This is a genomic window from Rickettsia sibirica 246, from assembly GCF_000166935.1.
Lineage (GTDB): Bacteria > Pseudomonadota > Alphaproteobacteria > Rickettsiales > Rickettsiaceae > Rickettsia > Rickettsia rickettsii.
The window spans coordinates 345,764-461,106 of record NZ_AABW01000001.1; the positions used below are offsets into that span (position 1 = coordinate 345,764).

Genomic DNA, 115,343 nt, shown 5'->3' on the forward strand with positions numbered 1-115,343 from the left:
GTCGATATCTTTCAGATACATGAACCCTTTAAGTAAGGATTTAGCATATATTGGAAGAAAGCTCATAAATATAAAAATTAAACTTGTTAAAATCAATTTCATAAAATGCTAGGCTTTGTAAAGATTTCTAATTGACTTTATTTTGAGATATTTTTTAGTGCAAATCAAATCGTTTTAGAGATCTTCACAGAACCTAATATAAAATAGACTCCTTGGCATAATCTCTTTCTAAAGGTAATGTGGATCTGGTACTCGAATCCTTACATAGATTTGTTGGCTATGCTCCGGTTCTATGTTCCGTGCCTCCTTCAAATTCCTCTTTATAAAATAGGTTATGCAAGAAGTCTAATATTTATCTTATACAAAATTTTATTAAAAACTATGGGACTATTAACAGTACTATAGTAAACTCACCCCCATTTTGTGCCAGGCACGAAGGTAGAGCCTATATATATAATAGACGAGAGGATGAACAACGAAGCACAAAGTTCAAATCAGTTTACTATACGGATGAATGGTAGCGAGGGAGGGATTTGAACCCCCGACACACGGATTATGATTCCGTCGCTCTAACCAGCTGAGCTACCCCGCCAGGGGAAAAGTGTTTATATAATTTGTTAAGAAGTGTCATTCTAGATAAAAGCGGTTGCATGGCTTGGAAAATGTACTTAGTGTCATACCGTGGCTTGACCACGGTATCCCAAAAAATAACTTAAAATACTCATTAATTTAAATATTTTAAGCTGGATCCCACAATCAAGTCGCGGGATGACAATAAAAAATTGATCCATGCAACAATTGACTAGCAACTTCTCAAATTGTATCTTAACGTTTAGAGAATTGTGTTTTCTTACGTGCTTTACGTTGTCCGTATTTCTTACGCTCTACTACCCTAGAATCACGTGTTAAAAGACCACCTTTACGCAAAATAGCATGAAAATCCGGAGCAGATTTATCTAAAGCTTTAGAAATTCCATGTAAAATAGCACCTTTCTGTCCTGAAATTCCTCCACCTCTAACAGTACAAATTATATCATACTGATCAATAGTTTTTGTTAAGACAAACGGCTTTAAGATAGTTTTTACATAAGTTTCAGAAGGAAAGTACTGGGCTATTGTTTTTTTATTAACAACTATTTTTCCTTTTCCTACTTTAAGCCATACTCGTGCTATAGCATTTTTTCTTTTACCTGTAGCATAAAACTTGCCTAAATTATCTATTTTTTCTTTAGGAGTTTTTAATACTAAAGGTTCTTTAGTTAACTGCTTTTCTACTTTTTCTGTTTTAATTTTTAACTCGGGCATATTCTATTACTTTTTATTTTTTGGATTTTGGCTTGCAAAATCATAAACAGTAGGTTGCTGTGCCATATGAGGATGATCACCATTTGCATAAACATACAAATTACTCATTTGCTTAGCACCTAAAGCATTTCTTGTAATCATTCTTTTTACGGCCATTTTAATAACTCTCTCAGGGTGTTTACCACTTAAGATTTTACCTGCCGTAGTATCTTTTATCCCACCTGGAAATCCTGTATATCTGTAATATATTTTTCCGTCTTTGGGATTTGCTTTTTTACCTGTTAATTTTACATGCTCCGCATTTATTATGATTATATTATCACCACAATCTAAATGAGGTGTAAAGCTAGGCTTATGCTTACCACGTAGCATATTAGCAACTCTGCTAGCGAGTCGTCCTAGTACAATATTTTTTGCGTCTATGACCCACCATTTCTTTTCAATTTCCGATGGCTTTGCCGAGTAAGTTTTCACAATAGTATCTTTTTAATTAGAATTTAAAATTAAAGAATCAAGCAACATACTTAATAGCATTAATACCCGCTATCTGTCAAGCTAAATATAATTTATTTACTTCCGAATATTATTTTTCTATCGGTAGAAAAATATAAATTATTATTTGCGCTTAGCCCATAATAACGAATATTTTTTATAATTTTGACAACATGAGGTATCATGTTTAATCCATTATTATCAACATCAAAACTATATAAAACACCGTTAACGGAAATAACATTTAAACTTCGCTTATTGTTATTATTAACTCCAACAAAAGGTACTAAAAAAGCAGCAGATTTTAGTTTCTTAGGATCTTGTCCATCATTTAAATCAGCTACAAACTTTACTTTCCCTGTTTCAGGATTAAATGCTGCTATTTGTCTAGCATTATTTGTTACAAATAGACTATTACCGATTAAAGACATTGATTGAATATCCTCGGCATTTACCTGCCAAATCACACTGCCGGTTGCTACATTAAGCTTAATAAGCTTACCAAGACCGGTTGCTATATAGAGATTCATATTATCATGAACGGGAGTACATAAAATACTTGATTCGTCAAAATTCGGTATAGCTGTACGATCATTAAGATTTGTAAACTCAAAATTCCATTTTACTTCACCGTTTGTTATATTTAAGGCAAGTATTTGCCCGGAATTATAAGTTATTATTACATTGTCATACTGTACTATCGGCGTCATAAAATAACTAGCCGACAAAACTTCCGCTAGGCTTTCATGTTCCCATACGGTTTTTAAAGTTTCTGCATTTAAAGCAATAGTTTGATTACTGATAGTTTGCACTAAGACAGTATTATCATTGAGCACAATAGGCTTAATTCTAATAATATCCGGAAGTTCTTTTCTAATTATTTCATAACCTGATTTTGCATCTAGCACTACTAACAACCTTGAACCGTATGTTACGTATAATTTTCCGTTATGGTGTAAAATTCCGCCGCCTATATAATTATCTTTTTTATGTCTACTTAAATTATAAGACCAAATAATCTTATTTTTCTCTATAGAAAATGCAGAAATATTCGATCTAATATCCAATGCATAAATCATATCGCCTATAAAAACCGGCTCGGTAATCGTTTTACTTCTAGCGAAACTATACTGTTTATTCTTAAGCATATTTGCATTAAATGCATATATATTTGCATTAGAATCTAAATATATAGGCTCATGAGTCTGAATTGCTAATTTAGAAGTCAACTCAACAATATTTTTTACCCTTTTTGGTCCAAGCCCGTTACATGAAATTAAAATAAACGGTAATAACAGAAGTGCTATTTTTTTTGTCATATTTTTCCTTAAGTATGAATTATTATTTATTTAAATTTACAAGCAATGCTTTAGCCTGATCTTTTATTAGATCAGATACATTATTTGAAATTAATAAATTTTTTAGATTTTTTTCTGCTTGCGGTTTCATATTATTCTTAATATCCCACATAGCTTTTATAATAGTTGCTGTAGCCCAAAAAGGTTTTTTCTCGTCATCAAAATAATTTAAATATTTGGTCAATTTCTCTTTATCTTGAATATCTAGATTGTGATCATCAATAACAAGACTACACCATGAAATACGTGCATAAGAAGTAGAAATTTCGGAATATTCTTTATTTTCAATAACTTTATTAAGCAGGTCTTTCGCTTCTGAATATTTTTTTTTTGAAATCTTTATGGCTACTTGTTCTAATGCAGCTATTTCTTGGATTTTAGTATTACTAGTAGTAACTAAATTCTCTAAAGTATTAAAAGCTAACTCTTCATTATCTTTTGTTGTTTCCAAACCAACAGTCTTAACAAGAATATCTCCGTTTTTTTGGTTATTTTTAATTCTTGTATCTTTATTATTATTAATAACAACCATTATAGTAATAGCTATTATAGAAATGATTATTATTATAGGTAAAAGCTTTTTGAAAAAAATTAACCTTTTTTCTTCATTGTGATCACTCAGTACTTCATCCAAAATATCAGTCATATTTTATTATTTTTATTTATTTTTACAGCCAAATTTAATCTTAGCATCTTCTGCCATTTTCTTGGATGCGGCAGTTCTATTAGTTGGAAATTCCTTATCAAACTTAGCAAGCATATTACATGCTTCCTGAGTTTTTTTTAGTTCGCCTAAGGAAAGTGCTAACTTCAATAACCCATCGGAAGATTTTGCCCCTTTCGGTAACTCTTTATAGCCTTTTAAATAGTTAACCGCTGCCCCGTTATAGTCTTTTTGTTTAAAAAAGCATTCCCCATACCAGAAATAAGCATTACTAATTAGCAAACTGTTAGGATATTTTTGGATAAAATGTTTAAACTTATCTTTTGCTTCAGTAAGTTTATTATCTTTATAAGCAGCAAGAGCCAAATCGTAGGCTTGCTTATCAGGAGCTATATCCTTATTAACCGCAATAGGTTTTTTAGGCGCATTATCCGGCATATCTTTAAGCAAAGCTATATCAAAAACATCTTGTTTTTTTGAATCACCGGCTTCTAAAACTTCAGTATTTTCTTCTTGATTTGAAATATTTGAGTTCTGCGTTAGCATATCAATTTTATGCTGTAAAACCTCAACTTTACCGATTAGCCTTCTGATTTCTTGTTCCTGTTCATCTAGTCTATTTTCAAAATCATTATTTGCTGCATATTTTAAAGGCTTTCCTTTAATAGTTTCGCTTTCTCCGAAAGAAAACATAGAAAATAAAAAAGTAAATAATAAGACAATCAGTTTCATATATTTTTTAAAAATTTATAATTTTTTTATAATACCGAAATTTTTTTAATATTCCACACAATTTTTTATATTTCAATACTACAGTCATATGTAAACGTTATTGTTATGGTGGTACCTTCATTTATCTTACTTTGCAAATCAAATTTACCGTTCATAAGTTCAACCAGCTTTTTAGTAAGCGGCAACCCAAGACCGGTACCTTCATATTTTCTACTAAGCTCACTATCAATTTGACCGAACGCCGATAAAGTTTTTGGGATATCTTTTTCCTCAATACCGATACCGGTATCTATAACTTTTATATATACTAATTTTGCTAACTCATCTTTTTCAAGTGCAATAGTAACACTTCCTCCGGGATTCGTAAATTTCACAGCATTTGATAAAAGATTTAAGAATACTTGTTTTAGCCTTTTTGGATCAGCCTTTATAACCACATGCTCTTTCGGTAATCTACTAATTAAAGCCACTTCGGCTTGATCGGCACGAGTCTTAACAAGTATCAGCGAAGAACGAATTAATTTATTTAAATCAAGATCTATACTATCTACTTTTAATTTATCGGCAGAAGCTTTAGAAAGATCTAAAATATCATTAATCATACTAAGCAAATGCTTACCGGCATCATTTATATCTTTAATATAATTTTTACTTTTTTCTGCATCTCTTTCCGACATAAGAATTTCCGAAAAGCCTATTATAGCATTAAGCGGTGTACGCAATTCATGACTAATATTAGTAAAAAACTTTGTATTTGAAGAGCTGGTTTTTTCTACTTTTACTATTTGAGCTTTTAAATTTCTATTTATTTCAAGCTGCTCCTCAATGATTTGTCTAGCATAGTTAGTATTACTAATAATTATAGTGCAGAATATTATAAAAATAATGATAAAAGTTATAAAAACCTTTTGCTCAAGAGAGGTTATATTTTGCCACTGGCTGGTAATATTAGTGTTAATCTCAAATACTGCATCTACGGGAAAATCTAAATTATTATTTATAACAGGGATATAGCTAGTAACAAAAGAAGCCTCTTCCACTGTTAAATCACTTTCATTTTCTATTACTACCTTTGGTAATAATATATGACTTGTAATACCTTCAAAAGCATCTCGAAGCGGAGCTTTTGAAGTAAAGGATTTTAAAAAAAATTTATCGATTTTTGCGGTAACTATCTCAACCAAACTATCATCTTTATAATTGTCTACACTATACATATGTAACATATTACTAGTGATGAATTTATTACCTTTGAGATCGTAGAGAGAAATATTAATATTAAGATTGGTGAACCATTGAGCGGTAATCTTTGCAAAATTAATAAACTCTTGATCTTGTAATAGTTTTAAATAATCGAATTTGTGTAATTTACTGATTACGTTCTGATGAGTATTCCAAATATTATCAGTGTAAAGTTCTACAATTTTAGTATGTTCCAAAGCCACTTGTTTTACTATCATTTCTTTTATCATAAAATAACGATAAAACATCATATTTATGACAATATTAAGAAACAATATAATGAATGACAATCTTACTATATACTTATTATGGTTCATTATAAGACCTAGTAGTCATTTTTAACTCAACTGATGTCATCCCTGCGGAAGGCTTGCTCGCATACCAAATCGTCATTGCGAGTGACTAAAAGGAGCGTGGCAATCTCATAAACCAGGGTTCCTGAGATCGCGTACGTACAAAACTTACGGTTTTTCCGTAGCTTATGACGAAGAATCTATCCATGCAGCAAAACCGAGAATGATATTATCCTCTCTACTTATCTTCTTGTTTAACTCTCTCTTTTGTTTCCAGCTTCTTATTAATAATCAACCCTGTAATTACATCATAAGCACGAGCAAATTGATAATCTTTTTTGTATAATTCCGATAATTCATTCTCTTCTTGTTTATTATTTTTGGCTTTTGTTTCTTTTTGGCTATCTTTGTTTTTAGATGCATTATCTTTGTTTTTTTCATTATCATTCTTCAAATAATTTTTTAAAGAACTCTCAGAAAAACGCTTATCTATTTTTTTCACTTCTGGATACTCAACTTTCGCCGGCTCAATTAAAATATCAGGCTCTATTCCTTCTGCTTGAATAGAACGACCGCTTGGGGTGTAATATTTAGATATAGTCAGTTTTACGGCAGCCCTAGAATTGATTTGCGTTAAAGCCTGAACTGATCCTTTACCGAAAGACTTAGTGCCAAGTATTATTGCTCTTTTATGATCTTGCAAAGCTCCGGCAACTATTTCCGAGGCAGAGGCAGAATTACCGTTTATTAAAACTATCATAGGTACTTTGGGAGCTTTTAACGAAAACTCATTTGCTTTAATTTCGCTATTACTGGATGTAGTTCTACCTTTTGTTGTTACAATTACACCGGAATCAATAAAATAATCACTAACAGCAATAGCTTGATCGAGTATACCTCCGGCATTATTACGTAAATCTAGAATTATACCTTTAAGGTCATCTTTACTCTCAGTTTTTAACTTCTTTACTGCTGCCTTCAGCTCAGAAATTGTTGACTCATTAAAAGTAGTTATACGTATATATGCAATATTATTTTTTTCTAAATGTGCTTTTATCGGCTTGATTTTTACTATTTCGCGAGTAAGCTCTAGCTCTTGCGGTTTTGCCTCTTCTTCCTTAATTATCAACAATTTAACCTTAGTACCAGGCGTACCACGCATCTCTTTTATAGCTTTATTAGGACCAAGTGTAGAGACTAACTCGTCATCCACGCCTACTATATAATCCCCACCTTTAAGCCCTGCTTTAAAAGCCGGCAAATCGTCAATAGGCGATATTATCTTAATTGCTCCGCTATCATACATTATTTCAACACCAATTCCGCCGAATTCACCTTTTGTAAAAGTAAAAATATCTTCTAAATCCTCATCGGTATAATAGCTTGAATGGGGATCAAGTGAGTTTAACATACCGTTAATTGCTTCATCTATCATTTTTTGCCTATCGGGTACCTGTACATAAGCCTTTTCGATACGTTCAAATACGTCTTGAAATTGCTTATAAGCTTCCTGATTTGATATTTTATTTTCAGTTTCTTTTTCTCCTTCTGCAAATGCACAAATAGAATTTATAATAAAAAATAGTGTTATAATTAAACGTAATAACATAATACTCCAAATATGTGTGTTTTTTAAGCAAAGTCATTGCGAGGAAAATTACGAAGTAATCTTAGGATATTTGACGAGATTGCCGCGTCGCCTACGGCTCCTCGCAATAACGATTAAATATCCAGCTCACTAATAATTTTATCCATTTTAACTAAAGCCTGTTCATAAATAAATTGAAATCTTTTTTCCGGCTTTTTACCCATTAAATCATCTACTATTTTATCAACATTTTGAAAATCTGCTAAAGTTACCTTTAAAAGCGATCTTTTTTCCGGATGCATAGTAGTTTCCTTTAATTGTGCAGGCATCATTTCACCGAGACCTTTAAACCTACCTACTTCAATTTTAGCTTTACTAGCTTTTAATAATTTATCCGTTAACTTAGCTTTTTCCTCTTCATCGCCTGCATAATAAGTTTTATTAGACTGCGTTAAACGATAAAGCGGAGGCTTAGCTAGATATAAATGCCCCTCTTCTACCAATTTCGGCATTCGTAAAAAAAAGAAAGTCATTAATAACGAAGCTATATGAGCACCGTCAACATCTGCATCAGTCATAATAATTATTTTTTCGTAACGCAGATTTTCTTTTTTATAATTCTTTAAACTACCGCAGGCAAGAGCTATTTCTAAATCTTGTATTGCTTGATTATTAACGATTTTCTCAAGCGTAGAACTCGCAACATTTAGAACTTTACCCCATAGCGGTAATACTGCTTGCGTTTCTCTATTACGTGCTTGTTTTGCAGAGCCTCCTGCCGAATCACCTTCTACAATAAATAATTCCGTCCCTTCAGGTGAAGTGCGTGTGCAATCGGCAAGTTTACCAGGTAAACGTAATTTTTGAGTGGCATTTTTACGGGAAATATTTTTTTCGTTTTTCTTACTGATTCTAAACTCAGCAATGCTAATTACATGCTCAAGTAAATTAGTAGCCAAAGCTTTATCGCTACTAAGAAAATGGTCAAAATGATCTTTTATTATATTCTCGACCGGTTTACTTACACCGTTTGATACTAATTTTTCCTTAGTTTGTCCTTGAAAAGACGGCTCAGCTATAAAAATAGAAAGTACGACACTTGCGGTTTCTAAAATATCCTCAATAGTTAGATTAGCAGCTTTTTTATTCCCTATCATTTCACCATATGCTTTAAGCCCACGTAAAATAGCCGACTTAAGTCCTTGCTCATGTGTTCCTCCTTGAGGAGTCGGAACAGTATTACAATATGATTGAACAAATGCCGAGCTATCGTTATTTTGCCAACAAATCGCCCATTCAAGTTTTATCCTGTCCGACGTAGACTCTATATTACCTGCAAAAATTCCCGGAATAACTAAATTATCTAAAGTTATTTTTGAACTTAAATAATCTTTTAAACCGTTCGGGAAACTTATTAATGCCTTTTTAGGTATATCTGACTGTACTTCTACTTCGCATGCCCATTCTATAGTAACACCGCGATATAAATAAGCTTTTGACCTTGCAAGCTCATAAATTTTTTTAGGATTAAAATGTAATTTTTCACTAAAAATTTCCGGATCGGGAGTGAAATTTATTGATGTACCTCTTAGCCTTTTAGATGCTTCTTCACATATTAAATCAGTTAATTTTTCTCCTTTAGAATAACTTTGGCTATATAATTTACCTTGTTTATAAACCTTTATTTCTAAATGTTTAGATAAAGCATTTACTACCGATATTCCAACACCATGCAATCCGCCTGCAGTATGATAAACATTATTTGAGAATTTACCTCCTGAATGAAGAGTAGTTAAAATTACTTCTAAAGCTGATTTGTCAGGAAATTTAGGATGATTATCAATAGGGATACCGCGACCGTTATCAAATATAGTAATACTATGATCATGATGCATTGTTATCGTGATGATACTTGCAAAGCCGGCGACTGCTTCATCCATAGCATTATCCAGCACCTCAGATACTAAATGATGCATAGCATTTGAATCAGTACCCCCGATATACATCCCCGGTCTTTTACGAACAGGCTCAAGCCCCTCTAATACTTCAATATCTTTTGCACTATAGTTATTATCGACTAGCTTATTTTTCTTTTCTTTGTTAAAGCTGAATAAATCGCTCATATATTAGAGATTTAATTAATTATTTTCTCTCCTAAATTAAACTATTTAACATAGAAAAGCAATCAAGCTTTAAAGAAATTGTTTGAAAATTCTACGTAATTGCGAGGCAAAACTGTAAGTTTTGACGAAGCAATCTCAGGATTTTATACTATTTTATGAGATTGCCACGCTCCTTACAGTCGCTTGCAATGACGATAAAAATAATCTTATCAATATCCCTTAGCTTTGATTAACATACAAGCTATGTTAGCGTTTCCTTGAGCTAATGCAATATCTAATGGATATTGGCACTCATCATTTAGAGTAGAAATTTTAATACCTCGTATAACCAAAAATTTTGCTAAATAGTAATTATCGTTATAAATAGCAGCAGTTAGTAATGTCTCACCGCTTCTACCTTTTTCTTGCAATATAGGATAAACGTCAAGTAACGCACGCAACCCAAAAAGATTGTTTCTATCCACTGCTCTAAAAGCATTCTCTACTGCACTACAATAAGATAGATTGGCATAAATATCTTTCTTTTTATTTATATCATTACCATATTTAATAAAACTCTCTACAACTTTTCTTCTTTCGGCACTTGCTATCCATTCTGCTTTCTTTTGGAACAGCTCTATATATGCATACATATCCATCTGCTCTAAAGTTGCCTGCTCTGTTAGTTTACCAAGAACTATATCATCATCAGGTAAAAGTAACATTTGTGTTTCATCTTTAACAAATTTTGTTACCAACTCCGATGTTTCATTATTTACGTTATTATCTTGTTTTTGAATCGTGACATTTGGAGAGCTTACCGGAGGTGATTTCTCTTGATTATTTGTAGTTTGATTATTATTAATTTGTAAAGGCTGAAGTTGATTCAGCTTCACTACAACAACGGGTATAAGCGGCGTATTCCAATCTTGTTTTTTTGGGACATCTGAAACAGCTACAAATGTCTCTTGCGAGTTATTGAGTACTGCTGAAGAATCGGTTGTAGGAATTACTTTAGACGGAGTAGTAACGGGTGTATTTGGGCTAGTCGGTGTTATAGGCTGTGTAGAAGGTTGATTTGTAGGCATTACCGAAGGTGCAGGTACATTACGAGGTACTGCCGGAGGTACTGTTGTCGGCATAGTACTTGATGTATTATCTTGGGTTACCGGCGGGCTAACCACAGGCGGAGAAACAGCAGGTATATTAGTTATAGAGGGCGGTGCTATCGGTGCTACGCTTTCTTCCTCTTTATTAGCATCAGGAGGGGGATTAAACGGAATAGGCTTATGCACAGGCGGCAAATTGGTTGGTTTATATATTTGCACCGGTCGCTGCGGAGGCACTACATAACTTTCTGCTTGAGCCGGAGGCATAGATACTATCGGTCTCGGTACGTTAGGAATTATAATATTAGAAGCTAAATTTGTATCATTATGCTCATTAGAAGCAACTTGTGCTTCATGCATTTCATTACTTGTAACACTAGGTAACGTTGCACTACCAATATCTATAAAAGATTCAGATACCTCGACTTCATTAGATTCCTGAATTTCATGAGAAGCTAAATTTACACTACTTTCATGACTGGGATTTGTATGAACGTTATCACTTGTAGCACTAGGCAATGCTGTATTACCGACATCTATAAACGGCTCAGCTTGTTCATTGTCATTAGGCCCTTTGGAAGCTAGCTTTGGTTCTTCTTGATGGGCTGCTTTAGTTTGTTCACTTGCTTGTTTAGGGGGTATATCTTTCTTTTTTGGTTTACTAAAAAATTGCTTAAATTTATCAAAAAAAGAAATATTGGCACTAGAGCGAACATCCTTATCTTTAGTATCTACTTCGGCAGCCGGTAATGATGGCGGTAAGGGCGGAGGTGAAGCATAACTTTGAACTATCACTAATAATAGATTTATAAAAAATAATATCTTACATAATTTATTTAACATATAATGCCTTATTAAATAATTTATTTGATAGCAGGAGGTTGTTCGATGTCATTCCTGCGAAAGCAGGAATCCAGGGTAAAGCGAGATAAATCGAGCTTTTAATATTAAAACTTACTGTGTATATACCTTTTAATTGCTGGATTCCCGCATCCGCGGGAATGACATAAAAAAGCCATACACCTCCCCCGCTTTTAGCTAGCAATGACATGCACTGCCCTACCTCTTACTATTCTGCACCAATTTCTTTATCTCAATCTCTACTAACTCTTTAACAAGTACAGGTAGATTTTTATCAAGCCAAGCTTTAAGTTCTGGTTTTAACATCTCAATTACTAATTCTTCAAGTGCATTTTTAGATGAGATATTATTATCCAGCTTTTTATCTTTAATAGTATCGGTAAAATTTTTAAAAATATCACCTACCTCTTCAGCAGATTTAGTTGATATTAACTTTTCTTCTTCATCTTGATTTACTATTTCCGTTAGCTCTAATACATCTTCATCTTCGCTATCATTTTCATGAATAGGATTTTTACGCTCGTTTATTACTCCTTTAATCGATTTTAATATGTCTTCTATCGACATATCTTGGTTCTTTTTATTGTCCTTACTCACGTTAGAAACCTATAAACATTTTCTTTTTAATAGTCTTAAACTCTTCTTCAGGACTAAAATATTTTACTTTAAGTTTTAAACTTTGAGCCGTTAGCTCGCCGGTTAACAATTTCATTTGATATGCCGCAAGTACTGAAGATTTATACGCATCCACACGAGTTATTTTTGCTTCGTATAATTTTTCTTCGGCAGTTAAAACATCTAATATTGTTTTAGATCCGACTATTTCCTCTTGCACAGTACCGTCATATGATATTTGAGCAGCATCCACTCCTTGATTAGCGGCAACAATACGAGATTTTGCTGCTTCAAATCCCTCCCACACGCTTACAACCCCTGCTTGGGTCTGCTTTATCACATTATCAAGCTGAACTGCACTATTTCTTGTTTGATTTTTAGCCGATCTGATTCTTGAATATTGAGCTCCTCCCTCAGGATAAATAGGGATATTTACCGAAAGAGTAGTAGTATAGCTTCTATTATTTATAGCATTTATATCACCTTGTGGATTGTAGTATGTTCTACCGGATTGCAGTTGCACACTTACTTGCGGTAATAATTTCCCTTTTTCTGCCATTTCTAAAGCTTTAGCCGCAGTTACATTATGCCTTGCCGAATCAATATCAGGATTGAGTTTAGCAGCTCTTCCAGTTAACTCATCTAATGAAGCAGGTAACATTTTAGGTAACTCAGGCATAGTTATATTAGTCGGCTCTATTCCAAATACTCTAATAAAATTTGCTTTTTTTCCTTGAAAATCGGCATAAGCAGCTAGTTTATTCGTTTCTGCTGCTGCAAGCCCCGCTCTTGCGGTTGCTATATCTACTTCCGTTGCTTCTCCAAGTCTTAATTTTTCCTCAACGGTGTTAACTTGTTGTATGTTAGTGCGAACTCTACTTTCGGAAATATCATATTTCTCTTTGCTCTCAAAACAATCAAGATACGCAGTTATTAAATTTAATAATATTTTTTGTTCACCGGCATAATATGCACCCCGTGCAGCTCTAAATCCTGCTTGAGCAGCTTTAAGCGCCGCAACGCTAGAACCACCATTAAATAGAGACTGTTGAATTGTTAATGCACCTTGATCACTATCTGTGTCCCTTGGAGTAAGACCAAGCCTATCAGCATATTTTTTATTATATTTAGTCTTATTATGTTGTCTATTAATCTGTAATCCGACACTAGGCATAAACCCCGAAAAAGCTCGCGGAAACTGCTCAATCGAGTCTAAAAACTTAATTCTAGCAGCTTTCAGCTCCTCATTATTCTTATATCCTTCAGTTAAAGCGCCCTGCAAATCAACTGCTGCAACCGAACTAGTTAGTAATAATGTAACAATAAATGTAATTAATTTACGCATAAATTTCTTGAATCATTGATAATATGTTAGTTAGATTAGTTTAATCTTTCAAGAATATACCTATATCCTAATAAAACAATATAAATCTATTGTAGCAATGTTAGCACGTAATATAACAAAAATTAATATCAAGGGCAATGATAACTATTTTACATTTTATTTTACGGTTATAAAGCTTTAAGATTAATTAATATTTGATAACAAAATAAAATTTTATGTCTATAATTGATTTTTCTAGTTTCAGCGGATTAAATAAAGAATAACAAAGATTTTTAATAAAATTAAAAGGTTTTACCAAATCTTTGAAAATGAATGTAAAAGATTTAGAAGATCTTATTTTATATTTTACAAAATTCTTTAATGAATTATCTCACACTGAAAATATCGATGTAGCGAAAATAGAAAAACTTTTTAATAGGACAATCCAAGAATCTATAACTACTTTATCTGAAGCACTTGAGAAAGCATATCAAGAACAGTTAAAAAACAAAAGATATCTTTTTATTTGACAGGATTATTGTAGAAAAATGTTTAAATGTTTTAGAACACATTTTATTTCAGCAAGAATGAGATAAACTCTATCCTGGAGCTTCTAAAAAAATTATAGAATCATTAGACAATATATTAGTCGGGGTTATATCGACTCAAATACCGATTACCGATGCTTGGAATATTTATACAAACAAGAGGAATACTTGAAAAAGTAAATAATCTTATTGACTCTGAAAAAATTATTGCCAAAAATAACAAAATTGCATAATGATATAAAAGAAATAAGGGAAGAAGCTAAATCTCATGAGAAGCTTGAAAACATCTATGAAAAAGCCAAAAAAGTTGCTACAATTTCAGAAATATCAAAAGAACCGACTCGAAAAATTATTGAAATAGCAAATAAAAACCCTAATAACCAAGCTTCACTAGAGAATATTGTAAAAGCTACTAAAGCTATACCAAAAAGCAAAGATGAAGTAGAAGAAAAAATAACAGAACTAAAAAGTAATATTGAAAGTGCAATGCCACAAGATACAAATATTGACAAATTAAACTCTGTAAAGAATACTATTTCTGGTAATCTAAATGAAGCTAAAACAGAATTATTAAAAGTATTACATCCGGAAGCTTCTTGTAGCGAAAAGATAGAATCCTTATGTAAAGCAGCAGAAAAAGCTACGAAAATTGCAAGCAACATAAAAAAATAGTAGGAGTAATACCAGGAAGTCAAGAACTCGGAAATGTTATAAGTCTCACAATAAAAACTAACTTATTACCGCCTCCGGTCTTAGCAATTGCAAAACTCACTCCTGATATAGCTAACTTAGTTAATATAGGTAAAGCAGTGGTTACTATACTTTCTAAAACACACAACTTAACTCAACAACAAGGAAGAGCAAAATAGTGTCTAATTCTAATACTCATATTTTAATTGCCATAGGTTGCTTATTAGCATTATTATTAATATTTTTAATGTATAAGAAAATAGCAACACGTAAAAAAAATATATTACCTGCTGAAGGAGGTAATATTGATGATTCGCCAAATGTGGCCCTTAATAGTCAAAAACCAGAAAATAAAAAGCTGACATTACAAGAAAGAATAGAACTATCTTGGAAATTCCTTTATAACATCACGGAAGTTATTTTAAATAAATTCTCTAAAGAAGATGTTATTCAAGTGAATAAATGCGGTCAAGTTTTATTTGAAAATGGCGTTAGATATGAACATGTAGTCGATCTTGCAATTCCTCAAGTTAAGTCTCATACTCAAACAGTTGAACAAGAACAATCTAAAGGAAAAAAAGCCTTAGGGGTATAACTCTTTTCTTTGAAAAGTAGTATTTTATACTTTTCTTTAAAGCATGTTTAAAATCAATTATGTTTTTTATCCTTTACTTATATACTAATATAACTATTTAGGAGTTTACTCCTAAATAGTAATTTTTTAGCAATAAACTCCAATTAAGTTAGATTATAAAAGGCAGCATTCTTAGCTAAATAGGTAAATTTTATTTAAACTATGTCTAATATATATCTTGTTACTATATCGTTTAATAAAAGTAAGCAATTCTTATTATTGGCATTTACTTTGTAGTTTTATCGGTTCTTTATACCAAAACGGTAATATATTAAATAATGGAGAATTTTTAGTCTTACAAAAAATAAATTGGTTTTTTATGCAGTAATTCCTAATAAAGATGCTTTGCATGCTTCACATTTAAGCTATCATGCATTGAAAGATAAAGGTGAGTTAGAGCAATTGGGCGTAATAATTAGTTATAAAATAACAGCAGACTATGTTAGTGAAACACCTATTGATATCGAAAAAAATATTGAAAATGCAAAATTTCTCTATTTATATCCTATTTCATGGTCAAAAGCTTATGAAGAGCAACTTATATTACGTACAGATGAGGGGAGATATCTACCTTTATATATAATAAATGATAAAGACCGATATCTCGGAGGAACAATTACTTCTTGGCAAAATGATTATGCGACGGCTTACAGCTTATGGCTTTCAAGCTATAAACATTAGAACCTTTAATGGAAAAACAATTAGCAGAATTAGATAGTGATATTTCTATAAAAGGAAGAAAAATGAGTAAGCGAATACAAAAATGTTTAAAAAAGAAAGTTTTTTATCCTATAGCAGCACCGGTATCAGGAAACTCCTATGCACGTTCTCATTATTCAAATTGTCCATCTTGTAAAAAAGATTGGCAATTCAAAACAACATTTCCTGAAATATTTGATTATAAATGTAATAAATGCCTTTTATTAGGTTATGAACTTCATAGTTAGCTTTTTGTTGCCTAGAGATACCTTAGATATTCTTAATATAACGCCGGTTTAAACAAATCCGTTAACTTGATGCTCCCAGAGTTCCTTAAAAGTGCCGTCTTCTACGATCTTGCCTTTATCCATAACAATAATTCTATCCATATGCTTGATAGTAGATAATCTGTGGGCTATAGCAATTATTGTGACATTCTCAATATCAAGCATGGTATTAATAGATTTTTGTACTTCTTACTCTGTATGGCTATCAAGGCTTGAAGTTGCTTCATCTAAAACCAAAATCGGAGCGTTTTTAAGAATAGCAAGGACAATTGCTATACGTTGCCTCTGTCCACCACTTAGCTTTACTCCTCTCTCACCGACAATGGTGTTTATATTTTTCCGGTAAACTTTCGATAAATTCATGGATATTTGCAGCTTTGGCGGCATTTTCTATTTCCCAAGGCAAAGCTTTTGCATATCCGATATTCTTACCTACTGAGCGATGAAAAAGCATAATATCTTGAGGAATTAATGATATCTGCTCCCACAGGCTGTCAAAGGAAGTATCGTAAAGGCTTTGGTTATCGATTATAATATCGCAAATTCCGGCTTAAAATTTTTCAATAATAATGCAATTAAAGTGGATTTACCGCTACCTGAATTCCCGACAATACCCACTTTCTCACCGGCTTTAATATACAAATTAAGAGACTGGAATACACTACTCCCCTCTTTATAAGCAAACGATATATCCTTAAATATAATCTCCCCTTTGAAGATTTTTAATGCAGCAGCATTTTTTATCTATAGTATCTTGTGGGATTTGCATGATTGTAAAGGCGCAGCGAAACGCTGCTATATCTTCTAAAAAGTCTTTAAGTTCCATAGTGGCATGCCACGAATTTTCAGTCACTAAAAAAGTAAGGGACATAATAAAAGCAATATCGCCGATACTAATTTCACCAAGATTACGTTAAATGAATTACATACACAAATACACCCATATACCCAATATACTAAACTGAGTATTATACAAATAATTAAATCATATTTGTAATATTTTTATTAGAGGGTTATGTACATTATGGTAATAATCATTTACTTTATGTAATTCTCGCTGCTTTGCTGCAAACGAAAAAATAGTAAAGATGTTTATAATACAATCAGCTACCAAGAATCTTGCTTATCTTGTTCCATTGTAGCAAGTTTAGTAAAAAACTGTAAAGCAAGCGGTAAGTCAATAGCCATAAAGGTACTAATGACAACAAATACTTTAATATTAGTAAGACCCAGTGCAATATACCGGAAAGCAAGGTAATTAATAACGGTTTGCTTAATTGATACTCGATTGCTTGGTGCATTTTATAATAATTATCACCTATGCCCCGTACTCTTCCAACGATAGAACCGGAAAGGTTATTTTGAAAATAAGTATACGGCAAATTAAAACAGTGATTACATATTTTATTCATCATGCCTTGAAAGATATGAGGCATTGCTTTAAGTTGTGCAAAGTTATGAGCACGCCAAGCACCATCAAGTATAGCTTGTGCTGCTACAAACCATATTATCGGTTTATAACTTTGAGCAAATATAATCTTTTCATTTTGGGTAAATAAATCAAGCAAAAGCTTTACGGCATAATTATATATAATAGGATGAAAGCCGCTTGCAATAGGCCCAAGCATCATAACAAAATACCAATATTTATACGGCTTTATAACAGACCATAAAAAAGAAACAGGATAAGTTTTGATTTTCATAAGTTGAGAAATGTATGTTATTCTTAGATAAAAGCGGCCTTATTACATGGCCCGTTTCATATCATACCTGCGTGCCCTTGTTGCATGACTCTTATGTCATTCCCGCAAAAGCGGGCATCCAGTACCTTAAAGCTTTATTTGAAAAGTAAAATTTATAAATCTTGGTCTAACCTTAAGTTGTCACCCATGTGCGATCAACGGAATGACATTATTGTAGATAATCTATTAATATATTAGTATCAAAGGTAGCTTTCATTCGTTCCACTCATTACATAATTTAGCCTGATATTCTACACTATCTAGATTTTTATCTTTCCAGAGTCCAAAAGCGTTTTCAAATGCCTTATTATTGTGATCATTACTAGCAATGTAACTAGTTAAAGCTTGCCCAATAATTTTATCTCTTGATATTTTTTTCTTGGATACTTTATCTAGAATTTTAATTTGCGAATCAGCTATATTAATAATAGTTCTCACATAATCTCCTTAGGATTTTTTCCTAATTAGGATATCATATCCCTATGATACGTATTATTATCTTATATCATCCTTTAGATTTAAAATCTACAAATATTTCTCATTCTCTTCTTTAACCACAGCTATTAACTGCTCAACCGATAATACTTCTTGGTCAGTAGTTCCGAGCCTTCTAATCGCTACTTGTTTATTTTCTTGCTCTTGTTTACCAATTACTGCAATCATCGGTATTTTTTGATTAGAAAACTCACGAATCTTATAGTTAATTTTATCAGGTGAGATATTAACATCCGTTCTTACCCCGTTATCAATTAAAGCTTTCTGCACTTCCAAAGCGTAATCGTTCAAATCGCTGGTAATAGTTGCAATAGCAACCTGCACTGGTGCAAGCCAAAGCGGAAACCTACCTGCATATTCTTCGATCAATATACCAATAAAACGCTCAAGTGAGCCAAGGATCGCTCTATGTAGCATTACGGGTCTTTTTTTCTCTCCGCTTGCTGCAACATAGCTAGCGTCTAACCGCTCCGGCAAAACAAAATCCATCTGAAGCGTACCGCATTGCCATTGCCGCCCTATCGCATCGGTTAATACAAACTCAAGCTTCGGACCGTAAAATGCCCCCTCGCCCGGGTTTAGTGTATAATTAAACCCTGCTTGTTCTACTGCTTCTTTTAAAGCATTCTCAGCCTTATCCCAAACTTCATTGCTCCCTGCTCTGATTTCAGGACGATCAGAGAATTTTACCTTTATATCAGTAAAGCCGAAATCCTTATAAACTTCAGTCAGTAATTTACAAAAACTAACCGTTTCATCGGTAATTTGTTCCGCAGCACAAAATATATGTGCATCGTCTTGCACTAAACTCCGCACTCTCATTAAACCGTGCAATGCACCGGATGCCTCATTACGATGGCACAAACCAAACTCCGACATACGAAGAGGTAAATCACGATAACTCTTGATACCTTGTTTGAAAATCTGCACGTGGCAAGGGCAGTTCATCGGCTTCAAAGCTAATGTCTTGTCGTCTGTTTCTAACGCAAACATATCATCACGAAACTTTTCCCAATGTCCTGAAGCCTCCCAAAGGCTTTTATCGACCAAAACAGGAGTCTTAACTTCGGTATAACCGTTTTTACGAATCTTTTTCCTAATATACTGCTCAATGGTATTATATATACTCCAGCCTTTATCATGCCAAAATACCATTCCTTGAGCTTCTTCTTGGAAGTGGAATAAATCAAGCTCACGCCCAAGCTTTCTATGATCACGCTTTTCGGCTTCTTCAAGCATCAAGAGGTAACTATCTAGCTGCTCCTTCGTGGCCCAAGCAGTGCCGTATATACGCTGCAACATCTCATTACGACTATCACCTCGCCAATACGCTCCTGCAACTTTCATCAACTTAAAATGCTTAACAACCCCTGTAGAAGGAGCATGCGGACCTCGGCATAGATCAATAAAATTACCTTGCCTGTATAAAGTAATTGGCTCACCTGCCGGAATTGAAGCAATAATTTCGGCTTTATAATGCTCTCCTATCGATTTAAAAAACTCTACAGCTTTATCCCTATCCCATAGCTCTCTTGTTACTTGCTCGTTCTTTTGTGAAAGTTCTTGCATTTTAGCTTCTATAACGGCTAAATCATCAGTGGTAAAAGGTTTATCACGAGCAAAATCGTAATAATAACCGTTTTCAATTGCAGGACCAATCGTTACCTGAGTTTCAGGGAATAGTTCCTTTACTGCTTCTGCTGTTAAATGTGCCGCATCGTGCCTTATTATCTCGAGACATTCAGGATCTTTCGCAGTTAAAATACGAAGCTTGCAATCATTGTCAATTACGATACTTAAGTCTTGAAGCTCACCGTTTATTTCAGCAACCATTGCTGCTTTAGCAAGTGACATTGAAATTGCATTTGCTACTTCATAGGCGGTAATGTTTTTTGCAAATTGTTTTATACTCCCATCGGGAAAGGAAATATTAATCATTCTTTTATAACTTATTTTTTCTTCAAATTTTTTACTTGTAGACCTTATCTCGTAGCTCTTATGTCATTCCTGCAAAAGCAGGAATGACACTTAGACTACTTGCTTTCTTGATCTATCATAGCCATGGCATTTATAAATTCTAATACTCTTGCATCACTAAGGATCTGATCAATAGCTTTATCGTTAAAGGTTAGTCCGGCGTCTTTACTTTTTACATCCACTACTAAAGATTCACCATCTTTTAATTCAGAATTTTTACTAAAAACTTCTATTGCCCTAAAGCCGTATTGCTTTATTACTGAAGATTGTTTTCCTAGATTTAAAGCAAATTCCTTAGAATCTTCTATTTTATTAAGCACCGGTACAATAGCATTATTAGTATAATGCACAAAATTATTTATAACCACACTCGGATCCGATAATTTTATTACGCTTTCTAGATTCAGAGGATTATCTATAGTAGGCATATCAATATCAATAGCAAAATTAAAATCATCCATTACAAGATTAGTTTTACCGGATAATTTTTTTGCTTCAGGATCAAACTGACCTTTTAAATTAAATTCGGAATTATTTATTTTTGCAAAAACACCCATTACTCTTTCCCCATCTTCTTGAGTAATAGGGCTAGTTAGTTTAAAAATTTTATCTAACTCAGCTCTTTTGTTTAAACCATTACTAAAGTAGCTTCCTAAAGCTTCAGCTGCCGTTTTTTGGTATGTTTCAGAAGGTTCTATAGTAGATTTAATATTTAAAGCAAAATCAAAAATTTTATCTTTTTCTATATTTAATTTATATAAATTACTTTCTACTTTTCCTTTTCTTTCAATATCACAAGCAACTAAAAACGGCTTACCTTTTACTAATTCTCCTAACATCTGCATAAAAATAACAGCATGCATATTCTCATCTTGCCTTTGATCTAGAGAAAAATTTTGAATTAATAATTTCCCAAGAGCTACTAACTCATCACTATATTTTAGTTTTAATTTGGAATTGTAAGAAATAGGTAAATTCAATATATCTAACTTTGTCAAACCATACTCAAAGAAAGCAGTATCAAAGTCATTAGCTATTTGATCTCTCAAAAATTCAAAAATTTTATCATATAAATTTCTTCTGTAATTTTCAGAAATAAAAGAAACAGTATTTGTTCCATCCAAAATTAACAAATTAAGGTTATCCGATGTCTTAGTATTAGTAATTACAGAATTACTAATATCACTCTCTGCTAATTTTTCTGCATCTAGAGAACTATAAAGAGTTGATTTATTGTCACTCAAGCTTAATTTCCAATAATCAGGCTCTCTATTAAACAAAGATTTTCTAAACCAAATTGTTGTATGATGATCAGGTGAGTAAAAAATATTTTTTTCATCTTGAGCGGTAGTAATTTTTACATTATTTCCGTAAGAATCAATTTTTGTAATATTCAAAAACGGTATATGTCTAATAACTATTTCATCAAAATAAAAATCTATAGGTTTTAACATTACTTTATTTAAAGTAACACTAAATCCATATTTATTAACTTTTATTGCATCATAAGCTATATATTCTTCATATTTATCAAGAATAGAGATAATATTTTCTTTACTTTGATGTTCAAATTTATAGGCAGCATATCCCCACCCTACTAGGATTAGAGCTATAAAGCTTATTATAATACATCGTATTTTCATCTTTTTTACTGTAAAAAATTATTAAAAATCAGAAATGTTGTTCCTGCGTAGACACCTAATCGTCATTGCGAGCAGCAGTAGGCTGCGTGGCAATCTCATCAAATATCCTGAGATTGCTTCGTCCATTACTTCGTAATTTTCCTCGCAATGACGAAAAACTGAACTTTGTAATAAAACCTTAAACAGTCCAAAATAGTATATATCGCTTAAAAAATATATTTATTTTTCTTTTAAACGATCAGCTATTAGCTGATATGATTCAAAAACCTTATTTGGTTCTTTTTCAAGCAATTCAAATCCCAATTTTTCATTACTGTTAATATGCCATAATCTACAATTATCCGGACTAATTTCATCAGTTAACATAATGATAGATTCTTCACCGTTAAACACACGCCCAAATTCTAATTTACACTCAACAAGCCGAATCCCGACACCGATAAATAAGCCGCTTAGAAAATCATATATACGCAAAGCCTGCTCTTTTACCGCTTTAATTTCATCCCTAGTTAACCAACCGAAATTTAATATTTGATACTCATTAACTATCGGATATTTAAATTCACGACTTCGGACCTTAAAATCAATAATAGGTTTATCAAATACATACCCTTCATCAATTCCGAATTCTTTTACAAATCTACTGCACGCTACTGATGATATTATTACTTGTATCGGGAAAACCTCAACATATTGAATTAATTGCTCCCTCATATTTATTTTTTCGATAAAATGATTTTCAATGCCGATCATTTCCAGTTTATCCATTAGAAAGGAAGAAATATTATTATTAAGTACTCCTTTACCTGATATATCAACAATCTCACCTGTTTCTAAAATAGCCTTATCGGAAAAAGCCATTATAAGTAAAAAATCTTCTTCGGCAGAATATAAAATTTTACTTGAACCTTCATATAATTTTTTTTTCATTTATTTGTCTCAAAATTCATTTTCCTCGTCATTGCGAGAAAATTACGAAGTAATTGACGAAGCAATCTCAGGAGCTTGTTATTATTTTATGAGATTGCTACGCAGCCTACGGCCGCTCGCAATGACGACTCTGGTATCCACACAAGCATATCATTAAAATCCCTGAAGATCATTCGGACCGATAATTGCCGACGTAGTAGTACCACTAAATATTTTATTTGCCGTATTAATAATATCATCAGCTTTTATGCTCATGATAATTTCCATAATCTCTTCAGGAGAAATATATTGACCGAAAACAGAATAATTTTTACCTATTTCTTCTGACTTATAGGTATTTTTCTCTTGAGCCATTTGTAAATTACTACGTATTTGTGTTTTAGCTCTAAGAATCTCTTCTGTGCTTACTTGTTCAGTCATTTTTATTATTTCGTTTTTAATCTCTCTATATAATAATTCTAATTTATCATGTGCAGTGGATGCATAAATTGTAAACACTCCACTATCAAAATAAGCACTATTATAACTACCTACTGCATATGCTAAACCTAATTTCTCACGAATACTTTGAAATAAACGCGATGACATACCGCCACCGAATATTATAGAAAGTAGATGGGTTTGGTAAAGCTTTTCTAAATTAATATATGATGTACCTTCAAACCCTAGCACTAAACTAGTTTGCTCTAACTCCTTATTAATAAAGCCGTTTCCGCCTATATATTTTGCCGGAATAAAGCTACTTTTTACTCCTTGCTTCAAAGAAGAAAATAACTGTTCCGCTATAATTACTATTTTATCATGATCAATATTACCGGCAATTGATAAATAGAGATTTTCAGCATTATAATGTTTATCTATAAAATTAAAAAAATGTTCTTTCGTAAAAGTTGCAAGGGTTTTAGCAGTACCTAAGATTGACTTACCCAACGGTTGTTCTCTATAAACTTTATTATAAAATTTCTCATATACTAGGTCATCTGGATTATCCTGATGATGAGCAATTTCCTGCATGATCACCTGATATTCCTTAGCTATTTCCTCATCAGAAAAAATAGAATTTTGAATTATATCGGCAAGTATATTAAGTGCTTTATCACAATTTTCAGACAAGACTCGTGCATAATATACCGTATTCTCATGACCGGTATAGGCATTAAAATGTCCGCCTATAGAGTCAAACGCTTCCGCTATCTGTTTTGCCGTTCTAGTTTTTGTACCTTTAAAAGCCATATGCTCAAGAAAGTGAGATATGCCATCCTCTTCTGCATTCTCATAACGTGCTCCAACTTTAGCAATTAAATTTATTGCTACCGAATTAACATAAGGCATATTATATGTTAAAATTGTCAAACCGTTTTTTAATTTACTAACATTAAAATTTTCTTTCATAATTTATCTTTTATTTTCTAAATCATCATTGCGCGGAGATGCATAGCATCGACGTGGCAATCTCAGGAATTTTATATTACTTCATGAAATTGCCACGCTCCTTATAGTCGTTCGCAATGACGTTTTTTGATTTAAGCGATGACTCTCTTAACTTCGTAAGCCTTAGAAATCTTGCAAAAGCAAAAATTATTGAATCTACAAAACCGTCAAAACCAAATACAAAATAGCGTCTGATAAAAAACGCTTTAAAAAACCACCATATCATTTCTGTTGTTAAACGAAAATTTGAAAGCTTTTTTCCTTGCTTAACTAAATCTTTTGCTTGCTCGTTAGAATAAAAATTTGCTTTAGTGACCAACTGCTCAATTGAAGTACCAGAATAATGATAAGCAGCTCCATTTAATAGATAAATTTTACCTGCAAAATCAACATCTTTATTAAATATTACCGAATCATGAGTAGTACTATTTACGGTATTTGCAAAGCTTGCAAATTTTTTATTATACAACCGAGTACATTTATTAAATGGAGCAAACATTCGTGGCTTTTGATCATTACGATGCATTATTAACAGCTTTATTTGATAAGCTAAATAACGATCTTGATTATGAGAGGCAAAAATATACTCTATTTCGTCTTGTAACTCTTTAGATAACTCCTCATCGGCATCAATATTAAGAACCCAATCATTTACGCAAAGGCTTTCGGCAAAAGATTTCTGTCCTACATAACCAAGCCACGGTTTTATTACTACCTTTGCTCCTAATTTTTCAGCTATTGCTACCGTATCATCAGTACTTTCACTATCGACTACTATCACCTCATCAGTAATATTTTTTACGCTATTTATAGCTCGTGCTACCCTTGTGGATTCATTTTTGGTAATAATAAATGCTGAGATTTTTTCAGTTAATGACTTATTCATAATACGTATACATTCTAAGAATTTTTACAACTTTTTCTTGTTTATAAACTTCATAAACCAACCTATGTTGAATATTAATTCTTCTTGAATAGCAACCGCTAAAGTCACCAACGAGCTTTTCATATGGAGGGTAAATTTTCCAAGGATCAGTACTAACTATGTTTAATAAAACTTCTACTTTATTCTTTAAACCGGCTTGCACTATTTTCTTAGCATCTTTTTGTGCTTGTATAGTATAACGAATTATATACATTTATAAAAAATTACCAATTTAATTTATCGCTACACTTTGCTATAGGCTCTGCTCGTCCTTCAATTATAGACTTATGCATATTTGGAATAGATAATAAATATAAAGTTTCTTCCATATTACGATAATCTTCTTCTGAAATTATAACTACATTATTTCTTTTACCTTTAATATAAACAGGTTTGTGTACATCAGAAACATAATCTATAAGTTTATAAAGCTTACTTCTTGCTTCGCTTGTATTATATATTTCCATTATTTTTTCCTTATAGTTAGTGAGACTTAATATTAATAACGTACTATAAACAGTACGTTTTGTCAAGGTTATATTCCTACTATCACCCTAAACACCAGTTTAACTACATAAGTTAAAAGTAATGTGGATAATAATCCGCTAAGCCATAGGATAATAAACCATTGCCACCCTTTGAGACAAGAGGTTATTTTTTTAAATTTTTTAATATATCGGATGATGAGATGATTTGCCACGAAATATATAATAACAATAGAATGTGTAGCCAAGTATGACAGGTAGGAATATCCCAGCCCCTATCAACAGTAAAGACTGTGACTCCGGTGCTGCTGCAGCAGTTTCAAGCGTAACTTTATAAGGAACGATATATGGCCATATGCTTATCACGAGCCCTAAATATCCTAATAAAAATAACAAGATCGTATAAATAAACGGCTTTACTTCTTTTTTCTGCTTAACGGCTTTAATTAACTTGATAAATATTAAAGCAGTTACAATAGGTACAATAGATAAATAGTAAATATTAGGTACACTAAACCAACGATGATTTATGTGGTTATTTAAGAAAGGAACCCATAAGCTTACAAGCCCCATAAAAAGTGCAACGTAAAATAAAATATATAAAGCAGATTTATAACCCCAATCTTGTGTTGTCTTTTCTGTTTTCAGAATAAGCCAAGTAGCACCCAAGAGTGCATAACCGAATATTAATGCTATCCCCGTCATAACGGAAAAGGGAGTAAGAAAATCAAAGCTCCCTCCTGCAAATTCTCGTCCTTCTATCTCTATTCCTTGGACAAACGTACCAAGCATTAAACCTTGACAAAAAACAGTAATCATAGAACCGAAATGAAAAGCGTAGTCCCAAATATAACGATGACCTATATGAGCCTTAAAACGGAATTCAAAAGCTACACCACGAAATATTAGACCGAGTAACATCAATATAATAGGAATATATAAAGCCGGCATTAATAGCGAATACGCCAACGGGAAAGCCGCAAATAAACCACCGCCGCCAAGTACTAACCAAGTTTCGTTACCGTCCCAAAAAGGAGCAATAGAATTGATCATTTTATGACGGCAATCATCGGTAGGTGCAAACGGAAATAAGATTCCTACTCCTAAATCAAAACCGTCTAATAAAACATATAAACAAATAGCGGTAGCTATAAGCCCACCCCAAACAAGCGGTAAATCTATATAAGGTGCAAAATTTAACATAAACTTATTACTTTTCTAATAATGGGTTATTCAAACCACTCTCTCCGTACATTTCTTTATTATCTATCACTTCTATACCTTTCTTTATCAAATGCATTATATAATATATACCCGCTCCGAAAATGATCACATACACTACTATAAAAGCAATTAGAGAAATAAATACATATTTGCCGAGTACCGGTGATACCGTATCCACGGTTTTTAAAATATTATATACTATATAAGGTTGTCTACCTACCTCGGTTACGAACCAACCGGCAAGTACTGCAATAAAACCTGAAGGTGACATTAATATATACCAATATTGAAACCAATGCGTAGTATATAATCTTTTCTTCAAGTAAAGATATAACCCCACAATACCTATAAATACCATTAAGCAACCGATTCCTACCATAATACGAAAGCTAAAAAATACTACTGCAACCGGCGGACGCTCTTCTTTTGTCCATTCTTTTAATCCTTTCACTTCACCATCTAAACTATGCGTTAAGATTAAACTACTAGCATAAGGTATTTCTACAGCATATTTTGTTTTTTCTTCTTCCCCATCAGGAAAGCCGATAAGATTAAAAGCTGCTCCTTTGTCTGTATTCCAAATACCTTCCATAGCCGAGACCTTGACCGGCTGATATTTAAGAGTATTTAAACCATGCAGATCACCAATAACTATTTGAATAGGTGCAACGATTAACGCCATTAACACCGCCATAAAAAGCATAATTTTAGCATGCTCTTTATAACGATTATTTAGTAAATAAAAGCTAGCTACACCACCGATAACAAAAGAAGTAGTTAAATAAGCCGCCGTAATCATATGGAAAAAGCGATATGGGAAAGAAGGGTTAAAGATAATTTCTAGCCAATTTAAAGGATAAAAGAATCCTTCGCCTCGCAGTTCAAAACCAGCAGGCGTATGCATCCAGCTACTAGCTGCAAGTATCCAAAAAGCTGAGATTACAGTACCAACGGCAACTATTAACGTAGAAATAAAATGTACTTTTTTACTGACTTTATTAAAGCCGAATAACATTATACCTAAAAAAGAAGATTCGAGGAAAAAGGCAGTAAATACTTCAAAACCGAGAAGCGGACCAAGGACATTTCCAACCTTATCTGAAAAATTCGACCAGTTAGTACCGAATTGATAAGACATTACAACACCCGAAACTACTCCCATACCGAAAGTAACGGCAAAAATCTTCACCCAAAATTTGTATATTTCTTGATAAACCGGCTTTTTTGTTTTCAACCATAACCCTTCAATTACCGCTAAAAAGCTTGCAAGCCCTATAGTAAAAGCAGGGAATATTATATGAAAACTTATGGTAAAAGCAAATTGAATCCTTGATAATAATCCTTGATCAAATTCCATATTTAAGCTGCTGTTTTAAGATAATAAGCTTTGTGACAATAACAATATACTCCTAGTGTAATAACGTATACTTAATACGTGAGTACCACAGTACTTATAGGACGACGACGTAGCCAATTTTTCAAATTAAGCGAGTATACAGTATTTGATTTAATCATCCACCTTTGCTATTATTAAATTCTATCTGATTAGTTTTAACAAATTTTCCTTTTTCGGAGTTCCAATTATAATGAACATTTACTATTCTTACTTCTGTAACATTAATATCACCATTGGGCAATTGCGTTACATCATACCCTTTTCGGATAGAATCCGTAATTAATAAACTTGCTTGACAAATATATTTTACATCAAAGAACGGATAATTGTCTTCCTTAGACTTTTCTTGTTCTTCTAAAAAATTATTAGATAATTCTTTTTCTTGCATTTCTAATGATGTTGAAGTTATTGTCTGAATTTTGTAGCATTATTTAAGGTAAGAAGCAAGGCTTGTTTATTATTTTTCCACAGATTTAATATTTTTAGGTATATTTTAAAATAATTAAATTAAAATATGCTCCACAATAACACGAATTAATATATTATTTTAAAATCGAGGTACATTATCGTGATAAAATACCCTACTTTATCTAAATCAACATTTAGCTTAAGTATTTATTTTTTAAAATTCGATAAAGTTAAAATGACTTTATTGACTGTAATTTGTATTTTACTCGGTATGATTCCGGCGATTGATAGTATATTACTTCAGAAAATCATTGATTTAATAGAATCTTTCAGCGATAAGAACGCTAATAATCTTTTATCTTCCATGATTTACTGGGCAGTATTTTATGCTCTTTGGTGGGAGAGTATTAATATAGCATATCGTTCATATGATTATTTGTATCTCAAGACTATGCCCATAATAAAAGGGAAAATACTAAATGAACTTTATAATTATACCCAATATCATAGCCATAAATTCTTTCAGGATAATCTAGCAGGACATATTAGCAATCGTATTACCGAAACTGCAAGATCGTTTGAGATGATTATTTCAATATTCGGTGAAAAAATTCTTCGTAAACTCGCTATTATTGTATTTGCATTAATTGCTTTACATTCGGTACATTACGTTTTTGCTACGATATTTATTTTATGGATTACGGTTTTTTTAGGACTTAGTGTTCTTTTCTCCGATAAAATCAATAAATACTCATTAAATTATGCTAGAAGCCAATCTTTTGTTGCCGGTAGTATCGTAGATGCAATTAGCAACATTAATGCGGTTAGAATGTTTACAGCCCATAAATTTGAACGTCAACATCTCGAAACAAGAGTAGAAAATGCCGTAGCCGATGAGCAGACTATGCAATTCTTTATGTTCAAATTGCGTTATGCTCTTGGGACTTCTTGTTCAATAATGATTTTTATAATGATTTATTATTTATCTAAACTTCGTAGCGAATTATCTATAAGCATAGGTGATTGCGTATTAGTACTAACATTATGTATAAATGTAGCAGACGATATTTGGGATTTAACGCAAGAAATCGGTGATATGTTCGAGCAGGTCGGGGCATTTAATCAAGGCTTATCTTTAATGGCACCGCATATTATAACTGATATTGCAAACGCTACTCCATTAGATATCAAAGAAGGGGTTATTGAATTTAGAAATGTTACATTTAATTATCATCATAATAACAAGCTATTTTATAATAAATCGGTATTAATACCGAGTAAACAAAAAGTAGGACTAGTTGGATTTTCAGGTTCAGGGAAAACCACTTTTATTAGTTTACTCACGAGGTTACATGATATAGAAGAAGGAATGATTTTAATAGATAATCAAAATATTAAAAACGTAACTCAAGATTCTTTAAGAAAAGCCATTAGCCTTATACCTCAAGAACCGGTGCTTTTTCATCGTACCATTTTGGACAATATCAGATACGGGAAAAAAGAAGCTACTCTTGAGGAGGTTATAGAAGCAGCAAAAGCTGCACATATTCATGATGTTATCGATAATCTACTGGACGGTTACGATACTATGTGCGGTGAACGGGGGAATAACTTATCAGGCGGTCAGCGTCAAAGAATTATCATAGCAAGAGCCATCTTAAAAAATGCTCCTATTTTAATTCTCGATGAAGCAACAAGTAGCTTAGATAGCGAGACGGAAAGCCTGATTCAAGAGTCAATGGATTATTTAATGCAAAATAAAACCGTGATAGTCATTGCCCACAGATTATCTACTTTACTCAATATGGATAGAATTTTAGTTTTTGAAAAGGGAAGTATAATCGATGACGGTAACCATGCAGAATTACTAAAAAATAGTAAGCTATATCAAAAATTATGGAACTCTCAAGTTAAAGGGTTAATAGTGTGAGGAGGTATTACCCATGTTTTATGTCATTCCTGCTTTCGCAGGAATGACATAAAACCAGCCTCAACCTTTAAACTAAATCATTATGAGCCACTATTTCTCCTGTTGCTTCAACTTGAAGTAGTCTGCACTCTGTCATCGCTTTTATTGCACTCTTAGGTAATTCTATCTTATCTGTAGCGTTACTATCAATAATATCTTCAATTTTTAAAATGCATAAAAACTCTAAAGGCGGTATCAATTTAGCTATCTTTCCTACTAATTCTATTAATGGTTGTTTTTATAGAATCATCCTTAGAAACATCTTTTACAACCGGTAATATTGCTGCTTTCCATTGAACAAACGCAGCTAAATCTTTCTTGTCAATAGCCTTAATTTTCTTGTAATCATTCTTACGCAATGTGGATTCAAGCGTTAAAAGAGCTTTCAGAGGTTCATAAATTGCTTCCTTGTCACGGACCATTTGACCGTCAGGATCGAGTATATCCGATTAGCACCATATTGTAACAATACTTTTACCATATAAGTCATATTGTCACCTGTTACGTAATTAGGATCCGCACCATTTTCAATTAGAAATGTTGCCATATCAAAATGTTGAGCTGTTAGGGCAGTGTGAAAAACGGTACCGCTGTTGTGGTCAAGGATTATATTTGCACCTTTTGCAAGTAGAAGCCTTACTATCCCTTTCTGATTATTATGACACGCAAAATATCAAAAAGATTTAGCCTCACCTTCCAATGTATATACTTCTGTATTTGGATCTTCAATCAAAGCTTTGAATTCTTTGACACAACTTTCTCTAAAAAATTCATATCTTTTTATTTTATATATATTATTAAATCCCATATTTTCTTCTATATCTTTACTGCTTAATATCTCATGAAATTTATTTCTAATTATATCATCGATTATCAAGTATTTCCCTTAATGATTCAATTGATAGTATTTTGTATCGTACAGAAAAAAATCATTTTATCAACAAATAGTTTATTTATTAGTAAGCAATCAATACACTAAAATATTATATTAAATATTGTCATATGCTGTTATAATCACTTTTTTAGCCACTAATATTTAAACAATGAAACTATCTGATTTTGACTTTGATTTACCAAGCGAACTGATCGCACAATATCCATCTAGTGAACGTGATAACTCAGATTTACTAATTGCTGTTACGCCGCCTATTAAAACCAAATTCTACAACATAATAGATTACTTAAAAGAAGGGGACTTATTAGTCTTTAATAATAGTAAGGTAATAAAAGCAAAGTTAAATTTGGGGAAAAATATTACAATAAATTTGAATCAAAAATTATCAGATGATAGTTGGTCGGCTTTTGCTAAACCAGCTCGAAAGCTTCATGTAAATGATGAATTTTATTTTGATAATCATAAGGTAATTATTACCGAAAAACTTGCAATGGGTGAGATTAAAGTAAAATTTGAGCTTAATGATATTTCTGTATTCGAGTTCTTAAATAAATACGGTGAGATGCCGCTACCGGTTTATATTAGGCGTTCACACTCATTATGTCATCCCGTGGCTACGACCACGGGATCCAAAGCATATTTAAATAATGACTGGATACCGTGGTCAAACCACGGGATGACCAACACTCAAAACGACAACGACCGCTATCAAACTGTCTATAGCCAAATAGAAGGTTCAGTTGCAGCACCGACAGCAGGCTTGCATTTTACAAAGGATATACTTGATAAGCTTAAGGCAGAAGGCATACAAGCCACATTTTTAACATTACATGTGGGAGCTGGAACTTTTTTACCTGTAAAAACCGAAAATATTCATGAACATAAAATGCATACCGAATATTGCTCTATTACTCCTGACACTGCTGACATTATCAATAAAGCAAAGCAAGAAGGGAAACGTATTATCGCAGTCGGCACTACAACACTTAGAACACTTGAGAGTTCTTGCAATAACGGCATCGTAAAAGCAGGTAGCTTTAAAACCGATATTTTCATAACCCCAGGTTTTAAATTTCAAACAGCCGATATGCTACTTACTAATTTCCATTTTCCTAAATCTACTTTATTTATGCTTATATGTGCTTTTGCCGGATTTAAAGAAATGCATGAATTATATAAATATGCTATAAAAGAAGCAATGCGTTTTTTTAGCTACGGCGATGCAACGCTTTTATGTAGGAAATGATAATCACAACCGTCATTGCGAGCAACTAAAAGGAGCGTGGCAATCTAGCAAAAATAACAAAAAATGCTAAAGGTTAGCATTTTTCACTGGATCCCGTGGTCAAACCATGGGATGACGGAGGTGAAATTGATCCACGCAACAAAACCTTCCTGCTTTTAGCTAGGAACGACATTTTAGAAAAAACCTATAACAAACTAGATAAAAAATATTTTGGATGATTAAATCCTCTACTTCATTAATACGAGATTCAAAACAAACTGCTTTACGAGAAGAATTAAAACAGCTGGCAGCAGCACTTAATAAACCTAAAAGTTTATTCAAATTCTTTAATAAAAACAACTTAGAAAGCGGAATTTATTTATACGGTCCGGTGGGCAGCGGTAAAACTATGCTCATGAATTCTTTTTGTGAAGAATTAACCACACCTAAAATAATAATACATTATCAGAACTTTATGCAGGAAATTCATAAATCTATGCATAAATTACAAACAGCAAATCAGAAAGATATCATCCCTAAAATTGCTAAAAACTATACTAAACAAACTAAAGTGTTATGTATAGATGAGTTTGAAATTAAAGATATTACTGATGCAATGATAATCGGTAGATTATTTAATGAATTAATAAAGCAAAATATTTTTATTTTTATAACTTCTAACACGAGTCCCAATAATCTGTACAAAGACGGATTACAACGAGAATCTTTCTTACCTTTTATAAAGATAATCAATAATACATTTTATGTTAAATATCTAGATAATCAACATGATTATCGATTTGATAAAGCGTTAAGAGTTAAAGAGGCAAGGATAATTTATCCTTTAACTTTAGAAAACCAAAACAAACTTGAAAAAATTATCACGGATATTAGTGATAATAATCTTGCTCCTCAAAATATACAGGTTCTAGGTAGAGAAATATCCTTTCAAAAAGTGCATAAAAGAATATTAGTAACAGATTATAATGAATTATTTACAAGAGGCTTAAGCTATATCGATTATGTTAATATTTGCCAAAATTTTAACGTTATTATAGTGGGGAACGTTCATACTATCGATTCTAACGATACAAATACAGCCGTTAGATTTATCAACTTTATCGATAATGCCTATTTCTATAAAATACTCTTATTTATGAGCCTAGAAGATAACCCAAATAAAATATATCAAGGTTCAGCACGAGCCGCAGAATTTAAACGCACTATTTCAAGACTAAATGAAATGAATAGCGAATCTTATTTATTAAATAATGATTTTAAGAATTAACTTCAATTTTCGCTAAAAAAGCTCTTTAATTACTAATTAAAATTTATTTACAGATGACCTCTAAGAAACTTAATAAATTCATCAATATTGATCTTTATATCGTCTTCTAAATGCTCTTCTGTTGTCTGATGATCTACATAAAAAGGATAATAATCGCATGACATATAATTTGCCATTCTTTTATAAAAATTTTTAGAGGGAGTTGTACCGTGATCAATCTCTACTACTTTGCATTTTGGAGCCGCAAAAATAAAGTTAGCAAATCCTGATCCGTGCGATCCAACTATTATTTTTGCTTTATTAAAAAGCCGGGCCTGTTCATACGGGAAGGATAGCTCTAGATATATTACTTTCAAACCGGATCTCTCAATTTTTTCTATTAATTCCTCTTCATTAACTATTTTTCGGGTAGAAGCGTATTTACGAGAAATATATATTTTATCGTATACTTTACTATTATCTTTAATAAAAATATTTCTTAAATCTTTTTTTAACCATAAAGGCAAAGGTGTACCTTTTACGGAAATAAACTGTACAGATGGAACAATTAGTCTAGTAGCTTGAATTATACAGTCACTATTTACTACAAAAAGCTTATCTTCCGGTATATTTAAATAATTTAATACTATTTCTAATGACTTAATTTGCCATGAATATTTTAAATTATTAATATAGATACGATCATATTCAAGAGCTGATTCTTTTAATATAATTAATCTAGGCAAAATTTGTAGCAGCCAATGATACCAATTTTCAGAACCACAAGATAAAATTACTGCTAATTTTCCATTAAAATATAAAGGATTTTCAGTATTAATATCTCGTTTTTTTAATAAACGATGTTGATCACCTAAGCTTGTTTGAGTATCTTGTAGAATATAACCTTCTTGAGTTAAAATTCCACCTTCATTAATTACTCTAAAATAAATTGACCAGTATTTTTTTTCTTTAAATAGCTTTTTAATTTCTATGTTAGATTTTAGCGATTCTATGGAAATAAATTGATGTTTATTCTTTAATGCGTAAGCATTACTAATATAGAGAAAGGTAAAAATTATGAATATAAAATATTCTCATAAAGAGAAAGAAAGGTAATTAACAATTTGCATTGCAAGCTTGGCAGCGACTTACTCTCCCATGCCTTATGACATAGTACCATTAGCGCTATGAGGTTTCACATTCGAGTTCGGGATGGGATCGTGTGTTTCACTCATGCTATAACCACCAAGCTAGCAATACAAACTTTTAAAAAGATAGATTTGTATTATAGTTTGCTGTTAATGTTGTTGCACGACTCAAAAAAATTCTCAACATCATATCTTAACTTTTACTACGATACTCAGCAAAATAATTTTCGCTGGATATCGTGGCAGGGCTACAGTATAACATTAGTTATGCAATAACATTTTTATTAGTTGATAAAACTATTTAACCTGATAACTTTGTGAGTAGATACTACACTCTTATAGCATTAACACTATATGCATATGTAATCTCACAGCAAAGTAAATCAATCGAGCTATTAGTATCGGTTAGCTACACACATTACTGTGCTTCCACACCCGACCTATCAACGTGGTGGTCTTCCACGGCTCTAATGGGGAAGTCTAGTTTTGAGGTGGGTTTCCTGCTTAGATGCATTCAGCAGTTATCCCTTCCGTACTTAGCTACCCAGCTGTGCCGTTGGCACGACAACTGGTCCACCAGGGGTACGTCCACCTCGGTCCTCTCGTACTAAAGGCAGATCCTCTCAAACTTCCTACACCCACGGCAGATAGGGACCGAACTGTCTCACGACGTTCTAAACCCAGCTCACGTACCACTTTAATCGGCGAACAGCCGAACCCTTGGGACCTTCTCCAGCCCCAGGATGTGATGAGCCGACATCGAGGTGCCAAACGATTTCGTCGCTATGGACGCTTGGAAATCATCAGCCTGTTATCCCCGGAGTACCTTTTATTCGTTGAGCGATGGCCCTTCCACTCGGAACCACCGGATCACTATGACCGACTTTCGTCTCTGCTCGTCTTGTCAGACTCGCAGTCAGGCTAGCTTATGCCATTGCACTCTAAAAGTTGATTTCCGACCAACCTGAGCTAACCATCGCGCGCCTCCGTTACTCTTTGGGAGGCGACCGCCCCAGTCAAACTACCCACCATGCATTGTCTCGGATCCTGATTCAAGGATCTCGGTTAGATGTCAAGCACCAAAAGGGTGGTATCTCAAGGGTGACTCCACAAAGGCTGACGCCTTCGCTTCGTAGTCTCCCACCTATCCTGCACATCTGATTCCTAACACCAGTGCAAAGCTATAGTAAAGGTTCACGGGGTCTTTCCGTCTGACCGCGGGAACTCCGCATCTTCACGGAGAATTCAATTTCGCTGAGTCGATACTGGAGACAGTGGGGAAATCGTTACGCCATTCGTGCGGGTCGGAACTTACCCGACAAGGAATTTCGCTACCTTAGGACCGTCATAGTTACGGCCGCCGTTCACTGGGACTTCAATTCAGAGCTTGCACCCCTCCTTTTAATCTTCCAGCACTGGGCAGGCGTCAGACCCTATACATCGTCTATTGACTTTGCAGAGCCCTGTGTTTTTAATAAACAGTCGCTACCCCCTAGCTTGTGCCACCTGCACATGGTTGCCCATATACAGGTCATCTTTCTTCCGAAGTTACAGATGCAATTTGCCTAGTTCCTTCAGCATCGTTCTCTCAAGCGCCTTGGTATACTCTACCTGTCCACCTGTGTCGGTTTCGGGTACGGTCTATAATGAAGGTGTTATTTCCTGGAAAATATTCACCGCACAATCAATCCAATAAGACTGTACAATTTACTATTTTCGTCACATCCTTCAGGTTCAGGAATATTAACCTGATTCCCATCGATTACGCCTTTCAGCCTCATCTTAGGGGCCGACTAACCTTGCGCAGATTAACTTTACGCAAGAACCCTTGGACTTTCGGCGAGAATGTTTCTCACATTCTTTATCGCTACTTATGTCAGCATTCTCACTTCCGATACCTCCAGCAAACCTCACGGTTCACCTTCGCAGGCTTACGGAACGCTCCGCTACCATTTATGCCAAATGCATAAACCCGCATCTTCGGTACATGACTTGAGCCCCGTTACATTGTTGGCGCAAGAAAACTTATTTAGACTAGTGAGCTATTACGCTTTCTTTAAATGATGGCTGCTTCTAAGCCAACATCCTAGTTGTTTTGGTCTTCTCACATCCTTTAACACTTAGTCATGATTTAGGGACCTTAGATGGCGATCTGGGCTTTTTCCCTCTCGACTATGGACCTTAGCACCCATAGTCTGTCTGCTATGCTGTACTCACCGACATTCGGAGTTTGATTGAGTTTGGTAAGTCTGTGGGACCCCCTAGCTCATTCAGTGCTCTACCTTCGATGGTAATCGCTATAACGCTCTACCTAAATAGATTTCGCGGAGAACCAGCTATATCCGAGTTTGATTGGCCTTTCACCCCTAACCACAGCTCATCCCCTACTTTTTCAACAGTAGTGGGTTCGGTCCTTCAGTGGATTTTACTCCGCTTTCAACCTGGCCATGGCTAGATCACCCGGTTTCGGGTCTAATTCATCTAACTAAACGCCCTATTCAGACTCGCTTTCGCTACGCCTACACCTAATGGCTTAAGCTTGCTAGATAAACTAAGTCGCTGACCCATTATACAAAAGGTACGCCGTCACAAGACATATAAATACGCTTGCTCCGACTGCTTGTAAGCATTTGGTTTCAGATACTATTTCACTCCCCTTGTCGGGGTACTTTTCACCTTTCCCTCACGGTACTTGTTCACTATCGGTCACTAGAGAGTACTTAGGCTTAGAGGGTGGTCCCCCCTGGTTCAAACAGGATTTCACGTGTCCCGCCTTACTCAAGGACTTCAAACTTTTTACCTATACGGGACTATCACCCTCTATGGTCAACCTTTCCATGTTGTTTTAGTTATTTTTTTGAAGCCACTGGCCTGATCCGCGTTCGCTCGTCACTACTAACGGAGTCTCGGTTGATGTCCTTTCCTCCAGCTACTTAGATATTTCAGTTCGCTGGGTTTGCCTCATATAGCTATGTATTCACTATACAATACCTAATAAATTAGGTAGGTTCCCCTATTCGGAAATCTTCGGATCAAAGTTTATTCGCAACTCCCCGAAGCTTATCGCAGCGTATTACGTCCTTCATCGCCTTCTAGTGCCAAGGCATCCACCAAATGCTCTTATTATATTTACTTATGCTTTTAACTTGAGATTACACAATGCATACAGAATTAATTCCACAATTATTTTTCTTATTTTCAGCATCTACTCACGATATAAATTTTTATTATCGCGGTGTATTTAGTTTTTAGCTTTATCAACTTTTTAAACAGCTACAAAGTTTTACGTTTCAAACTTTGTGTGATGGTTTTATATCTATATTTTTAAAGCTTGTCAAACACTAATTTCAAATAATTTTAATTTTATTTCTTATGAGAAGGCTTAAAGTTATTTTAACCTCTTTTTAAAGTAGGCTTTGTCGGCTTTTTGTTTAGATTTGTGGTCCCTAATTTTGTATCTACCTTACCGCCTAAATCTTCAAACAAAAATCTGCCTTTTTGTAAAATATGATTTACTGCTGTCATTTCTCCTTCTCTATTTATCAAACCGCTTTGAGTTTTAACCCATAATAATTTACCGTCTTTTCTAAAGACTGGATTTTCATCAATTGCAAAATCTTTAGTTATACTTAAATTACCGTTCTTATCAAATTTACCTAAAATATTTTTCTGTAAATCAGCAAATACGGCACGAGCGTATAATTTTGAAATTTCTTTTATTTGCTTTGGATCGTTTATATGTGCGCCGGCTTTGTTAATAAAGCCGCTAATTTCATATTGAGATGTTTTACCATGTGGAGTTTTTTGCACAAGAAATTGAGTTTCCGTAAGTAGCTTAGTTTGATCCTCTACTTCATCATCTACTATATTAATTACTTTCCTTTTTAAAGAATAAATATCACTATTCTTTTCAAACTTTAAGGTAAACTCCTTAACGTCTCAATTATCATTAAACCTAACTTCTTTTTTATCTTTACCCATAATAATACTCTTATTTTAATACTGTATCTTTTAAAATATTTGTACCACGTAAAAATTCTTCTATATTCAAAGCTTTTTTACTCTCTTGCTGAAGTTTTTTCACTCGTAATATACCGCTTCCACAAGCTATTTCCAGCTTATCGCTAATAACGGTACCGGAAGTACAGTGATGATCCGCATTTAAATATTCTGCTTCAAGGATTTTAATTATTTTATCATTATAACTAAAATATGCTCCGGGCCAAGGATTCATGCCCCTTATTTTACAATCTATTTTATATGCGGATTCATGCCAATTAATTTTTCCTTCTTCTTTAGTTAATTTATGAGCATACGTAACGCCGTCACTTGGCTGTGTTATTGGTACTATATTATCGATATTTGCAAGTGTTTTAATTAATAACTCCGCTCCGAGATTTGCACATTTGTTATGCAGTTCTTCCAATGTTATTCTTTCTTCTAAATCAAAATCTTCTTTCATCAATATATCACCTGTATCAAGCCCTGTATCCATACGCATAATACATACACTACTTTTCCGGTCACCCTCTATAATAGTACGCTGCAGAGGAGCCGCTCCTCTGTGACGAGGCAAATCGGATGGATGGATATTAAGACAGCCGTATTTCTTAGCTTCTAATATAGCTTTCGGCACAATAAAACCATAGGCAATAACAACTATAATATCAGCATTAACTTTATTAATTAGATTTATTATTTCATCATTACGAAGAGTAGAAGGAGTATAAACAGGAATTTGATGCTCAAATGCTAATTGATGTATTGGAGATTTAGCTAAGTTAAGTCCTCTGCCCTTAGCTTTAGGTTGCTGTGTAAAAACAGCTTTAACTTCGTGATGAGTTATAAGTTTTTTAAGAGCGGGAACAGCGAATTCAGGCGTTCCCATAAAGATTACTTTCACACTATATTATTTTTGAGTTTCTTAAGCTTACGAAGTACTACATCTCGTTTTAAATTACTTAAATAATCAATCATAAGCTTACCTTCTAAATGATCATACTCATGCTGGATAACTCTTGCAAGCCAATCATTTGCTTTAAGCTCTTGCGATTTACCATGATAGTCTAAATACCTAATCTTTATAGATTCCGGTCTTGCCACCTCAATACGTTGCTCCGGTAATGAGATACAACCTTCGTTAGCCGTAACTAGCTCTTCTGCTTTTTCTATTATTTCAGGATTCACTATAAAAAGCGGATAAAAATCTTTTGGTCTTGCTACCGAATCATGATCTTGTATATCAATTACTAAAATACGTTTCAATACCCCTACTTGTACTGCTGCAAGCCCTGCACCGTCTTCATGGTACATAGTTTTAAGCATATCATCCATAAATTTTCGTGTTTGATCGGTAAACTCTAAAACCGGCTGAGATTTCTGCTTTAATCTTTCATCAGGTGCCGTTACTATCGGTAATATTGACATCATTAAATCTTAATATTTAATTTTAATATACTATAAAATCACCAAAATGTAAAGAAAGCAAACCTGCCTAATTCCGGCAATAGTTGCATAATAAACTCACCTATTTGCAATAATTTGTCGAATTAATAATATTTAGTAAAAAATAATAGCAAATATCAGATAACATGTTAATAAATAAGGCTTGCATAAAATTAAGGAGGAATAATAATGCATTGGGGTGATATTGAAGAAATTGCCGAACAACTCGAAGAACATTGTAGCGATCAGTATAATGAAAAAAAAATTTCATTATTAAAGCTAGAGAAACTGATTAGAGATTTAAAGGACTTTGAAGATGGAGAAAAAACAGTCGAAGAAGTTACATTAGAAGAAATTTTAGACAAATGGGAAGAATTACGTAAAGAAATTAGAGAAATCGATTAAGTAGCTTTTGAGTTATTTTCAAACATTTATAAATTAACTTTATAAAAATACATTATAATCAATAAAAATATAACAACTGCCTGAAAAAAAACCCTTAAAGTCATTAACTTTGAACTAAATGTCTTATCAAACTTTCCTTCGATAGCCATCGATACTACCCCTATAATAAGAACCGCAACGGTTAAACCAATTGCAATTAATAACCACATCATAATTTATTACCAATATATCACTTGCCACACAAAGATTATATGCTTTTTCTCTTTTAAATCAATTATATAATATTTGAGATTTGATTAAAAAATTCACTAATTCTTCGTAAAAAATAATAATTCAAGGAACACACATATCTAATTTATCAAATATAGATAATTCAACAATTACTTTAAAAGCAAAAGAGATATTAGGCTCTTGCGTTCTTATTAATTTTTGCTCAAAAATATCTAAAAATACAAATAATTTAATTTTCTGCACGCAAGAACCTAGAGTATTTTGAGAAACCTCGTCCTATTGCTAAAATATTTATTAATGCTCACGGTGGAACATGACTTGCTTAAATTAAGCTTTCTGAGTTACACTATATATATTATCTATCAGTTTAACAAAAGCACCATTTCCTAAAACATTAGCACAAGTGATCACAGGATCAAATAAGATATAAAGAGCTGTAATCAGAGGCATCATATTAGTATTAAAACCTAGATATTGTTCAAGTATAGGTAGCATTACAATAATTCTACCACCTGGTATAGCTGCTACTGAAAATTTTGCCAATACAAAATAAAAAGTAAAATAATTAAATAAAGTAGGTTCAGCTAATCCATAACTTTTTAGTATAGCATAAGCCAAAATCGATATGGCAAAACAATCTCCAACAAGATGAATATTGACTGTTATTGGTCAACGGTACGAGCGAGTGCTTTATTATTTGTATTATTTTCCGCTCCTATTTTATACTAAGTGGCATACTTATAACACTAGACATTGCACTAAATCCACTTATAGATGCTGGCATCATATTACTAAGGCTAGCTATGCATTCCTTAACTCGACAGTTACTTAAAATAAAATAAGCAAGAAAGATATAACCAAACTGAGCAAATACGATCGTCACAAAAATGAACATATAATCTTTAATAATTATATCTAATACTTCATCAAACTGTAGTTTTACGATAAAGCCCATTATAAATAAGGGCATTATATAGATCAACAATCGCAATATTTTTGCAACAAATGCTTCTAGCTTACAAGCCAATCCAATTGCAACTTCAGCACACAATTTTGAGGAAATAAAGCCTAAGATAATACTACTAAATACGATTTTATCATTAGAAATAATATTAGGAAAATTAAGCAACCATAAAGGCTTTAAACTATCATTTTCTATAGGAGAGATCATTGATAAAGCGAATTGATATATGTATATACCTACATAATAACTTATGAAGGTAGAACAAACATTAGACCCACATACTAGTAATAATATTAAGAAAACTATACGTGTTGCATCTTTGGCTAGCATTACAACAGATTTAAAAAGTAAACCAAAAATAATTAAAGGCAGAAATAATCCAATTATAGAAATAGATAGACTTATTGAATACAATAACCTTTGTACTTCTAAACTCATTAGTGGGTTTAACAATATGATAGCTATGATAATAGCCATTAAAATAAGTGGCATTTTACGCAACATAAAACTTACCTAATAATTAGTTAATTTAAATAGATGAATATAATTAAAAGAAAGATATAGAGATATTGTTACCGGCTTAGACCGGCTATAGTAGTAAAAAAAGACTGGAAAGTTAATATTTGCATATTAATTCAATATACAGTTATTATAGAGAGAAAAATTAGTGTTGCAATACTTTTCTAGAAGTTCTTTTGGGGGGTATTGTTAACTAAAAGCAGATCAATTAATAAATTAACGTCATTGCGAGGAAAATTACAAAGTAATTTGTACGTCCGCAATCTCAGAAGTTTGTTGTTATTTCATGAGATTGCCACGTAGCCTATGGCTGCTCGCAAGGCATTGTTGCGTGAAGCAATTTCACCTCTGTCATCCCGGTGGCTTGACCACGGGGTGACACAGTGGGTTTTACCGGTCCACGCAACAATACCTCCTCGCAATGACGACTTAGGTATCTATGCAAAATGCTTTCGCAAGAATGACATCGAGAGCTTTTTAAGAGCTATGCGGGAATAACAACGCCTCAGCCCTTACAGCTCTTCAGATTGCTCTAATTCCTCTTCCTCTAACTCACTATCTTCTTCACTTTCAGCAGTTTCAGCAATTAAAGAGACAGACACGACTTTTTCACCATCATCTAGCTTAAATAGGATTACGCCGCTAGTGTTACGTCCCGTAATACGTACTGACTCAAGTTTACAGCGAATTAACTTACCGCTATTGGTAATCAGCATTAACTCATCATCCATTTTAACCGGCATAACACCGACGACTAAACCAGTTTTGTCGTTAATATCCATATTGATTATACCGCTACCACCACGGTCAGTAATTCTATAGCCATAAGCTGAGCTTCTCTTACCAAAACCGTTCTCAGTTACGGTTAAAATGAATTCTTCGGAATTTGCCATTTCTACAATAGCCGGGGCAGTTAAGCTTACGCCAAGTTCTTCAGGATTAAACGCCTCACCTTTAGCAATCTCTAATCTCTGCTCCCACGGCACGGATAAATAAGCATCTCTATCCTCTTTTGTACTACTAATACCTTTAAGCACAGTCATAGAAATTACGGAATCCTCTTTGGCAAGCTTCATACCTCGTACCCCATCAGAAGTACGGCTCTTAATAACACGCAGCGATTCAACAGGGAATCTTAAAGCTTTACCGGCTTTGGTAGCAAGTAAAATATGTTCGTCTTCTTTACATGGTTTTACGTCTATTAATTTATCGTCCTCATCAAGCCTAATAGCAATTTTACCGTTCGACTGAAGCTTTTTGAAATCTAATAAATCGCTTCTTCTGATATTACCTTTGGCAGTTGCGAACATAATGTTTAAATTATCCCTCTCATCCTGATTTTCAGGTAGCGGCATAATATTCGTAATATGCTCATTTGCTTTCAGCGGTAATATATTAACCATCGGTCTACCCTTACCCTGCGGATTACTTAAAGGCAGTTTATACAGTTTTAAACTATAAACCTGACCGATATTTGAGAAGAACAACATAGGAGTATGGGTACTACCGACAAAAACTTGCGTGGTAATATCTTCATCACGCATTGAAAGCCCTGATCTTCCTTTACCGCCACGTTTTTGCGCACGATAGCTACTTAGAGGTACACGCTTGATATACCCGCCAAGCGTTACGGTTACAACCATTTCTTCACGCTGAATTAAATCTTCTATATCTTGATCAAATTCGCCGAATTCAATTGAAGTAAGACGAGGAGTCGCAAATTCTTCTTTAACTTTAATGAGCTCTTCCTTTAAAATTTCAAGTAACCTTGTACGAGAGCCAAGTATATTAAGATATTCGGTGATTTCCGTAATGAGGTTCTTTAAATCCTCTTCAAGCTTGTTTTTCTCCATAGCGGTCAGGCGTTGCAATCTCATTTCTAAGATTGCCTTAGCTTGCACTTCGGTAAAGTTACATTTACCCTGCTCGTTTAACATTGCTTTATCATCAACCAACTTTACAAGAGGTAGGATATTTAATGCTTCCCACTGACGAACCATTAATTCTTGTTTAGCTGCATTCGGGTCATTTGAAGCTTTAATAATACGTATTATTTCATCGATATTACTAACGGCAATAGTTAGTCCTAGTAAAATATGAGCTCTATCTCTTGCTTTATTGAGTAAATATATAGTACGGTTAGTAATCACTACTTCCCTAAAACTAACGAAAGCTGCAATTACTTCTTTCAAATTCATCACTTTCGGTAGCCCGTCTTTAAGAGCAAGCATAATAACACCGAAGCTAGTTTGTAGCTGCGTACATGCGTATATTTGATTTAAGACTACTTCAGCAACTACGTCTTTCTTTAACTCAATAAAAATCCTTACACCGTTTTTATTCGATTCATCACGTAAATCACTTATACCTTCTATACGCTTTTCCTTAACCATTTCAGCGATTTTCTCAACGAGCCTTGCCTTATTTACCATATACGGTATTTCGGTAATAATAATTGCTTGACGGCTATTACCGATATTCTCAATCTCGGCTCGACCTCGCATAATGATACTCCCTCTACCGGTAAGATATGCCGATCTAATACCGCTAATGCCTAAAATCATTGAACCTGTAGGAAAATCCGGTCCTTTAACAACTTCAAGTAAATCTAATATTTCTATATCGTTATTATCTATATATAAACAGCACGCATCGATAACCTCACCAAGATTATGAGGCGGGATATTAGTTGCCATACCGACCGCAATGCCTCCGCTACCGTTCACCAATAAATTGGGAAACATTGCAGGAAGTACGGAAGGCTCTTCTTCAGAACCATCGTAATTAGGGTTAAAGCTGACAGTCTCTTTATCGATATCCTCTACGAGCTTATACGAAACTTTGGCCATTCGAGATTCGGTATATCTCATTGCTGCCGCCGCATCACCATCCATCGAACCGAAATTACCCTGCCCGTCTACAAGCGGTAAACGCAAGGAAAAATCTTGTGCCATACGTACTAACGCATCGTAAATAGCACTATCGCCGTGCGGATGGTATTTACCCATCACGTCACCGACTATTCTAGCGGATTTTCTATAAGGTTTACTAGCATGATTACCGGCTTCATGCATGGAATAGATAATTCGGCGATGTACCGGCTTTAAGCCGTCCCGAACATCCGGTATAGCTCTACTTACTATAACGCTCATAGCATAATCAAGATAAGATACTTTCATCTCATCTTCAATATTTACCGGTACTAAATTAGAAGAAGATTTATCAGTCACGATTACTTAGCCTTAAATTTAATGAATTATATTTAATAATAGAGACATAATAAATTTCTTTCAAGGATTGCTTGTATTTATAATCGTGGCATTATTTCTAAGTTACCGATGTCATTGCTGCGGGACATTGTTGCGCGGATGCCGATGTCATTCCTGCGAAGGCAGGAATCTAGTTTTTTAAGCAAATTATATACTAAATTTTTATGTAATTTTCTTTGTTTTATCATTTTTTACTGGATTCCCGCTTGCGTGGAAATGACATAAACGAACCATACAACAAGGCCTTTAGTCACTTACAATGACGACATCAACCGTTTCTATGCAATAACATAATCGTAAAAGTTAACAAACTTTATTATATATTAGAATTATTTTATACTTTCTAAATATAATGAACGCTGCTCTATTCTTGTTATCTCATCTACCGTTACCTGTTCTGCTAACCTTTGTTTAAACTTAGATCTTAGTTTTTCTAAATCTTTATTTTTCTTAGAGAACGGTAATATTTTAGATAATAATTTATTATTTTTGTTGAACATGTAGTTGCTCCCGTGATTACACTTAAATTGCTCAAGTTTTAACCACCGAAGATTTTAACTTCGGGTGGTTGGGACGTTCAAAGAACCGTCACAGAACAGTTATAATAGCTTTTAGGTTTAAAGCTTAGACTTTAAACCTTGTACATAGCTACTATCCCCCGACCATGAAGTCAAGGATTATACCATTTATACGGCTGATAATACCGCTTAGGATAGAGGCTTTGAAACCCCGGAATAACGTCACCGCTATTCTTGCAAGAGATTTTAGCCAATTTTTTTGAAATATCAATTAGCTATCCATGTCATTCCTACGTGGATCAGTTTTTTTGTCATTGCGAGGAAATTTACATAGTAATTTGACGCAGCAATCTTGAGAAGAATTCCTGAGATTGCCACGCTCACTAACGTTCGCTCGCAATGACGACTTGATATCCACGCAACAAAACCTCCACGGGAATGATATCGAGCTGGTTTTACCAAACCACTTAACAAAGCTTGTAGTTGATATAATGATAAATTTTAAGAATGTTCCTCTTCTTGCTATTTATACCAAAGTTCGGCATAATAGCCTTTGTGCTGTAGCAAGGTTTTATGGTTACCCCGCTCAACTATATAACCGTTATCTAAAACGATAATCTCATCTGCATCGATAATAGTTGAGAGTCTATGGACAATGATAAGGGTAGTATGGTGAGCCGAGATCTCTTTAAGGCGTGCTTGAATTAGCTTTTCGGCTTTAGTATCAAGCGAACTTGTTGCCTCATCAAAAACATATATTGCTGGATTTTTTAAGATGGTTCTTGCAATTGCAATACGCTGTTTCTCACCGCCCGAAAGCTTTAAGCCTCTCTCGCCTACCTGCGTCTCATACCCTTCGGGTAACGTGCTAATAAACTCATAAATATGAGCATTTTTTGAGGCTGCTATAACCTCATCATAGCTTGCTGCATTATTACCGTATGCGATGTTGTAATATATCGCGTATCGTTAAACAGTACCGTATCTTGTGGGACAATTCCAATAGATTTACGCAGCGATTGTTGCGTGACTTCTCTTATATCCTGACCATCAATAGTAATATTGCCGCTATTAATATTGTAAAACCTAAAAAGCAAGCGTGATATCGTCGATTTCCCTGCCCCGCTACTACCGACTACTGCTAAAGTTTTACCGCTCTTGATCGTAAAACTTATATTATGTAAAATCGGACGTGCCTGATTATAAGCAAAGCTAACATTATCGAAACTAACCGCACCTTTTAAGATAATTAGCTCCTTAGCGTTCAAAGCATCCTCTACTTCTACAGGTATATCAAGCAGATTAAACATATCTTCCATACTAACTAGAGCGTTTTTAATTTCTCTATAAGCAAAGCCAAGTATTGAAAGCAGAATTGATAGCTGAAATAGATAAGTATTAACCATTATTAAATCGCCGACGGTCATTTTATTTTGGTTAATAGCATTTGCTGAAAGTATCATAAGGCTAACAAGCCCTAAGGATATTATAACATCCTGCCCGATATTTAAAATCGATATGCTGTTAGTAGTTTTAGTAGCTGATTTTTCATAAGTTTGTAAAACCTCATTAAACTTTATCGCCTCATATTCTTCATTACCGAAATATTTAACGGTCTCAAAATTCAGTAAACTATCGATTGCTCTATTATTGGCGGTGTTATCGCTTTAGTTTATTTCCCTTGCAAAAGAAATACGCCAAATACTGATTAGGCAAATATAACCAACATAAACTATCATTGTTATTAAAATAGTTACGGCAAACCAAATACTGTAAACATACTATAACATCCCGCTTACTAATATAATTTCTACGCTTGTCGGAAAAATATTAAATAACGAATACCGCAGTACCACTTCAATACCTTTAGTACCACGCTCTATTGACCTACTTAAGCCCCCTGTGTTTCTAGTAATGTGAAAACGCATACTTAAAGCATGTACTTAAAGACATTTAGAGCAACTAAGCGAGTTGCTTGATGCCCTACTTTTGAAAAAATGATATTTCGTAATTCACTGTTGAACAAGTATTTTTGTTCCGCCATATGCAACAATAATCCCGATCATAACCGAAAGAGCAAAGTTTTTATTTAGCCCATTTATTATATATTTATAAACAATAGGAACGAAAATATTTATTACTTTAGCTATGACTAGACAAATAAGAGAGGTAACAATACACAGGCGTATATCAAAATCCTTCGACCATAAATACGGCAGAAGTAGAGAGAATGAATTTTTGCGAGTTTTATTTTTGAACATTTTAAAGTTTTGGTAGTTTTCAGCATCATTGCAAGCGGGCATTGCTCGCGTGGATACTAAATCGTCATTGCGAGCGACCGTAGGGAGCGTGGCAATCTCATAAAATAATAACAAACTCCTTAGATTGCTTCGTCAATTACTTCGTAATTTCCTTGCAATGACGTTTTTATTAATTACGCTCCGGCAGCAGGTGAAGTCCTCTTTGGCTGATTTTCTAACAGCTTATCTAACCTTCCCTCTTTTTCAAGATCAAACAGAGCATCACAACCACCAACATGCATATTATCTATAAATATCTGCGGGACGGTCTTTTTTCCACCGGATTTCTTAATAAATTTTTCTTTCTCTTCCTGAGTAAAATTACTTACTTCAATTTCCTCATAAGCAACATTTTTCTCATCAAGCAATGCTTTAGCTTTTATACAATAAGGACAACTAGCGAGAGTATAAACAATAATTGTGTGTAATATAGCTTTATTCATAATGTTATATTTTTTTGTGAGATTTTAATATATTATCTTAAACTATAGTTTTTAAAGCAAGTAAAAATGCATGAATAATTTTTCTATTATCTCAGAATATAAACCGGCAGGCGATCAACCAAAAGCAATAGATGAAATTATAGCAGGGTTAAGTAGCAAAAAACGCTCACAAATGTTGCTTGGTATTACGGGATCAGGCAAAACCTTTACTATGGCAAATATTATAGAGAGAACTAATCGTCCTACTCTTATTATGGCTCATAATAAAACTTTAGCTGCCCAAATCTATTCAGAGATGAAATCGCTTTTTCCAAAGAATGCCGTTGAATACTTTGTCTCATATTATGATTATTACCAGCCCGAAGCTTATATAGCACGCACCGATACTTTTATAGAAAAAGACTCATCAATTAACGAACAAATTGATTTAATGCGTCATGCCGCTACAAGATCGCTATTAGAGCGTCGTGACGTTATAGTAGTTTCTTCCGTTTCCTGTATTTACGGCCTTGGCTCTCCCGATTTATATTACCAAATGATGGTTAATCTAGAGCCTGGTCAAAGCTACCCTCGTGATCAGCTACTAAACGATTTGATAAATCTACAATATGAGCGTAACGATATCGGATTTGAGCGTGGCTGTTTTAGAGTTAAAGGCGACAACATCGATATTTTCCCCTCACATTACAGCGATAAAGCTTGGCGTTTATCGTTTTTCGGTAATGAACTCGAATATATCCATGAATTTGATCCCCTAACAGGTGAAAAACTTGCTAAGCTCGATAAAACTATGGTTTTTGGTAATTCACATTTTGTGATGCCTCAAGAAACGGTCAATAATGCCATATCAGGTATTGAAGAAGAATTACAAAAACGCTTAGAGTTTTTAAAGTCACAAGACAAACCACTTGAAACTCAAAGGCTAAATCAACGTACTCAATATGATCTTGAAATGTTAACGGAAACCGGCAGCTGTAAAGGCGTTGAAAACTACTCTCGCTTTTTCACAGGACGTAATCCCGGTGAGCCGCCTCCTACATTATTCGAATACCTACCAGAAGATGCATTATTATTTGTTGATGAAAGCCATGTATCCGTACCGCAAATTAGAGCGATGTATAACGGCGATCGAGCAAGGAAAAAAGTTTTGGTAGAGCATGGGTTTCGTCTACCCTCTGCACTTGATAACAGACCTTTAAAATTTGAAGAATGGGACAAATTTAGACCACAAACTGTGTTTGTATCTGCAACTCCAGGACCGTTCGAGTTAGAAGAAACCGGCGGCACGGTTGTAGAATTGATTATCAGACCTACTGGGCTGCTTGATCCTGAATGTATTATCAAACCCGCTACTAACCAAGTTGAGGATTTAATTAGCGAAATTCAAACCACTATCGCTCAAGGTTTTCGTGTTCTAGTCACCACCTTAACTCAAAAAATGGCAGAAGATTTAACCGCCTATTTGCAGGAGCTAAAATATAAAACTTCTTATTTACATTCTAACGTTCATACTCTAGAACGTATAGAGATTTTACGAGATTTAAGACAAGGTACTATTGATGTTTTAGTCGGTATTAATCTATTAAGGGAGGGGCTTGACATCCCTGAATGCGGCTTAGTTGCTATACTTGATGCAGACAAAGAGGGGTTTTTGCGGTCGGAAGTATCGTTAATACAAACAATAGGAAGAGCTGCAAGAAATAGCGCGGGTAGAGTTATACTTTATGCCGATAAAATGACTAAATCTATCGATAAAGCCGTTAGTGAAACGTTGCGTAGAAGGCAAATTCAACAAGAATATAATGAAAAACACGGCATAATTCCAAAAACCATCAACCGTGCTATTCACACTTTAGCAGAATTTGAGAAAATCGATAGTAAGCTTGATAAAAAACAAGCTCATACTTTATTTGATAATCCTGCTAAGCTAAAAACCCATATTGATAAATTAAAGAAAGAAATGCTTAAAGCCGCAAGTAATCTTGAATTTGAACAAGCCATAAAACTTCGTGATCAGCTAAAAACTCTAGAAGAGGCGGCACTCGAGTTGAGTTAATGGTGTGCGTTGTGGATACCAAAATCGTCATTGCGAGGCAAAACTGTAAGTTTTGACAATCTCAGGAGTTTGTTATTATTTCATGAGATTGCCACGCAGCCTATGGCTGCTCGCAATGACTATTCAAGTGTCCACACGGGCAATACCATTAACAACCCCTAAAACTCCTACGATGATACGGTGATAAGCCATGTATATTAATAGCTTCGATATGTTCTTTGGTACCGTAGCCGGAATTTTTGTGCCATAAATATTGGGGAAATTCAGCACTTAAGTCTAGCATCAAACGATCCCTAGTAACTTTTGCAACAATAGAAGCCGCAGCAATCGATAATGATAAATTATCACCGTTAATTATACTGACAAATCTTTCATCCTTAAACTGCATATTACCGTCAACTAACACTATTTCTGGCTCAAGGCTAAGATTTGCTACAGCAATAGAACAAGCTTTTTTAGTTGCCTCTAATATATTAATATCATCAATTTCGGTATGAGAAATAATAGCAGTTGCCCAAACATAATTACTAGTGATTTGTTCATATAGTAATTCTCTTTTCTTTTTGGAAAGCTTTTTAGAATCTTTAATTCCCGTTATAATATTGGCGTTATCTACTATAACGGCACTTGCTACTACCGGACCTGCAAGCGGTCCTCTACCTGCTTCATCTATACCTGCTACAATACAGTTATGATATTTTTTTTCAAAATGTAATAGATCTACTTCCATAATTGTATTTTTTTAATTTTTGATATATGATAGAGCAGTTTAGAATTACAAAAAAGGAAAAGTGCAAAATTATTTTCAATTATTAGGACTTCCGCAAGAGTATAATATTAATTTAAAGATATTAGAAAAGCAATATTTTGCTATGCAGGTAAAATATCACCCCGATAAAGCAAAAACTTTGCAGGAAAAGGAACAAAATCTAATTACTGCGGCTGAATTAAATAACGCTTACTCTACTCTTAAAGATGCCTTAAAGCGTGCTGAATATATGCTGCTTTTGCAAAATATAAATTTGAATGACGAAAAAACACGTAGTTTACTTTCGCCTCTAGAATTAAGCATATTCTGGGATGAAATGGAAATAATCGAAAATACTATCTTATTTAGTGATTTAGAAAAAATAAAAGACAAATATGAATTAATGAAAAAGCTTGAAATTGATTCTTTAAAACAAGCTTTTGAAGAACAAAATCTATCAGACGCAACTATAAAAACTAGCAAGCTTAAATATATTGGGACATTGCTGCATAAACTGCAAGAAAAAATAAAATCATGCAAATAATAGAAATTAGGGAACCGGAGCAAGCTGATTTTAAGCAAGAACGGCAAATAGCAGTCGGTATCGATTTTGGCACTACTAACTCATTAATAGCTATTGCAGCTAATAGACAAGTTAAAGTTATTAAATCTATAGATGATAAAGAATTAATCCCAACTACTATAGATTTTACAAGTAACAATTTTACTATAGGTAATAATAAAGGACTGCGTTCTATTAAAAGACTATTCGGTAAAACATTAAAAGAAATTCTAAATACTCCGGCACTTTTTTCGTTAGTTAAAGATTATCTAGATGTAAATAGTAATGAGCTTAAGCTAAATTTTGCAAATAAACAACTGAGAGTCCCTGAAATTGCAGCAGAAATTTTTATTTACCTAAAAAATCAAGCAGAAGAACAATTAAAGACTAATCTAACTAAAGCAGTAATAACAGTACCTGCACATTTTAACGATGCAGCAAGAGGCGAAGTAATGCTTGCGGCTAAAATAGCAGGTTTTGAAGTATTAAGGCTAATTGCCGAACCTACTGCAGCTGCCTATGCTTACGGCTTAAACAAAAATCAAAAAGGCTGTTATTTAGTATATGACCTAGGCGGCGGTACTTTTGACGTATCTATTCTTAATATACAAGAAGGTATTTTTCAAGTTATAGCAACAAACGGCGATAATATGCTTGGTGGCAACGATATAGATGTAGTAATTACACAATATCTTTGCAATAAATTTGATTTACCTAATTCTATAGATACTTTACAACTTGCAAAAAAAGCAAAAGAAACTTTAACATATAAAGATAGTTTTAATAATGATAATGTATCCATTAATAAGCAAACATTAGAGCAACTAATTTTACCCTTAGTAGAACGTACTATCAATATAGCTCAAGAGTGTTTAGAACAAGCAGGAAATCCAAATATAGACGGAGTTATTTTAGTAGGGGGTGCAACCCGCATTCCTTTAATAAAAGACGAATTATATAAAGCATTTAAAATAGATATTCTATCAGATATCGATCCTGATAAAGCAGTTGTATGGGGGGCTGCATTACAAGCAGAAAATTTAATAGCACCCCATACAAATTCATTATTGATTGATGTAGCACCTTTATCGCTGGGTATGGAATTATATGGCGGTATAGTTGAAAAAATCATCATGCATAATACTCCGATTCCTATTTCGGTCGTAAAAGAATTTACGACTTATGTCGATAATCAAACCGGTATACAATTTCATATATTACAAGGTGAACGTGAAATGGCTGCCGATTGCCGCAGTTTAGCCCGATTTGAGTTAAAGGGACTTCCTCCTATGAAAGCAGGATATATTAGAGCCGAAGTTACTTTTGCTATTGACGCAGACGGTATATTATCCGTTTCTGCTTATGAGAAAATCAGCAATACATCACATGCTATAGAAGTAAAGCCAAATCACGGTATTGATAAAACGGAGATTGATATTATGTTAGAAAACGCGTATAAAAATGCTAAAATAGATTATACTACAAGATTATTACAAGAAGCAGTAATTGAAGCAGAGGCTTTAATCTTTAACATAGAACGTGCTATAGCGGAATTAACAACTTTATCATCGGAAAGTGAGATATCTATAATTAATTCTTTATTAGATAATATAAAAGAAGCCGTACACGCTAGAGATTGGATCTTAATTAATAATTCTATTAAAGAGTTTAAATCCAAAATAAAAAAATCTATAGATACAAAGTTTAATATAATAATTAATGATTTGCTAAAAGGCAAAAATATCAATCAAATTAAATAGCCTCAGTTATATATAAAATATTACATATAATCGAACTAATTTAGATAAGGAAAAATAAGAAGAATGTCAGGAAAAATAAAAGTAACATTTATTATAAATGATGGAGAAGAAAAAACAGTAGAAGCACCGATAGGGCTTTCTATTTTAGAAATTGCCCATAGTAACGATCTAGACCTTGAGGGAGCTTGTGAAGGATCGCTTGCTTGTGCTACTTGTCACGTTATTTTAGAAGAAGAATTTTACAACAAATTAAAAAAACCTACGGAAGCAGAGGAAGATATGCTTGACTTAGCCTTTGGTCTTACCGATACTTCTAGATTGGGATGTCAAATTATTTTAACCGAAGAATTAGACGGCATAAAAGTACGCCTTCCTGCTGCTACTCGTAATATAAAATTATAATGGATTAAAAAAGTGATACGTAAAATACTTCTTTTTGTGTTTTTAGCCTTTACTATAATATGGTTTGCAACTGCATATACTATAAAAAATAACGTTGTAAGTTTAATGAAGAATTCTGAATCCGATAATCTTAAAATATCTTATAATGTAGTTAAGTTTTCAGGCTATCCTTTTAATTGGAAAATTACCGTAACGGATCCTAAAGTAAAATTAATTGATCATGTAAATTCTAAAGAATTTACATGCGAAAATATTGTCCTAAATATAGCTTTTAGTACTAAAAGAGCTGCTCTTAATTTCGGTCCTTTTATTAGAGAAGTCGATAATTACGGCGACAAAACATTTACCTATGATGTACGCAGCGATGATGACATAAAGGGTATAGGAAAATTTAATAAACCTTTATATAAAATATCAAAAGATGATAATTTAAAAGAAATATTAAAATCAATTCAGTTAAATAATAAAGCATTATTGATATTTAAAGATAATCAAGAAATCTTTAAAATTAATGATTTAGCATTTCTTATAAGAAAACAGAATTTAGCAAGTGAGGAAAATATATCCTTATTTTTAAACATGAATTATTATTCAGAAAAAGATATTTTGAATTTTAAAAATGCTAATTTAGATATTGCTGCTTCTTTAAAATTTGCTGAAAACGGAGAAGATTCAGCTATTTTACAAAATTTTAATATAGAAAGATTTATTTTTACTTGTGATAATGATTCTAAAATTAATTTAAACGGTGATTTACAACTCTTTGCCAATAAATTACCGAAAGGAAAACTATATTTTGAGCTAGAAAATTATAATTCCATAGTTGATAAATTATTACCGAATAATATTATTTTTTCTAAGAAAATAATTAAAACAATTATTGCTAAAGCAATTAATAAAGCTTCCGACGTGCAATTAAATACAGAGCAAAATGATTCAAATTCGGCTTACAAAAATATAGAAAAAGCTAAGTTTGATATTGAGTTTTCAGACAAAGGAATAAATATCGGTGCTATTAATTTATTAGAACTAAAACTTGGTAAACATAAAGAAGACCAAAATACCACAAATAATTCAAATTAGCTTTATGAACAATTTTAAACTAGCGACTATTATTAGCATATTTCTTATTTGCAGTAATATTTATGCTGCTCCAAAAGTCATTAAAATCGGTACCGGCTCTATTTTAAAAGGATATTATGCTATTGGACTTGATTTATGCAAGACTATTACAAATGACGATAAAAATAATGAACATATTAAATGCGAAGTTGTTGCAACAAACGGTAGTATAGAAAATTTAAAATTATTACAACAAGGCAAAATTGATTTAGCCCTAGTGCAAGCTAATATTGCAGTAGAAGCATATGAGGGCATAGGTTATTATCACGATCAAGAAAAAATGCAAAATTTACGTCAGGTGCTTAATCTACATGATGAGTTTTTTACGGTTATTGTAAAAGATGAGGATAAAATAAAAGGTTTTGCTGATATTGACGGCAAAAAAATAACTAACGGTCCAGCATTTTCCAGTAGTCATATTACTTATGATATCGTACGTTCTTTATATAAATTTGCTAAGGAACCTGAAGAGCTACACATTAATTATGAAGATTCTAGTGATCAATTCTGTAATAAGGAAATAGATGCTATAATAATGATGGTTGGACATTCTAACCCCTTAGTAAATTTAATAGCTAATAAGTGTACAATTGATTTCATTTCTATTGACAATGATAAAATAACGGAATTAATAAAACAAAATAGAGCTTTTCATAAAGCCATACTTCATAAGGGCTTATATCCAGGGATTACCGATAATCAAACTACAGTAAAAGTATCGGCAATCCTAGTAACTAGAGATGAGGCAAATCGTGATATTTTAGATAAATTTATCGGAGCTTTTCATAGAAACGTAGCAAATTTTAAACTTTCTAATTACTTATTAACTAACCTGGACATTAACTATTTCGCCGATACTAAAAATTTTGTTCTACCAAAACATGATTCAGTAAGAAACAAAAACTAACAATATCTTATGTCTGAAAATACTATATTTAAAAATATACTGATACCTATAGATTTAAATGATAAAAAATCTATAAAAGGTATTCTTTCTAAGGCTTTAATGCTTGCGACGAACTTTCAAGCAAAATTACATTTTATGTATGTAATTCCTGAATTCGGTACGAAAATGTTTGAAGATTATTTACCTAAACATTGGAGAACAGAGAAAAAAGAAAAGTATAAAGCTCAAATTAAAGAGCTTATCAAACAATATATTCCCGATGAAATTGAAACAGGTTATTATATAGGTAGCGGTGCCGTTTATGATGAAATAATTAAGCACTCTAATGAAATTAAAGCCGATTTAATCATAATCTCTGCAGTCAGACTACAATTAAAAGATTATATGCTTGGACCTAATGCTTCTAAAATCGTCCGTCATTCAGATATATCAGTGTTAGTAGTAAGAGACGAGTAACAAGTATTATTTACGACTCTTGGGAGTGCATTGCTAGCGTGGGTCCATAATCGTCATTGCGAGCAGCCGTAGGCTGCGTGGTAATCCACAAAAAATAAAAAAAAATGCTATAAATTAGCATTTTTTACTGGATTGCTTCGTCAAAACTTACAGTTTTTTCTTGCAATGACGATTTTGGCTGTTATAATTTCACTTTCAACTTCACAAAGCCTTGATAGCTTTGATATTTCTTTTATAAATGACAGTGATATTCAAGTAATACGCTTACATTATCTTTTTCAGTTAAAATGCTAGCACCGATATTATAAGCGACTTTAGGTTGCTTCGGTAATGCGATAGTTTCATTAACTTCTCTATCTTTCCATTTTACTTTAGCATTAAGTTTTTTACTATTATCATTAAGTAATGTTCTACAGATGCTTGAAGTGCAGGCATAACACTAAAACCTTCAGCTATTTTCTGCGGTGCTAAAGAACTACCTTACCGCCTAAAATACCACTCTATAAATGCTACTTTTAGAAGCAATACTCAAATGCTGAATACCTACAACATCACTTTCTTGATATGTATCGTCTTTAGAGTGGCCGTATCTTATACCAAGATTTGGAGTAAGAGTAATATCACCATTCATAAGATGATTATAACTTAATAAAGTTTCAAAGTTATAATTATTATCCTTATATTTACCGGTTGCAATAGTACCTAAACGGTTGATTTACTCTTTACTATATTATGATTGTAAGCAAACATAGCTTGTATCATAAAGTTTTTCGGTAATTCTTTTTGTCCGTATAAAGTTACGATATGGCTATCGATATTAGTATTTGACCTGCTACCGTTAGATTTAAACTTTGAATCCAATTTAGTATAAGCAATACCGACTAAATCTTTGTAGTTATCAGAACCAATATCAAAACCTATAGTACCACCCGCAACATGACCTTTATAACCGGCAAAACCTTTTTGCGTATTAGTACCGTAAGTACCTGCAATCCAAAGGCTTTTATCTAACACTTTTTCATCTTCATCACCCGCAGCAACCACAGCACTAGAGAACATTCTATGCGATATAATATTACAGCTCATTTGAGTGATATCATGAATCAGATTATATATTGCGCCAATCATTTCTTCGTCTTGTTTTACTGCATTTTGCATTTCTACAACTTCAGCAGCTTCAACTCTTACAGCTTCAGCAATGCTTGCTTCTGCAGCTTCCTTTATAGAAGTAACTACTTTTGCCTCCTCTTCTTGTCTAGCTTCCTCTTGCTTCGAGTTTTCAAGGCTAACTTCAGAATCCTTAGATTCTGATTTATTTGTACTACTAGATACTTCTACTTTTGTTCGCTCCTGTATTATATTATAATTATCATTTTCATAATCTTCTTCAATGTTAAAATCATCATCTTTATCATCAAAGCCTTCAATATTGCCCTCTAAAGGAACAATCCTCTCTATACGTTGAACAATCATAATTTCTGCACCAGTATGTGGAGCTTCTTCCACCGGAGGCGGAACTACCCCTACATCTTCCATATTAATAACTACCGGTGCCGGTGCTAATGGAGCTGCAACTGTAGGAACAGCTATTACCTCTTCTGCATCCTCTTCAGGATCTGCCGGTAAAACCAACGGTGCAACAGGAACCACAAAAGCAACAGCAGGAGCTACTACAACTACTCCACCATAGCTTACGTCTCCATTACTACTGCTTGTGCTGCTGCTGACTCAGGATGTCTTGTAGCAACTTCTGCTTCATTTACAGCTGCCGCTTCTATAATTGCTGCTAACCTAGAATTATTCGCTTTAAGTTGCTGTATTAATCCTACATCTTGATTCATTCTAACACATAGATTTCTTGTTTCCTGATCTATACCACTTGCTACTTCTCTTTTAGGACCTATGAACTCAATATTGGTTCCTTCTTTTATAGCTTGAGCTAATTGATTTATATTACCATCAAATGCATCTGCATTTTTAGTTGTATATTTCTCAAAAACTTCTTCTACAATTAATGCTTTTAGTTTTTCCTTTCCTTGAGTCTTTATTGCTAACTCTCTTTTTAAATCCGTGTCAACTGAAGCTGCTATAGCTTGAACAATGGTTTCGTATTTTTTCCCCTATTTTAGAAGTAGGAGCAATATAAGCTACTGCCACTGCAACCGCAGCATTTTTTTTAGGAAAAAGATTTACGATAGGCTTTAGACTGTTCCTCTTTCTGACTAAACCGTCCATACCAAGCCCATTTTATATCCTATCCTCGTAGGTAGTGGCAGGTCCACCTGCTACCACTATTACTGGTGCAATAACAGGGGTATTAGCAGCTTTACTCCTTTTAATAACGCTTCTATTTTCTCATCACTTAATTATATTAAGAAATTTTCCTCTTTTAAGAAATCTTTAGTATTAGGTATTAAAGCTTTCATTTTTGCATTAAAATTATTTTGTACGGCGTCTGTTATATTTTTCTCTGTAATGGTTTTAGAAGCTTTAGATAAACCAGCTGCATTATCGGCTAAAACTTTTCTTAGTAATCTAGCATTAGTATCAACTGCCGTTTCATAAATTCTTGATAATATTGCCGGTACAGCTTTATTTTGTAAAAATGTTAGCCTCTATCTATATTACTTTCCACTGTTAAATTAACAATATTGTTATTAATCCAATTATTTATTTGAGTATTTACTTCGTTCGCTTTAGGAGTAAGGGCTATATTATCGTGTACTTCTCCTTTATTAGGAGCTAGATCTAGTACATCGGAAAATTTTATCTCTATTTCATTATTTAAAGAATTTGCTCCTAAAACATTTTCATTTTTAGCAATATAATCTATTCTTGATATAATTGTTTTCTTATCTTGTAGTTCATATTTTATTTTTATTTCAGTACTTCTTGCCGTAATATGATTTTGTAAGTCCAGCGGTAATTTATCAAAAGTATAGTTTAACGGTCTATTGCATTATGTTCTTCTTCATTAAACAGCTCTTTAAAAAATTCCTTGTTGGCTATTTTATTATTTAAAGTTAAAGCTTGCCTTGAAATTTGCTTTATTACATCATCATCTTTTAGTCTATTCCAAATATTCTCAGCTTTTATCATTAATTGTGCTTTATCAGGCTTTGCTTCTGAAAATAATGTTAAAGACTCAAGTGAACTTTTCCTTTCTTCTAAAGTTAAAAATGTTTTGATAGTAATCCCTAAATCTGTTTCTACACCTAATCTAATGTTCTTACTTCTAGCTTTCCGGGATTTCCATTATTTTTAGCTAAATACATCTCATTATGAAATATTCTGTCTAAAGTATTCGGAGCTACAAGAACTTCTGCGACTGCTCTGCCTACAACCGGTGCCGGTGCAGCTATTCTTCCTCTTAATGCAGCATCTTCTTTTGCCTTTAGATTTTTATAACCTGCTAATTTTAGTTCATCATCACCTATGGCATCTAGATTTGCTATATCCCTAGCTATTGCAAGTCTTATACCTACACCTGCCGGAGGAGGAGCCGCTACTCCACCCGGTAGAGGCGGAGGAGGCGGTACTACTCCTGCCATTGCTTGAGGGGCTATATTACAAGACCTACTAGACCCTCATTATCTATTCTTATTTCACCTACAGTCTTTTTTAGGACAAGTGCCAGATCACTCATTGTTTAAAGCATCGAAATTATTTATCAATGCCTGCATTTTCCATCCAAATCTTTAGTTATTAAACCGGCATCTTTTAAAATCTTGTTATAACTTTTTAGACCTTGCTCATCAACTACCTTATCGTTTTCATTCACTATCTTAATTTTACCGTTATCAATATATGCTTCTTTTAATTTAGCCATCTGCTCTCAATAATTAACTACTATTGCAGGATCAGCTAACTTCATTACGGATTGTCTTATGGGAATACTAGATTGTTTAGACTCAAGCTCAACTAAGTTTTGATTAACATAGTTTTTAAATTGATCTAATAATTTATGTTTTGCTTCCGGAGTAGCTACGCTTTTAAACTTATTTAAAAGGGCTGTTTCCTGATTCAGAGTATTTAGCATTAATATCGATGCTTCTTACAGATTATTTACAACTTTTAAATCGTCATTAGCATCTACACCGCCTGTCATAGCTATATATTTTAACTGCTCCAAAGGTGTATTTAAATTTTCTATGTTATAAAATTTATAGCCTTTTTAATTTTATCGTTAATACTGACAGCATTTGCCCCTTCAGCTTTAGCAAGGATTTCCAATACTTGAAGTCTATTTTCTAGAGCCATCTCTTGCTCGTTACGTCCTGTTTCTACTGCTGTATTACCTGTTAAATCAACAACTTCAACACCGACTGCACGTGCTTCTCTTCTTTCTCTAGCACCGTTAAGTACAGGAACAACTGCTTGAAGTCTAGTGACTTCTATTATTGCGTTATTGAATAATCTTCTTTCCCCCGGCATAAGATCGTCAACAAGGTCACCAAAATCTGTACGGTCCTGAATTCCTTTTATAACATTAAGCTTTTGAGCAGGAGTTAATATTTGGTAGTCAACAGTATGGTTCAATATATCATAGATTTCTATATCCGCTCTTGCTTCCCCGGTCACAGCGGTAAGGATTGCAGCATTAGCACAGTTAAGTAAGAATAATTTTGTAAGTTTAGAATTTATAGATTTAATATTTTTGCCATAATATCTAATTTCTCTTTAATAAATCTTATTACTTAAAATATTAATACTTTTTTGTTATTAAAGATAATGATACTAATCTATATTATCTCAAAAATTTATATTGATGAGTTATAAAATAGGATAGTAACATGGATTTTATATGATATTTTAGTATTTATAGGAAATGTTATTTTTGTTAATGTTTAGTTAATTTATTAAAATCTCGTAGCACATTATACGATATTACTTCTATACATGCAAGCTATATTATTAAAATTTTCATTATTTTTAAAATGCTTTATAATGATTGTTATATAAAATGATGTCATTCCCGCATGAATACCCAAGTCATCATTGCGAGCGAACGTTAGTGAGCGTGGCAATCTCAGGAATTGTTCCAATATTGCTTAGTCGAAACTTGCAGTTTTTCCTCACAATGACGCAAAAATCGTTCCACGCAACCGCGCTTTCTTACCTACACGGGAATGACATTAAACTATAAGGTATATTACTTTGTCTCTCAAAACCAAATTACTTTTTATTACAATCAGCGGCATTATAATATTATATTTTGCTATTCCTCCTGCACCTTTACTTAAAGACGTAAGTTTCTCACAAAGAGTATTTGACCGAAACGGCGAGTTAATGCGTATTTCGCTTTCTAAAGACGATAAATATAGGATATTCACTCCTATACGTGAAATACCGGCAAGTTTTATAGAAACAGTACTATTATATGAAGACAAGCATTTTTATGCGCATTTTGGCGTTAACCCCGTTTCTTTAGCCAAAGCTTTTTATTCTACTTATTTACAGAATAATCGTAAAATAGGCGGCTCTACTATAACAATGCAAGTAGCACGTTTAAGATATGGAATAAACTCTTCTACTATTCTTGGTAAAATACATCAAATCATTAAAGCTATTCATGTAGAGCTACATTATTCAAAAGATGAAATCCTAGAAGCTTATCTAAATCTAGTGCCTTACGGTAGTAATATTGAAGGGATAGCAGCCGGCAGTTATATTTACTTCAATCGTGACCTAAAAGATTTAAATTTGATCGATATTCTAAGCCTTGCAGTAATCCCACAAAATCCGCTTAAAAGAGGCGGGAATGATATTAATATTTTTAAAGCACGTAAATATCTATTTACCGAGTGGCTCACGATTCACCCACAAGATATTATTTATAATAAGTTAATTAGTTTGCCGGTTAAATTTAATCAAAATAAAAAGCTTCCTTTTATTGCACCGCATTTTACTTTAGACATACTAGCAAATAATGATAGCCCTATTATACGCACTACTATAGATAAAAATCTGCAAGCTGCTATAGAACAACAAGTTCGGCTATATATTAATGATCGGAAAAAATATGGCATTAATAATGCCTCCGTAATTCTTATTGATTTTACTACTATGGAAGTGCTTGCAAGTATTGGCTCCGGAGAGTTTTTTAATAACGATATTTGTGGACAGATTAACGGCACTAAAAGCCATAGATCTCCAGGCTCAGCTTTAAAACCGTTTGTCTATGCACTTAGTTTTGATCAATCACTAATACATCCGTTAACTTTACTAAAGGATACACCTACTTACTATGATTATTATAAACCGGAAAATTTTGATAGTAGGTTTGCAGGCGGTTTAAGTGCTAGAGAATCGTTAATAAAGAGCCGTAACGTACCTGTAATATTTCTAGCGTCTAAGTTAAAAAACCCGAATTTTTATGAGTTCTTACAACAAGCAAAAATTAGCGGCTTACGAAAACCTGAAAATTACGGTTTATCTATAGTGCTCGGCACAGCAGAAATTACTCTTGAAGAGTTAACTACTCTTTATGCCATGCTTGCTAATTTCGGTACTTATAAACCGCTTAGAAAAGTATTGGATTCTACTATGTCATTCCTGCGAAAGCAGGAATCCATAAAAAATTACCTAAATGTTGGAACAAAAATTTCATATGATTTACTGGATTCCCGCTTTCGCGGGAATGACACAGGAGAGGACAAGGATGACACAGACACCGTACTACTATCCCCCGAGGCAAGCTATTTAACACTTGATATTATAAAAGATACGACTCGTCCTATTACCTATAATAATACAAGGCATAACTTACCGATTTATTGGAAAACAGGTACTTCCAGCTCATTTAGAGATGCACTTAGCGTCGGCATATTCGGGAAATACGTACTTGCTGTTTGGGTTGGGGATTTCAAAGGGCAAACTCACGGAACATTTACAGGTAATATTGCTGCAGCCCCTTTATTCTTTAATATTATCGAAGCCATAGCTAGACCAAATAAAGATGAGGATTTAATCCTTGCAAAAATTAATGCACTAAATATTACTAAAGTAAAAGTTTGTGCAGATACCGGAGATATCGATAACGATATGTGTCCGGTTAAAGCAGAAACCTTATTCATTCAAGGCAAATCACCAATAAAACAATCCGGTATTTATAGAAAAATGTTGATAGATTTAAAAACCGGTATGCCTGCTTGTAACTTTATTAAAGGACAAACAGAATATAAAACAGTAAATTTATGGCCAACAGATATGCTTGCGGTTTATCAAAAAGCAGGAATACATATATTACCGAAACCGATACCTACAAACCATTGCAATAGGTTGATAAATTGGCATCATCAAAAACCCAAAATTATATACCCGTTAAAAAATTCCGTACATTCAATTAAAAATAGTGATAACATTACTTTTAGTGCGATTAGCGATAATAAAACCAACAACATTTTTTGGTTTGTGGAAAATGAATTAATAGCAACCGCGAAACCAAACGAAGCAGTAATATGGAAAGCAAAAGCCGGTGAATTTATTATTAGAGCTATCAGCGATAGCGGCGAAAGCGACAGTATAAAAATTTATATTAAAGAATAGATTAGCGGTTATATATGAAATTTAAAATTCCCACAGAAATTGAGATTAAACCTTTCACAGAAGAAGAAACTGCTCTTGATGCTTTAAAAGCAAATATTCTCAATGCATTGACTGAAGTGAATTATTCACTAATACCAGCAGGAAAAACACCAGAAGCTACAGAGTAGTAATAGGGTTACCTTATAGCGGAAAAAACACATTTTTAAATGCTCTTGAGAACAACCTTAAGATTAACGGTGAAGAATTTACATTTGATAAATTATTTGATTTTGAAACAACGCCGGAAATTCAGCATAAATATGAACCGGCTATATATGATCCCAAAAAATTTGAAATTGCAGAAAAAGTATTTTGGAATGCTCTAACGAAGTACCCCGATACAGTGCAATAGTTAATCAATGTATTTTTCATTCAAAAGCTAGTTCAAATGACCGATAAATTAAAATTTAATAGTAGCAAAAGAAGAGACCGTAAAATCCCCTAGTATCTTTAACAGGATTATAGACGACTTTAAAAATATTTTTCCTACAGAAGAACACAAAAAATTAAAAGGAAATGTTATATGCGTAATAACACAACATAATGAAAATAATCATGAAAACATTATACCGATGTACAAAATAGCATTGCTATTAACAAGGATATATTAGAATTCTCTGATATAAAATTTTTCTATAAACCTACTTCTCAAAATGGGGGAATAAACCTCTCTCTAGAACTAAAACACCTAGAAGAGAAAAAAGGAGTACAAAATTTAGAGATAAAGCAGCTAAGTTCATTGTTAAAGGAACAAGAAAGTCTGATAGAAAATTTACATACACAAATACAGATAAATGTAGAATGTATAATTAATACTATCCAATCAATTTTTGAAGACTTTAATGTATATACACCTCTTAACTACTCAAAATTTTTTAACTATAAGGGTTATATTAAACCATATTTACCAAGTTCTCCAATACAATACCAGCTATAGCAAAAACTCTTTCTTGTTTTGAGGGATTAGCACAATTATCAGAATTTCAAGCTATCATATTAAACAAACACGCTAATAACCTTATAGGGGTAATATTGCAAATTTTAGACTCTATTGAGAAATTCACAGACAATAAACCGGTTATTCAAGCTTACTGATATGTATTAAACCTACAAATTAAAGAATTATCATTATTTGAAGAAATGTTATCTGGTCTCAATCCAATGATTGCTATAGTTCCTTAATTGAAATATGATTCATACAAAATCACTATCTATCTTCTATAAAAAATATAGAACCTAAACACGATCAACCAGTGCAATATTATAAAGAAGCCATAGAGTGTAAATAAGTACTCAGACAAAGCAGAAGTGACTCAAACTATAGCTAGCTGCTACTCTAAAATAGGCGATATATTGAGCGAAGCAGAAGATTATATGAAGCTCTAACACGTAATGAAGAACTTAAAGAAATGTACAATAAAATCGACGATATGCTATTTAACTTAGGACGTGAAGACCCAGCTATCATATTTTATAGAAAGAATAATAAATTAGACTCTATATTAAAATGTTATGACAGTCTTATAAATAAGGCTGAAAAGCCTATAAAATATGATTTATATATGGCCCAAGGAAACGAACTTTGCTTTCAAAAACAACAGGAAACAGATGCTGCAGAATCATATTTTAAAGCAGCTGGTGTTGTACGTGATCCTCAAAAACAACGAGATGCAATGCTTATGGCATACAATATTCTTAGGAAACCCAAATAATAAGGCAATTCAACAAACAGATATTTCAGAACAACAACAAAGAGAGGGATATCTTAATGGTATAATCGGCGATATTATTGATCTGTGACCTTTCACTGGTATTAAGCGGCTTATTATTCCCCTCTGTCATCCCGTGATTTATTCACGGAATCCAGTAAAACATATAAAAATTTATTTTTATATGTTTATTTTGTTAAGCATGTAGTGTAGGTAACAATATTGAAGTTATTTTTTCTGGATCCCGTGGTCAGGCTACAGGGTGACAGTGAAAAACCCATGAACGCTCACCTTGATCTATCTATCTCAGTAAATCATTTATGCTTACTTTAGCTCTAGTAGTTTTATCGACTTGTTTTACGATAACTACGCAATAAAGTCCAGGCTTACCGGCTTCCTTAGCAGGTAATACTCCTGGAACTACAACGGAATAAGCCGGAATTCTGCCGTAAATAATTTCACCTGTATCTCTGTATACTATTTTTGTAGAGCTACCGATAAACACCCCCATACTAATTACTGCTCCTTCCTCTACTATTACACCTTCTGCTATTTCCGATCTTGCACCGATAAAACAATTATCTTCAATGATAACAGGCTTTGCTTGCAACGGCTCAAGCACCCCACCTATTCCCGTGCCGCCTGAAATATGACAATGCTTGCCGATTTGAGCACATGAGCCGATAGTAGCCCATGTATCAATCATTGTTCCCTCATCTATATAAGCACCTATATTAATGAAAGAAGGCATAATTACAACATTTTTAGCTATATAAGTACCGGTTCTAACAACAGCTCCGGGCACTTTGCGTATAGCTGCTTCTTTGAATGTATTTTTATCAGTATCTGCAGAAAATTTAGGACCAACTTTGTCATACCAACTATTATAATTGTTATTATAAAGTTGTGATTCCGTAGTGATAAAATATAGCAATATAGCTTTCTTTACCCATTCATTAACGTGCCAACTATTTTCTTGCTTTTCACACACACGAATCGTACCTTGATTTAAGCTTTCTATACTATCATTAAGAGTTTGCTTTAATGTTATAAGCTTTGAAGAATCTTGAAGAAGTTTGTCCTTAATTTGCCAAGCTTCTTCAATTTCTTTAATAAGAGAGGACATATCTTTTAACTGTTTTATTGCCAAATTTATTGCCAAAAATAATAAATGAGATTATCATGAAAGTCAAACATAATAATTATAATTAACTATGCATATTACTTGCCCAAATTGCCAAACAAGATTTATTGTTACAAGCAATCAAATAGGTATTAACGGACGACGAGTAAAATGTTCCAAATGTAGCCATTTGTGGTATCAGAAATTAGACTATAATACTAGTACATTAAATGACTTTAAAGATAAAGTAAACACGGGAACTATTAAAACTCCTATTAAAAATCATTACAATGCTAATGTGCCGGTTATTTTACCGTATATTCCTGCTAAGAAAAAATATAATATATTTTCAATATTATGGACTAGCTTTATAATTTTTTGTTTAGTGATATTACTAATAGATAGCTTTAAATTCTTAGATAAATATGATCAATTAAAGATAGAAGAAATTAATTTAGGCAAATCTCGTCATATAGGCGGTATGAAGATATTTTATAAATTATCTAATGAGTCTGATTATTTAATTTCCGATCCTATAATCAAAGTAAGAGTAATGGATACTAATAATCAAGCTTTAGATGAATATGTATCAATTACAAAACTACAAACAAAAATCCCTGCAAAACAAGCAATATATCTAGAAATGAATATTGAAGGGATCCCTATCACAGCAAAATATATTGATATTGTTATAGGTAATAGATTAGGACTTTTATTTAAGTGAGGATGTTGTTGCATAGACCAACAAAATCTACTGTCATCCCGTGGTTTAACCACGTGATCCATCAAAACAATTAAAACACTATTGAGTATTGTACGAATGTTGCTGTTGACCTGAGTATAAAGGCAATTGATGTCATTCCCACGTAGGCGGAATCCAGTAAAACATATAAAAACTTGTTTTTATACGTTTATTTTTATTAAATATGTAACCTATATTAAGGTTGTCTTGTCCCTACCTTTGCAGGAATGACATAGGGGCTATGCAACAACATCACTTAAAAATAAAAATACCCATAAGCCGAAGCTTATGGGTATTACTAAAGATATAATAATTTTTTTGTGTATTAGGAAACACCACAATTTGAGCTATTATTATCACTTGATACCATATTAACAATATCTGGAGCTTTAAATAATATAATGATTGCAGTAACTACCACTAAAGCTACTTCCCACTGCAATTTTCCTCTTAATGTTTGAATTCCCAGAACAATTATACCGACAACAGCTATACCTTTTGCAGTATTGCCTCTGAATACTTTAATTAACTTACATAATGCCTCACCTACAGGATCGCCGACAGTACCACCTAAGCTATCAAAAGCTACCATAATAATAGCCACGCTTAGAATAGTAAATAATATGCGTAATGATAGATTATAATCGATTAATTCTTCGTTTAATTTACGAATAGGAAAGTTCATATGTTTTACCTCAATAAAATAATTAGCATTTAAAAAATAATGTATAATTTATTTATATATAAATCAACTCCTAAATATATGCAATTTTAATTAATATGCAAAAATATTTTAAAAACACTTATTTTAAGTAACATTATAATCACATATAGTATAATTTAACTTCCAAATATATAAACAAACGTAAATAAAAATAACCAAACCACATCTACAAAATGCCAGTACCATGCAGCACATTCAAACCCTAAATGTCCATTACCTTCTGTAGTAAAATCTCCTCTTTTTGCTCTAAAGTAGCAAATTATTAGAAATATAGTACCTATAATTACATGAGCTCCATGAAAACCCGTGGCTAAATAAAAATTAGAAGCATATATACCATCTGTAAATTTAAACGCCGCATGGTAATATTCATATGCCTGCATAGTTGTAAAAAATATTCCAAGCAATATGGTAAGAGCAAGTGCAGTTACACAATCTTTTTGATTTTTTTCTTCTAAGGCGTAGTGAGCCCAAGTAACGGTCGTACCTGATAAAAGTAGTATTAAAGTATTGATAAAAGGAATATCAAACGGCTCAAAAGTTTTAATTGTAGGTGGAGGCCAAATGCCCTGCTTTACAACCCATACACCGTCTAAAAGACCTACGGGTGATAGACTTGATTTAAAAAAAGAAGCAAAAAATACACCAAAAAATACTATTTCCGTTAAGATAAATAACGCCATACCTATTTGCAAACCTTTTCTAACAGGACTAGTATGCTGATGTTCGACTATTCCTTCTTTCACTATATCTCTCCACCAAGAATATAAACAGTAACCTACTGAAATAATCCCTGCAGATAAAATATATATATTAAATTTGTATCCATGCATGAACGAGACGCCGCCTATAACCAAAAGAAGTAAAGCAAAAGATGTTAGGACGGGCCAAGGGCTTGGGTCTACTATATGGAATAAGTGCGATTTAGTAATAGAATATGAATTATTTAAAATTATCTTTTGACTCATATTGTTACATATTGTTATTTTATATTTCCTAATTATCACCAATAACAAACTACAAAAGTAATCTGCTATTCGCATGAGTGAAAGTAAATATAAATTATTATTGATGTAAAAGCAAATGCTAGAAGGAGATTATATAGAAAATATACCCCCAACTCAGAATTACATTATTTATTATCAATGACAACTAAAATCTCTTGACTCTTTATATTATTCAACTAATATATAGACCGCTAATAATGTTTAAACTCCATTGTTGCAAGACCAATCTGTCAAAACTTAATATTAAGTTATGCCAGGAGTCTATTATTACAAGTGAGTAAAATCATGAAGTATAATGGAGGTTGTTGTCTTACAGCAACAGATCTTAACCCCTGGCCCCTTTATTTATTAATTCTAAAAAATACAAATGCAAAAAATAAAGAACAACTTTAAAAAAAGTTTTTCTTTTCATCACCATTTCTAATAATATTACTAATGTTTTTTTATTATCTTCTTAATATCTTAGAAGTAAAATATTTCTAGATTTTTTAACTAATTAAGTTGTTAACTCTAAATTTTCTTACTTAAAATTATAGAGATACGACAAATTATCTTCACTATTTTACTAGTTATTTCTGCAAATATTGCCTCAGTACTATCATTCATTATAGCAATATTTTTATGTTCAATTTCATCAAGTCGAAATTTAATAATATTATTTAATAATTCTGGCTCAACATTTTTATTTTCTAAATAATTTATTTGCTGTTCATAATGTTTTTCTATTACTTCTTCTACACTCTCGGTAATAAGCATCGCCGTTTTTATTCCCATCAAGGAAGATAAAGCACCAAGTAAAAATCCGTAATGATGCCAAAAAAATAATAAAAACGTGGGTCTCACTTCTTTTTCCAGTAATTTTTTTTCAAAATAATTTAAATGCACTTCTTCGTGGTCAAGCATTTCTTTAATCAATATACGATCATTTTGAGATTTAATATATTTTAGCTGTCCTTGATAAATTCTTTTTGCACCATATTCTCCGGCATGATTAACTCTAATTATCTCGTGAATTTGTTTGTCAGGGTCAGAAAAATCAGGTCTAGGCATAATGTATACTCGTTTAATTTGAAAAATTGGCTACGTCATCTTATAAGAGCTACGGTGCTCACGTATTAAGTATACGCTCCGCTCCTCGCCTTATAGTCTCCTTGCTCTTTTCCAAATTAAACTTCGTCTACTCTTCATTTACTTTGGAGTATACTTTGGAATAAATCGAAACTAGCAGGATTTAACTTATAATCCACTTCTGCCTGTTGTAGCACTTTTAAAGTCTTTAGACATTCAGTGAGGCTAAGACCGTTTGCTATCTTCGTAAAATCATTAATATACTGATAGAAAATCGGTGGTGATAATGATTTTATTGCGAGTTCCAAACGCTCACCGTTTTTTACTTTCGACAAAACTATATATAAACTTAAATAATGCCTTATTAATGCTCTAATAATTAAAACTTCATTGATATTTTGTTTTTTTAATATATCAAGCTCTTGCAGAAAATTACTATAATCTTTTTTTGAAAAATACATTGCTAAATCACTGCCGTTTGCCGTAATTTCGCTACTTATAACTTCTAGAACGTTGTTTAAAGTAATTTCGCGTGCGTCGTGAACAAAATATATTAATTTATTTATTTCGCTACAAATTAAATCATGATCACCTTTTAAATGAGCTTTTAAATAAGTGATAGCTTCTTTACTTATAACTTTATTAGTTTTTTCTACTTTACCTAAAATAATTCGTTCAATTTTTGCTTCATCATCATGATAACAAGCAACTGCTGCTAAATATTCTTCCGTTTCAAAAAACTTTCTAATGCTCCCACTAGAAGTCATTTCTTCACCTATAAATACAGGAAAATTTATATAATCACTGTTTAGAATTGTTTTTAAATTCTGATCGATTGAATTCCCAACCGATCTAATTTTAATTAATTCTTTTTGACCAAAAAAATTAGACGAATTAAGTAATATTTCTAAAGATGAAATATTAAGATCTGCGTATTCTATAGAAGTTTGTAGCATATTTAAGCTTTGTACTAAATGCTTACAAATTTTTTCTATATAACCTTTATCAGGACCATATAGTAAAAGAGCTCTAATCTTTCCGGATGTTATTAGTTCAAATAATCTACCTATTTGTGAAAAATAAAATTTCATAACTTAACTATTTCCGTGTAAAATATAAAATTAATCTGCTACGAATTTCTTCTGCTGCTTGATATGCCAAGTCTATTTCTGTTTTATCTCTTTCAACATTTGTCGCATATGGTGTAAAAATAGCATTATATGACGTGTTTTGGTAAAACTTCTCTTCAATTAAAACCTTTTGGCTTTCTATATCAATTAATTTATATCTAACTAATTGATTAATATATTCCCTTAAAACATTGGAGTTTTTTTCAATAGTAGCAGGCATAGTTGTTGTGATAAGCTTTACTTTAAGCAGATATTTTGCTTGTGCTTTCTGAGGTAAAATACTAGTTAAACGATGATAAAACTCAGCCCCTTCAATTGTTCGAATTGGTTCAACTTCAATAGCTTCTAAATCATTATTTCTACTGTATTTTTCACTATATACCGGTTTTAAATTACAACTGCTCATTAGAAAGAATATAATTATTACAAATAAAGAACGCATATATTAGATTAAGATTGGTTTTTTTATATTAATAACAGTTTATTTCGATTTTGTGAAAGAAAATTATAATAATATGTTAATTTATGTTGACATTAATAAGTGAGGCTTGTATGCTGCCACTTCAAAATTTTTAAGGTATTAGATGTTATTATATAAAGTTGTTCTAAGTATTCCAATATACATACACACAGCATTGGTAAAAATAAGAGCATATTTTCTCCTACTAGAAAAAGTAACCTTAACAAAATATAACTTAACAGAAAATATTGAAACGCTCAAAGTAAATACAGATGAAGCTAACACTGTAAAGATTACAAAAGAGGATTTAAAAAAGTCTTTTGAGTTATATGAAGAAAAATTGATAATATTAGCACAAAAACTATCATTACAAACATCAATTAGTTATGATGTTTATAACCCTCAAACAGAGTATTACCCATTGATAGGAGAAGATGGAAATATCAATTATATCCCTATCACCGAATTATAATCTTTTAAGCTTTAAATTTAATCGGTAAGTTTTACATACTTACCGTTTTTTATTAAAGAACTCTCTATATCTTCCTTGCAAATCTAATACTTTATGTTAAATTTACAAGGAAGATGCTTGTCCGATAATTTACAAAATTTTTATACAAGCTCCATTATTGTGTGCTTATTTTTTCCGATTATAGACATATCATCTCTAAATATTTTATCTTCTACCCAACCATGCCATGGTTCTATATTAAGCCGGTCTTATAATATCTCGTTCACAATTTTGCAATATTTCTAATATTTCTTTACTAGTATTATAATATGATGGAGTAAGACCTGAAGCATCTTTGATCATTACTAAATAAGGATTTTTTAAGTTTTGATAATCTCTTTGTTAGCAATTCCTGTAACTGCTGAATGTAATACTGTTGAATCGTTATAGGTTATCTTTGTTACGTATTTAGCTAATTCTAATATTTTTTCAACTAAGGTTTTATCCTCAACCGCATCATGTAAGATATAATTATTATTTTTATCAAATAGAAGTGTAGTGCAGCTTCATCATTCTTGTCTATTAATGCTTTGAATTTTCTTAAGAAGCTTCTTTTTTAGAAACATCCCTCTCTATATCATCATCTGAACGTGGTGATGTTAGTGAATTCTGAGTATTAGAGTTATTACTATTTTTTGTAAAAAACTTAAAAAAAGATGTTTTTTGTTTTATCTTTTTATCTACTGTAGGTATTTGTTCTTTAGTCATTAATTCTCCTAAATGTATTAATTATTTTAGGAGAAATTGTTAATTAGCTATGTTTCTTAGGTGGTGAGTAAGGGGCGTTTTTTCTGTCATTGCGAAGAAATTGCATAGCAATTGACGAAGCAAAATCTCAGGAGAGTTTGTTATTATTTCATGAGATTGTCACGCAGCCTACGGCTGCTCGCAATGACGGTTTTAGTATGTATCCACGCAACAATGCTGTCTCACTTTTGCAGGAATAACATAAAGAATATTTATCAATCCACTCAAAAATGACCTAGTTGGCGAACTACTCTGAGCTAATTTGCAATTCTCCTAAAATATAAGATTATAAAATTAAGAATAATAACGCAACAAACCAAGTTGAATTATATATTACTTCATCGATTAAGAATTGTTAATTTATCACAATGTCATTAGTTACTGAAGTTTTATATTTTCCATATCCCAATCATGAGAAATAGTATTATACTTTAATATATAAGGCTTAGTATCTATAGAATCTAGAGTTACATCAGCAATCATATCATCATGCGACGAGATAAGTTCATTATAACCGAAATTAGCATAATAAGGTTGATAATTTCTAAATCTAACCGTTATAAACTTCTCTTTAGTAATAGCAGGCAAGAATTTCACCAAATCCTCAAGATTACTTAAAGCTAAATCTTTCATCTCAAAAATTTGCAATCTATAAACATTTTTATAATCTTTAGTAAAAAACGTTGGTATAGAGCTAAAGCTACTACCGGATTGAACGGAAGCTATACTTAGAGCTTTAAGAGGAATACCTGATTTATTACTAAAATAATCATCGGCTTCAAAAAATACTGCACCGCCGAAATTTATCATTTTAGCGATTTTATTATTGTTCACATCATATAAATCTACTGCTTGTTCTAGCTTTTTTCCGTCACGAAATATAGTAAGTTTAATAGCTATTCCTTTGAAATTATCCATTTCTCTATCAAATAATGCTAGATTGCCGCCGAGTTCCTTATCATTAACTGCCCAAATAATATCACCGGCTTTTAAAGATTTTGCGGCAGGTGATCCGGCTAGAACTGCCTTAATACTTATCACTCTATTTCTACTATCAGGAAATTTCTTTATATATTTATCCATTTCTTCTTTAGGGAAATTGTGATGTCTCACTGCTTTATTTAAAGAATATAACTCACTTATTATTCCTATATGTTTTCTGCCTGGTTGTTTATTATTCTTTAAACTTTCTAAAGTGCGAGCTACATAATCACCGTGCAGCGCTAGAGAATGAGTTTTACCGCCACCATATAATACTCCTATAGCCTCAATCTTATCGTTTAATACCGGTGAACCGCTAGCACCTCCTGTAGTATTTAAATTAATAACATAAGTACATTGCGGCATTAAACCTTCAATATTATAAAGATCAGACAAATAACCGGTATGGAAAGAAAAACCTTTTGCTTCTGTGTTACCGACTACAAAAACCTTTTGATTTAATTTTGGCAATTCGCTTGCAAAAGATATTTGCGTTGCTGATGCCGGTATATCTTTACTCTCTACTTTTAAAACGGCATAATCTTGCCAAATATCGTAATAGATAAGTTTTGCTTCTGCCTGCTCACCGTTATAAAAAGTAACAAAATAAGTTCCGATAGACGCACCGCCGACAACATGAGTATTAGTAATTATATAACCGTTGTTCTTATCGTTGATAAATCCCGTTCCAGTCCAACTACTTGTATCGTCATATGCCGATACGGCAATTCTAGTATCGATCGTTACGATTGCTTTCTTTGCTTTTTCAAATATAATAGTGCTTGTTTCGCTAGATGCTAAAACTATATTATTTAGGAAAACTAAATTAATAATAAATAAAAGTTTTAGTAAAATCGGTAGTTTTTTCATTGTCACCTCTTGTAAAATCATTTAAGCCGCACTATATCAAATCAAAAGTCATAATAAAATAAAAAAAGAAAACGAGGAATCTTATGGGAAAAGTAATAGGTATTGACCTTGGGACTACCAACTCTTGTGTTGCGGTCATGGAAGGTAAAGAACCAAAGGTAATAGAAAATGCAGAAGGTGAAAGAACTACGCCGTCAATAATAGCTTTTGCAAACGGCGAAAAATTAGTCGGGCAATCTGCTAAGAGGCAAGCAGTAACTAACCCTCGCAATACTATATATGCGGTAAAGCGATTAATCGGTAGAAATTTTATCGATCCTATGGTTAGGAAAGACCAAGGTATTGTACCGTATAATATAGTTAAAGCCGATAACGGGGATGCATGGGTCGAAGCGGATAATAATAAATATTCACCAAGTCAAATTAGTGCATTCATTTTACAAAAAATGAAAGAAACTGCTGAGAATTATTTAGGAGACAAAGTAACACAAGCAGTAATTACCGTACCTGCTTATTTTAATGATGCACAGCGTCAAGCAACGAAAGACGCCGGTAAAATAGCAGGTCTTGAGGTCCTTAGAATAATCAACGAGCCGACTGCTGCAGCTCTTGCTTACGGTTTCGAGAAATCGGCAAGTAAAACTATTGCAGTATACGATCTTGGCGGCGGAACATTCGATGTTTCAATTCTTGAGATCGCTGACGGTGTTTTTGAAGTGAAATCAACAAACGGCGATACATTCCTTGGCGGTGAAGATTTCGATACAAGAATATTAAACCATTTAATAGATGTATTCAAAAAAGAAAACGGTATAGATTTAAGTAAAGATCCTTTAGCACTTCAACGTTTGAAAGAAGCCGCGGAAAAAGCTAAGAAAGAGCTATCTTCTGCAGTAACTACCGATATTAATTTACCTTATATTACGGCTGATAGTAGCGGTCCAAAACACTTAAATATTAAATTTACTAGAGCTGAACTAGAAAAATTAGTAGATGATTTAATTGAAAAAACAATTGAGCCTTGCCGTAAAGCATTACAGGATGCAGGTTTTAAAGCTTCTGATATTCAAGAAGTAATATTAGTAGGCGGTATGACTAGAATGCCGAAAGTACAAGAAGCCGTAAAAAAATTCTTCGGACGTGAGCCGCATAAAGGCGTAAATCCCGATGAGGTTGTAGCTCTCGGTGCTGCTATTCAAGGCGGAGTACTTAATAAAGAAGTAACGGATATATTATTATTAGACGTTACACCTCTATCCCTTGGCATTGAAACTCTTGGCGGCGTATTTACAAGATTAATTGATCGTAATACCACTATACCTACTAAGAAAAGTCAGATATTCTCAACTGCTGATGATAACCAGCATGCCGTAACTATTAGAGTATTCCAAGGTGAACGTGAAATGGCAAAAGATAATAAATTACTTGGTCAGTTTAATCTCGAAGGTATACCTCTTGCACCAAGAGGTTTGCCACAAATAGAAGTAACGTTTGACATTGATGCTAACGGAATAGTGCATGTTTCAGCTAAAGATAAAGCAAGCGGTAAAGAGCAGAAAGTAACTATTCAAGCTTCCGGTGGTCTTAGCGATGCGGAAATTGAACAAATGGTTAAAGATGCCGAACAAAATGCTGATGAAGACAAAAAGCGTAAGGAACTTATTGAAGCAAAAAATGCTGCCGATAGTTTAGTTTATTCTACTGAAAAAACTCTTACAGAATATGGCGATAAATTATCATCAGACGATAAAGGAGCTGTTGAAGAAGCACTAGCCGCTTTAAAAGCCGTGCTTGAGTCGGAAGATACTGCTTTGATTAAAGAAAAGACCGAAAGTTTAACTGCAGCTAGCATGAAAATCGGTGAAGCGATGTATAAAGCACAAAGCGAGAGCCAACCTGCTGCAGAAAGTGCCACTAATGATGAAAAAATAGTAGATGCCGACTTTCAAGATGTAGAGAAGAAGTAGAAGTAATTTCGTCATTGCAAGGAGCGAAGCGACGTGGCAATCTCGTTAAATATCCTGAGATTGCTTTGTCAAATTACTATGTAATTTTCCTCGTAATGACGTTACAATCTCATTTTATAAATTAACTTATGTCACAAAATTATTACCAAATACTAGGGGTTAGTAAAACAGCTAGCCAAGCTGACCTTAAAAAAGCCTACCTCAAGCTAGCCAAGCAATATCACCCTGATACTACTGATGCTAAAGATGCTGAAAAGAAATTTAAAGAAATCAATGCCGCTTATGATGTTCTAAAAGATGAGCAAAAAAGAGCTGCTTATGACCGTTTGGGACACGATGCTTTTCAAAATCAACAATCACGAGGGGGAGGAGGAAATCATGGCGGTTTTCACCCTGACATTAACGACATATTCGGTGACTTCTTTAGCGACTTTATGGGAGGCAGCAGAAGATCATCACGCCCAACTTCAGCTAAAGTTAGAGGCTCAGATTTAAAATATAATCTGACAATTAACCTAGAGGAAGCATTTCACGGTATAGAAAAAAATATTAGCTTTTCTAGCGCAGTAAAATGCGATACTTGTCACGGTAGCGGTTCTGAAAAAGGTGAAACCGTAACTACTTGCGATGCTTGCAGCGGTGTTGGAGCGACTAGAATGCAGCAAGGATTCTTTACGATCGAACAAGCTTGTCATAAATGCCAAGGTAACGGACACATTATAAAAAATCCTTGCAAGAAATGTCATGGCATGGGACGTTACCATAAACAACGAAATTTATCGGTAAACATTCCTGCCGGTGTTGAAAACGGTACTAGAATAAGACATACCGGAGAAGGGGAAGCAGGTATTAGAGGCGGTAATAGCGGTGATTTATACGTTGATATAACAATAAAACCACATGATATTTATAAAGTAGACGGAGCAAATCTACATTGTAAACTACCTATTAGTTTTGTGAATGCTGCTCTTGGAGGAGAGATAGAAGTACCGGTAATTGAAGGCGGAAAAGTAAACTTAACAATTCCTGCAGGCACACAAAACGGTGATCAATTAAGGCTACGCAGCAAAGGTATGTCTAAAATGAGATCAACTATTAGGGGTGATATGCTTACGCATATTCATGTCGAAGTACCTAAAAATTTATCTAAAAGACAACGTGAATTACTAGAAGAATTCAAAAAAGAATCCATAAATGAAAAAGAAAATGACGGCAGCTTTTTTAATAAAATGAAAAGTCTGTGGTCGTAATTTTTATTTACCTTTCCTATAGCAATGAAACCTCCAATATTATAAAAAATATTATTTGCATAATATTACCGGAGGTTTTTATGCCTTATAAGAATAATAACGATTTACCTGATTCAGTTAAAAATCATCTTCCGAACCATGCTAAGGATATTTATCGCGAAGCTTTTAATCATGGCATTTGAACCATATAAGGATGCCGATAAAAGACGTGGAAATGACTCTAGAGAGACAGTTGCACATAAAGTAGCATGGTCGGCCGTAGAAAAAAATACCATAAAAATGATAAAGGACATTGGGTAGAGAAATAAGTCCAAGAATATAGACCTATTCTTCTAGGGGTAATGTGTACGTCGATCCGGTACTCGAATCCTTACGTACAAGTGTACGCTGCGATTCTGCATTCTGTGTTTCCCTCAAATTCCTCCCTATAAACGAGTTTCTGAATAGGTCTAATTTATAAGTTTGTGAGATTTTAAATTGAATCCTTGAAATTCTGTAAGCCTATATGTATATTTAGTTATTAACTGAATTTAAGTTCTTATGAAATTAACAAAATTATTGAGTACCCTTTTAGTTATAGGGTTAGTTTTAGGCGGGTGCAAAAACAAAAAAAACAGTGATGACATAGTAGTCCCTATCGCTACCCTTTATAATGAAGGTATTACCTTATTGGAAAAGAAAAAATATAAGAACGCTGCAGAAGAATTCGGAAGAGTATTGTACCAGCATCCAGGTAATGAAATGACGCCGCAAGCCGAATTGATGCAGGCTTATTCTTTATTTCTCGCCGCTCAATATGAAGAAGCGGTTGATGTGCTTGATATGTTCATTAAGTTGCACCCTGCAAATGTTGACATTGCTTATGCATATTACCTTAAAGCATTATCATATTATATGTTAATTTCAGACGTAAATCATGATCAATCTAGAACTTTCCTAGCTAAAGATAGTTTTGAAGACGTAATAGCAAAATTCCCAAATACTAAATATGCTATTGATTCATCTTTAAAAATTGACCTAGTAAACGATCATTTAGCAGGTAAAGAGATGATGGTAGGTCGCTTTTACTTAAAGAAAAAGAATCCGATGGCAGCTATAAATAGATTTGAAGAGGTAATTGATAATTATCAAACTACTTCTCACTCGGTAGAAGCTCTTTACCGTTTAGCCGAGAGTTATATGATGCTTGGACTTCCGGATGAAGCAAAAAAATATGCCTCAGTGCTAGGTTACAACTATCCTGATAGTCAATGGTATAGTTATGCGTACAGGCTAGTTCAGAACCACCAAAATTAAGCGGCATATGTTCTACAGTCTCTCAGTTAAGAACTTCATTCTGATAGACGAGCTGGAAATTGAGTTTAATAAAGGTTTATGTGTTATTACCGGTGAAACGGGAGCCGGTAAATCTATTTTACTTGATGCTATTTTATTTTGCTTAGGTTATAAAACTTCAAATAATATAATAAAGCGTGGAAAAGATTACGCTGTTGTTAATATAATATTCTCTTTAAATGAAGAAATAAAAAATTTTCTGGTTCAAAATTTTATTGAACCTGAAGAGTTATTGTTTGTAAAGTGTCTGCAAAAAGCCGAAGGACGAAAAAATTTTTTCATTAATAATCAAGTGGTTACTAAAGCTCTTATGCAGCAATTAGCTACTTATTTATTCGAGCTTCATGGACAAAATAATAATATTTCTCTTCTAGAAGCAAATACGCAGCGTGATATTTTAGATAGTTATGGAAATCTTTTGGACTTTCGAGCGGAGCTTGCCAAATGCTATCAGGCTTGGCAAAATACTCGGAAAGAAATGGCCGAAATAACACTTAAGCAAAATTCTATAGAACAAGAAATTGATTATTTGAGCTTTGCAACGGAAGAATTAACTAAACTGAACATTCAAACAGGTGAAGAAGAAAAATTAGCAAATCTACGAAAAGATTTGCAAAATAAAGATAAGGATTTACAGCTAATAAAAGATATTCTAGAACAGATTAATAACCCTGAAATAAATACATCGATTAATAGAGCAGAGAAATTATTAGCAAGGCAAGGCAACAATGAGCGTTTTGAAGCTATCATTACAAGTTTAGAGGAAGCCTATAATAATCTAGAAGAAGCACGCCAAGAATTATCAAATCTGTTAGATAGTTTCAATTATGAGGAATATAATCTTGAAGAAACAGAAGAAAGATTATTTTTAATAAAAGCTATTAGCCGTAAATATAATGTTCCTGCTGATGCGTTAGGTGTATTTTTAGATAAATCTTTAGAGCAGCTCAGTATATTAAAAAACAAAATAGCAAATAGTAATGAGTTGAAAGCTCAAGAAGTACTACTGCAGAAAAAATATTATGAACTAGCGAGTAATTTATCTGCAAAGCGTCTTATTGTTGCAAAACATCTAGAAGAATCGTTGCATCAGGAGCTAAAGCAGCTTAAAATGGCGAAAGCAATTTTTGAGATTGAGATAAATGCTAAAGAACCAACAGCCGACGGTAATGACGATATTGTGTTTAAAGCGTCTACTAACCCGGGAACGGCAGCTGCAGCAATTAATAAAATCGCTTCCGGCGGTGAATTATCAAGATTCATGTTAGCTTTAAAAACTTCTTTGTTTGATAAAATGGTAAAACCATCTATTATATTTGATGAAATAGATGTCGGGATTGGCGGAGAGGTCGCAGATAAAGTAGGTGAACGATTAAAAAAACTTAGTAGCGTTACTCAAGTAATAGTTATTACGCACCAGCCGCAAGTAGCAGGTAAAGCGGATTTGCATATAAAAATCGAGAAAACACAGCTAGAGAAAGAAACGAAAGTAACGGTAAAAGCTTTAAATTTAGCTGAAAGACAGGAGGAACTCGCCCGCATGATTTCAGGTAAAACAATCACCAAAGCAAGTTTAAAAGCAGCAAAGGAGTTGTTGCATTTGTAATAGGCACTAGCGGTACGGTTTTTATGTCATTCCTGCGAAAGCGGGCATGACATAATAGGGAACATATGAACAACAACTACACAAAATTAGAAAACGAATTTGCAACCATCTCACATTTTAATAATATCTTGAGCATATTATACTGGGATATTGACGTAAATATGCCTATGGGTTCAGGTGAGAGTAGGACAAACGAAATAGTAACTTTAACGTCGCTAGTTCATTCTATGCTCAAATCTCCTATTCTAAAGGAGCTACTTAGCAAGGCAAAAGAAGAATCAAAGAACCTTGATGAATGGCAGAATGGTAATATTAGAGAGATTGAGAGAAAAGTAACAGATGCAAATTGTATTGACGAACAGCTACAAAAGAAATTGGTAGCAGCTACTACTAAAGCCGCACTTGTTTGGCAAGAAGCAAGAAAACATAACGACTATAATTTATTCAAATCACACTTACAAAAAGTCTTAGATTATACGAAAGAAGTTGCTAAAGTACGAGCAGATGCTTTTAATTGCGGATTATACGACTCATTAATAGATATGTTTGATCCAAGCAGAAAAAGTAGCGAGATCAAACAAGTTTTTTCAGTACTAAAAAAAGAACTCCCGCAGCTCATAAATAAAGTTTTAGAAAAACAGAAAACCGAGAAAGAACTAGTACAACAGAGCAAACTAGCTCCTGAAATGCAAAAGCGTATCGGAAAACGCATTATGGGAATTATGCAGTTTGATCTAACAAAAGGACGATTAGACGAATCGACGCATCCTTTTTGCGGTGGAACTCCAAACGATATACGTTTAACTACTAGGTATGATAAAGATAATTTCATAAGCGGTTTAATGGGAATTATTCACGAAACAGGACATGCTTTATATGAGCAGAATCTACCGGAAATGTATAAAGGGCAGCCTGTTGGGCTTGCTAAAGGTATGGCATTCCATGAAAGCCAATCTTTATTTATGGAAATGCAAGTAGGTAGATCAAGAGAATTTACCGAATTTTTAGCTAAATTACTTAGAGACGAATTTGCTGTTAAAAGCGAAGAATATTCAGGAGCAAGTTTATATAGAAAAATTACAAGAGTGACGCCTGATTTTATAAGAGTAGATGCAGATGAAGTAACTTATCCGATGCACGTAATATTACGTTTTGAGATAGAGGAAATGCTTATCAATGGCGACTTGAATCTCGATGAATTACCAAGCTGTTGGGATAGTAAGATGCAGGAATATTTAGGCGTTAAACCGGCAAGTTTTAGTAACGGCTGTCTTCAAGATATTCATTGGTCACACGGAAATTTCGGTTACTTTCCCGCCTATACAAACGGTGCAATTATCGCATCAATGGTGATGAAAAAAGTAAAAGAGATGCATTCAAATATAAAAGATGATATATTAAAGGGTGATTTTAGTAATCTAAATAATTATCTAAATAAGAATTTTAGAAATCTCGGTTCGTTAAAAAATTCAGCCGATTTATTAAAAAGTGCTAGCGGTGAGGAAAAAATCAGCCCTGAGGTGTATATAAGATATTTAGAAGGGAAGTATTTATAGTAATAAAATCGTTGCGAGGAAATTACGCAGTAATTGACGCAGCAATCTTGGAAGAATTGCTGAAATTGCCACGCTCCTTGCAGTCGCTTGCAATGACGGCTTATGACAACAACTAAACAATACAAACAATAATATGGAAGAAGACTTTAAAACAACAGATTATTTATTTGGCGGGAATGCTGTTTTTGTTGAAGAGCTATATAAGCAATATCTAGCCAACCCTGCCTCGGTTGATCAAACTTGGCAAGAATTTTTTGCCGGCATTAAGGATAATAATACTTTACTCAATAAAAGTACGGTAAAAATAATTATCCCTGATGAAATAAAAAAAGAATCGTTAAATAATAATTTATCTTCTGAAGACTTAAATAGTTTAAAAGCTAAGGAAATGATCAATGCTTATCGCAAGCATGCTCACTATTTAGCGAATCTTGATCCGCTTGGTCTTGAGCCACGTAAAACAAAAAATGATTTAAAGCTTAATATAGAAACTTTTGGTCTTGATAGCGGTCAGCTAGAAGAAAATATCAATATTACGGATGAATTTGTCGGTACTTGGAACTGTAAATTATCTGAATTAGTGACCAAGTTCGATAAAGTTTATACAGGTTCTATAGGTGTAGAGTTTGAGCAAATAGAAAATGTAGCAGGAAAAAACTGGTTATATAATAAGCTAGAAAGCGAAGTTACGTTTTCTTCTGAAGACAAAAAAACTATCTTAAATGATTTAGTAGAAGTAGAAGGGTTTGAGCAGTATTTACATACAAAATTTCCCGGAGCTAAGCGTTTTTCCATTGAGGGTGGTGATGCTTCTATAGTTGCTATGAGTAAAGCTATAGATTTATCCATGCATCAGGGCGTCTCAGAAATCGTTATCGGTATGGCACATCGAGGGAGATTAAACACTCTAACTAAAGTAGTAGGTAAGCCATATAAAGCCGTTATTGCTGGCTTCATAAGCGGCAGCGTATTTCCTGATGAGCTAAATGTTTCAGGCGATGTAAAATACCATTTAGGCTATTCATCCGATAGAACTCTAGAGGATAAGAAAATACACTTGTCGCTAGCTGATAACCCTTCACATTTAGAAGCGGTAAATCCTATAGTTGCAGGAAAAGTAAGAGCAAAGCAAGATATTCTTGGAGATACTAAACGCAGCAAAGTCAAAGCTATTTTAGTGCATGGCGATGCTGCTTTTTGCGGTCAGGGCGTGGTTGCCGAGAGTCTATCAATGTCACCTTTAGCTGCTTATGATATCGGCGGGATATTGCATTTCGTCATTAATAATCAGTTAGGTTTTACGGCTAACGCTGCAGATACTAGAGCTAGTAGATATTCTACGGAGTTTGCTAAAATCATAGCTGCCCCGATTTTACACGTTAACGGTGACGATATAGAAGCAGTGTTAAAAGCCACCAATATTGCGGTAGAATACAGGCAGAAATTTGGTAAGGATGTTGTAGTAGAAATTATTTGTTACCGTAAATATGGGCATAATGAGGGCGATGAGCCGATGTATACTCAAGGCAAGATGTATAACATTATTAAAAACAAACTGACCCCTGGAAATATTTACGCAAATGAGTTAGTAAAAAGCGGTGTAATCGACAATAATTATTTTGCTAAGTTAAAAGAAGAATTTAAAGCAAAACTAGATAAGGAATATGAGCAGGCAAAAAGTTATAAGCAAGAAGCACATTTCTTAGGCGGATTATGGCAAGGTATTTCTCGTACTCGTACACAAGCTACAATAACGGGTATCAGTAAAAAAACATTACACGATTTAGGCACTAAACTATGCGAAATACCGAAAGATTTTGCCGTTAATCCAAAACTTGTAAAACTATTTGAAGCTCGAAAAGCCACTCTAACAGCTGATCAACCTATTGATTGGGCGACGGCAGAGCAGCTAGCTTTTGCAAGCTTACTTGCTTCAGGCACAAATATAAGGCTAACCGGACAAGATTCGGGACGCGGTACTTTCTCGCATCGTCATTCAGTATTGCACAACCAAATTGATGGTACTACCTATATACCTCTAAATAATTTATCTAAAGAACAAGCAAAATACGAGGTAACCAATAGTAATTTATCTGAATATGCGGTGCTTGGTTTTGAGTATGGTTATTCACTCGCAAACCCAAAAAATTTAGTTTTATGGGAAGCACAATTCGGTGATTTTGCTAATGGAGCTCAGATTATTTTTGACCAGTTTATTTCAAGCAGCGAAACTAAATGGCTTCGTATGAGCGGGCTTGTGGTTTTGTTACCTCATGCATTTGAGGGACAAGGACCGGAGCATAGTTCGGCAAGACTTGAGAGGTTCTTACAACTGGCGGCTGAGAATAATATGTATGTTACATACCCTACTACCCCTGCTTCGATTTTCCATCTGCTACGTCGCCAAATACTTGATGATACCCGTAAACCGTTAATCGTAATGTCGCCGAAATCATTATTACGTCATAAATATGCCGTATCTAAACTTGACGAGCTAGGTGAAAATACTACTTTCTTACCAGTTTTAGATGAAGTAACTAAAGTAGATACAAACAATATTACTAAAGTAATTTTATGCAGCGGTAAGGTATATTACGATCTATTTGAAATGCGTGGCAATAACAGTAATATAGCGATTATTAGGCTTGAGCAATTATACCCTTTTGAAAAAAAACTTGTAGCATCGCTATTAAAAAAATATAATAGGACGCAGGAATTTATTTGGTGTCAGGAAGAACCAAAGAATATGGGAACTTGGTGTTATATAGTTGCTCACTTAAACGATGCTTTAAAAGAAGCAGGAATTAAAAATGAATTCAAATATGTAGGTAGAGAGGAATCAGCCTCTCCAGCAGTAGGCTCGCTGCAAGCACATAATAAACAGCAAGAGAAGCTATTAAGGACAGCATTGGGAATATGATTCTTAGGGTATTGCCTAATAATCATCATTGCAAGCGACTAAAAGGAGCGTGGCAATCTCAGGAATTTGACTGAGATTGCTTCGTCGACGCTTATAGCGTCTTCTCGCAATGACGATAAAACTATACAGGGCGATGCTATACAAATATAGGAGTAAAATAAATTATGAGAGTTAAAATTATAGTACCGTCGCTTGGGGAGTCCATAACGGAAGCAACTATTGCCAAATGGTATAAGAAAGAAGGCGATTCGGTTAAAACCGATGAATTACTGTTAGAAATCGAAACCGAAAAAGTGACTTTAGAAGTTAATGCTCCTTGTAATGGTACTATAGGTAAAATATCGAAAACTGACGGTGCAAATGTAGCAGTTGGCGAAGAAATAGGCGAAATAAATGAAGGAGCATCTGCAAATACTGCCGGTACTAATAATGAATCTGCTAAAGCTCAAGCAGTAACACAACCTACTTCAGAAAAACCTGCCGTGGCTAATAATACTCTTGCTCCTTCTGTACAAAAATTAGTTACCGAAAATAAGCTTGACCCCAATAATATAAAAGGAACAGGTAGAGACGGTAGAATTACCAAAGGTGACGTGCTTGCAACAATAAACACTACGACTACTTCTGCTCCTGCAATAAGTAAATCTAATGAAGAAAGAGTGCAGCGTGTTCGTATGTCACGCTTGCGTAAAACTATTGCACAGCGTTTAAAAGATTCACAAAATACAGCAGCTATTTTGACTACTTTTAATGAAATCGATATGTCAAAAGTAATTGCTTTGCGTAATCAATATAAAGAAGAGTTTGAGAAAAAGCACGCTGTGAAACTTGGGTTTATGTCTTTCTTTGTTAAAGCAACAATTGAAGCTTTAAAGCTTATTCCGTCGGTAAATGCTGAAATAGATGGCGATGATTTAGTATATAAAAATTACTATGATATAGGTGTAGCTGTCGGAACAGAGCAAGGGCTTGTTGTACCGGTTGTTAGGGATGCCGATAAAATGGGATTTGCCGAAGTGGAGAAAACTATAGGAATTTTGGCTAAACAAGCTCGTGAGGGTAAGCTTTCTATGGCTGATTTGTCAGGTGGGACATTCTCGATTTCTAATGGAGGCGTATATGGCTCATTATTATCTACACCAATTATTAATCCTCCTCAATCAGGTATTCTAGGCTTACATAAAACCGAGGAAAGAGCTGTAGTTATAGACGGTAAAATTGAAATACGTCCGATGATGTATATAGCTTTATCTTACGATCATCGTATAATTGACGGGAAAGAAGGAGTATCGTTCTTGGTAAAAATTAAGCAGCTTATTGAGAATCCTGAAAAGTTATTGTTAAATTTGTAAAAAATTGTCATTGCGAGCAGCCGTAGGCTGCGTGGCAATCTCATGAAATCATAACAAACTCCTGAGATTGCTTCGTCAATTACTTCGTAATTTTCCTCACAATGACGTGGTCCCGTTTTTACTCTTTGAAAAAAAAGTAAAATCATTCAAAGAAAGGAAGTATATAATAATGATAAAATGTACTCGTCGTATTGAGTTCGATGCAGGACATAGAATTATAGAACATCAAAATAAATGTCAATTCCTGCACGGTCATCGCTATGTTCTTGAGATCGCTATAGCCGCAAACAAAACCGATAAACTTGGTATGGTAATCGATTTTGGTTTAATTAAGGATTTAGCTAAAAAATGGATTGATGAAAATTTTGATCATAGCTTAATCCTACATCAAGACGATAAGGAAATGGGGCAGCAAATAGAAAATTGTACCGGTCAAAAAATATATTACATGCAAAATAACCCGACCGCAGAAAATATAGCAACGCATTTAAAGAATGAAATTTTTCCTAAACTTTTCGTAAGTCAAAACTTCTTCGTAACTAGCCTCAAACTATATGAAACACCGAATTGTTTTGTTGAGGTTTAGGCATGCAAGATTGCTGTTTAATTTTAACTACTACTAATGATTTCCAAATTGCCGAGAAAATAGCATCTGTTTTGTTAGAATTAAATCTTACTGCCTGCATTCAAATTGACGATGTCAAAAGTTACTTTAGATGGAATGGTAGAGTAACCTTAGAAACTGAATATAGACTTGTAATTAAAACAAAATCTTCTAATTATAATGAAATTGAAAATAAACTCCTTGAAATTCATAATTATGAATTACCACAAATAATAAAAATAAATATTGACTATGGCTTTCAAAAGTACTTAGAATGGATTAATCAAAATAATAAACAAACTTATAGTTGAGTAAATTTAAAAATTAAGTAAGTAAATTATGAAATTATGGCAAAAAGTTACCTTAGGGTTAATCTTAGGTATTATATTTGGTATATACTTACCACAATATGTTAATTATATTAAACCTATCGGTGACATTTTCTTACGTTTGATAAAAATGATCATTACCCCTTTAATTTTCTTCAGTTTGGTTTCCGGTATCACTAGTATGAATGATAATTCTGCCCTTGGTAGAGTAGGCATGAAAGCGGTAGCCGCTTTTTTAGGTACTACTTTTTTTGCCACGGTTTTTGGACTCACTGTTGCCTTAGTATTAAAGCCAGGAGTAGGCGTACATATAGATTTCACCTCTTCAGGAACGACAAACAGAACTTCATTTAATATAATTGATTTTTTTGTAAATATCGTCCCTGATAATGCTGTTGGGGCTTTTGCAAACGGTGATGTCTTACAAGTTGTATTTTTTGCTATTTTTGTTGGAATTACCTTAAACAAAATGAAATCTATCGGTGAACCTATTACTGATTTAATTCATGTAATGTCAAAATTAATATTAAAAATGATATCGTTTGTTATTCAATTATCCCCTTACGGTGCTTTTGCTTTAACAGGCTGGATTGTAGGCATGCAGGGAGTTGAGGTAATGATTAGTTTATCAAAACTTGTTGTAGCGGTAGTTGTGGCGATGACATTCCAATATTTAGTTTTTGGCTTACTTATATGTGTATTCTGTCGTGTTTCACCTATACCTTTTTATAAGAAAAGTTTTGAGTATCAGATACTTGCTTTTTCTACTTCAAGCAGTAAGGCAACTCTTGCAACTACTATGCAAGTTTGTCGTGCAAAGCTTGGCATTTCAGAGTCTAGTACTTCGTTCGTACTTCCGATAGGTGCGTCAATTAATATGGACGGCTTTGCTATAAATTTATCTCTTACCACCATATTTTTTGCTCAGATGATGGGAGTAACGCTTGCTCCTCACGACTATTTAGTCATTATTCTCACCTCAACACTTGGATCTATCGGTGGTGCCGGTATTCCCGGTGCCTCTTTGATAATGCTTCCTATGGTTCTTTCTTCGGTTCACTTACCTATAGAGGGAGTAGCAATTATTGCTGGTATTGACCGAATACTTGATATGCTACGTACTACTATCAATATTACCGGCGATGCAACAATTACTATGATTATAGATAACAGCGAAGATACTTTAGATAAGGAAGTATATTTATCTTAATGATATTGCTAACTAAGACCAGACATTATCATTGCGAGCAACTATAAGCATTGTTGTCTGAATTGAAAAATGCGTTTTATGTCATTCCCGCGAAAGCGGGAATCCAAGGAAAAGCGAAATTAAAATATAGTTATCAAAAAGAAGATAATAGAATAGAATTTTTACAAGGTGATTCTAATAAAGTAGAGGCAATATTCCCAAAAGAAAAAATATCTGAAGTAGTACATCCCATACTTTGAATAGAAGATACTCATATTAATACTATAGGTACTTTAGAATATTTTTGAAGAAGGGGATTATTTCATCATTGAAGATACTAATATTGACTATAATAATGCGTGCTATGATGTTTGGAGGAAAATTTTAGATGAAAAAACTTGTATAGCAACATTAGAAAATTTAAACAATAAAATCGTTAGATTAACTAGCTGGTTGAAAGAAAACAAAGATTTATATTTAGTAGATACAAAATATGTAAATTATACAAAAGAAATTAAAGATGCCGTAAATAATAATGCAGAAATTATACATATAAAAAATATCGATCAAAAAAATTATAATATAATGACTCCCTATGACGGTGAGGTACAGATTAGCGGAATAGAAGAATTAATTTGTCATATGTATAGAGTAATAGGGATAATTGGTAGTTTGCCTGTATTATATAAAGAAGATAAGAATATTATTAGAGCAGTAGCACCAAGACGTAATTCGCATAATGAACATAGCTTTCAATCGCCGTATAATGATTGAGATTGGCATGTAGATGCTGCATACCGTCCAAATGACCAAGAAGAGTGATAACTTATCTCCTATAGTTGACTACTTAATTTTGGGGATTGTACATAAAGGACATGAGAATCTACCTATAGTATATATTAGCCTTAAAGATATATTAAATCAAGTGAGCTACCAAGATATCTTAATCGGGCTAACAACATCGCAGTCGTAGACTGCATGGCACTCCCCAAAAAATAATAAAAAAATTCTGTAAATCAGAATTGTTTCTCTTCCTTACTTCGTCAATTGCTATGCAATTTTCTTGCAATGACAGAGATAGAACATAAGGCAGAAAATTAAGATAGGTTTTTATCCTAACTTGTAAAGTATAAATAGAAACGCTACAAAAATTTAACGGTGAGAATTGAGCAGCTTTTTTATTGCTTTTCTTTGTTTTGAGTCTTTATGCTATTTCTTTCTTTTATAATTTTCAGTTTAGTTTTAAATGGAGCAACAAATAAAGCAGTATAGTATTCTACGTCAGAAGCATGTAAAGTTCTATTAGCATCCACCGCTATCTAATCTCAAGCTCTTTTTCCTTTGCAATCTTTAATTTTTTGATCCGCTCCATATTCTAATAAAATACGAGTAGGTTCAACATTAAGATATGATGATGCATAATAAGGGAAGTCATTCCGGTTTTAGAATTTTGAACATTAGGATTAACACCTAACTTAAGCAAAAGTTTTATTAAATCAAGATTATTTCTTTCTGCGGCTAGCATCATTCCGGTAATACCGTCTTCATATCTTAAATTAGGACTCATTCCCTGATTAATTAAAAGTTTGGCAATTTCCGGCTTCATAAATCCTATATTTATATGGATTAAATTCATAGGTGCACCACACTTTAATAAAAAATCGGCAATTTTTATATTATTATTCGATATAGCATAATCTAAAGGAGTCCAGCCCAAGTATGGTTGATTTACTCCATATCCCTAATCTAATATTTTTTTACTTCATCAATATTATCTGCTTTAATAGCATTTGCTATCGGTGTAATTGGATTTTCGACTTTGTGATCATACTCAACACCATTCACATATATCTTTTTTAAACTCAAGTTTACATTCCATAACATGAATAGAAGCAATAATAAAAATAATTATAAACTTTAAAATTACTTGAATAATTTTCATATAATCAATCTAGGTACTATGTAGCTATACAGCATTAAACCTTTGTCGGTAAGATAGATATTTTCATCTAGTCTAATTAAGTCTAACGCTTGATAATGCTTAAGATTATTCATATCTAAAATATGCTCTAATTTCGTGTTTAATTTCTGCTCTAATGTAGAAATATTTATACCTTTGCTAAGGCGTAAACCCATCATTAGCATTTCTTCAATAATCTCTTGATGTGTTAACTTAGTATTAGTTTGAATACCAACATTTTTTGTTTTAACCGCATCTAACCATTTTTCAGGTTTATGCCACATCATAATTGCCGATACCGAACTTGAGGATTCAATGATTCTACTATGAGCTCCGGGGCCTATACCTAAATAGCTATTATAATTCCAATAAGTTAAATTATGCAAACATTCATACCCTATCATAGCATAATTGGATATTTCATATCTAAAATACTTTTTAGATTCTAGATAATGATTAGTCCATTCATACATTTCAGCTGCCGCATCTGAATGCGGCAAAATCAGATTACCCTCCTTAAATAATTTATAACACGGCGTACCTTTTTCGATAGTCAATTGATAAAGAGAAATATGTGAGGTAGCGAGCTGCATAGCTTGTTTTAATTCTTCTTGCCAGTCTTTTAATGTCTGACCGCTACGTGCATATATTAAATCAAATGACACTCGTAGAAAAATCGTATTTGCCGCCTCAATTGTTTTAATGGCCTGCATACAATCATGAGTTCTACCTAATTTTTTTAAATCGTCCTCTTTTAAGGATTGCACTCCTATTGAAATACGATTAATTCCGGCGGCTTTGAATGCTTTAAATTTTTCAGTTTCAAATGATGTGGGATTAGTTTCTAGAGTTATCTCGGTTTGATTATCAATAATTGCTAGATTACTGATTTTATTTATTATTCCTTCAACTATTACAGGATGCATTAAAGAGGGAGTACCGCCCCCAAAAAAAATAGATTTTATATATTTATTTTGAATAATATCCTTAAAATATTCAATTTCAGTTTCATAAGATTTAAACCACTGATTATGATCTATAGTACTTGCTATATGAGAATTAAAATCACAATACGGACATTTGGACAAACAAAAAGGCCAATGAATATAAATACTTAAATCATTAGCCATAACTCTCATATTTTGTATTTTTGCTAGTGCTAACTTAGGTTTTGTGGACATTGCTAAAAAGATTTAATTTTGGTTATTTTTTGCTACAAATTATACGATTTTTTTGAAATATGAATAACTATTTCTACAAAAATCTTATTAATTTTCGCTAAAAAAGACCTCAAAATAGCAAATCAATTAGCAATGTCCACAAAACCTAGCATTTTCTTTGATGTTATTCAAGGTGTATGATAAAACACTATTCTAATTCAAAGAAAACTTTAAATAAAGCTTTTAATTTAATAGATATTATTAAAATAATAAAAAATCTAGAAGAAACTGAAGCTCTAAAATGGGCAAAAGAGCGTACTGATAAAACAGCAAAGGCTTGCCAATCTATGCCTACTTATAAGGTAGTTAAGAAAGAACTAGAATCTGTTTGCTATGATCAAAGAAAAACTCCTTTTGGTGCTATACGTAAAGGTTACGTGTATAATTTTTGGATGGATTATAAAAACCCGCAAGGGTTATGGCGTAGGACATTGGTTGAGAGTTACTCGCAAGATAAACCAAAGTGGGAAGTTCTAATCGATTTTGATAAATTATCCAAAAAACTCGGTAAAAAAGTAATTTATAGAGGTGGGAGTGATTATTTTCAAAATCCTAATCGTTTCTTAATTACCATGTCATGTGGCGGTAAGGATGAGATGTTTTTTAGAGCATGGGATTTAGAGAAAAAGATTTTATAAAAAATGGTTTTGAACCAAAAACAAGTAGCGGGAAATTACTAGAAGGTAAATTTACTGTCCCTACTTGGGTTGATCAAGATACTATTATATTTATCCAGTTTTGCATCAAGAGGAAGTGACTGACTCTTTATATCCTAGCTTGCTCTACATATGGAAGCGAGGAGAACCTATAGAGAAAGCCAAAAAACTATTTGAAATACCAAAGAATTATATACGTGTATCAGCCAGTAAGCTTTTACCGATAATATTTCTTCATCTTTAATATTTATATCTGCAAATAAGGCTTTTTATAATTACGATAATTATATTTTAGATACTAAAGATGAGAGCTTAAAATTACAAAAAATAAATATGCCATCAGATGCAATACCTGAAGGTTCTTTTAAAGCATATGTATTTTGGCTACTGCGTTCCGATTGGCAATTTAAAGATAGTAATATAGAGCAGGTTCACTTGTTGCCATACACTACGCTGATCTTCTAAAAGAAGATAGCGATAAAGCTAGCTTAAAAATATTATTTACCCCAACAGAGAGGGAAGTATTGTATTTTGTAGGAATGACTAAAGATACGGTATTTTTAACTAGCTATGAGAATGTTATTTTCAAAAGTAGTAACATTTACATTAGAAAATCATGAATGGACAAAACCGGTAACTTTACTGTCTTATGAAAATACAATTTTTGGTATGTTGTCTGATGATGAGGAAGAAGATGCATTAATTACTATAGAAAATTCTATAGTTCCTCCCACTATCTATTTATGGGATAAAACTCATGAATTAAAAGTTATTAGAAAGCCTTTATATCCGTTTGATAGCAAAAATTATGTTGTAGATCAAAAGGAAGCTACAAGCTCGGATGGAGTTAAAATACCATATTTTATTGTCTATAAAAAAGGTACAAAGATTGTAAGAATCCAACATTACTTGAAGCATACAGCGGTTTTCAAGTAATCAACTCTCCATATTTCTCTCGCATGGAAAATGAAGTATGGGTTAAACATGGCGGGGTTAGTGTTCTTGCTAATATTAGAGGTGGCGGAGAGTTTGGTCCTGAGTGGCATAAGGCGACTCAAGGAATAAAACGTCAAACCGGCTTGAATGATTTTATTGCAGTAGCAGAGGATTTAATAAAGCAAAATATTACTAGTCCTGAGTATTTAGGAATTAAAGGAGGAAGTAACGGCGGATTGCTAGTAAGTGTTGCAATGACACAGCGTCCTGATTTATTTGGAGCTATAGCATGTGAAGTGCCGATACTTGATACGATACGATATAAAGAATTCGGAGCAGGACATTCATGGGATACAGAATATAGTGATCCAAAGTAGAAGATTTAGTACATATCAAAAAATATGCACCGCTAGAGAATTTATCTTTAACGCAAAAATACCAAGCTGTGTTAATTACAGATTTCAGTATTAGAGCAGCGTATACACCCATGACATGGAAGAATTTTTGAGTATGTGCTTGAGAAAAACCCAAATACTAAAACTTACTTTCTAGGAAGTGTAGATAGTGGGAGTGATTTAAAAGATAGTGCCAATTATTTGATCAATATTTATACATTTTTTGCAAATGCTTTGAAATTAAAAATTAATTAAATTTAATACTAGGTCAATATGTGTTACTTATTATACTACTGGATAGTTTAAAAAAAACCGTCGATGTCATTCCTGCGAAGACACATGGGTGTCAACTTAAGGAAAAGGTCACCCCGTGGCTTGACCACAGGATCCATATAATTTTAGTATTTTTAACTGGATCCCGCAATCAAGTCGGCATTGTTGCATGGATCGGAAAACCTACTCGATGTCATTCCCGTGTAGACGGAAATCCAGAAAAATAACTTCAATATTGCTACAGAAGTTACATACTTGATAAAATAACCATACAAACACTTGTTTTTATATGCTTGACTGGATTTCCGCTTCGCAGGAATGACATAATGTAGATATAATATAAATTCAAGAAAACAATTTTCCAATTCCGCTACGTAATAGATTTTTAGGATTCATTTTACTGGCTTTTTTCATTATCTCGCTTATTTGTTTATATTGCTTTAGCAAAATATTTACCTTTTGTACCGTAGTTCCTGCTCCAACAGCTATACGTTTCCTACGAGAAGCATTAATTATATCGGGATTTTTACGTTCTTTTGGCGTCATAGATAAAATAATTGCTTCTTGATGTTCAATTATTTTACTATTTAATTTTGATTGATCTATTTGATCCATAATTTTACCGCTACCCGGTAACATACTAAGTATACTTCCAAAACCTCCCATTTTTTTTATACTTCTCATTTGCTGAAGATAATCATTTAAATCAAACTTACCCTTTTTTAATTTAGCTGCCGTTTTTTCGGCTTCTTCTCTATCAACAATACTAGCTGCTTTTTCAACAAAAGAGATAATATCACCCATATCCAGTATTCGAGAAGCTAAACGTTCAGCATCGAATTCTTCTAAATCAATTAGGTTTTCACCGCTACTTAAAAATTTAATCGGCTTTTTAGTAATATATTTTACACTGAGTGCTGCACCACCCTTGGAATCGCCGTCAATTCTAGATAAAATTAATCCTGAAATTGCTAACTTTTCATTAAAACTACTTGCCGTAACTACTGCATCCTGCCCTGTCATACTATCGATTACTAACAAAGTTTCTGTAGGCTCCACTATCTTTTTTATTGCAAGCGCTTCCTCCATCATCGCTTTATCAATTTGTGTACGACCTGCCGTATCATAAATTACGACATCATAAGCAGAAATTTTAGCCTCGGCAATAGCTCTTTTGACAATATCGAGGGGTTTCTCACCTTGCACAATAGGTAATGAATTAATCTGTACTGAGTTTGCAAGTATAGCGAGTTGCTCTTGTGCGGCCGGTCTGTAAGTATCCAAAGAAACAAGTAAAACTTTCTTATTTTGATTTCTAAGCCGTAAAGCAAGCTTACTACTCGCCGTAGTTTTACCACTCCCTTGCAGCCCTACCATTAGGAAATTTACGGGCGGCTTTGAATTTAAATTTAGCTTTGTCTCACTTTTACTTGAAGCTAAGAGATTAATCATCTCTTCATGGATAATTTTAATTATCATCTGTCCAGGTGAAACAGACTTAATAACCTCCTGCCCTAAAGCTTTCTGTTTAACTTCCGCTATAAAATCTTTTATCACCGGTAATGCAACATCTGACTCTAAAAGAGCCACTCTTATATCCCGCATAGCAGCATCTATTTGGGCTTCCGTCAAAATGCCTGAGCTAACTAGCTTATCAAAAATCTTCGTTAAATTTTGTGTTAAAGTTTTAAACATGCAAATAATTTAATTTATAAAGTTCCTAAAACCTAATATATACTACGAGTAAATGAATAATAGTCAAAATAAAACATAAATTAAATTTATATTCTAAAGGGAAGCCGCTTTCTATCTTGAATATCTATTAACTATTAAAAAAAAGGAGTATCTCAATATATTTTGTTGTTTTATGGATAACATAGAAAGGAACGTAGTGATATCGTGTTAATTACTAGAAAACTCATTCACCACTAATATATAACTTGTTTTTAAGTCCAAATCATAATCAATGGTATTATATATTAACTTTTTTATGTCGGTAAATTTTTGCAGTAAATATGAAGGGTGTCTATTTGATAGTTTATTAAAAATCTTATTTTCCAAATCTAGAAGTTCAATATTAACGTTTGCAGATTTTTTAAGGATTCTATTCATTAATAATAATAAATTATCAATAAAATCTAGCCATAATTCTCGGTCTTTAGTAGTAAAGCGATGAATAAAATCTAAAGTGTTGTTATCTGCTATCGACTGAATAAACTCGGAATATAATTCGTTTTTAGTATGATGGATAGATGATCTAACATTAATTTTAAAACATCTTGATCTAATTGTAGAAATAATACTTGCAGCTCTTGAAGTAATTAAAAAAATGTAACTATTCTTTGGTGCATCTTCAAGAATTTTTAAGCATGAATTCGCTGCATTCAAATTCATAAGCTCTGCCGAATAAATTATTGCAACTTTATAACCTGAAATTGCAGAAGTTTTACTTAAGAAGTCTTGTAATTTTCTTATTTGTTCAATAGAAATATTTTTAGCATTAGATGTAGCTGAAGTTTCCCTAGCGATGAAATGATAATCAGGATTGTTGTCAAGAGGAATGCTATTCTTAAAAAGCTTAATATATATAAACTCTTCTAAATCTTTTAAAGCTTGCTCTATATTTTCGGCTTCGATAAGCCAACTATTGTATAGCTTATTATGTTTTAAGTTAAACTCTAGGCGTTCAATTATCAATGGTTGTAATATCATTATGAATTGTACTTAAGAAGTATTCTATATCATTCCGGCTTTTGCAGAGCATTATTGCATGAGCTGGTTTTTCTAGTGTCACCCCGCAAGCGTGTAACGGGGTTCGGAAATTATTAGTAATGTAAATACGTTACTTCTTTTAATTACAAGCTTCTTTCATTTTTCTTCCGGCTCTAAAAGTAGGTTGATTGTAAGCATCTATTTTCATTTTTGCTCCGGTTTTTGGGTTACGACCCTCACGTGCTTTTCTATGATGTATTTCAAATGAACCGAAACCTGTTATATTAATATTATGGTGGCTCTTTATAGCACTAATCACACTATCAAGCACTAAATTAAGTGCTTTCTCGGCTTCAGCTTTTGTTAATGTTTTATGTGAAGCATGTTTATGATTATGACCATGGTCGGTCATAAATGCTATAAACTCGGTTTTATTCATTTTTTTTGGTTCTTTTGTGTTATGTGTACTCATAATAAAATCAATTCTCCTTTGATAGGTTAATATGTATTGATGTTTTTTTATAAAACAATATATACAACTGGCAATAATATACATCAATATATTCTTTATGTGAGTTAATTATAACAAACTACCCACATACTGCAAATGCCAGTGATTTACAAAATTTAAAATATATACGTTATTATATTAATTTATAGAAAAATGTAGCCATTTTACATCAGTTATACTGTTAAAACTATCTTAATCAAGTAATTAAAGTGAAAATTTATCGTTAAAACCCTAATTTATTATCAGTAGTAAATTACAAAAACTAATTTTCTACTCTATAAAAAATTATAAGTTTTTTAATAAAAAACAATATATACTTAATTTACATAAAAAGTGGAAACCGTCTTTCACCTTTTATATAGAATATTTCTAACCGAATAGCAGATTATGTAATAATTCACTATGCACATTAATTTAGAATAAAATTTTTAATCCAATGTTATTGTCTAAAATTTGTATTAAACGCCCTGTCTTTGCTACAGTTTTGAATTTGGTTATCGTAGCTCTTGGAGCAATTTTTTTTACCAAACTACAAATTAGAGGTACTCCGGATATTTCAGTTCCTATTATAAATGTCGAAGCTCATTATGCAGGTGCCGATGCCTTATATATGGAGCAAGAAATAACGACACGTATAGAAAAAGCTTTAAAGACGGTTAAAAATTTAGATTATATAACTTCTCAAAGTTCTACAGGCGCAAGTAGTATTACTTTATCGTTTCTATTATCTACCGATATTGAAGTAGCACTAAACGATGTCCGCGCCAAAATATCGGATATCACTTATATGTTCCCGCAAGATATGAAAACCCCGTCAGTTACAAAACTTGATGCCGATAGTTTCCCAAGCCTCTTCATAAGCATTGAAAGTGATCAATATAGAGATTTAGAATTAACAAAGATCGTCGAAGATAATCTACAAACACCGTTAGATAAACTTGAAAGCGTAGGACAGTCACAAATTTACGGCGGTCGGAAATATATAATGAGAATAGAACCCGATTCTAAAAAATTATATCAACATAAAATTTCTTTATTGGAGATTGAATCCGCAATAAAAGAGCAAAACAAAGATTATCCCGCAGGTACGATTAAAACAAAAAGCAATAATTTTATAGTAACTCTTGCAGGTTCTTTATCTACACCGGAAGAATTCGGTAATATTATTCTAAAAGTACAAAACGGAGGTATCATAAAATTACGAGATATAGCAAAAATATCTTTAACTTCTCCCGATGAGGACATAATTTTTAGATATAACGGCAAAAGCTCTATTGCCCTTGGTCTTATAAAAGAATCAAAAGCTAACGTCATAGATTTATCACATGAAGTAACTAAAGCACTAGAAAGAATTAAAGAATCCATGCCCAAAGGAATAAGCATGGGTATCGCATATGATGCAGCAACACCTGTAAAAGCATCAATTTATGCAGTATTTCAAACAATTTTTGAAGCTTTAATATTAGTAGTTTTAGTCACTTATTTATTTCTTGCTTCTGCTAAAATTACCTTAATTCCGTTTGTAACGATTCCGGTATCGTTGATCAGTACTTTTAGCGTAATGTATGCTTTTGGATTTTCTATTAATATATTTACGCTCCTTGCTATGATACTTGCTATAGGTTTAGTGGTCGATGATGCGATAGTTATGCTTGAAAACATTTTTAGATATAATGAAATGGGGCATAAACCCATGGAAGCGGCTATGCTTGCTTCTAAAGAAATCGGCTTTGCAATCATTGCTATGACTATTACGCTTGCTGCCGTATTTTTACCCGTGGGTTTTATAGAGGGTTTTATCGGGAAATTATTTATTGAATTTGCTTGGACTTTAGCATTTTGTGTTTTGTTCTCAGGATTTGTTGCTTTAACTTTAACTCCTATGATGTCAAGTCGTATGGTTACAAAACATAATACGGACTTACCGAAATTCTTAGTAAAGTTTAACGACATTCTACAATTTATTCAAAATAAATATATTTACTATCTAAAGCTAACTTTTGACAATCAAAAGAAATTTGTCATCATTATTGCATCATCATTTATAGTGCTGATTATTAGTTTTAAATTTACTCAAAAAATTTTCGTACCCCAAGAAGATGATGGATTCTTACAAGTTTCTCTTAAAGGTCCTGAAGGTTCTAATTTAGAATCTTCTACTAAAGTAGTGAAAGAAGCCGAAAAAATCCTTGCTAATTATAAAGATATATTAGGTTATCTGATGGTAATAGGTGCAGGCGGTAGCGATAACGTTTTTGGATTCATTCCTCTAAAAAATTGGGGTGAGCGTTCTTGTTCCCAAGAAACTATTAAGAATATGTTAAATAAGCAGTTTTCTGAAATACCGGGCATGTCGATTTACGCTATGGATCCACGTTCAATGGTTAGCAGGAATGCAAGTAGCCCTATCGAGTTTACTATTCAAACGAACCTTGAATATGATGATCTAGATAAAATATCACAACAATTTATTGATATAATGAAAACAAATCCTATTTTCTTAAACGTCAACAGAAATTTACAATCGGCAATGCCGACTATAAGTATAGAAGTCAACCGTGATAAGGCTTATTTATACGGAATGGATTTGGCAAATATAGGCAAAACGGTACAATATTTACTTGCAGGTCAACAAATCGGGCATTTTAGAATGAGTAATGATTTATATGACGTTATATTACAATTTAATCAAAAAGATCGAAAAGATATTAGCGATTTTAGTAAAATTTTAATCAGAGCAAAAAATAATAATATGTTACCGCTTGAATCGATAGCCAATATTACGGAAAAAATATCAGTAAAATCATATAGTCATTATAATAATTCAAAATCCGTTACTATTTCTTCCGATCTTGCTCCTGACAGGAAAATTGATGATGCAATTAATGAAATCAATAAAATAGCCTCTAAGTTACTTGATCCTAGTAATACTATAATTGAATATATCGGAGAAATTAAACAAATGAGAGAGGCAGACAGTAATATGCTTATAACATTTGTGTTTGCTCTTATATTTATCTATTTAGTGCTTGCAGCTCAATTTGAAAGCTTTACTGACCCTTTATTAATATTACTCGCCGTACCTTTCTCAATAACCGGTGGTGTACTTGCTCTCTGGCTTGCCGGTAATAGCCTTAATATGTATAGTAATATCGGACTTATTACTTTAATTGGATTAATTACTAAGAATTCTATTATGATAGTAGAATTTGCTAATCAGCTAAGAGCAAAAGGAGTAAAGGTTCAAGAAGCTATAATAGAATCCTCAAAACTTCGCTTGCGTCCAATTCTTATGACTACTCTTGCTGCCGTAGTCGGAGCTTTACCTCTAGTTTTTGCAGACGGGGCCAGTGCTGCTGCTCGTAATTCTATAGGCTTTGTAATAGTTGGAGGATTAAGCATCGGTACTATATTTACAATTTTTGTTATACCTGTAATATATCACACTTTTAAGAAGGATTAATAAATTATAGAATTATAAAATTTAGTAGACATATAGCTCAAAATGAGGAATGATTATTTTACGTTAGTTTTGTTGCATGGCTCGGAAAACGCATGTAGTGTCATCCCGAGGCCTCGCCACGGGATCCAAAAATGTAACTCATAATACTAGTGTAATTTTAGTATTTTAACTGGACCCCGCTATCAAGTTGTGGGATGACAGAGGTATGAGCCACACAACAAGGTCTTTTACGTTTAACTAAAAGGAGATTAAATATGTTAATAAATACTTCTAATAATCCACTTATTACTACTGTACATTTATTATCTTCTATAGGTGCTATAAATTGGGGCTTAGTCGGATTATTTAATTTTAATTTAGTCACACTTTTATTTGGCTCATTTCCAATTATTGTTACAATACTTTATATAATTATAGGCTTTTGTGGTGTATATTCTTTCCTTTGTTTAGGTAAGCTATTTTGTAAACCCGGAATAGAAAAGGCGAAGTAACTTTACCTTTTCGTCATTGCGAACAGCCGTAGGCTGCGTGGCAATCTCATGAAATCATAACAAACTCCTGAGATTGCTTCGTCAATTGCTATGCAATTTCCTCGCAATGACTACCTAACAACCTCACTTGTGCTATAGCAGTTATTGCTGCTGTTTCAGCACGTAATATATTACTTCCTAAACTTATAGATTTTGTATTCTTATATGAGGCAAGAAGTTCCAGCTCATCATTAGTAAAGCCTCCCTCCGGTCCTACAATAATAGTTATATCACTATTACTAAGTGATGATGAAATTCGTAATATAGAATTTTCTTCTTTTTCATGTTCATTAGCATATAACATCAAATTATTATTCTTTTTTAGGTAATCTTGTATTGTGATAGCTTTTTCAATTATCGGGGGAGTAAGACGTTCTGATTGCTCTGTTGCCTCAATAACACATTTTGTTAAACGTTCGATATTTACCGATCTAAATTGACACCACCTAGTAATTAACGGAATAATTTTAGTTATACCGAGTTGCGTAGCCATATTTATTGCAAGCATTAATTTATCTTGCTTTATTATAGCAACAGCAAGAGTTAACGTAGATTCTGTATAAGGCTTTTTTAACTGTTCTTTAAGTCTAACCGATAGGTTATTTTTACCTATATCGTTAATTTGTGCTAGAAATTCTCCATCCGTACCGTTAAAGAGACGTAAGCCATCATTTACTTTAAGACGTAGCACCGTTTTGACATAATGAACATGATGATCACTTGCTAATTCTATCTTGCTATTTTCAGCTAAACGACTATTAATATAAATACGGTTATATTTCATATATTTAGTACTATGGACGATAAAAAAGATAATAGACACCTTTCCAAACCAGCTTATAGAGAGGAATGTACAGGAGACACGGAACGCAGCACTACAGCATATATGGACATACGTGAGGATGTGAGTACCGGATCGACGTCTAAATTACCTCTAGAAGCGAAGTTTGTAAAGATATCTAATAATATATCAGAAAAAGAAAATTTACCAAAAGAAAAAGAAATTGGCGGTGTTAAAGGTCTAGAACCGACAAGATACGGGGACTGGCAGCATAAAGGTAAAGTCACAGATTTCTAATGCCTTGCCTTCAACACACTAAAATTTTACCCTATAAACCACAAGAATTGTTTGATTTGGTCTGGGATGTAAAATCTTATCCTAAATTCTTGCCTTGGTGTTCTGCTTCTAGAATTATTTCAGAAAATAATCAAGAGGTTATTGCTGAATTAGTAATTCAGTTAAAAGGCTTTTCAGAAAAATATAACTCACGAGTTACAAGCGAAATAACAGATGATGGAATATATTTGATTAATACGGTAGCTATTTCAGGACCTTTTGAATATTTAAAAAGTACTTGGCAATTTGTTCCATGCACGGCAGGCACTGCATTAAAATTCTTTATTGATTTTAAAATGAAATCCGTAATACTGGATAAATTAATCGGCACTTATTTTACCAAAGCAACCGAAAAAATGATTATAGCTTTCGAAAGGAGAGCTAAAGAGGTTATTAAATAAAAAAGAGTAAGGTTATAGATCTATAACCTTACTCTTTAGAAAGTTTTGTATTTAGTTACTAGGCAATATCAGATATATATCCTGCATCTCCCTCATCTCCTAAGATTTGAGTTTGATCACCATTAAGATTATTATAATCAAGGCTATAAAACTGCTCTTCTTGTTCTTCACTAGTACTGGAAGTATGATAATTAAATAATTCTTCATAAGCTTCATTTATTTCAGCATATTTCTGTATTTCTTTTGAAAGTTCTACTACTTTATTTTGTATAGCTTTTTCTGTACCATGCCATAACTTACTTGTCAAATTTGGCTTGTATTCTGCTAATTGGTTATTTTTGTAACTTTCTCTCTTTGCAACAGTTCCTAAACTTAAAGCTTTTTCAATATCGTCACTTGAATAGCCATTTTGTATTAGCTGCTGAATAATACAAGCATGTAAAGGAAGAATACTAGTATCTAGAACTAATTTATTTGTATATTGTCCTTTCACACCAGGTATTGCCTGATATAACACACGATCTGTTGATTCTACTATTTCATAGCCACCATTATATTTGTAACCAACGCCGTCTCCCGTTAAACTTAAGGTTGGTACGCGAGTTATTGCATTAGATATTATCTTAGCGTTTGTTCCTTCAATATATTTACCGGTAAATTTATCTATACCGTTTTTATCTATAGCAGTACCGTATACAAAACTTCCTAACCCCGAAGTAGCCAAATACTCTGCAACTTTAGTTGCTTCATGAGCTTGAGTAAAAAGCTTTATTTGTTCATTACTCTCCATAATGCCTTTTGCCCCATAACTAGTACCAAAAACACCCCATGTTATTAAAGGTATTTTGCTTAACCAACTACTAAATGAAAACAAACTACTTACTCCTACAAAAAAGCTTCCTGATGCTAATTTTGTATAAAAACTATAATCTGCTTTTGCTTTTTCTATTAAAGATAAGTAAGTAATCGGTTTATTACTTCCGAATAAGTTTTGTATTAATAATTTCAACATAGTCTATCTCCTAATTTAAATCACCATATTTCATGGTTGTAAATGCACTATATAACACAAGTAATCAAATATCAATCCTTTATTTAATAATAAATTAATCTTTGACTTGACATTTTTTAGAAAAAACCATATTTTATGGTAAAATTGATCAAAAAGAGGTAGATATGCCTACGTACAAAAATTCTAAACATATTAGCACTAAAAAGCTTGCTTATATAGGTTTAGACCTCGCATATAAAACAGATGATTTAAATATTTATAAGCTAAAAGCATCAAAGGTCAATGAACAATTAACAGATAGCGGCTGGGAAATACTGACTGCTTCATGTGATAATATCAACACTGCTAAATATGCTTATAAAGCCGTCGCATTTATAAATAAAGACACTAAAGAAGTTCATATTGCTAGTGCCGGCACAAAATTCAATATATATGATTTATTAGACGACTTGCTTATCGCGCTGCACTACTTACCTACTAAACTAACTCCAATTCAGGATTTTGTTAATGAAATAATTAACAAATTAGGCGGCTTAAGTAAAGCCACAGAATATAGTTTTAATACTAGCGGTCATTCACTTGGAGCAATCATTGCAGATTTAACCTTAGTAGAAATACATTCTCGCAACCTACATTTTAATAAATCTACAACTTTTGACAGCCCTGGCTCAAAACCGATAATTGAAAGAGGCATAGAAAAAAATTTATTTACCGGAAAAGTAACAACTCCAATAAAAGAGCTAGCTACCCATTCTAAGATATATAATGCAAAACATAATCTTATTAATATTACTAATAAGCATTTTGGACAAACAACAATGGTACTTCCTGGTAAAAAAACAACACTATCACAATCAGAAGAATGGGCATCATATTTATATAATTTTGCCAAACAAAAAGTTACAAAATATCTAGGAATTAATGGAATAGTCGAAAGCTTTGAAGAAATCATAGCCGGAATCAGTAAACATGGACTTGTTAATTTTTCTGATTTGAAACAAAATATTACTTTAACCATAGATGATTGGGAAGCAGCAACACCAAAATATGCTAAAAATACTCTAAATTTAAAAAATAATTTATATAATCAAATAGTTGAAACTGAAACCGGAGCTAATTTAGTTGGGATGTATAATAATTTTCAAAGCTGCAATCAAGAATATGCTCAGGAAGTCCAAACAACAGGAGATATAAGTAATTATCATCTATATCCTCTAATATGTTAAATAAAAAAATAAATTTATAGGCAGAAATCACCTTTCGCCTTTCATATTCATTATTTCTTATTTAGAGCAACTAAATAGATTTCCGTAGATTCACTGCGGCTGGATGAAGGTTTAAAATGTTTCACTGTTTTAAATTCACGCTTTACTTTATGTAATAATTCATTTTCTGCACCGCCACGAAAAATTTTAGCAATAAAATGACCGGAAGGTTTTAGTACTTTTAAAGCAAATTCAAAAGCTTGCTCACATAAAAGTAAGGTTCTTATATGGTCTGTAGCTTTATGACCTATGGTATTTGATGCCATATCACTCATTACTATATCAGCTCTACCGTCTAAAGCCTGAATAATTAATTCTTCCGTATCTGCTTCAAAAAAGTCCTTTTGAACAAATTCAACTCCAGCAACATGTTCAATTTCTAACACGTCGATAGAGATTATTTTATTATTTAGGTTATTATCCGAAGCTTTAATCAGCTTGGAAGCTACTTGACTCCATCCCCCAGGAGCTGCTCCTAGATCAACAATTTTCATGTTAGGAGTAAAAAGTTTAAATTTTTCATGAATTTCAAGTAGTTTATATGCAGCTCTCGACCTAAAGCCGTCTATACGTGCTTTTGCAACATACGGATCGTTTAATTGGCGTCTAAGCCAATTACTAGAAGAGACGGTGCGTTTTTTAGAAGTCTTAACTCTAACGAATTTATTTCTATAACCGCTTAAATTATTTGTCATAAAATCTTTTATAATTATAAATACATGAAGAATAAGTAGACGAAGTTTAATCTGGAAAAGAGCAAGGAATCCACAAGATGAGGCACGAAAGCCGTTAATAATACTTGAGTACCACAGTACTTATAGCCAATTTTTCAAATTAAACGAATATGCTCTTTTGCTATTTTATCTAATACAGAATTAACAAAACCAATTTCATGCTCATTTAACATATCATTTGCTATGTCCGTATATTCGTTGATTACTACTTTAGCAGGCGTAGTAGGACAAAACAATAGCTCACATATACTAACACGCAATAAAGCTCGGAGTAAGATCGGCATATGTGCAGGATCTTTATCATTTGTTAAATGATTGTCGATAATTTCGTCTAGTTTATGAATATTTTCAAATACTGACTTTACCAGCATTTTAAAATGACTTATACTTAATGATATTTTTAAATTCTCAGGTAAATCTGTTATAGAATTATTATTTTGATAAAAAGAAAGTACATTTTGCATGATATCATCCATATCGTCGTTATTTTGCAATATGTTTTGATAAATAGCTTGCACTGCTGCAATACGTGCAATCGACTTTTTATTAATTTTATTTGAACTCATAGAGAAAAGAAATTTAAAATTTAATTTTCGTCAATGCGTAAGGTGATATGGCGTGATGTTATTCCCGTGAAAGCGGGAATCCAGTAATTCAAAAACATAAATACTATTAGTTTTTAAAACTAATACATTTGGATTACTTCATTTTTTTTCTGTGGATTCCCGCTTTCGCGGGAATGACATCGGAAACCAAGGAGCAACGTCCACTCACAACGACGAAATGATATCTATAACCTTACAATGTATACCTTAAAATAATTTATTAGTAAACTTATAAAATTTTTATGCTCTCTATAATAGGATTTATTATAACAATTAGTATCTTGGTATTTATCCATGAATTTGGACATTATTGTATTGCTAGATATTTTAATGTAAAAGTTGAGGAGTTCTCGATAGGTTTCGGTAAAGCACTAATAGGCATTACCGATAAAAAAGGAGTTAGGTGGAAGATTTGCCTTATACCGCTTGGCGGTTATGTCAAGATTTACGGCTATGATCGCAGCCTTATGGATAAGACTAAAGAAGTTAACGAAAAAGTAGCTTTTGATGCTAAATCTTGTTTAGAACGTTTTTTAATCGTTGCAGCAGGTCCGTTAATTAATTATTTACTTGCCATAATAATATTTGCAGGTTTTTATTGTTACTTTGGAAAAACAGAGATTCCTCCTATAATAGGTAATGTAGTAGCTTCATCACCGGCAGAGAGAGCAGACTTAAGAGCAGGAGATAAAATTGTTAAGGTTAACGATAAATCTGTTAAAGATTTCGGGGACGTGCAAAGAGAGATATTAATTAACGGTTTTAGCTCTTCTACTTTAACTATAGAAAGAAAAAGTGAGGAATTTATCGTTAATATAATGCCTCAAGAAATAATTATATCACCTCCCGAAGAAAAGCAAGTTAAGAAAACTCTTCGCATCGGTATTATAGCTAAAAATGAACCTATTCATACTAAAATAGGAATTTTAGGAGGATTATGGGAAGCTATTAATACTACTATAGATATGTCTGCTTTAACTCTAAACGCAATATCGCAAATGATTGTAGGAAAACGTTCATTCGATGAGATAGGAGGGCCGATAGCTATTGCTAAAGAGTCAGGCAAATCTATAGCTGGTGGAACCCAAATGTATCTGTTATTTATAGCAATGCTTTCCGTTAATTTAGGGTTACTTAACTTACTACCTATACCGGTGCTTGACGGCGGACATTTAGTATTTATATTATATGAAGCAATTACAGGTAAATTACCGCATCCTAAGACTAAAAATATTTTGTTACAATTAGGAGCAATAATCATAATTTTTCTTATTATAATTGCTGTTTCCAACGATATACAAAATTTGTTTTCCTAAATTATAGATTTGCTTGCTCTCGTTTATATTATCTACTATAGTGGAGTACATTAATTATGTTTGAATGCATTAGTTAGGAGAACTTTGTATTATTCTTAGCTAAAAACGGAAATCCAGTTCTTTGTCATACCGCGACTTGAACGCGGTATCTAATTTATTATTTTTACCGTGGTCAAGCCACGTGATGACATTGGGTTTAAACACAGAAATTTAAATTAAATCTTAAAGAAGGTTTTAGGTGACAATCAGATCAATTAGTAAGTTAACAATTTTATTATTAACGATTTTTTATTATCATATTTCATTAGCTGACTCTGTAATTCGTACAATAACTATCGAAGGTAATCATAGGGTTGAGCGTTCTACTATTGAGAGCTATTTAAAGCTTAAGGTAGGAGAAACCTATAATAATTCTAAAGAAGATGAGGTAATAAAACGTTTATATGCCACCTCACTTTTTAGAAATATAAATATGCATATAACAAATGATGGTAATTTAATAGTTAACGTTACTGAAACACCTTTTATAAGTAGTGTAGTATTTAGCGGTAATTCTAAAATCAAAACTAATATGCTCGCTAAAGAAATTTACACAATGTCGGGTGAATCTCTTAGCCAAGCTAAAATTGAATTAGATGTAAAGAAAATATTAGAAATTTATAAACGTAGCGGACGTTTTGCTACTACAGTAACACCTAAAATCGAAAATTTAGAAAACAACAGAGTTAAGGTTATTTTTGATATAGCAGAAGGACCAAAAACCGGTATTAACTATATTTATTTTAGCGGTAATGAAAATTATAGTGATTCAGAACTTAAATCTATTATTTTAACTAAAGAATCTCGTTGGTTTCGTTTTTTAGAAAGTAACGATACTTACGATCCTGATAGAATGGAGTATGATAAAGAATTACTGAGAGAGTTTTATCAATCTGTAGGTTTTGCAGATTTTAGAGTAATTTCGGCATCGGCAGAACTCAATAATACTAAAGAATATTTCACCCTTACCTATTCCATTGAAGAGGGAGAAAAATATAGCTTCGGTAATATTACAATAGACAATAAATTAACTAATATAGATATAACACCGCTTAATAAGATTGTTAATATTAAGCAAGGCAAGGTTTTCAATATGAAAAAGGTTAATGATATAGCTGAAAAAATCGGAGAATATTTTACAGCGAACGGTTACCCTGCGGTAAATGTTTATCCGGATATAATGAAAAATGCTAATCATACTGCAGATATTAAATTTATTATTGAAAAAGCCGATAAGGTTTATATTAATAAAATTAATATTATTAATAACCTTAAAACCGAAGACCCTGTTATAAGAAGAGAATTTAAAATAGAAGAAGGTGATATAATTAATCGTTCATATATTGAAAAAGGTGAGCGTAATCTTAGAAATTTAGATTATTTTGAGAAAGTAGCAATTAGCTTAGCTCCGACTAAAGCTAAAGATAAATATGATATTAACGTTGAAGTTGATGAAAAATCTACTTCCTCTATAGGTTTTGATTTAGGATATAATACTGCCGGCGGTTTATTCGGACGTTTCTCTTTCTTAGAGCGTAATTTAGTCGGTACCGGGCAACTGCTTAATGCCGGTGTGCAAGTAAGTAAAAACACTACAAGCTATTACGGTGGTATTACCGCACCGCACTTTTTAGATCGTGATTTATCACTTGGCGTAAACACATTTAGAAACTATACCGGACGCGGTGCTAGTGTATTAAATACAACTGATCAAAGCTATAAGTTACACTCTATAGGAGTCAAAACTTCTCTTGGTTATGAAATTAAAGAGGATTTAGGTCACGAAATAGATTATTTAATCAAACGTGATATTTTAAGTGCTCCAACTCCATCAAGCTCAATATTCTTAAAGGAGCAAATGGGAAGATTCATTACTTCTGCTATAGGACATACTATTACTTATGATCAAACCGATAATAAAATTGTTCCAAAGAACGGTTATTTAGTAAGTGGCACACAAGAATTTGCCGGCGTTGGAGGTGATAACAAATATATAAAGCATGAAGTTGACGGTAAATATTATAAATCTTTCATACATAACAAGCTTACTTTAAAATTATCTGCTTCCGGAGGCGATATTGCAGGCCTTGGAGGAAAAATTATTAGAATTTCCGATCGCTTTAATTTAGGTGATTATAGTTTAAGAGGCTTTGCAAGCGGTGGTGTAGGACCTCGTGAAAAGGTCACTAACGAAGGACTTGGTGGTGAGCGATATTACACATTCTCAACAGAGCTTAATTTCCCAACACCTATACCTGAGGAATTTAATTTAACCGGTACAGTCTTTATGGATTTAGGAAGCGTTTGGGGAGTAGGCCTAAATAAGAAACAATATCAAACTCCAAACGGTTTTTATAACGATAAATCTCTTAGAGCTTCCATTGGTTTCGGCTTTATTTGGGTAACACGTTTTGCACCAATCAGAATGGATTGGGGTTTCCCAGTTAAGAAGAAGAAATATGACGATACGCAGCATTTCCATTTAAGATTTTCGACGCATTTATAAAGATGTCTCATTGTCACCCCGTGGCTTGACCACGGGGTCCAATTAAGGATGCTAGTCTTTTAGCATTTTAAAATTTTTTATTGGATTGCCACGCTCCTTGTCAGTCGTCGCTCGCAATGACGAAACATGTCTCGTAGAAATCCGTATCTCAGCATAATATAATTATATTTCAGCCGATGTAGCTCAGCTGGTAGAGCGGCGCATTCGTAATGCGTAGGTCTGGGGTTCAAATCCCCACATTGGCACCATCTTCTAAATAAAACTATAGCCCTATTTGTGATAGGCGTGGTAGAACCTGATATACTAATAATGTGTAGAAAAACGCTTTCGTGTCATACCGTGGCTTGACCACGATATCCAAAAAAATAACTTAAAATACTAATCATTTATTATCACCCTCAATTCAAGTGGTCAAAAAGTCCAGCATCTAAAGAACCTAAAGCGGTTTTAAAAAATGCTTATAAAATAAGTAATGATACTGAAAAACTTATTGCTGTTGATATAAAAAATGACCAGTTTGTAATATTTGATAATACAAATGGTAATGTAGCTCATGTAAGGACATATCAAGAAATAGAGAGAGATGCTGTTTTAAAAAATAACCTAATCACAACAAAAATATGCAAATAAGGTAATAAAAACTTTAATGAAACCTCGAAGCGTTATAAATTATTAGAATAACAAAATGAAATAAACAATAACAGATAAATTATGGTATGCAAAAATAAATGAAGAAGATGCATATATCAGAAAAACACTTCAAGAATATATAGATTTATATTTCTTTGATTCTGTAGAATTTAAAGCAGTAGAAGATATAACCTTAGAAAATTTAGGTGAATTTTTAGAAGTAATGTTAAAACATTATCAACAATATCATTTTTTAGGTGAATTATATGATACTGGAGAAATATTAGAAGAATATTTCGATTATGTTTTTATGGATGATGAAAAATATATACATTATCCTAAATATTCTAAAGAGGATAGACGTAATTTAGGTTGGTTATTGATAGTAACTTATATACAAATGTGTAATCCAAGACTATTTCCAGAAGATGTCCCGCATTTAATAGAATTTTTACACGCTAAAGATGGAGAAGTGACAAAGGCTCAAGAAAAGCTAAATAAAATACCTACCTTGCCCAATTTGATTTAATGAAAAGACAAGATGAAGATTACAGATGCTGGGAAGCAATCACGAAAGAACGTCAGCAAGCTATAGCAGAAAATAAACCTTTACCAATAAGACCTATGAGTATTGAACTATCAAAATGCTTGAAAGATTGAAGTGGGAAACTTTTTTAAGACCATCATAGAGCTAGCGAAAGCATCGCGAGTACAGCTGGCAAAGATGATAGCGATAGAGAAAGTAACGGAACTTGCAGTAAATGCTGTAAATAACAACGCACTATCTGGTTTAGGGCAGAAGATAGAGAATAAAATAGCGGGGAGCGTTACTCCAACTTTAAATTCTAATAACGGGATATTGCTAAGTGCTTACAGTCGTTTAGAGCAGGACGGTAACAAGAGAATATGACGCCATTCGTGATTCCCTGAGCCAATAAATATAGGCCAGATTGCAGCAACTGCGGTAATACACTTTATTAACCGCAAGGTCACCTGAATATTTTAAACTGGATCTCGCTACAAATGAGCTAGGATGACAGGGTGGAATTAATCCATGCAACAACACCAATGCTACACGGAAATGACAATAAGGTCTTTTTAAGCATGGGGTAAAACAAAACTACCTTTTTTAGGTAATTCCATTATATTTTGTAAAGAATTATAAGTTGTTGCTAAAAAATAGTATATACTTAGCTTTATATAAAAAGCGAAAGCCAATTGTCACCTTTTATATTCAACTTCTTAAGCCGAATAGCAGATTATGTAATATTCGCTATTTGTGTTAATTAACTATTATCTTTTTTCGTGGAGGAATATAGATTGTTTCATCTTCAGCATGCGAAATCTTTTCTAAAAGTCCGATAAAACGGTCGTTATTAGGTACTAGCTTTACTATCGCCCACCCCTCTTCTATTGATTTCTTTATGCGTTCTATATCAGATTTATGCTCTGAAAAAGATATAACTTTTTGTGCTGGGTTTTGCATATTGATAAATCAATTATAGTTAATCGATATTATAGTAAATATTTTTAATAAATCAATCACATATTTATTATTTGCTAAATATAAATAAAATGATTATCATATATTATGTCTTGTCTACTTATATCCTAATCAATAGTTTAATTAAAAATTAAAAGTTGTACGATGATTTTTTATTTTAAACATATATGTCACTTATTAACTTTATTTAATTTAAACTGTATAATTTAATTATGTCAAATGATAATTTACAACCGCCTGCTCTTTCTAAAAAGCAATTATTTGCTTTTTTTGGTATGGTTGTCGGCATGTTTATGTCGGTACTTGATATTCAAATTGTCGCTAGCTCATTATCCGTAATAGCTGCCGGTCTTGCCGCTTCAAGCGATGAACTTTCTTGGGTTCAAACATCGTACTTAATAGCTGAAGTTATCATTATTCCTATTACCGGCTTTTTAGCAAGGTTACTTACTACTAGAATTTCTTATTTTATTGCAGCTTTAGGGTTTACGGTTATGAGCGTATTATGTTCGCTTGCAACTAATATTGAATCCATGATTATCTTTAGAGCATTACAAGGCTTTTTTGGCGGTGCTATGATACCGACGGTCTTTAGTACCGTTTTTATACTTTTTCCTGCATCGCAACGTCCTATCGTTACTATCTTAATTGGACTTGTCGTAACTGTTGCCCCTACTTTAGGACCTACACTCGGTGGATATATTACGGAGATTTTATCATGGCATTTTATGTTTTTATTAAACGTCATACCCGGTATTTTCGTATGTACGGTAGTTTTTTTATATGGGGATTTTGATAAACCAAATTATAAATTACTGAAAAATTTTGATTTTCTCGGTATATTATTAATGGCTTTAACGCTTGGCTTATTACAGTATGTGTTAGAAGAAGGAAACAAAAAAGGTTGGCTTGAGGATAATTTAATATTATTCTTAAGTATTACAGTAGTTTTAGGTTTGATTTTATTAATCATTAGAGAAC

117 protein-coding genes, 2 tRNA genes, 2 rRNA genes and 6 pseudogenes (2 of these 127 running past the window's edge) are annotated in these 115,343 nt (G+C 33.0%); 52 read left to right on the forward strand and 75 right to left on the reverse strand.

The window, feature by feature from the left end; genetic code table 11:
• The 14 genes from RSIB_RS05835 to RSIB_RS03915 all read right to left on the reverse strand — a co-directional run.
• A protein-coding gene (locus RSIB_RS05835; protein ID WP_010976975.1) for a M15 family metallopeptidase domain-containing protein crosses the window boundary here: on the reverse strand, positions 1–102 show its 5' portion. It extends 99 nt beyond the left edge of the window; 102 of the gene's 201 nt are visible here — the first part of the coding sequence; the start codon lies at positions 100–102; the stop codon falls past the left edge of the window.
• Between the two features lie 413 nt (positions 103–515).
• Positions 516–592 (reverse strand) — tRNA-Met (locus RSIB_RS05840).
• 233 nt (positions 593–825) lie between these two features.
• Positions 826–1,305 (reverse strand): 30S ribosomal protein S9, encoded by a 480-nt coding sequence (rpsI, locus tag RSIB_RS03965; RefSeq protein WP_004996371.1) that lies wholly within the window; start codon positions 1,303–1,305, stop codon positions 826–828.
• A 6-nt stretch (positions 1,306–1,311) separates the two neighbouring features.
• Positions 1,312–1,779, reverse strand: a complete 468-nt coding sequence (gene rplM, locus RSIB_RS03960) for a 50S ribosomal protein L13 (RefSeq protein WP_004996373.1) — start codon at positions 1,777–1,779, stop codon at positions 1,312–1,314.
• 92 nt (positions 1,780–1,871) lie between these two features.
• Complete coding sequence (locus tag RSIB_RS03955) at positions 1,872–3,116, reverse strand: outer membrane protein assembly factor BamB (protein ID WP_004996375.1); 1,245 nt, start codon at positions 3,114–3,116, stop codon at positions 1,872–1,874.
• 22 nt (positions 3,117–3,138) lie between these two features.
• On the reverse strand, positions 3,139–3,801 hold the full coding sequence (locus tag RSIB_RS03950) for a DUF2659 family protein (RefSeq protein WP_004996377.1): 663 nt from the start codon (positions 3,799–3,801) through the stop codon (positions 3,139–3,141).
• A 12-nt stretch (positions 3,802–3,813) separates the two neighbouring features.
• The gene (gene ybgF, locus RSIB_RS03945; RefSeq protein WP_004996379.1) at positions 3,814–4,551 is read right to left on the reverse strand and encodes a tol-pal system protein YbgF; all 738 of its coding nucleotides are present in this window, start codon (positions 4,549–4,551) and stop codon (positions 3,814–3,816) included.
• Between the two features lie 65 nt (positions 4,552–4,616).
• A complete protein-coding gene (locus RSIB_RS03940; protein ID WP_032850863.1) occupies positions 4,617–6,110 on the reverse strand; it encodes a sensor histidine kinase in 1,494 nt (497 codons plus the stop codon).
• A 214-nt stretch (positions 6,111–6,324) separates the two neighbouring features.
• Positions 6,325–7,695, reverse strand: a complete 1,371-nt coding sequence (locus tag RSIB_RS03935; RefSeq protein WP_004996384.1) for a S41 family peptidase — start codon at positions 7,693–7,695, stop codon at positions 6,325–6,327.
• A gap of 113 nt (positions 7,696–7,808) precedes the next feature.
• The gene (parE, locus tag RSIB_RS03930) at positions 7,809–9,797 is read right to left on the reverse strand and encodes a DNA topoisomerase IV subunit B (protein ID WP_004996386.1); all 1,989 of its coding nucleotides are present in this window, start codon (positions 9,795–9,797) and stop codon (positions 7,809–7,811) included.
• Between the two features lie 209 nt (positions 9,798–10,006).
• On the reverse strand, positions 10,007–11,728 hold the full coding sequence (locus RSIB_RS03925) for an ankyrin repeat domain-containing protein (RefSeq protein WP_004996388.1): 1,722 nt from the start codon (positions 11,726–11,728) through the stop codon (positions 10,007–10,009).
• A complete protein-coding gene (locus RSIB_RS09670) occupies positions 11,718–11,936 on the reverse strand; it encodes a hypothetical protein (RefSeq protein WP_016769902.1) in 219 nt (72 codons plus the stop codon). Before RSIB_RS09670 ends, RSIB_RS03925 begins: the two co-directional genes overlap by 11 nt.
• An 8-nt stretch (positions 11,937–11,944) precedes the next feature.
• Complete coding sequence (locus RSIB_RS03920; RefSeq protein WP_010976966.1) at positions 11,945–12,343, reverse strand: DUF2497 domain-containing protein; 399 nt, start codon at positions 12,341–12,343, stop codon at positions 11,945–11,947.
• Between the two features lies 1 nt (position 12,344).
• Positions 12,345–13,706, reverse strand: a complete 1,362-nt coding sequence (locus RSIB_RS03915) for a TolC family outer membrane protein (RefSeq protein ID WP_004996393.1) — start codon at positions 13,704–13,706, stop codon at positions 12,345–12,347.
• Between the two features lie 308 nt (positions 13,707–14,014).
• Here RSIB_RS03915 and RSIB_RS05850 point away from each other — a divergent pair, with 308 nt between their 5' ends.
• From RSIB_RS05850 to RSIB_RS03895, 5 genes are all read left to right on the forward strand, one after another.
• A complete protein-coding gene (locus tag RSIB_RS05850; protein ID WP_032849764.1) occupies positions 14,015–14,215 on the forward strand; it encodes a hypothetical protein in 201 nt (66 codons plus the stop codon).
• Between the two features lie 207 nt (positions 14,216–14,422).
• Entirely contained in the window at positions 14,423–14,905 is a 483-nt protein-coding gene (locus RSIB_RS03910; RefSeq protein ID WP_016728142.1) for an LMBR1 domain-containing protein, read from the forward strand.
• Between the two features lie 196 nt (positions 14,906–15,101).
• A complete protein-coding gene (locus RSIB_RS03905) occupies positions 15,102–15,518 on the forward strand; it encodes a DUF2660 domain-containing protein (RefSeq protein WP_004996401.1) in 417 nt (138 codons plus the stop codon).
• Between the two features lie 348 nt (positions 15,519–15,866).
• Complete coding sequence (locus RSIB_RS08615) at positions 15,867–16,238, forward strand: DUF2310 family Zn-ribbon-containing protein (RefSeq protein WP_004996402.1); 372 nt, start codon at positions 15,867–15,869, stop codon at positions 16,236–16,238.
• An 8-nt stretch (positions 16,239–16,246) separates the two neighbouring features.
• Positions 16,247–16,504 (forward strand): DUF2310 family Zn-ribbon-containing protein, encoded by a 258-nt coding sequence (locus RSIB_RS03895; RefSeq protein ID WP_004996405.1) that lies wholly within the window; start codon positions 16,247–16,249, stop codon positions 16,502–16,504.
• A gap of 48 nt (positions 16,505–16,552) precedes the next feature.
• Here the strand turns inward: RSIB_RS03895 and RSIB_RS03890 are convergent, their stop codons facing one another.
• The 15 genes from RSIB_RS03890 to RSIB_RS03830 all read right to left on the reverse strand — a co-directional run bounded on the left by RSIB_RS03890 (position 16,553) and on the right by RSIB_RS03830 (position 29,179).
• Positions 16,553–16,708, reverse strand: coding sequence for a hypothetical protein (locus RSIB_RS03890; protein ID WP_004996407.1), 156 nt, complete (start codon positions 16,706–16,708; stop codon positions 16,553–16,555).
• A 24-nt stretch (positions 16,709–16,732) separates the two neighbouring features.
• A complete protein-coding gene (locus RSIB_RS06835; protein ID WP_004996409.1) occupies positions 16,733–16,906 on the reverse strand; it encodes an ATP-binding cassette domain-containing protein in 174 nt (57 codons plus the stop codon).
• Positions 16,907–17,071: 165 nt separating this feature from the next.
• On the reverse strand, positions 17,072–17,185 hold the full coding sequence (locus RSIB_RS08970) for an ATP-binding cassette domain-containing protein (protein WP_014419734.1): 114 nt from the start codon (positions 17,183–17,185) through the stop codon (positions 17,072–17,074).
• 461 nt (positions 17,186–17,646) lie between these two features.
• Positions 17,647–18,246 carry a hypothetical protein gene (locus RSIB_RS03885; protein WP_004996413.1) on the reverse strand — a complete coding sequence of 200 codons (600 nt, stop codon included), beginning with the start codon at positions 18,244–18,246 and terminating at the stop codon, positions 17,647–17,649.
• Between the two features lie 252 nt (positions 18,247–18,498).
• A complete protein-coding gene (locus RSIB_RS03880; protein WP_004996414.1) occupies positions 18,499–18,723 on the reverse strand; it encodes a hypothetical protein in 225 nt (74 codons plus the stop codon).
• A gap of 87 nt (positions 18,724–18,810) precedes the next feature.
• Positions 18,811–20,718, reverse strand: a complete 1,908-nt coding sequence (thrS, locus tag RSIB_RS03875) for a threonine--tRNA ligase (protein ID WP_004996417.1) — start codon at positions 20,716–20,718, stop codon at positions 18,811–18,813.
• A gap of 95 nt (positions 20,719–20,813) precedes the next feature.
• Positions 20,814–22,400: a hypothetical protein gene (locus RSIB_RS03870; RefSeq protein WP_004996418.1), complete on the reverse strand. Its 1,587-nt coding sequence runs from the start codon at positions 22,398–22,400 to the stop codon at positions 20,814–20,816.
• 219 nt (positions 22,401–22,619) lie between these two features.
• Positions 22,620–23,330, reverse strand: coding sequence for a phosphoribosylaminoimidazolesuccinocarboxamide synthase (locus RSIB_RS03865; RefSeq protein ID WP_004996420.1), 711 nt, complete (start codon positions 23,328–23,330; stop codon positions 22,620–22,622).
• 153 nt (positions 23,331–23,483) lie between these two features.
• The gene (locus RSIB_RS03860; RefSeq protein ID WP_004996422.1) at positions 23,484–24,722 is read right to left on the reverse strand and encodes a M16 family metallopeptidase; all 1,239 of its coding nucleotides are present in this window, start codon (positions 24,720–24,722) and stop codon (positions 23,484–23,486) included.
• 76 nt (positions 24,723–24,798) lie between these two features.
• On the reverse strand, positions 24,799–25,647 hold the full coding sequence (locus RSIB_RS03855; protein WP_004996423.1) for a glycosyltransferase family 2 protein: 849 nt from the start codon (positions 25,645–25,647) through the stop codon (positions 24,799–24,801).
• Entirely contained in the window at positions 25,640–25,900 is a 261-nt protein-coding gene (locus tag RSIB_RS03850; protein WP_004996425.1) for a Txe/YoeB family addiction module toxin, read from the reverse strand. Before RSIB_RS03850 ends, RSIB_RS03855 begins: the two co-directional genes overlap by 8 nt.
• Before the next feature lie 10 nt (positions 25,901–25,910).
• Positions 25,911–26,153 (reverse strand): type II toxin-antitoxin system Phd/YefM family antitoxin, encoded by a 243-nt coding sequence (locus RSIB_RS03845; RefSeq protein WP_004996433.1) that lies wholly within the window; start codon positions 26,151–26,153, stop codon positions 25,911–25,913.
• A 201-nt stretch (positions 26,154–26,354) separates the two neighbouring features.
• Complete coding sequence (gene cydB / locus RSIB_RS03840; RefSeq protein ID WP_004996435.1) at positions 26,355–27,374, reverse strand: cytochrome d ubiquinol oxidase subunit II; 1,020 nt, start codon at positions 27,372–27,374, stop codon at positions 26,355–26,357.
• Between the two features lie 7 nt (positions 27,375–27,381).
• Positions 27,382–28,752, reverse strand: a complete 1,371-nt coding sequence (locus tag RSIB_RS03835) for a cytochrome ubiquinol oxidase subunit I (protein WP_004996438.1) — start codon at positions 28,750–28,752, stop codon at positions 27,382–27,384.
• Between the two features lie 154 nt (positions 28,753–28,906).
• The gene (locus RSIB_RS03830; protein WP_004996440.1) at positions 28,907–29,179 is read right to left on the reverse strand and encodes a DUF2671 domain-containing protein; all 273 of its coding nucleotides are present in this window, start codon (positions 29,177–29,179) and stop codon (positions 28,907–28,909) included.
• A 180-nt stretch (positions 29,180–29,359) separates the two neighbouring features.
• Between RSIB_RS03830 and RSIB_RS03825 the strand changes: the two genes are divergently transcribed.
• Positions 29,360–31,129: an ABC transporter ATP-binding protein gene (locus tag RSIB_RS03825; protein WP_004996441.1), complete on the forward strand. Its 1,770-nt coding sequence runs from the start codon at positions 29,360–29,362 to the stop codon at positions 31,127–31,129.
• A gap of 67 nt (positions 31,130–31,196) precedes the next feature.
• Here the strand turns inward: RSIB_RS03825 and RSIB_RS09675 are convergent, their stop codons facing one another.
• The 4 genes and pseudogenes from RSIB_RS09675 to RSIB_RS09690 form a co-directional block, all read right to left on the reverse strand.
• Positions 31,197–31,367 carry a hypothetical protein gene (locus RSIB_RS09675; protein WP_004996442.1) on the reverse strand — a complete coding sequence of 57 codons (171 nt, stop codon included), beginning with the start codon at positions 31,365–31,367 and terminating at the stop codon, positions 31,197–31,199.
• 1 nt (position 31,368) lies between these two features.
• Positions 31,369–31,590: a hypothetical protein gene (locus RSIB_RS09680; RefSeq protein ID WP_004996443.1), complete on the reverse strand. Its 222-nt coding sequence runs from the start codon at positions 31,588–31,590 to the stop codon at positions 31,369–31,371.
• Positions 31,554–31,835: pseudogene (locus RSIB_RS09685) on the reverse strand (ankyrin repeat domain-containing protein); the annotation flags it as partial. The gene RSIB_RS09680 and the pseudogene RSIB_RS09685, both read right to left, overlap by 37 nt.
• 6 nt (positions 31,836–31,841) lie before the next feature.
• The gene (locus RSIB_RS09690; RefSeq protein ID WP_004996444.1) at positions 31,842–32,045 is read right to left on the reverse strand and encodes a hypothetical protein; all 204 of its coding nucleotides are present in this window, start codon (positions 32,043–32,045) and stop codon (positions 31,842–31,844) included.
• Between the two features lie 166 nt (positions 32,046–32,211).
• Between RSIB_RS09690 and queA the strand changes: the two genes are divergently transcribed.
• Both queA and zapE read left to right on the forward strand, forming a co-directional pair.
• A complete protein-coding gene (gene queA / locus RSIB_RS03810; protein ID WP_004996445.1) occupies positions 32,212–33,309 on the forward strand; it encodes a tRNA preQ1(34) S-adenosylmethionine ribosyltransferase-isomerase QueA in 1,098 nt (365 codons plus the stop codon).
• Positions 33,310–33,523: 214 nt separating this feature from the next.
• Complete coding sequence (zapE, locus tag RSIB_RS03805) at positions 33,524–34,576, forward strand: cell division protein ZapE (RefSeq protein ID WP_004996447.1); 1,053 nt, start codon at positions 33,524–33,526, stop codon at positions 34,574–34,576.
• Between the two features lie 47 nt (positions 34,577–34,623).
• On the opposite strand, the gene RSIB_RS03800 is transcribed toward zapE, so the two are convergent.
• The 6 genes from RSIB_RS03800 to def form a co-directional block, all read right to left on the reverse strand.
• Entirely contained in the window at positions 34,624–35,301 is a 678-nt protein-coding gene (locus RSIB_RS03800; RefSeq protein WP_004996449.1) for a glycosyltransferase family 61 protein, read from the reverse strand.
• Between the two features lie 389 nt (positions 35,302–35,690).
• A 5S ribosomal RNA gene (rrf, locus tag RSIB_RS05870) occupies positions 35,691–35,805 on the reverse strand.
• Positions 35,806–36,077: 272 nt separating this feature from the next.
• A 23S ribosomal RNA gene (locus RSIB_RS05875) occupies positions 36,078–38,838 on the reverse strand.
• A gap of 258 nt (positions 38,839–39,096) precedes the next feature.
• A complete protein-coding gene (locus RSIB_RS03795) occupies positions 39,097–39,513 on the reverse strand; it encodes a hypothetical protein (RefSeq protein WP_004996452.1) in 417 nt (138 codons plus the stop codon).
• Between the two features lie 181 nt (positions 39,514–39,694).
• Positions 39,695–40,606, reverse strand: coding sequence for a methionyl-tRNA formyltransferase (fmt, locus tag RSIB_RS03790; RefSeq protein ID WP_032850864.1), 912 nt, complete (start codon positions 40,604–40,606; stop codon positions 39,695–39,697).
• Entirely contained in the window at positions 40,603–41,130 is a 528-nt protein-coding gene (def, locus tag RSIB_RS03785; protein WP_012150494.1) for a peptide deformylase, read from the reverse strand. The genes fmt and def overlap by 4 nt, the downstream gene beginning before the upstream one ends.
• 207 nt (positions 41,131–41,337) lie before the next feature.
• Here def and RSIB_RS03780 point away from each other — a divergent pair, with 207 nt between their 5' ends.
• Positions 41,338–41,553: a Fe-S cluster assembly protein IscX gene (locus tag RSIB_RS03780; protein ID WP_004996457.1), complete on the forward strand. Its 216-nt coding sequence runs from the start codon at positions 41,338–41,340 to the stop codon at positions 41,551–41,553.
• Positions 41,554–41,579: 26 nt separating this feature from the next.
• Here the strand turns inward: RSIB_RS03780 and RSIB_RS03775 are convergent, their stop codons facing one another.
• The 8 genes and pseudogenes from RSIB_RS03775 to grxC all read right to left on the reverse strand — a co-directional run bounded on the left by RSIB_RS03775 (position 41,580) and on the right by grxC (position 49,797).
• Entirely contained in the window at positions 41,580–41,765 is a 186-nt protein-coding gene (locus tag RSIB_RS03775; protein WP_004996460.1) for a twin transmembrane helix small protein, read from the reverse strand.
• 121 nt (positions 41,766–41,886) lie between these two features.
• Positions 41,887–42,027 carry a hypothetical protein gene (locus RSIB_RS05880; protein ID WP_014273244.1) on the reverse strand — a complete coding sequence of 47 codons (141 nt, stop codon included), beginning with the start codon at positions 42,025–42,027 and terminating at the stop codon, positions 41,887–41,889.
• An 84-nt stretch (positions 42,028–42,111) separates the two neighbouring features.
• Positions 42,112–42,402, reverse strand: coding sequence for a cation:dicarboxylate symporter family transporter (locus tag RSIB_RS10175; protein ID WP_004996461.1), 291 nt, complete (start codon positions 42,400–42,402; stop codon positions 42,112–42,114).
• Between the two features lie 97 nt (positions 42,403–42,499).
• Positions 42,500–43,252, reverse strand: coding sequence for a cation:dicarboxylate symporter family transporter (locus RSIB_RS10180; RefSeq protein WP_004996464.1), 753 nt, complete (start codon positions 43,250–43,252; stop codon positions 42,500–42,502).
• A 527-nt stretch (positions 43,253–43,779) separates the two neighbouring features.
• Entirely contained in the window at positions 43,780–46,497 is a 2,718-nt protein-coding gene (gene gyrA, locus RSIB_RS03765; protein ID WP_004996468.1) for a DNA topoisomerase (ATP-hydrolyzing) subunit A, read from the reverse strand.
• Between the two features lie 368 nt (positions 46,498–46,865).
• A complete protein-coding gene (locus RSIB_RS09095; RefSeq protein WP_004996471.1) occupies positions 46,866–47,036 on the reverse strand; it encodes a hypothetical protein in 171 nt (56 codons plus the stop codon).
• A gap of 540 nt (positions 47,037–47,576) precedes the next feature.
• Positions 47,577–49,315, reverse strand: a pseudogene (locus RSIB_RS10185) (ABCB family ABC transporter ATP-binding protein/permease).
• A 173-nt stretch (positions 49,316–49,488) separates the two neighbouring features.
• Positions 49,489–49,797 carry a glutaredoxin 3 gene (gene grxC / locus RSIB_RS03760; protein WP_004996476.1) on the reverse strand — a complete coding sequence of 103 codons (309 nt, stop codon included), beginning with the start codon at positions 49,795–49,797 and terminating at the stop codon, positions 49,489–49,491.
• Between the two features lie 70 nt (positions 49,798–49,867).
• Between grxC and uvrB the strand changes: the two genes are divergently transcribed.
• Positions 49,868–51,853 carry an excinuclease ABC subunit UvrB gene (gene uvrB / locus RSIB_RS03755; protein ID WP_004996479.1) on the forward strand — a complete coding sequence of 662 codons (1,986 nt, stop codon included), beginning with the start codon at positions 49,868–49,870 and terminating at the stop codon, positions 51,851–51,853.
• A gap of 148 nt (positions 51,854–52,001) precedes the next feature.
• On the opposite strand, the gene RSIB_RS03750 is transcribed toward uvrB, so the two are convergent.
• On the reverse strand, positions 52,002–52,583 hold the full coding sequence (locus RSIB_RS03750; protein ID WP_004996483.1) for a ribonuclease HII: 582 nt from the start codon (positions 52,581–52,583) through the stop codon (positions 52,002–52,004).
• Between the two features lie 61 nt (positions 52,584–52,644).
• Here RSIB_RS03750 and hscB point away from each other — a divergent pair, with 61 nt between their 5' ends.
• The 6 genes from hscB to RSIB_RS03720 all read left to right on the forward strand — a co-directional run bounded on the left by hscB (position 52,645) and on the right by RSIB_RS03720 (position 57,810).
• Positions 52,645–53,145 (forward strand): Fe-S protein assembly co-chaperone HscB, encoded by a 501-nt coding sequence (gene hscB / locus RSIB_RS03745; protein WP_004996487.1) that lies wholly within the window; start codon positions 52,645–52,647, stop codon positions 53,143–53,145.
• Positions 53,136–54,923: a Fe-S protein assembly chaperone HscA gene (gene hscA, locus RSIB_RS03740; RefSeq protein ID WP_004996490.1), complete on the forward strand. Its 1,788-nt coding sequence runs from the start codon at positions 53,136–53,138 to the stop codon at positions 54,921–54,923. Before hscB ends, hscA begins: the two co-directional genes overlap by 10 nt.
• A gap of 63 nt (positions 54,924–54,986) precedes the next feature.
• Positions 54,987–55,325, forward strand: coding sequence for a ferredoxin family 2Fe-2S iron-sulfur cluster binding protein (locus tag RSIB_RS03735; RefSeq protein ID WP_004996492.1), 339 nt, complete (start codon positions 54,987–54,989; stop codon positions 55,323–55,325).
• Between the two features lie 12 nt (positions 55,326–55,337).
• Positions 55,338–56,408, forward strand: a complete 1,071-nt coding sequence (locus tag RSIB_RS03730) for an RP198 family tick cell line-upregulated protein (RefSeq protein WP_004996494.1) — start codon at positions 55,338–55,340, stop codon at positions 56,406–56,408.
• A gap of 4 nt (positions 56,409–56,412) precedes the next feature.
• Positions 56,413–57,354, forward strand: coding sequence for a TAXI family TRAP transporter solute-binding subunit (locus tag RSIB_RS03725; RefSeq protein WP_004996496.1), 942 nt, complete (start codon positions 56,413–56,415; stop codon positions 57,352–57,354).
• Between the two features lie 9 nt (positions 57,355–57,363).
• The gene (locus tag RSIB_RS03720) at positions 57,364–57,810 is read left to right on the forward strand and encodes a universal stress protein (protein ID WP_004996499.1); all 447 of its coding nucleotides are present in this window, start codon (positions 57,364–57,366) and stop codon (positions 57,808–57,810) included.
• A 487-nt stretch (positions 57,811–58,297) separates the two neighbouring features.
• Here the strand turns inward: RSIB_RS03720 and RSIB_RS10190 are convergent, their stop codons facing one another.
• From RSIB_RS10190 to RSIB_RS03710, 8 genes and pseudogenes are all read right to left on the reverse strand, one after another.
• On the reverse strand, positions 58,298–58,525 hold the full coding sequence (locus tag RSIB_RS10190) for an autotransporter outer membrane beta-barrel domain-containing protein (RefSeq protein WP_337459628.1): 228 nt from the start codon (positions 58,523–58,525) through the stop codon (positions 58,298–58,300).
• A complete protein-coding gene (locus RSIB_RS10195) occupies positions 58,513–59,460 on the reverse strand; it encodes an autotransporter outer membrane beta-barrel domain-containing protein (protein ID WP_004996502.1) in 948 nt (315 codons plus the stop codon). Before RSIB_RS10195 ends, RSIB_RS10190 begins: the two co-directional genes overlap by 13 nt.
• A gap of 41 nt (positions 59,461–59,501) precedes the next feature.
• Positions 59,502–59,651, reverse strand: coding sequence for a hypothetical protein (locus RSIB_RS09710; RefSeq protein ID WP_167316968.1), 150 nt, complete (start codon positions 59,649–59,651; stop codon positions 59,502–59,504).
• 1,102 nt (positions 59,652–60,753) lie between these two features.
• On the reverse strand, positions 60,754–60,909 hold the full coding sequence (locus RSIB_RS09345) for a hypothetical protein (protein WP_004996505.1): 156 nt from the start codon (positions 60,907–60,909) through the stop codon (positions 60,754–60,756).
• A gap of 180 nt (positions 60,910–61,089) precedes the next feature.
• A pseudogene (locus RSIB_RS05920) lies at positions 61,090–61,361 on the reverse strand (hypothetical protein).
• Positions 61,362–61,480: 119 nt separating this feature from the next.
• A complete protein-coding gene (locus RSIB_RS09715) occupies positions 61,481–61,639 on the reverse strand; it encodes a hypothetical protein (protein ID WP_004996506.1) in 159 nt (52 codons plus the stop codon).
• A 6-nt stretch (positions 61,640–61,645) separates the two neighbouring features.
• Positions 61,646–61,849 (reverse strand): hypothetical protein, encoded by a 204-nt coding sequence (locus tag RSIB_RS03715; protein ID WP_004996507.1) that lies wholly within the window; start codon positions 61,847–61,849, stop codon positions 61,646–61,648.
• Between the two features lie 110 nt (positions 61,850–61,959).
• Positions 61,960–62,391 carry a hypothetical protein gene (locus tag RSIB_RS03710; RefSeq protein ID WP_004996508.1) on the reverse strand — a complete coding sequence of 144 codons (432 nt, stop codon included), beginning with the start codon at positions 62,389–62,391 and terminating at the stop codon, positions 61,960–61,962.
• 576 nt (positions 62,392–62,967) lie between these two features.
• Between RSIB_RS03710 and pbpC the strand changes: the two genes are divergently transcribed.
• The 4 genes and pseudogenes from pbpC (at position 62,968) to RSIB_RS03700 (ending at position 67,109) form a co-directional block, all read left to right on the forward strand.
• Positions 62,968–65,358: a penicillin-binding protein 1C gene (gene pbpC, locus RSIB_RS03705; RefSeq protein ID WP_004996510.1), complete on the forward strand. Its 2,391-nt coding sequence runs from the start codon at positions 62,968–62,970 to the stop codon at positions 65,356–65,358.
• Between the two features lie 14 nt (positions 65,359–65,372).
• Complete coding sequence (locus RSIB_RS09105) at positions 65,373–65,525, forward strand: hypothetical protein (RefSeq protein WP_004996517.1); 153 nt, start codon at positions 65,373–65,375, stop codon at positions 65,523–65,525.
• Positions 65,526–65,785: 260 nt separating this feature from the next.
• Positions 65,786–66,008 (forward strand): annotated as a pseudogene (locus tag RSIB_RS10410) (hypothetical protein).
• A gap of 798 nt (positions 66,009–66,806) precedes the next feature.
• On the forward strand, positions 66,807–67,109 hold the full coding sequence (locus RSIB_RS03700) for a hypothetical protein (protein ID WP_004996519.1): 303 nt from the start codon (positions 66,807–66,809) through the stop codon (positions 67,107–67,109).
• A 298-nt stretch (positions 67,110–67,407) separates the two neighbouring features.
• On the opposite strand, the gene dapD is transcribed toward RSIB_RS03700, so the two are convergent.
• Entirely contained in the window at positions 67,408–68,232 is an 825-nt protein-coding gene (dapD, locus tag RSIB_RS03695; protein WP_026053088.1) for a 2,3,4,5-tetrahydropyridine-2,6-dicarboxylate N-succinyltransferase, read from the reverse strand.
• Positions 68,233–68,320: 88 nt separating this feature from the next.
• Here dapD and RSIB_RS03690 point away from each other — a divergent pair, with 88 nt between their 5' ends.
• Positions 68,321–68,953: an MJ0042-type zinc finger domain-containing protein gene (locus tag RSIB_RS03690; protein WP_016728160.1), complete on the forward strand. Its 633-nt coding sequence runs from the start codon at positions 68,321–68,323 to the stop codon at positions 68,951–68,953.
• A 343-nt stretch (positions 68,954–69,296) separates the two neighbouring features.
• Here the strand turns inward: RSIB_RS03690 and RSIB_RS03685 are convergent, their stop codons facing one another.
• The 5 genes from RSIB_RS03685 to RSIB_RS03665 form a co-directional block, all read right to left on the reverse strand.
• Positions 69,297–69,656, reverse strand: coding sequence for a TrbC/VirB2 family type IV secretion system protein (locus RSIB_RS03685; RefSeq protein ID WP_004996524.1), 360 nt, complete (start codon positions 69,654–69,656; stop codon positions 69,297–69,299).
• 155 nt (positions 69,657–69,811) lie between these two features.
• Positions 69,812–70,663 (reverse strand): cytochrome c oxidase subunit 3, encoded by an 852-nt coding sequence (locus RSIB_RS03680; RefSeq protein ID WP_004996526.1) that lies wholly within the window; start codon positions 70,661–70,663, stop codon positions 69,812–69,814.
• Between the two features lie 549 nt (positions 70,664–71,212).
• Positions 71,213–71,752: a demethoxyubiquinone hydroxylase family protein gene (locus RSIB_RS03675; RefSeq protein ID WP_004996528.1), complete on the reverse strand. Its 540-nt coding sequence runs from the start codon at positions 71,750–71,752 to the stop codon at positions 71,213–71,215.
• A 134-nt stretch (positions 71,753–71,886) separates the two neighbouring features.
• Positions 71,887–72,861 carry a DNA polymerase III subunit delta gene (holA, locus tag RSIB_RS03670; RefSeq protein WP_004996532.1) on the reverse strand — a complete coding sequence of 325 codons (975 nt, stop codon included), beginning with the start codon at positions 72,859–72,861 and terminating at the stop codon, positions 71,887–71,889.
• Between the two features lie 7 nt (positions 72,862–72,868).
• Positions 72,869–73,342, reverse strand: coding sequence for a hypothetical protein (locus RSIB_RS03665; RefSeq protein ID WP_016728162.1), 474 nt, complete (start codon positions 73,340–73,342; stop codon positions 72,869–72,871).
• A 142-nt stretch (positions 73,343–73,484) separates the two neighbouring features.
• Here RSIB_RS03665 and RSIB_RS03660 point away from each other — a divergent pair, with 142 nt between their 5' ends.
• The gene (locus tag RSIB_RS03660; protein ID WP_004996535.1) at positions 73,485–73,832 is read left to right on the forward strand and encodes a hypothetical protein; all 348 of its coding nucleotides are present in this window, start codon (positions 73,485–73,487) and stop codon (positions 73,830–73,832) included.
• A gap of 140 nt (positions 73,833–73,972) precedes the next feature.
• Here the strand turns inward: RSIB_RS03660 and RSIB_RS10415 are convergent.
• The 3 genes and pseudogenes from RSIB_RS10415 to RSIB_RS03655 form a co-directional block, all read right to left on the reverse strand.
• Positions 73,973–74,266, reverse strand: a pseudogene (locus tag RSIB_RS10415) (hypothetical protein).
• A gap of 145 nt (positions 74,267–74,411) precedes the next feature.
• A complete protein-coding gene (locus RSIB_RS09115) occupies positions 74,412–74,579 on the reverse strand; it encodes a hypothetical protein (RefSeq protein WP_016728163.1) in 168 nt (55 codons plus the stop codon).
• Positions 74,580–74,996: 417 nt separating this feature from the next.
• Positions 74,997–76,490: a S1C family serine protease gene (locus RSIB_RS03655; protein ID WP_004996538.1), complete on the reverse strand. Its 1,494-nt coding sequence runs from the start codon at positions 76,488–76,490 to the stop codon at positions 74,997–74,999.
• A gap of 62 nt (positions 76,491–76,552) precedes the next feature.
• Between RSIB_RS03655 and dnaK the strand changes: the two genes are divergently transcribed.
• From dnaK to RSIB_RS03590, 15 genes are all read left to right on the forward strand, one after another.
• Positions 76,553–78,436 (forward strand): molecular chaperone DnaK, encoded by a 1,884-nt coding sequence (gene dnaK / locus RSIB_RS03650; RefSeq protein WP_004996539.1) that lies wholly within the window; start codon positions 76,553–76,555, stop codon positions 78,434–78,436.
• 128 nt (positions 78,437–78,564) lie between these two features.
• Positions 78,565–79,686 carry a molecular chaperone DnaJ gene (gene dnaJ / locus RSIB_RS03645; protein ID WP_004996543.1) on the forward strand — a complete coding sequence of 374 codons (1,122 nt, stop codon included), beginning with the start codon at positions 78,565–78,567 and terminating at the stop codon, positions 79,684–79,686.
• 80 nt (positions 79,687–79,766) lie between these two features.
• Positions 79,767–79,868, forward strand: coding sequence for a ChaB family protein (locus RSIB_RS09720; protein WP_081440511.1), 102 nt, complete (start codon positions 79,767–79,769; stop codon positions 79,866–79,868).
• A complete protein-coding gene (locus RSIB_RS03640) occupies positions 79,858–79,986 on the forward strand; it encodes a hypothetical protein (RefSeq protein ID WP_004996545.1) in 129 nt (42 codons plus the stop codon). Before RSIB_RS09720 ends, RSIB_RS03640 begins: the two co-directional genes overlap by 11 nt.
• Before the next feature lie 240 nt (positions 79,987–80,226).
• Positions 80,227–80,982: an outer membrane protein assembly factor BamD gene (locus tag RSIB_RS03635; protein ID WP_004996548.1), complete on the forward strand. Its 756-nt coding sequence runs from the start codon at positions 80,227–80,229 to the stop codon at positions 80,980–80,982.
• A 7-nt stretch (positions 80,983–80,989) separates the two neighbouring features.
• Positions 80,990–82,627 carry a DNA repair protein RecN gene (gene recN / locus RSIB_RS03630; protein WP_004996550.1) on the forward strand — a complete coding sequence of 546 codons (1,638 nt, stop codon included), beginning with the start codon at positions 80,990–80,992 and terminating at the stop codon, positions 82,625–82,627.
• A gap of 65 nt (positions 82,628–82,692) precedes the next feature.
• Positions 82,693–84,183, forward strand: coding sequence for a carboxypeptidase M32 (locus tag RSIB_RS03625; protein WP_004996552.1), 1,491 nt, complete (start codon positions 82,693–82,695; stop codon positions 84,181–84,183).
• A gap of 133 nt (positions 84,184–84,316) precedes the next feature.
• Complete coding sequence (locus RSIB_RS03620; protein ID WP_004996553.1) at positions 84,317–87,103, forward strand: 2-oxoglutarate dehydrogenase E1 component; 2,787 nt, start codon at positions 84,317–84,319, stop codon at positions 87,101–87,103.
• A gap of 164 nt (positions 87,104–87,267) precedes the next feature.
• Positions 87,268–88,455 (forward strand): 2-oxoglutarate dehydrogenase complex dihydrolipoyllysine-residue succinyltransferase, encoded by a 1,188-nt coding sequence (gene odhB, locus RSIB_RS03615; protein ID WP_004996554.1) that lies wholly within the window; start codon positions 87,268–87,270, stop codon positions 88,453–88,455.
• Positions 88,456–88,624: 169 nt separating this feature from the next.
• The gene (locus RSIB_RS03610; protein WP_004996555.1) at positions 88,625–89,041 is read left to right on the forward strand and encodes a 6-pyruvoyl trahydropterin synthase family protein; all 417 of its coding nucleotides are present in this window, start codon (positions 88,625–88,627) and stop codon (positions 89,039–89,041) included.
• A 2-nt stretch (positions 89,042–89,043) separates the two neighbouring features.
• Complete coding sequence (gene cutA, locus RSIB_RS03605) at positions 89,044–89,370, forward strand: divalent-cation tolerance protein CutA (protein ID WP_004996556.1); 327 nt, start codon at positions 89,044–89,046, stop codon at positions 89,368–89,370.
• A gap of 28 nt (positions 89,371–89,398) precedes the next feature.
• Positions 89,399–90,598, forward strand: coding sequence for a dicarboxylate/amino acid:cation symporter (locus RSIB_RS03600; protein WP_004996557.1), 1,200 nt, complete (start codon positions 89,399–89,401; stop codon positions 90,596–90,598).
• A gap of 53 nt (positions 90,599–90,651) precedes the next feature.
• On the forward strand, positions 90,652–90,837 hold the full coding sequence (locus RSIB_RS03595; RefSeq protein ID WP_004996561.1) for a hypothetical protein: 186 nt from the start codon (positions 90,652–90,654) through the stop codon (positions 90,835–90,837).
• Positions 90,838–91,030: 193 nt separating this feature from the next.
• Positions 91,031–91,351, forward strand: a complete 321-nt coding sequence (locus RSIB_RS10585; RefSeq protein ID WP_004996563.1) for a hypothetical protein — start codon at positions 91,031–91,033, stop codon at positions 91,349–91,351.
• A gap of 31 nt (positions 91,352–91,382) precedes the next feature.
• Positions 91,383–91,550 (forward strand): hypothetical protein, encoded by a 168-nt coding sequence (locus RSIB_RS03590; protein WP_004996565.1) that lies wholly within the window; start codon positions 91,383–91,385, stop codon positions 91,548–91,550.
• A gap of 402 nt (positions 91,551–91,952) precedes the next feature.
• On the opposite strand, the gene RSIB_RS05950 is transcribed toward RSIB_RS03590, so the two are convergent.
• On the reverse strand, positions 91,953–92,294 hold the full coding sequence (locus tag RSIB_RS05950; protein ID WP_014410409.1) for an ankyrin repeat domain-containing protein: 342 nt from the start codon (positions 92,292–92,294) through the stop codon (positions 91,953–91,955).
• A gap of 221 nt (positions 92,295–92,515) precedes the next feature.
• On the reverse strand, positions 92,516–93,718 hold the full coding sequence (gene hemW, locus RSIB_RS03585) for a radical SAM family heme chaperone HemW (RefSeq protein WP_004996567.1): 1,203 nt from the start codon (positions 93,716–93,718) through the stop codon (positions 92,516–92,518).
• A 176-nt stretch (positions 93,719–93,894) separates the two neighbouring features.
• On the opposite strand from hemW, the gene RSIB_RS10425 reads away from it, so the two are divergent.
• The 4 genes from RSIB_RS10425 (at position 93,895) to RSIB_RS10440 (ending at position 95,726) form a co-directional block, all read left to right on the forward strand.
• A complete protein-coding gene (locus tag RSIB_RS10425) occupies positions 93,895–94,395 on the forward strand; it encodes a prolyl oligopeptidase family protein (RefSeq protein ID WP_004996568.1) in 501 nt (166 codons plus the stop codon).
• A 351-nt stretch (positions 94,396–94,746) separates the two neighbouring features.
• Entirely contained in the window at positions 94,747–94,878 is a 132-nt protein-coding gene (locus tag RSIB_RS10430; protein ID WP_014410405.1) for a hypothetical protein, read from the forward strand.
• Between the two features lie 111 nt (positions 94,879–94,989).
• Positions 94,990–95,349 carry a S9 family peptidase gene (locus RSIB_RS10435; protein WP_324602838.1) on the forward strand — a complete coding sequence of 120 codons (360 nt, stop codon included), beginning with the start codon at positions 94,990–94,992 and terminating at the stop codon, positions 95,347–95,349.
• Positions 95,350–95,372: 23 nt separating this feature from the next.
• On the forward strand, positions 95,373–95,726 hold the full coding sequence (locus RSIB_RS10440) for a prolyl oligopeptidase family serine peptidase (RefSeq protein ID WP_004996572.1): 354 nt from the start codon (positions 95,373–95,375) through the stop codon (positions 95,724–95,726).
• Positions 95,727–96,362: 636 nt separating this feature from the next.
• Here the strand turns inward: RSIB_RS10440 and ffh are convergent.
• From ffh to RSIB_RS03560, 3 genes are all read right to left on the reverse strand, one after another.
• A complete protein-coding gene (gene ffh / locus RSIB_RS03570; protein ID WP_004996573.1) occupies positions 96,363–97,712 on the reverse strand; it encodes a signal recognition particle protein in 1,350 nt (449 codons plus the stop codon).
• A 207-nt stretch (positions 97,713–97,919) separates the two neighbouring features.
• Entirely contained in the window at positions 97,920–98,729 is an 810-nt protein-coding gene (locus RSIB_RS03565) for a DNA polymerase III subunit delta' (RefSeq protein WP_004996576.1), read from the reverse strand.
• A gap of 139 nt (positions 98,730–98,868) precedes the next feature.
• Positions 98,869–99,201, reverse strand: a complete 333-nt coding sequence (locus RSIB_RS03560; protein ID WP_004996579.1) for an HU family DNA-binding protein — start codon at positions 99,199–99,201, stop codon at positions 98,869–98,871.
• 475 nt (positions 99,202–99,676) lie between these two features.
• On the opposite strand from RSIB_RS03560, the gene RSIB_RS03555 reads away from it, so the two are divergent.
• Positions 99,677–102,703: an efflux RND transporter permease subunit gene (locus RSIB_RS03555; RefSeq protein WP_032850868.1), complete on the forward strand. Its 3,027-nt coding sequence runs from the start codon at positions 99,677–99,679 to the stop codon at positions 102,701–102,703.
• A 254-nt stretch (positions 102,704–102,957) separates the two neighbouring features.
• The gene (locus tag RSIB_RS05965; RefSeq protein ID WP_012150427.1) at positions 102,958–103,194 is read left to right on the forward strand and encodes a DUF378 domain-containing protein; all 237 of its coding nucleotides are present in this window, start codon (positions 102,958–102,960) and stop codon (positions 103,192–103,194) included.
• A gap of 88 nt (positions 103,195–103,282) precedes the next feature.
• Here the strand turns inward: RSIB_RS05965 and RSIB_RS03550 are convergent, their stop codons facing one another.
• The gene (locus tag RSIB_RS03550) at positions 103,283–104,017 is read right to left on the reverse strand and encodes a 16S rRNA (uracil(1498)-N(3))-methyltransferase (RefSeq protein WP_004996584.1); all 735 of its coding nucleotides are present in this window, start codon (positions 104,015–104,017) and stop codon (positions 103,283–103,285) included.
• Positions 104,018–104,029: 12 nt separating this feature from the next.
• Here RSIB_RS03550 and RSIB_RS03545 point away from each other — a divergent pair, with 12 nt between their 5' ends.
• Together RSIB_RS03545 and RSIB_RS03540 are read left to right on the forward strand one after the other, a co-directional pair.
• Positions 104,030–104,311: a DUF1674 domain-containing protein gene (locus RSIB_RS03545; RefSeq protein WP_004996593.1), complete on the forward strand. Its 282-nt coding sequence runs from the start codon at positions 104,030–104,032 to the stop codon at positions 104,309–104,311.
• Positions 104,311–104,751, forward strand: a complete 441-nt coding sequence (locus tag RSIB_RS03540; protein ID WP_004996594.1) for a type II toxin-antitoxin system RatA family toxin — start codon at positions 104,311–104,313, stop codon at positions 104,749–104,751. The genes RSIB_RS03545 and RSIB_RS03540 overlap by 1 nt, the downstream gene beginning before the upstream one ends.
• Positions 104,752–104,809: 58 nt before the next feature.
• Here RSIB_RS03540 and RSIB_RS03535 read toward each other — a convergent pair whose 3' ends face one another.
• Positions 104,810–105,763 (reverse strand): hypothetical protein, encoded by a 954-nt coding sequence (locus tag RSIB_RS03535; RefSeq protein WP_004996595.1) that lies wholly within the window; start codon positions 105,761–105,763, stop codon positions 104,810–104,812.
• A gap of 164 nt (positions 105,764–105,927) precedes the next feature.
• On the opposite strand from RSIB_RS03535, the gene RSIB_RS03530 reads away from it, so the two are divergent.
• Positions 105,928–106,989 (forward strand): hypothetical protein, encoded by a 1,062-nt coding sequence (locus RSIB_RS03530; RefSeq protein ID WP_004996596.1) that lies wholly within the window; start codon positions 105,928–105,930, stop codon positions 106,987–106,989.
• A gap of 50 nt (positions 106,990–107,039) precedes the next feature.
• On the opposite strand, the gene RSIB_RS03525 is transcribed toward RSIB_RS03530, so the two are convergent.
• Positions 107,040–107,723 (reverse strand): RlmE family RNA methyltransferase, encoded by a 684-nt coding sequence (locus RSIB_RS03525; RefSeq protein WP_004996598.1) that lies wholly within the window; start codon positions 107,721–107,723, stop codon positions 107,040–107,042.
• A gap of 134 nt (positions 107,724–107,857) precedes the next feature.
• On the reverse strand, positions 107,858–108,328 hold the full coding sequence (nusB, locus tag RSIB_RS03520) for a transcription antitermination factor NusB (RefSeq protein ID WP_004996600.1): 471 nt from the start codon (positions 108,326–108,328) through the stop codon (positions 107,858–107,860).
• Between the two features lie 281 nt (positions 108,329–108,609).
• On the opposite strand from nusB, the gene rseP reads away from it, so the two are divergent.
• The 5 genes and pseudogenes from rseP (at position 108,610) to RSIB_RS05980 (ending at position 113,768) form a co-directional block, all read left to right on the forward strand.
• Complete coding sequence (rseP, locus tag RSIB_RS03515; protein WP_004996601.1) at positions 108,610–109,683, forward strand: RIP metalloprotease RseP; 1,074 nt, start codon at positions 108,610–108,612, stop codon at positions 109,681–109,683.
• A gap of 238 nt (positions 109,684–109,921) precedes the next feature.
• Positions 109,922–112,228, forward strand: coding sequence for an outer membrane protein assembly factor BamA (bamA, locus tag RSIB_RS03510; RefSeq protein ID WP_004996603.1), 2,307 nt, complete (start codon positions 109,922–109,924; stop codon positions 112,226–112,228).
• 172 nt (positions 112,229–112,400) lie between these two features.
• Positions 112,401–112,476: transfer RNA gene (locus tag RSIB_RS05970), tRNA-Thr, on the forward strand.
• 449 nt (positions 112,477–112,925) lie between these two features.
• Positions 112,926–113,518 (forward strand): annotated as a pseudogene (locus RSIB_RS10445) (hypothetical protein).
• Between the two features lie 64 nt (positions 113,519–113,582).
• A complete protein-coding gene (locus RSIB_RS05980; protein WP_014273210.1) occupies positions 113,583–113,768 on the forward strand; it encodes a hypothetical protein in 186 nt (61 codons plus the stop codon).
• A 372-nt stretch (positions 113,769–114,140) separates the two neighbouring features.
• On the opposite strand, the gene RSIB_RS03505 is transcribed toward RSIB_RS05980, so the two are convergent.
• Complete coding sequence (locus RSIB_RS03505) at positions 114,141–114,344, reverse strand: DUF2674 domain-containing protein (protein ID WP_004996604.1); 204 nt, start codon at positions 114,342–114,344, stop codon at positions 114,141–114,143.
• A gap of 230 nt (positions 114,345–114,574) precedes the next feature.
• Between RSIB_RS03505 and RSIB_RS03500 the strand changes: the two genes are divergently transcribed.
• Positions 114,575–115,343 carry the start of a DHA2 family efflux MFS transporter permease subunit gene (locus tag RSIB_RS03500; RefSeq protein WP_004996605.1) on the forward strand. 791 nt of this gene lie beyond the right edge of the window, so the window shows 769 of its 1,560 coding nt (coding positions 1–769); the start codon lies at positions 114,575–114,577; its stop codon lies beyond the right edge, outside the window.

What these genes read in the sequence shown, in the direction of transcription:
- dnaJ (WP_004996543.1), top strand. Translation starts at nt 78,565, where the DNA reads ATGTCACAAAATTATTACCAAATACTAGGGGTTAGTAAAACAGCTAGC.
- RSIB_RS03545 (WP_004996593.1), top strand. Translation starts at nt 104,030, where the DNA reads ATGGACGATAAAAAAGATAATAGACACCTTTCCAAACCAGCTTATAGA.
- RSIB_RS03640 (WP_004996545.1), top strand. Translation starts at nt 79,858, where the DNA reads ATGGCATTTGAACCATATAAGGATGCCGATAAAAGACGTGGAAATGAC.
- rpsI (WP_004996371.1), bottom strand. Translation starts at nt 1,305, where the DNA reads ATGCCCGAGTTAAAAATTAAAACAGAAAAAGTAGAAAAGCAGTTAACT.
- RSIB_RS03925 (WP_004996388.1), bottom strand. Translation starts at nt 11,728, where the DNA reads ATGTTAAATAAATTATGTAAGATATTATTTTTTATAAATCTATTATTA.
- RSIB_RS03835 (WP_004996438.1), bottom strand. Translation starts at nt 28,752, where the DNA reads ATGGAATTTGATCAAGGATTATTATCAAGGATTCAATTTGCTTTTACC.
- RSIB_RS03890 (WP_004996407.1), bottom strand. Translation starts at nt 16,708, where the DNA reads ATGCTTGATATTGAGAATGTCACAATAATTGCTATAGCCCACAGATTA.
- hemW (WP_004996567.1), bottom strand. Translation starts at nt 93,718, where the DNA reads ATGTCCACAAAACCTAAGTTAGCACTAGCAAAAATACAAAATATGAGA.
- ybgF (WP_004996379.1), bottom strand. Translation starts at nt 4,551, where the DNA reads ATGAAACTGATTGTCTTATTATTTACTTTTTTATTTTCTATGTTTTCT.
- dapD (WP_026053088.1), bottom strand. Translation starts at nt 68,232, where the DNA reads ATGTCCTCTCTTATTAAAGAAATTGAAGAAGCTTGGCAAATTAAGGAC.
- RSIB_RS03860 (WP_004996422.1), bottom strand. Translation starts at nt 24,722, where the DNA reads ATGAAAGAAAATTTTAATGTTAGTAAATTAAAAAACGGTTTGACAATT.
- RSIB_RS03855 (WP_004996423.1), bottom strand. Translation starts at nt 25,647, where the DNA reads ATGAATAAGTCATTAACTGAAAAAATCTCAGCATTTATTATTACCAAA.
- RSIB_RS10430 (WP_014410405.1), top strand. Translation starts at nt 94,747, where the DNA reads ATGCCATCAGATGCAATACCTGAAGGTTCTTTTAAAGCATATGTATTT.
- RSIB_RS03700 (WP_004996519.1), top strand. Translation starts at nt 66,807, where the DNA reads ATGTACAATAAAATCGACGATATGCTATTTAACTTAGGACGTGAAGAC.
- zapE (WP_004996447.1), top strand. Translation starts at nt 33,524, where the DNA reads ATGATTAAATCCTCTACTTCATTAATACGAGATTCAAAACAAACTGCT.
- RSIB_RS03505 (WP_004996604.1), bottom strand. Translation starts at nt 114,344, where the DNA reads ATGCAAAACCCAGCACAAAAAGTTATATCTTTTTCAGAGCATAAATCT.
- hscA (WP_004996490.1), top strand. Translation starts at nt 53,136, where the DNA reads ATGCAAATAATAGAAATTAGGGAACCGGAGCAAGCTGATTTTAAGCAA.
- RSIB_RS03830 (WP_004996440.1), bottom strand. Translation starts at nt 29,179, where the DNA reads ATGCAAGAAAAAGAATTATCTAATAATTTTTTAGAAGAACAAGAAAAG.
- RSIB_RS03565 (WP_004996576.1), bottom strand. Translation starts at nt 98,729, where the DNA reads ATGATATTACAACCATTGATAATTGAACGCCTAGAGTTTAACTTAAAA.
- ffh (WP_004996573.1), bottom strand. Translation starts at nt 97,712, where the DNA reads ATGTTTAAAACTTTAACACAAAATTTAACGAAGATTTTTGATAAGCTA.
- RSIB_RS09115 (WP_016728163.1), bottom strand. Translation starts at nt 74,579, where the DNA reads ATGACTAAAGAACAAATACCTACAGTAGATAAAAAGATAAAACAAAAA.
- RSIB_RS03655 (WP_004996538.1), bottom strand. Translation starts at nt 76,490, where the DNA reads ATGATTTTACAAGAGGTGACAATGAAAAAACTACCGATTTTACTAAAA.
- RSIB_RS03525 (WP_004996598.1), bottom strand. Translation starts at nt 107,723, where the DNA reads ATGACAAATAATTTAAGCGGTTATAGAAATAAATTCGTTAGAGTTAAG.
- RSIB_RS03915 (WP_004996393.1), bottom strand. Translation starts at nt 13,706, where the DNA reads ATGCGTAAATTAATTACATTTATTGTTACATTATTACTAACTAGTTCG.
- RSIB_RS03560 (WP_004996579.1), bottom strand. Translation starts at nt 99,201, where the DNA reads ATGAGTACACATAACACAAAAGAACCAAAAAAAATGAATAAAACCGAG.
- RSIB_RS05850 (WP_032849764.1), top strand. Translation starts at nt 14,015, where the DNA reads ATGAATGTAAAAGATTTAGAAGATCTTATTTTATATTTTACAAAATTC.
- RSIB_RS03685 (WP_004996524.1), bottom strand. Translation starts at nt 69,656, where the DNA reads ATGAACTTTCCTATTCGTAAATTAAACGAAGAATTAATCGATTATAAT.
- RSIB_RS03845 (WP_004996433.1), bottom strand. Translation starts at nt 26,153, where the DNA reads ATGGAAATATATAATACAAGCGAAGCAAGAAGTAAGCTTTATAAACTT.
- RSIB_RS03600 (WP_004996557.1), top strand. Translation starts at nt 89,399, where the DNA reads ATGAAATTATGGCAAAAAGTTACCTTAGGGTTAATCTTAGGTATTATA.
- RSIB_RS03625 (WP_004996552.1), top strand. Translation starts at nt 82,693, where the DNA reads ATGAACAACAACTACACAAAATTAGAAAACGAATTTGCAACCATCTCA.
- RSIB_RS03950 (WP_004996377.1), bottom strand. Translation starts at nt 3,801, where the DNA reads ATGACTGATATTTTGGATGAAGTACTGAGTGATCACAATGAAGAAAAA.
- RSIB_RS10425 (WP_004996568.1), top strand. Translation starts at nt 93,895, where the DNA reads ATGATAAAACACTATTCTAATTCAAAGAAAACTTTAAATAAAGCTTTT.
- RSIB_RS03540 (WP_004996594.1), top strand. Translation starts at nt 104,311, where the DNA reads ATGCCTTGCCTTCAACACACTAAAATTTTACCCTATAAACCACAAGAA.
- RSIB_RS03750 (WP_004996483.1), bottom strand. Translation starts at nt 52,583, where the DNA reads ATGGAAGTAGATCTATTACATTTTGAAAAAAAATATCATAACTGTATT.
- RSIB_RS03715 (WP_004996507.1), bottom strand. Translation starts at nt 61,849, where the DNA reads ATGCTAAATACTCTGAATCAGGAAACAGCCCTTTTAAATAAGTTTAAA.
- def (WP_012150494.1), bottom strand. Translation starts at nt 41,130, where the DNA reads ATGTCAATATTACCGATAGTAACGGCACCTGATGAAAGATTAAAGCAG.
- dnaK (WP_004996539.1), top strand. Translation starts at nt 76,553, where the DNA reads ATGGGAAAAGTAATAGGTATTGACCTTGGGACTACCAACTCTTGTGTT.
- parE (WP_004996386.1), bottom strand. Translation starts at nt 9,797, where the DNA reads ATGAGCGATTTATTCAGCTTTAACAAAGAAAAGAAAAATAAGCTAGTC.
- RSIB_RS03850 (WP_004996425.1), bottom strand. Translation starts at nt 25,900, where the DNA reads ATGTATATAATTCGTTATACTATACAAGCACAAAAAGATGCTAAGAAA.
- RSIB_RS03690 (WP_016728160.1), top strand. Translation starts at nt 68,321, where the DNA reads ATGCATATTACTTGCCCAAATTGCCAAACAAGATTTATTGTTACAAGC.
- uvrB (WP_004996479.1), top strand. Translation starts at nt 49,868, where the DNA reads ATGAATAATTTTTCTATTATCTCAGAATATAAACCGGCAGGCGATCAA.
- nusB (WP_004996600.1), bottom strand. Translation starts at nt 108,328, where the DNA reads ATGAGTTCAAATAAAATTAATAAAAAGTCGATTGCACGTATTGCAGCA.
- queA (WP_004996445.1), top strand. Translation starts at nt 32,212, where the DNA reads ATGAAACTATCTGATTTTGACTTTGATTTACCAAGCGAACTGATCGCA.
- RSIB_RS03775 (WP_004996460.1), bottom strand. Translation starts at nt 41,765, where the DNA reads ATGATGTGGTTATTAATTGCAATTGGTTTAACCGTTGCGGTTCTTATT.
- RSIB_RS03895 (WP_004996405.1), top strand. Translation starts at nt 16,247, where the DNA reads ATGGAAAAACAATTAGCAGAATTAGATAGTGATATTTCTATAAAAGGA.
- RSIB_RS03660 (WP_004996535.1), top strand. Translation starts at nt 73,485, where the DNA reads ATGTTATTATATAAAGTTGTTCTAAGTATTCCAATATACATACACACA.
- rseP (WP_004996601.1), top strand. Translation starts at nt 108,610, where the DNA reads ATGCTCTCTATAATAGGATTTATTATAACAATTAGTATCTTGGTATTT.
- recN (WP_004996550.1), top strand. Translation starts at nt 80,990, where the DNA reads ATGTTCTACAGTCTCTCAGTTAAGAACTTCATTCTGATAGACGAGCTG.
- RSIB_RS05965 (WP_012150427.1), top strand. Translation starts at nt 102,958, where the DNA reads ATGTTAATAAATACTTCTAATAATCCACTTATTACTACTGTACATTTA.
- RSIB_RS03530 (WP_004996596.1), top strand. Translation starts at nt 105,928, where the DNA reads ATGCCTACGTACAAAAATTCTAAACATATTAGCACTAAAAAGCTTGCT.
- RSIB_RS03870 (WP_004996418.1), bottom strand. Translation starts at nt 22,400, where the DNA reads ATGAAAATACGATGTATTATAATAAGCTTTATAGCTCTAATCCTAGTA.
- RSIB_RS03590 (WP_004996565.1), top strand. Translation starts at nt 91,383, where the DNA reads ATGACCAAGAAGAGTGATAACTTATCTCCTATAGTTGACTACTTAATT.
- RSIB_RS09105 (WP_004996517.1), top strand. Translation starts at nt 65,373, where the DNA reads ATGAAATTTAAAATTCCCACAGAAATTGAGATTAAACCTTTCACAGAA.
- RSIB_RS09680 (WP_004996443.1), bottom strand. Translation starts at nt 31,590, where the DNA reads ATGGTCCGTGACAAGGAAGCAATTTATGAACCTCTGAAAGCTCTTTTA.
- RSIB_RS03555 (WP_032850868.1), top strand. Translation starts at nt 99,677, where the DNA reads ATGTTATTGTCTAAAATTTGTATTAAACGCCCTGTCTTTGCTACAGTT.
- cutA (WP_004996556.1), top strand. Translation starts at nt 89,044, where the DNA reads ATGCAAGATTGCTGTTTAATTTTAACTACTACTAATGATTTCCAAATT.
- RSIB_RS03885 (WP_004996413.1), bottom strand. Translation starts at nt 18,246, where the DNA reads ATGAAAATCAAAACTTATCCTGTTTCTTTTTTATGGTCTGTTATAAAG.
- RSIB_RS03955 (WP_004996375.1), bottom strand. Translation starts at nt 3,116, where the DNA reads ATGACAAAAAAAATAGCACTTCTGTTATTACCGTTTATTTTAATTTCA.
- RSIB_RS09720 (WP_081440511.1), top strand. Translation starts at nt 79,767, where the DNA reads ATGCCTTATAAGAATAATAACGATTTACCTGATTCAGTTAAAAATCAT.
- odhB (WP_004996554.1), top strand. Translation starts at nt 87,268, where the DNA reads ATGAGAGTTAAAATTATAGTACCGTCGCTTGGGGAGTCCATAACGGAA.
- RSIB_RS09710 (WP_167316968.1), bottom strand. Translation starts at nt 59,651, where the DNA reads ATGAATCAAGATGTAGGATTAATACAGCAACTTAAAGCGAATAATTCT.
- RSIB_RS09095 (WP_004996471.1), bottom strand. Translation starts at nt 47,036, where the DNA reads ATGTTCAACAAAAATAATAAATTATTATCTAAAATATTACCGTTCTCT.
- RSIB_RS03935 (WP_004996384.1), bottom strand. Translation starts at nt 7,695, where the DNA reads ATGTTATTACGTTTAATTATAACACTATTTTTTATTATAAATTCTATT.
- RSIB_RS03620 (WP_004996553.1), top strand. Translation starts at nt 84,317, where the DNA reads ATGGAAGAAGACTTTAAAACAACAGATTATTTATTTGGCGGGAATGCT.
- RSIB_RS03865 (WP_004996420.1), bottom strand. Translation starts at nt 23,330, where the DNA reads ATGAAAAAAAAATTATATGAAGGTTCAAGTAAAATTTTATATTCTGCC.
- RSIB_RS03550 (WP_004996584.1), bottom strand. Translation starts at nt 104,017, where the DNA reads ATGAAATATAACCGTATTTATATTAATAGTCGTTTAGCTGAAAATAGC.
- RSIB_RS03680 (WP_004996526.1), bottom strand. Translation starts at nt 70,663, where the DNA reads ATGAGTCAAAAGATAATTTTAAATAATTCATATTCTATTACTAAATCG.
- RSIB_RS03720 (WP_004996499.1), top strand. Translation starts at nt 57,364, where the DNA reads ATGTCTGAAAATACTATATTTAAAAATATACTGATACCTATAGATTTA.
- RSIB_RS03725 (WP_004996496.1), top strand. Translation starts at nt 56,413, where the DNA reads ATGAACAATTTTAAACTAGCGACTATTATTAGCATATTTCTTATTTGC.
- RSIB_RS10435 (WP_324602838.1), top strand. Translation starts at nt 94,990, where the DNA reads ATGTTATTTTCAAAAGTAGTAACATTTACATTAGAAAATCATGAATGG.
- RSIB_RS03610 (WP_004996555.1), top strand. Translation starts at nt 88,625, where the DNA reads ATGATAAAATGTACTCGTCGTATTGAGTTCGATGCAGGACATAGAATT.
- RSIB_RS03535 (WP_004996595.1), bottom strand. Translation starts at nt 105,763, where the DNA reads ATGTTGAAATTATTAATACAAAACTTATTCGGAAGTAATAAACCGATT.
- cydB (WP_004996435.1), bottom strand. Translation starts at nt 27,374, where the DNA reads ATGTTAAATTTTGCACCTTATATAGATTTACCGCTTGTTTGGGGTGGG.
- RSIB_RS03665 (WP_016728162.1), bottom strand. Translation starts at nt 73,342, where the DNA reads ATGCGTTCTTTATTTGTAATAATTATATTCTTTCTAATGAGCAGTTGT.
- RSIB_RS05980 (WP_014273210.1), top strand. Translation starts at nt 113,583, where the DNA reads ATGATAGCGATAGAGAAAGTAACGGAACTTGCAGTAAATGCTGTAAAT.
- RSIB_RS03735 (WP_004996492.1), top strand. Translation starts at nt 54,987, where the DNA reads ATGTCAGGAAAAATAAAAGTAACATTTATTATAAATGATGGAGAAGAA.
- RSIB_RS09715 (WP_004996506.1), bottom strand. Translation starts at nt 61,639, where the DNA reads ATGGCTAAATTAAAAGAAGCATATATTGATAACGGTAAAATTAAGATA.
- RSIB_RS10440 (WP_004996572.1), top strand. Translation starts at nt 95,373, where the DNA reads ATGGAAAATGAAGTATGGGTTAAACATGGCGGGGTTAGTGTTCTTGCT.
- RSIB_RS09670 (WP_016769902.1), bottom strand. Translation starts at nt 11,936, where the DNA reads ATGTCATTGCTAGCTAAAAGCGGGGGAGGTGTATGGCTTTTTTATGTC.
- RSIB_RS03675 (WP_004996528.1), bottom strand. Translation starts at nt 71,752, where the DNA reads ATGCCTAGACCTGATTTTTCTGACCCTGACAAACAAATTCACGAGATA.
- RSIB_RS06835 (WP_004996409.1), bottom strand. Translation starts at nt 16,906, where the DNA reads ATGAATTTATCGAAAGTTTACCGGAAAAATATAAACACCATTGTCGGT.
- RSIB_RS10180 (WP_004996464.1), bottom strand. Translation starts at nt 43,252, where the DNA reads ATGTTGCGTAAAATGCCACTTATTTTAATGGCTATTATCATAGCTATC.
- grxC (WP_004996476.1), bottom strand. Translation starts at nt 49,797, where the DNA reads ATGAATAAAGCTATATTACACACAATTATTGTTTATACTCTCGCTAGT.
- RSIB_RS03635 (WP_004996548.1), top strand. Translation starts at nt 80,227, where the DNA reads ATGAAATTAACAAAATTATTGAGTACCCTTTTAGTTATAGGGTTAGTT.
- RSIB_RS09345 (WP_004996505.1), bottom strand. Translation starts at nt 60,909, where the DNA reads ATGATAAAAGCTGAGAATATTTGGAATAGACTAAAAGATGATGATGTA.
- holA (WP_004996532.1), bottom strand. Translation starts at nt 72,861, where the DNA reads ATGAAATTTTATTTTTCACAAATAGGTAGATTATTTGAACTAATAACA.
- RSIB_RS03780 (WP_004996457.1), top strand. Translation starts at nt 41,338, where the DNA reads ATGCATTGGGGTGATATTGAAGAAATTGCCGAACAACTCGAAGAACAT.
- RSIB_RS03940 (WP_032850863.1), bottom strand. Translation starts at nt 6,110, where the DNA reads ATGAACCATAATAAGTATATAGTAAGATTGTCATTCATTATATTGTTT.
- thrS (WP_004996417.1), bottom strand. Translation starts at nt 20,718, where the DNA reads ATGATTAATATTTCCTTTCCCGATGGGAGTATAAAACAATTTGCAAAA.